The following is a 115,343-nucleotide window of genomic DNA, read 5'->3' on the forward strand; positions in this document are numbered from 1 at the left end:
CCCACTCCGGAGCCCGCCTCGAAGCCGTGGACACGCAGCCCCTGCTCGCGAAGTCGGTGCATGGCGTACATGCCGGCGACGCCGGCGCCGATGACTACGACGTCGAGTGGTGCGGTGGAGAAGTCAGGATCGGTCATGGTGGCCACGCTACGAGTGGGTTGAATGGTAGAGGAACAGGTTCTCCCGCTGGGTGGGCGGAGCCTCCACCCCATGACGCTGGGTGGGCGGAGCCTCCACCCCATAACACTGGGTGGGCGGAGAGCGCTGTGTCCACCGATCGGGGGACAGCGATGTCGTCCAGCACTCGGACCCGTAGGTGGACAGACCCGAAGGGATTTCGGGGCCATAGTTGTCTCATCACAGAAACACACGGTCACCGAGACCGACAAATCGAGGAGAACATGATGAGCACCAACACAATTCGACCCGAAGCACTTTCCTTCTCCGGCCTCAGCATGGCAGCTCTGGTTGCCCGCTCCGCCGGTGCGAACACGGTGAAGTCGATGACCGACACATCCGTCACGACGGCGATGATCAGCAATTCGGGTCGCGGGGCCCTGTATCTGGTCGACGCATCCAACCCGAACGGCGACTGGGTCGTCCCGCCGGCGGACTACATCCTCCCCAACATGAACGTGAACGTTGTGGCCACGAGCAAGAACCAGAACGACTTCCCCATCGTGCTCACGTACCGCTCCGACGACGGTGGAGTGTTTGTCTTCAGTGCCACCAACTCGAAGACCAGGGCGGATGCCGGAGGTACGTACGCCCCCGACAGCCACGACGTCACGGTGACGATGACCTCGGGTTACCCGGCCATGAACGTCACGTACGTGCTTCGGTGACGCTTGCTCACTCCAACAATCCCTGCCGCATTGCAGCGGCGACGGCGGCGCCTCGATCGTTGACTCCGAGTTTCTCGTAGAGGCGCTGCACGTGAGTTTTGACGGTGGAGGGCGCAAGAAAGAGTTGTGAGGCGATGACCGGGATGCTGGCGCCCTGCGCGATCAATCCGAGAACCTCACGTTCGCGGGCGCTGAGCGTCGGACCGGACGGTTCACTACGACGCCGAACCTCTCCTACCAATCCGGCGGCGATACTGGGCGGCAACACATCTCGTCCCGCAGCACAGTCGAGCACGGCACTCACGATCTCGGCGCGAGTGGATTCCTTCGGCAGGAATCCGGCAGCACCGGCTTGCAGGGCCTGGTACACGACAGACGATTCGTCGTGAGCGCTGAGCAGAAGCACACGCGTCGGAAGCTCGTCTCGAACGACTGCGGCGGCGACCTGAGTTCCATCCAGGTGCGGCATCCGGAAGTCGAGCAGCGCGACCTGCGGGCGTAGTTCGCGGATCATTGCGAGCGCTGCTGCGCCGTCGTCGGCCTCGCCCAGGACGTCGATGCCGTCACTGCCGGTCAGAGCCCGAACCACGCCCTCACGGAACAGTGGGTGATCGTCGCCGACCACCACGGAAACCTTGCCGGCCAGCGGCTTCGTGCCTTCGCGCATTGCTCACTTTCTCACGCCCGTACCAGCAATGCGAGCACTTACGCCTCCCCCGATCGGGGGACAAGAGATTCAACCCCGCCACGGCCCCGTCGGCGGACATACTGCAGCACTCATTCGCGACAAGATTGATTCATCGCCGAGAACGGCAACCACACACCATCCCAGGAGCAGACATCATGCGTACCAACACCACTCGCTTCGTAGCAGTCACCGCAATCGCCCTCGCTGTCGGCGGAACCGCACTGGGAACCGCAGCGATCGCCAACGCCGGCACCATGCCCACCGACGGCCCGACGGTTGCCATGACCATCACCAACAACACCGACAACCCGATGCTGCTGGACAGCGCGTCCAACCCCTACGGACAGTGGATCAACGGCCCCCGCTCCTACCTGGCCCCGCACACCACCGAGATCGTCACCGCCTACAGCAGCGATCCCCGCGGTATCGGTGTCGACGTCACCTACAACGTCGCCGACGGCGTCCAGACGGTCATGGCTGCCAACAACTACGTCGGCAACCCCACCCTCGACGGGACTCGCATCATCGGCGACCCGACGCACGTCATCCTCACCGACTACATGGCCACCGGCTACCCCACGATGAACGCCTCCTACGACGTCTTCACGCAGAACTGAACCAAGCGTTGATGCAACCACGAACTTGATCCGCTACGGCCCACGACCCGGTATCCGCATGGATGTCGGGACGTGGTGTGCGCTGACCAGCTCAGACGCGTTCGACCAACACGCAGCGGGCGCCACTGAAGATCGTGGGCATGCACTTGTTGCAGTGGATGCACAGTGATTGGGTATCGGATTCGGCCGCGATCCGATTGATCAGATCCGGTTCTCTGAGCAGCGCCCGTGCCATGGCGACGAACTCGAACCCTTCCGCCATTGCGGTATCCATGCCCGCTTTGTCCGTGACACCCCCGAGCAGCACGAGCGGCAACTTCACCGCAGCACGAATCTGCCGAGCCTCTTCCAGCATGAACAACGGCTTGTACGGATAGGTATGCAACATGCTCTTCCCCACCAACTGCACACCGAGTCGAACAGGTTGCGGCATCGCGGCGGCGAACTCGCGGATCGGCGCATCGCCCTTGAACAGGTACATCGGGTTGAGCAGTGAACTGCCCATCGTCAACTCGAGCGCGTCGACGCTTCCGGATGCTTCGAGCCACTGCGCCACCTGGATTGCTTCGTCCACCCAGAATCCGCCTGGCACACCGTCGTCCATGTTCAGCTTGGCCAAGATCGCGATCTTGTCACCGACGGCATCGCGCACACTGCGTGCAGTTTCGAGTACGACGCGAGCCCGGTTCTCCAGCGATCCGCCGTAGGAGTCCTTACGACGGTTGAGTTTCGGGCTCAGGAACGAGCTCGCGAAATAGTTGTGACCGAAGTGGATCTCGACGGCGTCGAATCCTGCCTCGACGGCAAGTCGCGCAGCGCTCCCGTGCGCCGCCGCAATTCTGGTGATGTCCGCTGTCGTGGCAGTGCGAATCATCCTCATGCTCAACGGATTGAACGAACTCGACGGTGCCAGCGCGGGCAGTCCGGTCGACTTCTGATTCGCCACGGGACCGGCATGGCCGAGCTGCGCCGACGCAGCAGCACCTTCGGCGTGAATGGCATCGGTGAGCCGCCGAAGCCCGGGGAGGGCATCGGGCCGCATCCAGAGCTGGCCGTATTCGGTGCGCCCTTCCGGTGCGACGGCGCAATACGCGACGGTGGACATCCCGACTCCGCCGGCGGCTGGGCGACGATGGAACTCGATCAGCTCGTCGGTGACCAGGGCGTCGGGAGTTTTGCCTTCGAATGTCGCGGACTTGATGATTCGATTTCGAAGGGTCACCGGGCCGAGCTTCGCCGGGGCGAGCACGTCGGGAGCAGTGGTCATCGAGTTTGCCTCTCGCGGGAGTTGTTTGCAGGACGGTAGATCGATGGCCCCGAGCCGGCTAGGGCCCGTGCCACGGAGCGGGAAACGGCTTCAGCCCGGCCGAGGAGGCCGGGCTGAAGTCGTCATTGCCGTTCAGACGCGTCCGAAGTACGCATCCTTGAGCACTGCCAGGTCGTCGATGTCCTTGGCATCGGCGTCGAGAACCACCTTGCCGATGTCGAGGACCGTGACATGATCGGCGACGCTCATCGCGGCCTCGACTGCCTGCTCGACCAGTAGAACAGCCAGGCCGGTTTCCTTGAGTTGTTGGACGCGGTCCATCACCTCACCGACGATCACGGGAGCGAGACCGCCCGAAGGTTCGTCGAGAAGGAGCAACCTAGGCTGCGCCATCAGCGCTGCGCCGATCGCGAGCATCTGCTGCTGACCGCCCGACATGGAACCGGCGGGAAGCGAACGCTTCTCCCCCAGGATCGGGAACATCTCGTACATCGATTCGACGGATTCCATAAGCTCGCCGCGCTTTGCCTTGCGGGTGTACCCGCCCAGCAGGAGGTTCTGCTCGACGGTCTGCTTGTGGAAGACCCGCTTGCCCTCCTGCACGTACGCCATCCCCTGTCGTACCCGTTTGTGCGCGGGGACTCCGGTGATGTCGGCGCCGTCCATCTCGACGGTTCCGGAGGCCACCTTGTTGAGGCCGGACAGGGCACGGAGCGTGCTCGTCTTGCCTGCGCCGTTGCGTCCGAGCAGGGCGGTCACCTGACCGGGATAGACGTCGAACGAGACATCCCAGACGACGCGCAGATCGCCGTACCCGGTCTGCAAGTTTCGGACCTTCAGAATCGGTTCCATCACTTCACCTCACTGGTCTGATGGTCTACCGCGCCGATTTCTTCGAGAAGTGCTTCTTCGTCACCGGACTTGACTCCGAGGTACTCGCTCAAGACGCGTGGGTGATGTTCGATGGTTGCCGCATCGCCGGTCGCGATCACCTGCCCTTGCGCCAGCACGACTATCTCGTCGGCCAGCGAGAGGACGAGGCGGAAGTTGTGCTCCACCAACACCACTGTCGCCCCGGCATCTCGCAGTACCCGGATCAGATCTGCCAGGCGTTCGAGTTCGTCCTCGTCGAGTCCGGATGCCACCTCGTCGAAGAGGACGACCCTCGGTTCGGCGATGACGGCGCGAGCAACCTCGAGCATGCGACGCATCCCCAGGGGCAGCGACGTCGCGATCTCGTTGCGCAAGTGCGACATCCCCACGAGTTCGAGGACACGCTCGGCCTCGACGATGTCGGCCTTCGCGATCCTGCGGAAGCTGGGCAGGCGAAGCACAGCCGACGCCATCGACGCTCGGTGCACCGAATAACGTCCGGATGCAACAGCTTCCAGAACCGTGATGTTTTCCGGAATCGTCGGAGTTTGGAACGTGCGCGCCACACCCACGCGCGCCACCTTGTGCGGCGACGACTGCGAGACCACCGTGTCACCGATCGTGATCACGCCCGCATCTGCGGTGTAGAAGCCGCAGATCATGTTGAGCATGGTCGTCTTACCCGAACCGTTGGGCCCGATCAACGCGGTGACCTTACCGGCCTCTGCGGTCAGGGTTGCCGCATTGAGCGCGTGGTTGCCACCGAACGCTTTGGACACTCCGTCGACCACCAACCGTGCTCCGTTGATCGGCGCCAGTTCCGTTGTCCCACCGCTGTTTTCCTTTGCGGTGACTACGCCCAGGCCGGCCTTGCGATCGAGTTTCGAGACGATCGCTCGCCCGACCTTGGTCAAACCCCCGGAGAGAAGCACACCGCCGATGATCAGGAAGCCGCCGTAGAAGATCAGCGAATACTCCTGGAACGCCGTCGACTGGTTGGGACCGAGCTGCATGATCGCGGCACCGACCACGGCGCCGTACACACTTGCCGCACCGCCGAGGATCGACGCCGCCAGAACTGCTGTGGCAAAGGTGAACCCGAAGGCTTCCGGCGAGATGAACAGGTCGGTGTTGGCGAACAGCGCACCCGCCAGACCGGCGGGGAACGCACCGATGGCATAACCGAGCAGCTTCATCCGGAACACCGATACACCCTGCGACGACGCCAGAACCGGCGACTGCTTGAGCGTGCGGAACGCGATGCCGTGCCGCGAGACCACCAGGTTACGCATCACCGCGAACCAGAGCACGGTCACGACGACGACCACCATGTAGTACTGCTGGGTGTCGAGTTCGGAACCGAAGAACGTCGGCGGCTCCATACCGGTGAGGCCGTTTCGGCCGCCGGTCTTGCCACCGAAGATCGCCAGTACGTCCGGTACCAGCAGAACCAGGAAGAACGACGTCATCGCCAGGGACCAGTTGCCCAGGCGCAGACCGGGAACACCGGTCAGGATTCCGACCGCCAGTGCCACTGCTCCGGAGGCAGCAAGCTGAAGCAGAATGTCGGTGTGACCTGCCTGGGACATCAGACCCGCGGTGTAGGCACCGGCCGCGTACATCGCTGCCTGGCCGAGTGCCAGTTCACCGGCAAAGCCGAGGCTCAAGTTCAGGCCACTGACCACAAGTGCCAGGATGCAGGCCAATTGAATCTGACGTGATGTCGACAGGTCGAGTCCCATCACGGGCAGCAGCAGGATCACCACGGCCAGGACGAGTGGGATGATCCAGCTCGGTAGGGAACGGAAAGTCCGCCACGCACTTACCATCTCACACCACCCGTTCTCGGACATTGCCGAACAGTCCAGCCGGTTTGACCATCAAGATGACGATCAGCACCGTGAAGACGGCGATATTGCTGTACTGACTTCCCGCCCACAGGGCGGTGAACGATTCCACCAGGCCGACGGTCAGACCGCCGATCAAAGCGCCAGGCAGAGAGCCGAACCCGCCGATCGCCAACGCCACGAATCCCTTGAGGGCCAACGCTGCACCCAACGTCGCAACTGCAAACGTCTTGGGGCCGACGAAGAGTCCGAGGACACCGGCCAAGGCACCCGAGAAGGCAAACGCTCCCAGTGCCAACCGTCGTACGTTGACTCCTCGCAGCATCGCCGCTTCACGATCCTCGGAGATGCCGATCAGAGCCAGACCCGTCATCGTTTTCTTCGAGACGTAACTCAACCCGACGACCAGTGCGATCGCCGCAACCAGCAGAGCGATCTCGACCGGGTAGGTACGGCCGCCGAGCAGGGTGATCGGTTCGTTCGATCCGAAGAACGGAACCGTGAGAGGTTCACTACCCCAGATCAATTGAGTGGCGCCGTTGAGCAGAGTTGCGACACCCAACGTCGTGACCAACTGGTTCTGGTGATCGGCCACCGGTCTGATCGCGACGATCTCCTCGACCGAGGCGAGGAGCATCACGGTCACGGTAGCCATGACGGCCACCACGAGAACGGGGAGTTTCAGGGTCACCAGACCCGTGTAGGCGACAAAGGTGCCCACCATCATCAGCTGAGCTTGAGCGAAGTTGAATGTGTTGGAGGAAACGAAAACGATGTTGTACCCGATGGCAACCAGCACGTAGACCGCGCCGAGCGCCAACCCGGACCACAGAATGGTCATGACGCAGCCGGGTTTCCGAACTGACCGTTGAGGATCTTCGTCGGACTGATGAACTTCAGCTCGCTGGTGTCCGGGTTCGGGCCGTGGTTGTCGGAGCTGAAGTTGTAGCGCGAGAGGAATGCGGTCTTGGCATTCTCCTGGACCTCAGTGGTTTCCAGTGCTTCGGCGAGCTTCTTCGGATCGGTCGAACTGCCGACCTTCTCCGCTGCCGCCGCGACGAGGGGGAAAGCGTCGTAGTTGTCCGCGAGGATCAGCGTCGACGGGATGGAGCCCAGCGAAGCCATCGTGTCCACCATCGTGTTGACGAGTGCGTTGTTCGGATCGAACACCGTGCTGCTGAACACCTGCGTCACCAGGTTCTTCACCTGCGGGGTGCCGAGCACACCGGCCGGCGGATCATTCGCGATCAGGTTGGTGGCAGACACCGAGGTGTTTCCGACCAGCGGCACGTCCCAGCCGAGTCGCTCGAGGCTTTGCAACACGTATCCGAGAGGAGCGCCGTACGCATCCAAGGCGATTGCCGCGGCACCCGAATTCTTGAGCGACTGCAACTGCGCCGTCATGTCCAAAGCGGCGGCGTCGTACTCCTCGTTACCGGCGGCCTTCAGACCTGCGGATTGCAAAGCACTGGTCATTTCTTCGCCGAACAGCTCACCGTAAGCGGTGCTGCCGTGCAAGACTCCGACGCTGCTGTAACCCTTGGACTTCGCGTACTCGGAAATTCCGCGAGCGGTATCGGTCGCACCCGGAGCCAGATCGAAGTTGAGCGGGAACTTCGAGGGGTCCGTCGAATCGGGCGAGGGAGCCATGCTCATCGAGAGAATGTTGTTCTGCTTGAGGATCGGCAGAACCGCAGCCGCGATCGACGACGGACCCGAGTTCAGGTAGAGGTCAGGCTTGTTCCCCGAATTGATGGCTTCGCGCAGCTTGGTGACGGCGATGGTTGCGTCACCCGCGTCGTCCACCGTAGTGAGCTCGATCTGACGGCCACCGATCCCCCCGGCTTCGTTCTGGACCTGAACGCCCGCCTTGGTGGCGAGCAGCGAGGTCTGCGAATTAGCCGCGAGGACTCCCTGTGCACTGATCCCGCCGGTCAGCAGCACACGGTAGGGCGAGTCCGCACCTCCGTCGGACTCCGAAGAACCACTGCACCCTGCAAGAGCCAGAGCCGTCACGGCAACTGCCGCAACAAGAATGGGCCGACGATTCATGTCTGCACTCCTAGAACACATGTATGCACCGAACGTCAGGCGAATACCTGACGAAAGAATGATCGGCCGGTGGACGTGCCTGATTTCGAGCACCAGCCAACCAAGCACCCGCTTGATGATCTAGCAAGCAGTTGCTTGGGATGGAGCATAGAATGTGATCTGGATAACGTCAAACGCTGAAAAGTGGAGTCATGGAAGCGGACGCTATGCACATTGAGGCGGCGTCGACAGATCTCTTCCCGCTGGGTGGAAACGCCGAAACGGCTCCACGCCCTGGCGGATTCGACGAAATGAATCCGACAGGGCGTGGAGCCGTTTGTGTAAAGGTCCGACTATCGCTGGTTGCGGGGCTTCCAGACCACCAACGCGTTGTTGCGCGGAATCGGCACGAGATCCCGGCGATAGCCCGCATGGACTTTCGCGATCTCCTCGGCCAATTCGCGGACGCGATGCTGCAGAGCCTCGACCTGGTTGGTCAGTTCGATGATTCGTTTGATTCCGGCAAGGTTGACTCCCTCGTCCTGCGAAAGCCGTTGTACTTCACGAAGAAGCGCAACATCGCGCGGGGAGTAGCGTCGTCCGCCACCGGTGGTTCGATGCGGGGTGACCAACCCGAGTCGGTCGTAGTTACGCAAAGTCTGCGCGTGCATTCCGGCCAACTCGGCTGCCACCGAGATCACGAAGATCTGAGCGTCAGGATCGACCGTCGCATCCCATTGATTCTGCGGTCGCTCTGTCATCATGCACCGGCCCACCCGGCCCGTGGATCGAACCCGCTCGCCTTCTCGGCTTCGAGATAGGTTTTCAGCGCTTCGATCGCCGGGTCGTCCAACTTCTGCGGAACGGATACCTTGACCGTGACCAGAAGGTCACCGGCACCGTCCGGCCGCTTGGGGATACCGCGTCCGCGAACTCGCAGAATGCGTCCGTCCACCGTTCCAGCCGGAACCTTCACTCCGACACGGCCTTCCAAAGTCGGCACGGACAGTGTCGTTCCCAGCACCAGCTCGCCGTAGCTCACCGGAACCGTCAGTGTCAGGTCGTCGCCGTTGCGTCCGAAGACACTGTCCGGCTTGACGCGGATGTTGACGAACAGGTCGCCGGCCGGAGCGCCGCGGAGTCCCGCTTCGCCCTTGCCCTTGAGTCTGATCTTCTGACCGTCGCTCACACCGGCAGGCACGCGAACCGTGATGGTCCGTGTGCGATTGGTGACTCCGCTACCGTGGCAGTCTTCACACGGCGAGTCGATGATCGAGCCGGTTCCCCGGCAATCGTCACACGGCTCACTGAATCCGAAGGCGCCCTGGTTCCGGCTGACCACGCCGGTTCCGTTGCAATGTGGGCACACTCGCGGGCTGGTGCCTGGCTTTGCGCCGCTGCCGTGACACGTGGTGCACGACGTAGGGCTGGTCAGACGAAGAGGGACGGTGACACCGAGCGCTGCTTCACGAAAGGCGAGCGTCGTCTCGGTCTCGAGATCCTTGCCTCGACGCGGGCGGTTGGGCGCAGCTGTTCGCTGGCCCGCTCCCCCGCGGTTGAACAATCCGCCGAAGATGTCTCCGAGACCCGAGTCCTGCCCACCGGCCCCGCCGCCGAACAGGTCGTTGATGTCGAAACCACCAGCGCCGGGGTTGAATCCGCCGCCGCCCTGCGCGCGGGGGCCGAAGCCGCCGCTGGCAAAGAGGCGCCGAGCCTCGTCGTACTCCTTGCGCTTGTCCGGATCAGACAGAACGGCATGAGCTTCACTGACGGACTTGAAACGCTCTTCGGCCTTCGCATCGTCAGGGTTGGCGTCGGGATGAAGATCCCGAGCCAGCTTGCGATACGCCTTCTTGATTTCGTCGGCCGTCGCGGTGGACGAGACGCCCAGCTCCTTGTAGAAGTCCTTCTCGATCCACTCCCGTTGACTCACTGGGCGTCTCCTCCTCTCACTCTTACTTCGCTTCTTGTTCTGAACCGTCTGCAGGCTTGTCGCCTACCCGGTCCGTCACGGCCACCATTGCGGTCCGAAGGACCCGGTCGCCGAGCTTGTATCCCTTGCGCATGACCGTCCCGAGTACGGGGTCGTGGCCTTCGCCTTCATGTTGCACCGCTTCGTGGAGTGCGGGATCGAAATCGTCACCCTCGCTGCCGAAGTCGGTCAAACCCAGACCCGTCAGGGTCGTGTTGAGTTTGTCTGCGAGTGCACGCAGTGGACCCGATTCGAGGTCACCGTGTGCCCGAGCGCGATCCAGGTCGTCGAGAATTCCGATGAGCTCGGTGATGACCGAAGCCCGCGCGGTTTCCTTGATGACCTGCTTGTCACGCTCGACGCGACGACGGTAGTTGGTGAACTCCGCCTGAAGTCGCTGCAGATCCGCAGTCCGTTCGGCGAGCTGATCGGTGGCGGATGCTTCCTCCACGATCGACTCTGCTTCCTGAACTACCCCTGTGTCTTCCGAGTCGAGCGGCGGCAGGGATTCCCCCGCCGCCTCTCCCTGTGCACCGGTCTCGGGGTCGACCGGGTTGTTCTCGGGGTTGTCCGAGGTCACTTCTTGTCCGAGTCGGTGGGCTCGTCGACAACCTCGGCGTCGACGACGTCGTCGTCATTGCCTGCGCCGTCGGTGTTTCCGGCCTCGTTTGCAGCGGAAGCCTCGTAGATGGCCTGGCCCAGAGCCTGCGACTCGGTGCCCAGCTTCTCCACTGCGGTCTTCACTGCAGCGATGTCGGTGCCTGCCAGGGCGTCGTTGACGTCCTTGACCGCTGCCTCGACCTTGGTCAGGATCTCCTCGGAGACCTTGCCCGCGTTCTCACCTTCACGCTGCTCCTTGACGAACTTCTCCGTCTGGTGGACCAGCGACTCGGCCTGGTTGCGAACCTCTGCCTCTTCGCGACGGGCCTTGTCTTCCTCGGCGTGAGCCTCGGCGTCCTTGACCATGCGCTCGATCTCTTCCTTGGACAGACCGGAGCCGTCCTGGATCTTGATCGTGTTTTCCTTGCCGGTGCCCTTGTCCTTCGCCGTCACGTGCACGATGCCGTTGGCGTCGATGTCGAAGGTGACCTCGATCTGCGGAACGCCACGCGGGGCGGGCGGCAGATCGGTGAGCTCGAAGGAGCCGAGCAGCTTGTTGTGCGAAGCGATTTCGCGCTCACCCTGGAAGACCTGGATCTGCACCGAAGGCTGGTTGTCGTCAGCGGTGGTGAAGGTCTCGGAACGCTTCGTGGGGATCGTGGTGTTGCGCTCGATGAGCTTGGTCATCACGCCACCCTTGGTTTCGATGCCGAGGGAAAGCGGCGTGACGTCGAGGAGCAGAACGTCCTTGACCTCACCCTTGAGCACACCGGCCTGGAGTGCGGCGCCGACGGCGACGACCTCGTCCGGGTTGACGCCCTTGTTGGGCTCACGGCCACCGGTCAGTTCACGAACCAGATCGGAGACGGCCGGCATACGGGTGGAGCCACCGACGAGCACGACATGGTCGATGTCCTTGACGGCGATTCCACTGTCCTTGATCACTGCCTGGAACGGCGCACGAGTGCGATCGAGCAGGTCCGAGGTGATCTTCTGGAACTCGCTGCGGGTGAGCTGCTCGTCCAGGAAGAGCGGGTTCTTGTCCGCGTCGACCGTGATGTACGGGAGGTTGATGGAGGTGCTCTGCGAGCTGGAGAGCTCGATCTTCGCCTTCTCCGCAGCCTCACGCAGACGCTGCAGGGCCATCTTGTCCTTGGTCAGATCGATGCCGTTCTGAGCCTTGAACTTGTCGACCAGCCAAGCGACGACGCGCTCGTCCCAGTCGTCGCCACCGAGGTGGTTGTCACCGGAGGTTGCGCGAACCTCGACGACACCGTCGCCGATTTCGAGCAGGGAGACGTCGAAGGTGCCGCCACCGAGGTCGAAGACCAGAATGGTCTGCTCGGTGTCACCCTTGTCGAGTCCGTATGCCAGTGCAGCCGCGGTGGGCTCGTTGACGATACGAAGGACGTTGAGGCCGGCGATTTGGCCGGCTTCCTTGGTTGCCTGACGCTGTGCGTCCTCGAAGTACGCGGGGACGGTGATGACGGCGTCGGTGATGTCTTCGCCGAGGTAAGCCTCCGCGTCACGCTTGAGCTTCATGAGCGTGCGGGCGCTGATTTCCTGCGGCGTGTACTTCTTGCCGTCGATTTCCACGTTCCAGTCAGTGCCGATGTGGCGCTTGACGGAGCGGAGGGTGCGGTCGACGTTCGTGACTGCCTGGTTCTTCGCGGGCTGACCGACGAGAACCTCGCCGTTCTTGGCAAATGCGACCACCGAGGGGGTGGTACGTGAGCCTTCGGCGTTGGCGACCACTACGGGCTCGCCGCCCTCCAGCACTGCAACTACCGAGTTGGTCGTACCGAGATCGATACCGACTGCACGAGCCATAGTGTTCCTACCTTTCGTTCTGCGGTTCTCTGCCCGAGTGGTTGATCTCGAACATGACCGCGAGTTTTTCGCTTGGTGAGCGTCCTCCGCTCAAGTTTGCCTCCGACCGTGGCCGGGAGTCAACTTGAAGTTGAGCCGAGGGCGCTCAAGCTTGTCGAAATGGTCAACTACAGCCCACGTAGATTTGTTCCCGCCTTCCCCGAAAAGCCGGAAAAGTGCGCCACATCACTTCCGTATCCCTCCGAATGGCTACGATCGGCCGGTGACCGATCCCGACAATTCTCCCGCGCGACCTCCTCGCCCGTCACCTCCACGCCCGGCACCCGAGCGACCCGACGTCTCGGTTCGGCCGCTCCGACCTGCAGCGAGCGACGAGACACCCAAAGCCGTGACATTGTCCACCTCTGCCTGGATCGGCTCGTTCGTCGTCCTGGCCGGAATCGCCGGAGTGGTAGTCACCAGCCTCGACGACGTCCGGTCGGCTCTCGAAGAATCGACTGCGCGCGACAATCCCGGATACTCGTCCACCGACATCTCCGATGCCGTGACCGTCGTACTCGCCGGCAGCGGCGGCGGCGCTCTCGTCCTGGTCCTGCTCGCACTTTTGAGCCTTCAACTCCTCCGCGCACGCAAGAACGCCGGGCGGGTGATGACGGCGATCGTGGGAGTCGTGAGCATCGCGGCCGGACTCGGCTTCATGTCTCTGGTCGACGGCGCAGCAGACATCGGCGCCGGAGTTCTGAGATGGGGTCCGATTCTCTACTGCGCCCTGGTCGCGGTGGCGGCGATCGCTCCGTTCGCTCCCGGTGTCAGCACCTGGCTGCGGGGACGCCGATGAAGGTTCACGTACAACTGGACTCCGCGCCGGGCGCGGGCGCTGCTCGTAGCCGTGAACTCGCGGAGACCGGCGCCGGTGGCCTGTTCACGTTCGAGGGACCACACGACGTGTTCTTCCCGCTCGTCGAAGCAGCATCGGCCGTCGACCTCGACCTGATGACCAACGTCGCCATCGCATTCCCCCGCAGTCCCATGCATCTGGCGCATTCGGCCAACGACCTGCAGTTGCTCAGTCGCGGCCACTTTCGACTGGGTCTCGGATCGCAGATCAAACCGCACATCGAAAAACGCTACAGCGCAACGTGGTCGCGTCCGGCGGCCCGCATGAAGGAGACGATCGCAGCGGTCAAGGCGATCTTCACTGCGTGGGAGAACACCTCGACGCTGAACTTCCGCGGCGAGTTCTTCACCCACACGTTGATGCCTCCGACGTTCGATCCAGGCCCCAACCCCTATGGGCCACCGCCCATCCTGATGGGTGCGCTCGGACCGGTGATGACCAGGACGGCTGCCGAGGTGGCCGACGGACTACTGGTCATGCCGTTCCACACGCAACGTCATTTCCTCGAACGAACACTTCCGGCCGTCGGTGCCGGTCTTCGCGAATCCGGCCGCACCCGAGACGAATTCACGATCATCCCGCAGGTCATCGTCGGCGTCGGCCGCGGCGACGATCAACTTGCCGCGGCCGCCAGAGGCGTCCGAGCCCTGCTCTCGTTCTACGGTTCGACGCCCGCATACCGTCCGGTGCTCGACGTCGAAGGGTGGGGCGAGGTCCAACCGGAACTCAATGCCCTGTCGAAGCGAGGTGGCTACACCGAGATGGCGTCGCTGATCACCGATCCGATGCTGACCACACTCGCCGTCGTCGGCACTCCCGAAGAGTGCGCCACCGAGATTCGGCGGCGGTTCGGCGAACATGCCGACGAAGTGTGCTGCTATTTCCCCGGTTACGACGTAGAACCGTCAGACGTGGCGTCGATGATCTCGTCTCTCACCTGAACCCGGTCGAACTTCTTGATCAGGCCCCCAAGATACGGGCCAGCTCGGTCAACGACTCCCGGGCAGCACGCAGGCTCGCGTCACCCTGCTCGATCAGAGGTGCCATCGCCGGAATACGTTGCGCCAAAGTCAGTTCCGCGGTGATGACGGAGACATCCATTCCCATCGACACCCCGAGCACCTGAACGAGTGGCGGGACGGTGTGATCGTTGGCCTCGTTTCCCGAGCCCGGCGCATAGGTGTTTCCGCGGCTGGAGACGATCACCACCGGCTTACCTGCCAGAGGCTGAGTACGCGTGTCGAAAGGCACCGTAGTCCCCAGGACGTGTACGTAGTCGATCCACGCCTTCAACGTGGACGGGATCGACCAGTTGTACATCGGCGCACCGATCACGACGACGTCTGCAGCGGTAAGTTGCTCGATGACCCGAGCCTGGAGTGCTTCCGCGGCGGGATCCGGAATCTCGCCCTCGACTCGCAAGCGTGGTGCATAGTGCAGGGCCGCGTCCGCGAGGTGCGGCAAGGGATCCCGGTGCAGGTCCAACGTCACCGTCGTGTGATCCGGACTGTTCTTCGACCACTGCTGAGCGAACAGTGCGGTCAGATCACGTGAGGTCGAGTGGTGGAGTTCGGCGGACGAATCGATGTGAAGTAGCTGTGGCATCCCTCATCACTACCAGAGCGCGCTCAACTCTTCTCCGCGGCTAGATCGGATTCCGCTGCGTACTGCGCCAGCAGGACTCGTTCGCGCTCGCGACGCGGATAGAAGAACGTCACCACCGCGGCACCGGCACACACGATGATGATCGCCGCGATGTAGGCGTTTGTATCCCCGTCCAGGAAGGCGTTTTTGGCGGCGGTCATGATTTGGTCCGCGTATTGCGGGTAGCGTTCCGCGAGAACTTCGGCGCTGGAGAAGGATTTGGTGAGCGCGGCCTGAGTTTCGGGAGTCACTTCGGATGCGTTCGGCGAGGACGAGATCGCATTTCCCAACGATTTTGCGTACCCGGCCGTGAGTATTCCGCCGAGAATCGACTGCATGATGGCGCCGCCCAGGTCGCGTTGCAGGTCCGAGGTTCCCGACGCCATACCAGCGCGGTGCACGGGAACGGATCCGGTCAGCGAACGCGATGCCGGTGTGCCGGCCAGACCGACGCCGATGCCGACAAGCGCATAGGCCAGCGCGACCTGCCAATACTGTGTGCTTTCGTTCCACAGGAACAGCGCGACGAACAAACCGAGAACCACGAACAGGTAGCCGGCGAGCAGCGTGACGCGGGCGCCGTACCTTTCGATCATGGTCGCCGAGCGCGGCGCGACGATCACCATCGCCAGCGCAGCCGGAATGATCGCCGCACCGGCTGCCAGCGTCGAGTACCCGAGGACGTTCTGCAGGAACTGCTGGCCGATGAACATCGCGCCCATGAGCGAACCGAACACGACCAACCCACCCACCGCCGCGACCCAGAAGGTCGGGCGCGCAGCTACGTGAAGATCGAACAGCGGATTGGCCGCGCGTCGCTGTTGCAGGAAGAACCCGATACCCGCGACAACTGCTATCGCCCCGAGCACCAGAGCCAACGTGCCCGAACCCTTCACCGGCGCAAAGTTGATGGACAACACCAGCGCCCCGATGAAGACGATCGACACTATGCCGCCGAGGTGATCGACTCGCTCGGTCGTCTCGTTGACGTGAGCGGGAACCAACACCAGGGAACAGATCAGTGCCACAAGGGCCAAGGGAAGGGTGACAAAGAAGACCGAACCCCAGTGAAACTGCTCGAGCAGCGCCCCCGAGACGATCGGACCGAGTGCTGAAATCGCGCCACCGATTGCCGACCACATGGCAATCGCCTTGGTTCGTGCCGGTCCGGCCCACAACGCCGTGATGATTGCCAGCGTGGTCGGGAACGCCAGACCTGCCGAGACGCCTCCGACTATCCGAGCGAGGAACAGCACTTCGAAGTTCCCGGCGAATCCCGCCACGATCGACGCCGGAATGGACAGCGCCATGCCGGTGACCAGCAACATCTTGCGGCCGTATCGGTCTCCCAAGGCCCCCAGGTAGAGCACCGTTCCGGCCAGGCCCAGCGAGTAGCCGACCGCGATCAGGTTCAGTTGCGTCTGACTGGCGTCGAAAGCCCGCCCGATATCGGGCAAAGCGACATTCGCGACCGAGAGATTGAGGTTCGCGACCGCAGCGACCAGGATGAGCGTCCCCAGGACGAGGGTGGCTCGATCCGGTGAAGCGGACTTGATGTCACTCGCCATGCGCGTGCTCCCATCGAGGTGGGACCCGAACCTGGGAGTTATGTCCGGATCATCCCGAACTCAAGATAGAACCCTCGTCCGGCGCTCGCATAGTGAACGGGTCCCTATTCGGGCACAATTTCAGCCAGGACGCCCTCGGCGCTGCGGGCGGCGACCAGGCAGGCGCGCGAGGTGAACCTGTCGAAGAGCGGATGTCTGGACAACTCGCGCCATCTGCGGACAGCCGCCGTGGCCCGCGCACGCTGCACCTCCGGCGATTCTTCCGGTTCGCAGCCCAACCGGTCACTTGCCCGGATTCCGTAGCCGCCGATCAGTCTTTGCAGTTGTGCCAGGTCGTCGGGTGGCAGATCCGTGTGTACCGAACGAAGACGCCCGAGCAGGCGAAGTTCGTGAAAGCCGTGAACATCGGCAAGCAACCGTTGCGCCTCCGCCGCGATCTGATCGCCTTCCTCGCTCGGATCGGCTTCGAGGATTCTTCCCAGCGTCACCAGCGCCGTGTGCGATTTGAGCTGATCTGCCCGCTGCCCGAATTGAACGTCGATCACCTGACGCAGTTCGTCCAGGCCGCTGCGCTCCAACAATTCGGCCGCCAGGGACGGTGAATCGGTCGCCCCCAACTTGATCGACGTCACGGCTAGGCGAATTCCGAAGAGCCCGAACCGATCGGCCAATTGCGCCCGCATCGCCGCATCGACCGGCAGCGGACTGTCCTGCCTGGCAAAGCGATCCGCGGAGAGCAGTGCAAGGCTCAGATCCTCGGCCGGAACCTGCGCGAGCGCCGAGAAGGCCGCGAACTCGCTCTGCCTCATCGTCCGAGCAGCGAGCGCGAGTAGACCTGCCACCGGAACCACCGACTGGCACAGGCCGGTTCGCTCCAACTCCTCGGCGAATCGCGCCGCGACGTCCTTCGCCGAAGACAACGCGTCGAGCCTGCCTGCGCCGACCTCATCGGCACGCGAGAGAACTCCGATCACTCCGAGTGGCCCGGATTCTCCGCCCACGTGATCCGCGATCTTCCCGAGGAACTGCATGTCACTGGCGTTGAGAGCCCGCAAGAGGTAGACCACTGCATCCGCGCCCGGTGCCTCACCGTCGGGAACGAGCATGTCCCAGGTGCGGGCCGAGACCTCGGTCGAGAGCGACGAGGTGCCCGGTGTGTCGATGATCGTCGTACGAGCCAATGCCGAAGACGGCCAGTCGACGTCGATGCGGTCCACCGAGTCTGCGGTGTACTCGCCCAGATCGAACGTGAGCCTGCCGTCGCGGCGCGTCACCGGCACGTTGAACTCGGCACCGTTCTCGGCCGTCGCGGTCACCTGCGGCGTCGTCCCGTTCCGATACCAGGTGACGACGCGTGTGCATTCCGTCGCGTCGGTAGGCGCTATATCCTGTCCGACAAGCGAATTGAGCAGCGTCGACTTACCCGCTTTGAGGGAGCCGGCGAGCGCCACCCGGAGTGGCTCGTCGAGCCTGGCCGCACATTCTTCCAACTGGGCGCGCGTCTGCGGCTGATCGGCGTAGGCACGTCTGGCGTGGTCGATCAGGGCGTGTGCCGACTCCACTGCGGTCACGGTGGTCGCGGCATTCATGCGTTGGTCACCTTTGCCGAGGCAGGAGCGGGAGTTTCGCCGATCAGCGTTCCGGCAACGGCGTCGAGCTCCGCGACGACGCGCATGTCGGTCTCCAGACGCTTGATCCGAGCGGCATGTTCACTCGATTCCAACTGCGCGGCTTCCTGAGTGGCGCGGAGGGATTCGTTGATCGAGCGCAACGCCTGCTCGGCGATGTCGGTGAAGTGATCACGCAACAGCCGCTGCACCAGGCGCAGGCGGTCCTTCGACTCCTTGCCCACCTGGAAGCTGACGTCGTCGGCAAACCGTCGGATGGCCGCTTTCGCCTCAGCGCGACGCTTGAGCACCTGAGCCTGCTTGTCTTCACGATAAGCCTTGGTGCCCAGCAGAACCCCGGCGCCGATGGAGATCGGATTGACCAGTGCCATGCCCATCATCGTGGTGATCAAGCCGAACATGAGCACGCCGCCGTACGAGCCGCGCATGCCGACCAGGACTTTCTGAGTGATGCCGATTCGGCCGGATTCGAGGTCCGCCAATGCACCGACCGGTTCCAGGAAACCGTCGGTGTCGGCGACGTCGAGATGCGGGAGCGCGACGTCACCGGTCTCCGCAAAGTGCTGCGCCACAACTTCTGCCAGCCACTGTGCGCGATCATGCGCCCACACGAAGTTGTCACCGATCGCGGTGGCGATCTCCTGTTCGAGCCACTCCCCCACGACGTCCCAGTCCTTACCGGGATCGCCTTCGTCGACCGTCTCCTCGGCCTGGCGGGTCACCCGGCGCAACCGGTCCCGGAGGTCGTGATCGATGTCGGCGGCGAGGTCTGCGATGCCGTCACCGAGGCTCTGCTGCCACAGTGAGGTCTTCTTGTGCAGTTCCTCGGCCGCTGCCCGGGCACGCTGCAGTCCCGCGACCGCTGCCTGAGCGGTCGACGGATCCTTCAGCGCCGCAAGCTCACTGCCCATCTCCAACGTCAGATGCGCTGCCGCAGAACGCACATCCATCGCAACTGCGCGTCGAGTATTCGATTCGGCACGCGCAACGACGTTGTCCCGCAAGAACTGATAGAGGTCCAAAAATCCGGATTCCGCTTCGAGTTCCTTGTCCCCCAGCCTCAGCGCGTGCGAGCGCAGTACCGAGGAGATCGGAATGAGCGGCAGATCCAACCCGGCACGCTGGAGATGTCCGCGATCGGCGTCGAGGATCTGCCGCCAGTGCGGGTACAGATCGGTCTTGCTGATCAGCCCGGCTACCGCAGGACACAGATTGACGACCTGGCGGATGAATCCCAGCTCCGGTTCGGTGAACTCCTGGCTGGAGTCCGACAGAACCAACACTGCATCGGCCGCAGTGATCAATCCCAATGTTCCTGCAGCATGAGGATTTCCATGACCGCCGACACCAGGGGTGTCGATCAGAACCAAACCGTCGGCCAACAGCGGACTGGGAACACCCACTTCCACACGCAGAACCTCACGCCCTTCGGCGCGAGGCGTGGCCGGGGTGATCCCCATCAGTTCCTCGAGCGGGAGGGGCACCCGAATGGGCGCCGCACCCGGATCGGCGAGAATCAGTTCGGCGACCGCGGTCTCCGCGTACTGAACTACCGTCGCCACGGCCGTGGTCTCGTCGTCACCGACCGAGCACACGTCGATGCCTAGCAGAGAATTGACGAACTGGCTCTTGCCCTGCTTGAGGGGTCCGACCACCACGATGCGAATACGCGGGTCGTTGACTCTCACCTGAGCGTTCTCGAGTCGGCGCACCAGATCCGTGCGCCCGAAATCCTTCGCCACGACGGCTGTTCGTTCGAGCAACGACGCCGTCGACGACGCGACGCGCGCCTTCCGGCTGCTTACCTGACTCGCTGAATCACTCATGAGCTACGTTGACCCGCAATTCTTCCCGACTCGAATATCCGGCCCTGCGAACGCATAGCGCACGCAGGGCCGGATTTGTTACATCAGGTCATTTTGACCGATTTCAGTTCCTGCGTCAGCAGATCAGGGATGCAGGTGATCGACAACCGCAACCGGGTCGATGTGATCGACCGGCGCTGCAACCGAATCCTCGGCGAAGAGCGAGTGTTCGGTATCGGCGCTCAGACCCGAAGTGGAACCCGAACCGAAAGCATCGGTCGCATCGATCGACGACCACGCGTTCAGCGCACCGGTCAACGAACTCGTCAGGTCGGACACTCCGCTCACTGCTCCACCGAGGGATCCGCCCAGGTCAGCGACTCCGCCGCCGCCAACGGTACCGCCGCCGTCGACTGTGCCACCGGCAGCTGCGGCTGCGTCGGCACCGATCGAACCCGTCACGTCGGTGACTGCTCCGACAGCCCCGCCGAGCGATCCACCGAGATCGGTGACGCCGTTCAGTGCGCCGCCGAGCGACCCACCCAAACCAGCCGCAGCGTTCGTGGCCGCGTCGAGACCTGCTGTTGCGTCGAGACCTGCGGTTGCGTCCAGCGCGCCGCCCACAGTTGCTCCGAGGTCGCCGGTCACACCGCCGAGGTTCAGGCCTTCTGCCGCGATGCTTCCGAGGTCGACGGAAGGCAGTTCAGCGGAGATCGGGCCGAGGTTCACAGCGCCGAGGTCGACGGAGGGCAAGTCGGCACCGATCGAACCGGTGTCGATTCCGCCGAGGTTCAGTGCCGTGTCCAGCGCTCCACCGAGTGCACCTTCGGCACCGAGAACGCTGTCGAGAGAGCCCCCCAGCCCGAGGCCCGCGCCCAGCGCACCGTCCAGCGCGCCGGTCAGGTCCGTGCCCACGGAACCGACAGCACCCAAGCCGCCTGCACCTGCGAGGGCGGTGTCGAGAGCCGCAGCGACACCGGCTGCCAAGCCTGCTTCACCGCCCAGACCGAGTGCACCACCGAGATCGATTCCGGTAAGTCCGCCTGCGCCCAGCGCTGCGTCGAGAGCGCCGCCGAGACCGCCCGCGAGCCCGGCATCGACGCCGAGTGCCGAACCGAGAACACCCTCGAGGGCCGTCGACAGATTCGCGCCTCCGCCCAGAGCTGCCGCGAGGTCTGCGCCGAGACCACCTTCGAGGTCGAGTGCTCCCCCGAGCAGTCCACCGAGTGCGCCACCCAGGTCGGCTCCGACCGTTCCGCCGGCACCGAGGGCGCCGGAGAGTGCCGCGCTGAGCTGCGCGCCGAGGTCTGCGCCGCCGCCGAGTACGGCGTCGAGGTCGAGTCCGCCGCCGAGACCCAGTGCTGCGTCGAGTGCGCCGCCCAATGCAGTTTCCAGACCGCCGCCGACGCCGAGTGCTCCGCCGAGGGCGCCACTCAGGGCAGCACCGAGATCGAGGCCGCCCGCGATATCGGTGAGAACGCTGACATCCGTGATCGCGCCGAGGACGCCGCCGAGCGATGCACCCAGATCGGCGCCGATCGTGCCGCCGGCTCCCAGGACGCCCGAGAGCGCGCCGGACAATGCCGTGCTGAGGTCGCCTGTCAGAGCGCCGGCAAGATCCAGGCCGCCGCCGAGTGCAAGAGCGGATTCCAGTGCGCCGGTCAGGCTCGCGCCCAGTTCGCCGCCGATGTCAAGGAGACCGCTGAGGTCTGCTGCGCCGCCGAGGAGTCCACCGAGAGCCAGGCCGAGATCGGCTCCGAGGTCACCACCGATGGCGAAGACGGGTGCGAGAGCTCCGCTGAGCCCTGCCGTCAGGTCGAGTCCGCCGACTGCGCCGATCGCGGCGTCGAGGGCTGCTCCCAGCTCCGCAGTCAGGCCGCCGGTCACACCGAGGGCGCCGCCCAGAGCCGCGCTGAGCTGTGCGCCCAGATCGAGAGCTCCTTCGAGATCGAGTGCGCCGCCCAAACCGAGACCGGCTTCGATCACAGCGCCGAAGGCTGCGCCGAGTTCGGCACTGATCTCGCCACCGATGGCAAGCGCAGCGCTGAGGGCTGCTGCGAAGTCGCCGACCAGGTCGAACTGGCCGCCGAGGGCGCCTCCGACTCCGATTCCTGCACCGGCGCCGAGACCCAGGCTGCCGCCGAGGCCACCACCGAGACCACCGGTGAGTCCACCACCGAGACCACCGCCGAGTCCGAGACCGCCGCCGATTGCACCGGCAGCGGACGCACCGGCGTTGACGATCGCGGACAGGTCGGCGCCACCACCGGCAAAGAGTCCGGACTCGGCGACCAGCGGAGCGACCGCGACGATGTCGGCGGGGCTGACGTCGCACAGACCGGCAGCATCGAGTGCCGCGGTCGGGTTGGCGCAGTAGTTGGCAGCTGCCTCGTCGTCACGAAGTAGCCCGAGGATGAATTCGAGTACGGCGTTCGTTGCCATGGCGGGTTCTCCTGAAGTTCGTTGACCGGGTTGTTGCCGGTGGGTAGTTGCCGGTGGTCCGGAAACTGGTGCGCTGCCAGAGGTAGCGAGTGGAATCAACGCTAAGAACTTTTGCGACTGGGGCCAATGGGGAGCACCCCCCTCTTCTGCAGGGACAGGTGGGGAAGCCCCCCATCGGGCTACGCCCGGTCGGAATAGGGGATTTGCCCCGATTAGGGGATCGGTCCCCTACTTCGTCGCGACGCCTCCGATCCGGTAACGATCTAGGTCCTGAAACCGACATCGCAGACAACCGCGACAGTCCTTCTGTCGCCCACGACCAGGGGAGTTCGTTCATGGCGGCAGGGCTCGGCATCAGCATCGGTTCGGCCACTCTCGTAGCTGTCACCGACGGCTCGACCGGTGAAACGCAACAGGTCCGCTTACCCAGTGCGCTGCAATTGGACGACGGATCCGTCATCACCGGATTTGTCGAGCGCGTCGGAGACCCGATTCCGATACTTGCCGCCGACGGTACCGAGTACCGCGGCGAGGCTCTCGCGGCGACAGCGGTCGGCGCACTGGTAGACCAGGCAGGCGGTAACGAAGGGCCAACTGTCGTCCTGGCTCACCCGGTGGGGTGGAACCGCCACACAGCACGCACCATGGAGTCCGCTCTGGACGACGCCGGAATTCACGGGGCGACTCTCGTCGCCGAACCCGCAGCCGTCATGGCGTGGCTCGCCGCTTCCGGAACTGTCGTCAGCGACGGTCTGACCGTCGTCTACGACCTCGGTGCTCGCTCGCTCGACGTCACGATGATGTCCACGACCGACGGACGAAGCGAGATATTCGGTAAGCCGCTGCGCAGCGAGGACATCGGCGGCGACGAATTCGATCACCTCGTCACCGTTCACCTGCTCGATGCGGTTTCCGACCAGTTCGCAACCCTTGATCCCTTTGCACCCGAGACGATTGCAGCGCTGGAAACTCTGCGCGAGCATGCCCGCGCAGCCAAGGAGGAACTTTCCACCGAGACGGAAACCGTTGCCCGCGTGGCGCTTCCCGGTGCCGTCAGCGACGTTCGACTCGTTCGTTCAGAACTCGAAGATCTGATCCGGCCCGCCCTCACCGAATCGGTGGCATTGGTTCGCGAAAGCCTGCGATCTGCCGGCGTCGAGTCCAGTGACGTCAATCAGGTTGTCCTGGCCGGCGGAAGCTCGTCCATTCCCCTTGTCGCCGAACTACTGTCGGCGGAGCTTCGTGTCCCGGTGATCGCCGACGCCGATCCAGCGTCGAGCGCGGCGTCCGGCGCCGCGGCCCTCGCACTCGACGCCAGAGACTCGCAAGTACCGGCCGCCGCCACTGCAGTGATTCCCGCCGAGCCGTCTCGCAAGCCCGCACCGGTTCCCGCCTTCTCCACTCCGTTGCTTGCCGAGCCGACCGAAGAAGAGAACACGGCGACTCGACGCTCGTCGAGGGTCGGCGTCGTTGCTGCAGTGGTGGGAGCATTCATCGTGCTCGCCTCAGGCGGGCTCGGAATCGGAACTGCCATGGACAAGATCAACGTTCCGTCCAGTTCGGCGAACACCACCAGCGAGTCCACCTCCTCGACCGCTTCGACCACCGCGGGCTCTACTCCCGGCAGCACCACGGCAGCGGAAGCGGCAGGCACCGGATCCACGACTGCGAACAACGGCACTCAAAGCAATCAGCCCGGTTCTCCTGCTGCCGCAGGCGGCTCGACGACGGCGCCGGGGGCAGTTCCGGTTGCCGGCGCACCGGCGGGATCCTCGCCCGCACCGGGCGAGACCGCTCCGTCGGCGCCTGCACCTGCCGCACCCGGCGCCCCGGCGCCCGCACCTGCTCCCGCCCCGGCACCAGCACCCGCACCCGCGCCTGGAGCCGGCGTCGGGACCGGTGTCGGTGACGCTGCGACCGGCATCGGAAACGGAGTCGGCGGTCTGGTCGACGGTGTCGGCAACGGAGTCGGCGGCGTGGTCGGAGGTCTCGGTAACGTCGTCGGTGGTGTCGGAAACGTGGTCGGTGGTGTCGTCGGCGGCGTCACCGCACCGATCCGCTGACCGGCGGTCTTTCGATGAACCGTGACAACGGCACCGAATCGTCGTTCATCGCAGGACTTTTGCGCGACGTCGACCTGACTGCATCGCCACTGCGCCTATTCGTCACCGGGACCGATGCCAGCGCTCGGCCCCAAGTGACGAGGGTTGTTCGGAAGCGAATCGAATCGGGTGACAAGCCCGTGGTCACCGCAGTCACGCATGACGTCCCCGCCGACGCGATTGTGGTGATCGCGGACGCGCAAGCTCTGACCTCCGATGAAATCCGTGCCCTGAAAGAGCTTGTCCAACGTGACGACCTCGGAGTTGTCGTAGCCTCCGATCGGATCGATCCACCACTCGCACCGATCTACTCGAACATCTCGAGTTTCGGCACCGTGTTGCATCTGAACCCGTTGAACCGAAACGATATTCGGAAGATCGCGGCCGAGCGAAGAGTCCCGCTCGACGACCGCGCCGTGGTGGCGCTCGAGCATCTGTCCGGTGGTTCCTTCGGGGCGATCGAAGCGTACTTCGCCGCCGCCTCGGCAGGCCGCCCGGAAATGCCGAACGCCATACGCACACACATCCTCCACCAGGTCACCGCTCTGCATCCGATCGAGCGCGAGATCCTCGAAGTTTCACTCGCCGTCCCGGACATCGACGCCTTCGAGCTCGATCTGGGACAGGAGAAGTTCAGCCTCACAGCTGCATTCGACCGGGCACTGGCGACCGGACTGTTCGGTTCGCGATCACCACTCATCGCGAGCGTGCTCGCCGAGTCGACGAGCACCGGGCGTATCCGCAGCGAGCTGATCAGAATCGTCGAATCACGCGCACACACGAGAACCCTCGATATCGACACAGCACGAAGACTTTTCGACTCCGGAATCCGCCACCGCGATCTCACGGGTGTACTACGAGACGCCGTCGAGGCGAGCACGCCGGCGGTCGCGGCAGATCTCTTTCGCCGCGTGAATTCGATCGAGCCTCTCGGGGTGGCCGACACGCTGCTGTACGCCCAGGTCTCGGCTCGCAGTGGTGACCTCGACACTGCCTGCCGTCTGGCCGATTCCGTCATCGCCGCACCCGATCTCGACGACGCGAGATTGGCTGCGGCGGTGCGAATCCGCGCAGCTTCGTCCGCAGCATGCGGCCAACTCGGCGCCGCTGCAGATCTCTACACCTGGCTGGGGCCAGGGCGCACCGGAAACGAATCCCCCTTCGCCGCAATCACTTTCCTCGGCATCGGCAAGGTCGATGACGCGAACGCCGCGCTCACCGGACACACAGGATCACCGTCGAGCTCGACGGTCGGCGCTACCACACTGGCCAACGGACTGATGCAATCGGTCACCGGGAGCGCGCCGAGTGCGCTCAACACGATGTCGCGCGCACTCTCGCTCCCCGGCGGAGCCGACACATCTGAATTCCAGCCTGATTCCGCCCCGGCGCTGGTAGCTCTCGCACTCCTGCACAACGGCGCCCATGAACGGGCCGCCGCTGTCGTCACGGCCGCGATCGCCGCCGACGACGCAAGCAGCCACACGTGGGCGCGACTTCACCTCCTCGGCGCCTGGATCGCGATGGTCCGCGGGCAGGACGCGATTCTCGAAGACCTACCGCAGGAGGTAGTCCGCGGCCCCCTCCGTGAGCGTGACGCACTGTTTCTGCATGCTCTGATCGTGGGTCTCGCTCGGCGTTCCGGCGATCTCGCCCAGCTGCGTCGAGCTTGGTCGGGCGCGGCAGGCACCCTCTCGTCCTGCAGCGTTGATCTGTTCAATCTGCTTCCTATCGGCGAACTGTGGCTCGCGGCAGTACGGCTCGAGGAGACCGAGCAGGTCGAGCATCTCGTCGACGACGCGCGCTCACTCCTCCGCGCGCTCGGCGAGCCGCCGCTGTGGTCGTCGCCGCTGCATTGGTACGGCGTCCAGGCGTCGATCCTCTCGCAGTCGCCGGCCGATCTCCTCCCACACGCCCATACACTCGCCGAATCAGCCAAAACTCACACTTACGCAGCCGGTTTGGCGATCGCCGGACGCCAGTGGCTCCTACTCATGCAAGGCAACGTCGACGCAGACGGTGTCGAAGCCGCCGCACGAACGCTCAGTCGGATCGGACTCCCGTGGGACGCCGCTCGCCTCGCCGGCGAAGCAGCGCTGCGCACCCCGGACACCAGATCGGCCACGGCACTGCTCCACGTTGCGCGCTCGCTACGCACAACGTCGACGGCCGAGACAAGTGCAACCGATACCGCCACAAGTGCGGCGCCACCGTCGGTGTTGACCGAGCGCGAACAAGAAGTTGCCGAACTCGTCGTCGTCGGACTGACGTATCGGGAAATCGGCGAACGCCTCTACATCTCCGCTAAAACCGTCGAGCACCATGTCGCACGCATCAAGCGGCGCGTCGGGGCGCAGTCTCGTTCGGAACTGCTCACCATCCTTCGCAGCATGACACCGTCGAACAAGTAGTTAGCTGCATGTTGTCCAGAGGGTTGCGTATATCCGTTTAAGTGATAGTTTTCACAGCAATCAGGACATGCCTGCCGAGCAAAGTTCGGTAACTGTGAAACGGGGATCGCTATGAAGTGGGGAGTCGGACTCGCCGTCGGCAACAAACGAAGCATTGCTGCGATCGCGAGACCTGACTCGGAGTTGGTGACCCTCGAACGCGAATCGGTTCTGCACCACGCCCCCGACGGCACCGTGCAGCTAGGCGGAACCGCGGCGGGGTCCACCGGGTTGCGCGGGTTCCTCGACAGGGTCGGCACCGACGATACCGACAACTTCTCCGAGCACATGACGCGAGGGGAGGAACTGGTAGCGACAGCAATGTATTGCCTGGTCAAGGAAGTCCGAACACTCACCGATCAGAACCTGAACATCTCTGCGGTGATCCCCGCGGGTTGGTCGAGCGATTCCGTCGACGTACTGCGCGGCGCACTCGACAGCATGAATCTCGACGGCGTCGAACTGATTTCAGAAGATGAAGCCTCTGCAGCTTGGCTCGCGGATCCGCACGCCGACGACCGTGCTGCTCGCGGAGCCGCAGCGTTGGCCTTCTCGATCACCTCTACCTGTCCCGAACCCCAGCCAACCGATTTTGCCGAGCCAGAGGACACCCCCGAAGAGTTTCCGCCGTTCGTTCTGATCGAACCGGAGCCGGAATCCGGCGTGGAGGCACCGGTCACGAAAGAACCGAGCATCGACGGTTGGCTGAATCGCCAGTGGCGGTCGGAGCGCCGACCGATCATCGCCGCAGCAGCCGCCGCAGTCTTTCTGACGGTGTCGGGTTGCGCGGCCGCGGTCATCATCGGACACACTCCGACCATTTCAGCACCCAGGATTCTCGACGCACAATCTTCCCTGTCCCCCGGGACGGACACAGCTGCCACCCCGACGAGTTCATCCGGGACAGGCACGCAATCAGCGACCTCACCTCCACCGGAAGTACCCGCTCTCGGCGCGCAGCCGACGGCGCAGTCGTGGGCATCCGAAGCGGAATCGACCTCATCCGAATCCCAGCCCATCCCGGTGAGTCCGGGCACCGGTACAGAGAAATCCACTACGGCGAACGTCCCCGCGCAACAGGGATCGCCGATCACCATCCAGATCGATCCCCTTCGGATCGAGAACCTGCCGCCGGTCGTCGGACCGCTGGATCCGGTCGATCCGGTCGATCCGGATACCCCGGACACTCCCGCCGTGACCGACCCCACTGATACACAGACAACGCCGACGCAGCCGTCCAACCCGACCGACACAACCGATCCGGTGGTTCCGAATCCCGACATGCCCGTCATGCCATTGGCCCCGAGACCCGGAATGCCAAGTTAGACAGAATAATTCGACTTGCCGACAACAGGCACATATTCCTCGTCGAAACTTTTCCCCTATGGTGGGTGCGGTACCTACCGGCTCGGTGCCGGGGACTTGAAGGGATTTCATGCGTAACTCGTTGGCGATCCGCACCGCTGTGGTCGGCGCCTCGGCACTACTGCTCGCAGCTCCATTCACCACGACGGCATCGGCAGAGCCCGCCTCCGACACGCATGTCGAACAGCTCGGGGCAGATCAGCTTCCGGCTGAGCTGGTCGAGGCGATCACACGCGATCTGAAGATCTCCCCACAGGAGTATCTGGACCGCGCTGCCAAAGCTCAGGAACTCGGTGCATACGCCCAGGAATTCAAGTCCGAGCGCCCTGGCGACTACGCCGGCTCGTGGATGGGACTCGACGGTCAACCCGTCGTAGCCGTCACCACCACCGAAGCTGCACGCATCGCGGCCGACGACGGTTACCGCACGCACGTCGCCCCCGTCTCCGCCGACACCCTCGAGAAGACGCTGGCCGACGTCAACGGATGGATTGCCGGGCTGCCCAAGGAAATCTCACGCGCAGTCAATTCGGCGACTATCGACGTCCTGAACAACCAGGTCGTCATCGACGTCGCGAACAGCCCCGTCGGGCAGGCGCTCAATCTTCCGACCCTGCTCGAGAACACCAAGATCGTTCTCAGCCCGGACGGTGGCGGATCGGTTGATCCCGGAGCACTCGGCGGCGACACCTACATCACGTCGACAGGCCCCATTCGCGAGACACCGACCGAGAACATCTCGGTCTGCTCGTTCGGGTTCAACGCCGTCGACGATCAGAACAATGCTCTCAATATCAGTGCCGGACACTGCAATCCGGCCGAGGGTTCGAAGTCGCCCGTCTACCTGCCGAATCACGCGAACGTCGACGACAGTCAGTTGATCGGAGCATTCTCACAGTCTTCCGTCGGCAACAACGCCGGCGATCTCGATTACTCGGTCATCAAGTTCGATCAGTCCGGCATCGACGCGGGCCTCGACCGTGCTGCCGTCCGCGGTGCCAACGGGACCACCCTCGCGATCACCGGAACAGCACGTCCCGTGATCGGCGCTCCCATCTGCAAGTCCGGCCAGACGTCGTCCTTCACCTGTGGTGTCGTGGCAGCCGATCGCGTCGAAACTCAACTGGTCATGGCGGACGGTGATTCACGAACCGTTCGCGGATTCGCCGGCACCGCGTGCACCCTCGCCGGGGACAGTGGCGGCGCCATCGTCTCCGGAACCTTGGCTCTGGGCATCACCAGCGGCTCCAACAGCAGCGGAGCACCCAGTTGCAACGAAGCGAACCTGGTACTGGCGACCTCCGGTGGAACCTCGAATCTGGGTATTCCGGTCGGAGACATCCTCGACGCGGCAGATCGCGCTTCCGGTGGCGGTGTCGGTGCCGGAATCCGCGTCCGCACTGCAGGTTGACCAACCACTGATTCACGCACTGTGCCCGCCGATCCGTTTCGCGATCGGCGGGCACAGTGCTGTTGTCGGTCGAGGTCAGCGCTGTCTGCTCATGTAACGGGTGGGAATAGCGCGTTCGAACCCATATAGTCATGGTCGACTGTGATCGGCTCACCACAAGTCCGTGAGCCGTATCCGTGTGCTCCCAGGGGGGTGGTACGCGGTCAACGAAGTGGAAAGGCCCACATGCGAAGCTCCATCGCACGTCGCGCCGCAGTGTTCGGTTCGGCCGCGCTGCTGCTCCTCGGACCGATTACCGCGGTCGCGAACGCAGAACCGAACGAATCCGGGGTATCCGATCAGGCAGCCCATCTGCCCGTCGAACTCGCCGAAGCCCTACAGCACGACTTGGCGCTGACGCCCGACCAGTTCGTCTCGCGTTCCGAACTCGCGCAGAAGCTCGCGGAGTTCGCCGCCATCGCGCGCGTCCAGTTTCCCGACTCTTTTGCCGGAGTGTGGCTCGACGACCTCGGTAAGGGCGTAGTCGCTCTCGCTGACGGTCGAGACAAGGATGCTGCCCGCGAGGCCGCCGAGAAGGCCGGTTTCGAGGTCAAGGACGTCGCGCAGAGCGAGCAGGCTCTGCAAAGTCAACTCTCGGCACTCAACACCTGGCTCGATTCGCAGCCTGCCGAGGTCGCAGACCTCGTGCGTGGCATTGCCGTCGACGTCGTCGGCAACGGAGTCGCCCTCACCGCCGATCCTGCCGCCGGCATCGAATTGCCTGAGTTCCTGAAGCGGACCGTCGTCCATACCGCTGCTCCGCTACTGGTTCCCCCGATCGTCGCGGACCTCATCCCCGCAACCGGATCCGCAACCGGCGACGCTGCACTGGGCGGAGACGCCTTCGGCGCAACCTCCGGTAACACTGGACTGCGTTGTTCATTCGGCTTCAACGGCACCGACGGTTCAGGACGCACAGTCAACATCAGCGCCGGTCACTGCGATCCCAACCGTGCCGCTGCCGGCACCTCGAACTCCAGCCAGGTCTTCCCGATGGTGAACAACCAGACCGGGCCCCGCGTCGGGTACTTCGCCAAGAGCAGCTTCGACGGGCGCGACTACTCGATCATCAACATCGACGACAACGCGAAGTACCGCTTCGAGAACAACAGCGTGCGGGTCCCGTTCAACCGCTCGGTCAACATCACCGGTACCGCCGATCCTGTCGTGGGCGCCCCGGTCTGCAAGGCAGGATCGACCACAGGCTTCAGCTGCGGCGTCGTCACCGGCGTCAACCGCGTCGCAAAGGTTTTGGATCACACCCTCGACAACGGCTTCACCACCAACATCTGCGTCCTGCAGGGTGACAGCGGTGGCCCGATCGTCTCCGGAACGTTGGCAGTGGGCATCACGAGTGCGTCCAACGTCGCCACCTCTCCCCTGTGCGAGATCGCTCAGGCAGAGACACTGTTCGGGCAAGAAGCCCCGACCCAGTACGCGACGCCGATCAACGACATCCTCGCCGCCAACCCAGGCCTGAAGGTTCGCGACTACTGATCACACGCATTCCTCGAGACAGCAAAACGGGCGCCACACCTTCTGAAGGTGTGGCGCCCGTTTCGGCGTTCGTGACGTTCTACTGGAAGAGAGTTGTTCCAGCCGGAGCGTTCAGAACCTTGATCAGGTCCAAGCCCGCGACGACGGCGGTTCCGCCGCCGGCGAGGATGGTACCGGCGACTCCACCGATACCGGCCCCTGTGACCATGCCGGGCAGGCAGCCGACGACCAGGCCGGGCAGACCCACGATGCAACCGATGACCGCCCCGACGATCGTGCCGGTGAGGCTACCGATCTGCGTGGCAAGCCCGAGCTGTGACTGGAACTTCTCGATTGCCTTCTGATCCTCGTCAGGCGAAGCAACCGGGGTGAACTCGGCAGCGACCGACTTCGGCTTGGAGCTGGCCGGGTCCAGGTTCGGCTTGAGGGTGAGGGTCTTGCCGTCCTCACTGACGGTCTCGTCGAACGGGAACTGAACGTCGCCGAGGTTGAACGCGAGCGGAAGGCTCACGAGAGTTGCGCCCTGGCTGTTCTGCAAGTCGACGTGAGTTCCGTCGCCCGAGACCCGGAATGCTCCGGCGTCGATGGTGGTGACAACGGCCTGGTCGACGACCTCGGCGGTGTACGAAACGTCGGGTGACGTCTCCGGAGCTGCGTAAGAAGTACCTGCAGCGATGCCCGTAGCGGCAATGGTCATCGCTGCGACGGCCGCAGCTTTTCGAATGAACATTTTTGATCCTCCCCGGGATCGGGCGGGCGTCAGTCGATGACTCACACCACCCGTTTCCCCTGTGCGTGACGGGCGTAACGATAACAGCCGGTCGGTTGTTCTCACCTGCTCGGAACCCGACTTAGGGCTGCCTGACAGATGGACACCTGACGGGCACCGCCTAACGTGACGACCAGACATGTCTGCGTCTGGCCCAGCCCGTCCGACGCAGAAGATCGATCTCTCCAGGCCACGAGCGGTTACCAGCCGGTACCTACAGGCTGGTAATGCTAGTTACTGGCGGGTAACATAACGCAGGTTAGTATCAGTGGGCTGTCCCGAGGTGGCCGACGCGTCGCCCTGAAACGAAAGGCCGCGACATGAATGCCCTGACGATTACGTTGGGCACGATTGGTGCTCTGCTGAGCTTGGTGTGTTGGTACATCTTCCTCTCAGGCGCGCTGAGGATGTTCAACACCGTGCGCATCGGCCAGTCGGCACCCGATCGATGGCGCCCGTTCTTCCCTCGCTTCAAGCAGATGATCATCGAGTTCATCGCGCACACGCGCATGAACAAGTTCCGCAGCGTCGGCTGGGCCCACTGGCTCGTCATGGTCGGCTTCCTCGGTGGGTTCCTGCTGTGGTTCGAGGCCTACGGCCAGACGTTCAACCCCGAATTCCACTGGCCCATCTTCGGTAACACGTGGGCGTGGCACCTGTGGGACGAGATCCTCGGCCTGGGCACCGTCATCGGTATCACCACGCTGATCGTGATCCGTCAGCTCAACCACCCGCGTCTGCCCGCGCGCCTGTCCCGTTTCGGCGGCTCCAACTTCAAGGCTGCCTACGTCATCGAAGGCATCGTCCTGCTCGAGGGCCTGGGCATGATCATGGTCAAGGCAGGCAAGATCGCGACCTACGGTCACGCCAACCCGTGGACCGACTTCTTCACCATGCAGGTCGCGAAACTGCTTCCCGCCAGCCCCGTCATGATCTCGGTGTTCGCATTCGTGAAGCTGATGACCGGCATGATCTGGCTCGCGATCGTGGGCCGCAACATCACCTGGGGCGTCGCGTGGCACCGCTTCTCGGCGTTCTTCAACATCTACTTCAAGCGTGAAGACGACGGCACCGTCGCCCTCGGCGCGGCAAAGCCCATGATGTCCAAGGGCAAAGTCCTGACGATGGAGAACGTCGACCCCGACACCGACACTCTCGGCGCCGGAAACATCGAAGACTTCTCCTGGAAGGGCTGGCTCGACTTCACCACCTGCACCGAGTGCGGTCGTTGCCAGTCCCAGTGCCCCGCGTGGAACACCGGAAAGCCGCTCTCGCCCAAGCTGCTCATCATGTCGCTGCGTGACCACGGCTACGCCAAGGCCCCGTACCTGCTCGCTGGTGGACGCAAGGACATGGGCGGCGACGAGATCGGTCTCGTCGACAGCGAAGGCAATGTCAAGGAAGGCGCCCTCGCAGCCATCCCCGAGGCGGCACGCCTCGAGGCCGACCGCAAGCTCGTCGGTGAAACCGTCGAAGGCGAGATGGCCCCGGTCATCGACGCCGAAACCTTGTGGAGCTGCACCAACTGCGGCGCCTGCGTCGAACAGTGCCCCGTCGACATCGAACACGTCGACCACATCATCGACATGCGTCGCTACCAGGTCCTGATCGAATCGGAGTTCCCCTCCGAGCTCGCCGGCCTGTTCAAGAACCTCGAGAACAAGGGCAATCCCTGGGGTCAGAACTCCAAGGATCGCCTCAACTGGATCAACGAGATGGACTTCGAGATCCCCGTCTTCGGCAAGGACGCCGACAGCTTCGAGGACTACGAGTACCTCTTCTGGGTCGGCTGCGCCGGCGCCTACGAAGACCGTGCCAAGAAGACCACCAAGGCCGTTGCCGAACTCCTCGCCACCGCGGGAGTGAAGTTCATGGTCCTCGGCGCCGACGAAACCTGCACCGGCGACTCCGCACGTCGTGCCGGCAACGAGTTCTTGTTCCAGCAGCTCGCGATGCAGAACATCGAGATGCTCAATTCGGTCTTCGACGGTATCGAGCAGAAGAAGCGCAAGATCGTCGTCACCTGTGCGCACTGCTTCAACGCCCTCGGCAACGAGTACCCGGAGGTGGGCGGCGACTACGAGGTCGTGCACCACACTCAGCTGCTCAACCGTCTGGTGCGCCAGAAGAAGCTGATCCCGGTTGCGTCCGTGAGCGAAGACGTCACCTACCACGACCCGTGCTTCCTCGGACGCCACAACAAGGTTTACGACGCTCCCCGTGAACTCATGGAAGCCTCAGGCTCCAAGCTCGTCGAAATGCCGCGTCACGGCGAACGTTCCATGTGCTGTGGTGCCGGTGGTGCTCGCATGTGGATGGAAGAGAACATCGGCAAGCGCATCAACGTCGACCGCGTCGACGAAGCGCTCTCCACCAACCCCAAGAAGATCGCCACGGGTTGCCCGTTCTGCCGCGTCATGCTCACCGACGGCGTCACTGCCCGCCAGGAGCAAGGCCAGGGCGAAGGCGTCGAGGTCGTCGACGTCGCGCAGCTGATGCTGAACTCCGTCACTCGTCTCGATCCCGCCCAGCTCGGCGAGAACATCAAGGTGATCCCACGCGAGAAGGCACCGGTCGCTGCTGAGGCAAAGGCCGAGACCGTCGAGCAGGATCGGGTCGCCGAAGTCGAGGAAGCTGCCGCGACTCCGGAAGCCAAGGCTGCACCGGCAGGCAAGGGTCTGGCCATGAAGGGCCTCGCCAAAGCACCAGGTGCAAAAGCTCCCGGTGCCAAGGCACCCGGCAAGGGGCTCGGAATGGCCGGCGGGGCAAAGGCTCCCGGCGCCAAGAAAGCGGCTCCCGCCGCAAGCGCGGAAGCTCCCGCTGACGAAGCTGCTGCACCGGCAGCACCTGTCGCAAAGCCCAAGGGTCTCGGCTTGGCAGGCGGGGCCAAGGCTCCCGGCGGCAAGGGACTGCAGATGAAGGGCGCCGCCAAGGCACCCGGAGCAAAGGCCGCTGCCGCGCCGGCAGCGGAAGCTCCGGCTGCTGAGGCCGCTGCACCCGAAGCTGCTGCACCCGTCGCCAAGCCGAAGGGTCTGGGCCTGGCGTCCGGCGCCAAGGCACCCGGCGGCAAGGGACTGCAGATGAAGGGCGGGGCCAAGGCTCCTGGAGCAAAGGCTGCTCCTGCTTCTGAAGCACCTGCTGCTGCTCCGGCAGAGGCTCTGGCAGAGGCTCCGGCTGCACCGGCAGAGGCTCCGGCCGCCGAGGCGGAAGCCCCGAAGGCTCCGCCTGCCGCCAAGGCCGGCGGACTCGGATTCAAATCGGGCGCAAAGGCTCCCGGTGCCCGGAAGGCAGCTCCCGCTGCGGCCCCGGCGCCGGCTGCTGAGGCCCCGGCTCCCGAGGCCGAACCTGTGAAGGCAGAACCCGCCGCCGAACCTGTGAAGGCAGAACCCGCCGCTGAAGCGCCTGCTGAGGCGTCCGCACCCGCGGAAGCTCCGGCGCCTGCTGCCGCGCCGCCCGCCCCCAAGGCAGGCGGACTCGGATTCAAGGCCGGCGCGAAGGCTCCTGGCCGCAAGAAGTAAGCGCACCACACGCGAATGCCCTCACCGTCTCGGTGAGGGCATTCGTGTTTGTGCGGGAGCCTTTGCCGACCGAGCACCCTTTCCCTCGACCCAACACACCGTCCAGCACACGGAAACCGGTGCTCGCCCTATGCAAGTGGTGCTCACTCCCCCGCCAACTCGAGGCCGGCGTGTCAATCGGCGACAAGCATCACCGCACCGCGCGCACGCCCGACGCCCCTTTCCTGCTGCCGGCCGATGACGTATCGCCCCGGAGCGATTCCGGTCGCGCCGTGCTCCGGATGGATCAGGTACGCGGTCACCCGGGTGTCGAGCATGCCGAGTGCAAGGCCCCGAGCATCTTTCACCGGCGTCGACCACGTGCACTCCCCTTCGTCTGCAACCAGACTGTGGGGGTTCCCTCCCGCCGCACTTCGCAGCAGTTCCACGCCGGAGAGCGGCACTCTCACAGAGCGTGTCCATGGCAGAGGCGCCACGATATTTGCGAGCAGCGAAAACGGGATCACGATGAGATCGCCTTGCGCCTGAAGTCCGTCGATCACAGGAATGGACACTTCCTGGTCCAGGTAGTCGAAGACATCGAGGCCGGTGAGGCTGGTGAGAGCGGACAAGGTCATGTTCGAGTTCATAAGTATCACCCAAGGTTTGAGGATTGAGGGTAGAGGGTTCGAGATTCAGGTTCGACGAACGAGACGGGAATAGTCGGTACCGGTGATGCCGTAAGTCCATCCGGCGGCATCCAACGCGGAGGTAAACCATCCGGGTACGTGAAGGCCGTATCGACGCCGATGCCCGTCGCGTTCGAGAGAACCGTTGACCGCGAGGAGAATCCGTCCACTTCGACCCCAGCCCTCCGGCGACGCGTAGAGCTGCAGCAGGCAACCGGCGTTACCGGGATCGTCGGTTTGGTCGACCAGTGTCAGGCCCGCCAGCTCGATGTAGGAATCCCACCCGATCCGCTCGATTGCACATCGACGGATCTCTACATTGCGCTCGTGTGCGATGCGTTCGGCGGTGGGGTCGAGCACCACCCAGTCTGGAACGATCGCTCCGTGTAGAACGAACGCCTTTGTACCGTCTACGAATTCGATTGCGGGGGAATCAGAATGATGCAAGCGCCGTGCCCCCTGCGCGCTGCCCGGAATCGGTTCGGCATGTAAGGCAGTGGGTCGTTCCGCCATGATGCACACGTCGTCGAACGCCCACCACCACCCGGTCGAGTCAGCCAGTGCGGTCTGCACGTCGAGGAGTTCACGGTCTTCCGAGCGGAAGGTCGCAAGACCGAATCGATGGCATGTGTCGTAGTACGCGATTCGATGTGCGTCCTGCTGCCCGTACCAGGTCACTTCCCCGGCCACCGGGGTCAACATCGTTCGTATCGCAGCTGCGACGCCGTCGAACAGCGTGGTGTGCAACGATTCCCAAATGGACGCCCTGATCAGGCGCTCCCCCTGCCGGCGTTCCATCTGCCAGCCAGTTCTCCGACATTCGATTCGCGCGTCCATGCGTCGGCGCGAAGCCGCAAACATGCTCGCGATATACCCGGAAGCGCAGTCGAGGCCGGTGCCGTCCAATGACATCTTGGTCGACAGTCCTTCGGTGACGATCAGGTCCGAACCAGCAGACGGCGACGGGACCCAGACGAACTCCGGTTTCGGGAGCCCGGAGCGTCGATACAGTTGCGCGACAGAGGCTTCTGCGGTGTTTCGATCAGCAGGACGAGTACACAATCCGCGTTTCAGCCACACGTCGCGGATCTTTTCCAGGGCCAGACTGTCTTCATCGAAGAGATTGAAGTTCTCGGGCAATGTCGCTCGATGTGATGCCGACGAGCGAATCGGTGCGGCGCTCACGAGACGGTGGCGGTGTCCGCCTTTCCTGTAGTCATAGTTGAACAGCCTGGCACGCGAACGCTCCGGACGCAAGGGTTTCCTAGAGCGCGACACCGGGAACCTGCCACCGTTTCCCCATACCGAACACCCTCTCCAGCGACGCGAAACCGGTTCGAACTGTGGACAAGTGGTGTTCACTCACGGCTATCCACACCCCCGGGGTCACGGCTTCCTTTCCATCGCCGGGCGCAGCAAGATCGATCGACATGGGGGAACAGACACATATCATCCGCAGGCCGGACCAACTGTCGATCGGTCGCACCGATGCCGAGATCCGACAGGCCTGCGCTAGTGGAACCTGGGCCAGAATCCATCGTGGTGCGTACGTGGACAGCGGCCACCTGTCCCGCCTCGACGCATACGGACGACATCGATTGCGGGCAGAGGCCGTGGCCTGCGCCGCTTCACCCGGTGCCACTGTCAGCCACGTCTCGGCTGCGGTTCTGCACGGTTTCGAACTCTGGAACACTCCGCTCGACGTCGTTCACCTGTCCCGGAACCGGCGAGGTGGTGGCCGAAAGTCCGCTCGACGTCATGTGCACTCGACATGGCTGGCGGACAACGAGATCACCGAAGTCGATGGGCTGCGCGTCACGACTCCGGCACGAACTGTTGCGGATCTCGCGAGGACACTCACTTTCGAACAGGCTCTCGTCGTGGGCAATTCAGCGTTGCACCGTTCAAGGTTGACCAAGGACGCGGTTGCAGCCTCGCTGGCACTCAGCCCGAACCATCCGCGCCATCGACATGCGCTCCACGCGCTCACCGCGATGGACTCCCGTATCGAAAGCGTCGGTGAATCACGGAGCCTCGCATTGTTCCTGCACGAACACCTGCCGCTCCCCGAACCCCAGGTCGACATCCACGACGCTCGAGGGTTCGCCGGCCGCGTCGACTTCCTGTGGCGTGAGCAGCGCACCATCGGAGAGTTCGACGGCCGCATCAAGTACGGCCGACTGGTGCCCGCCGGTCGCAGCCCCGAGGACGCGCTCTGGAACGAGAAGCTCCGCGAAGACCGACTCCGTGACGCAGGGTGGGAGGTCGCGAGGTGGACGTGGGCCGACCTGTCGACCCCGTCACTGGTGGCAAGTCGGATCCTGGCGGCCTTCGCGCGCAGCCACGGGGCCGTCAGCTACTGATCGCAGGCTTCCACAGCTCGAGCGTCGGAATGCCGGGTGGAGTGAATCCGAGCACCTGCCCGTAGAAGGACAGCTCGGCGTTGCGTGAGCTGATGATGGTCGACTGCTTGCGGAATCCGTGAGATTCACCCTCGTAGGCCAGGTACGCGTGCGGAATGCCCTTGGCCACCAGAGCATCCCGGAATCGCTCCGCCTGCGAGGGTGGCACGATCGGATCGTCGAGACCCTGGAGAAGCAACACCGGGCAGTTCAACCCGTCGACGTTGTTGAGTGGAGCACGTTCCGCGTACAGGTCGGCAGATTCCGGCAGCGGGCCGATCAAACCGTCGACGTAACGCGATTCGAAATCGTGAGTTTCCTGCACGAACAGGTCCAGTTCGGCCACGCCGAAATAGGAAGCACCACAAGCGAACACGTCGGACGTCGTCAGTGCGGCCAGAACGGTCCAACCACCGGCGGATCCGCCTTCGATGGCAAGGCGGGCCGGATCGGCAAGCCCCTGCTCGGCCAACCCGTTGACGGCGGTGACGACGTCCTGCACGTCGACGACACCCCACTGACCACGCAATCGATTACGGTACTCACGTCCGTAACCGGTCGACCCGCCGTAGTTCACGTCGACGACGCCGATTCCGCGGCTGGTGAAGAAGGCGTAGACGAGGTTGAGGGCCGGTGCGACGTGCGCCGTCGGCCCACCGTGAACAAACGCGACATACGGCGGTCGTTCATCGTCGAGCCCTTTGTATCGCGGACTGCGCGGCGGATACGCAACGGCGTGAACTTCTCGCCCGTGTCCGTGAGCCACGACGGCTCGCGCTTCCGGAAGGTAGGCAGACTCGGGCAATTCTTCGACCGACGAACGGATTTCGGTGAGTTCGCCGGTACCGAGGTCCAGTTCACGTAGCGCGCCCGCCAGTTTCGCGCCTCCCGAGATGAGCAGTAACCGATCGCCGCGAACTTGCATGAGGCCGATGCTGGTGACACCCGGGGTCGCGATGTCGCGCAGTTCCCCCGACGCCGGGTCGAGTACCGCCAGCGTGTCGGTTCCGACGGTGCGTGCGGTGAGAAGGTGCCCGTTGCCGAGTTCGACGAACCAGCGCCCACCGAAGCGCCACTGCGGGCCACCGAAATCCGCGTTCACCGGGCAAATCGGGCTGATCTTGCCGCCGACGCGATAGATGTTCCACCAGCCGCTGCGATCGCTGATTGCGTAGAGTTCGTCGTCGGTGATCCACTCCGGCTGCAGGACGGACTCTTCAAGTCCGCCGATCAGCACGGAATACGCCTGAGCGACGCCGTCGACGAGTGGAGCTACCCGCAGTTCGGTACCGTCCCAGGGCATTTGCGGATGGTTCCATGCGATCCAGGCGATCTTGGTTCCACTCGGCGAAAGCCTCGGTGACGAGAGGAAGTCCGAGCCGCCGACGATCGAGCGGATGTTGCCGGAACCGTCCAGCGGAATCGCGCAGATATCGCGAGTGATCGCCCCGTCCTCCGCGTGCGCTTCCCGAACCGCCCACACCTCGCCGTTCACGATCTGCAGGTCTGCGTATCGCCACGCGGCCGGCGACGCCGGTTCGGGCGTCAGAGCCCGTGGAGTGACTCCTTCGAGGATGTACACCCGTTGATCGGAGAATTCACTGAAGACCAGTTTTCCGGACTCGGTGACCGTCCAGGCGCCACCGCCGTACTCGTGAACCCTGGTACGCGCGTTCCACGGCGCGGGGAGGATGTCGACGGGTTGGTTGTCGAGACCGGATCGACGGATCGAGGTCCGACCACCCTCGGTCGGACGAAGTTCAGCCCACCAGATCTCGTCACCGACGTATCGTCCACCCTCGACAGGGTGCCCACCTGCAGCCAGATCAGCTGCTCCGATCGGAGAAGTCCACGATCCGTACGGGGCTGCAATCTGCTCGCTGGGGGTCATCGCTCGACAATAGCCAACGGGGCGTGCGACACGGTCCCCGACAATGCACTTGCACAGTGGTGGAATCATGTAACTCGTGAGCACACCAGAACCCGTCCGCCACCGTCAGCCGCAGCGCGAGCTGGAGCAGTCGTCGAAGCTCCAGAACGTCCTGTACGAAATCCGTGGACCGGTACACGCGCATGCCGCCCGGTTGGAGGCGGAAGGACACCGGATCCTCAAGCTCAACATCGGCAACCCGGCACCGTTCGGATTCGACGCCCCCGATGTGATCATGCGGGACATGATCGCCGCCCTGCCCTATGCACAGGGCTATTCGGAGTCGAAGGGCATTCTGTCGGCGCGGCGCGCAATCGTGACGCGTTACGAGCTGGTTCCCGGCTTCCCCGAGCTCGACGTCGACGACATCTACCTCGGCAACGGTGTTTCCGAGCTGATCACGATGACCATGCAGGCCCTCCTCAACAACGGCGACGAGGTTCTGATCCCAGCACCGGACTATCCCCTGTGGACTGCGATGACGAGCTTGTCCGGAGGCACGCCCGTCCACTATCTCTGCGACGAGGCCAACGACTGGAATCCCGATATCGCCGATATCGAATCCAAGATCACCGACAAGACCAAGGCTCTCCTCGTCATCAACCCGAACAACCCCACGGGTGCGGTGTACTCGATGGAGGTTCTGCAGCAGTTGGTCGATCTGGCACGCAAGCATCAGCTTCTGCTGCTCGCCGACGAGATCTACGACAAGATCCTCTACGACGACGCCAAGCACATCTCGCTGGCAACGCTTGCCCCTGATCTGCTGTGCCTGACGTTCAACGGCCTCTCGAAGGCCTACCGCGTCGCCGGCTACCGCTCCGGCTGGGTGGCGATCACGGGCCCGAAGGATCACGCGGCCGGCTTCCTCGAGGGACTCGATCTCTTGGCGTCGACCCGTCTGTGCCCCAACGTCCCCGGACAGCACGCCATTCAGGTCGCCCTCGGCGGTCACCAGAGCATCGAAGACCTGATCCTGCCCGGCGGCCGCCTGCTCGAGCAGCGCGACGTCGCTTGGGAGCGATTGAACATGATTCCGGGCGTTTCGTGTGTGAAGCCTCGCGGCGCGCTCTACGCGTTCCCTCGTCTGGATCCGAACGTCTACGAGATCCACGACGACGAGAAATTGGTTCAGGACCTGCTTCTCCAGGAGAAGATCCTGATGGTTCAAGGCACCGGGTTCAATTGGCCGAATCACGATCACCTTCGGATCGTCACCCTTCCGTGGGCCCGAGATCTCGCCGTGGCCATCGAGCGATTCGGCAACTTCCTCACCAGTTACAAACAGTAGATTCTCACGCTGAATCCGGCTGAAATCGAGTAAACAATTCGTTGTACAAATGCCCCGTAAACGTAAAACTGCGGGGCATTTGTGCGACCTTGGTCACATTTTTCGCAAACCATGCGGTTTGATTGACTCTTTAACTATTTAGTGACCTGCCCCGATGTGAAAACGGTCCAATCGGTACGTGATTCGTTGTGAAATTGGTAGTTGGACAACGCGCCAAATCGGTTTGAAATTGGGTACATTAGTTAGCAGCACTTCGGTGCCGCGAGCACCTGGTATCCCTCCCCCCCCTGTGGATACCAGGTTGGTGGCGGGGACAACCCCCCCTGTTCCCCGCCACCCAGCTCGACCAATCCCAGTTTCACAACCCCTCATCGGTAGCACCGGTTTTCGCCGACTCTGCCTTGCAGCGACACTGCCTTTCACCGACACTGCCGTCAGAAGCTGACCATTCGCTTCGGAGCCGATAACATTGCACCGGTGCAAATCCCCAGTCCGACACTCAGTTTCCGATGAGTCACGGCCACGGCCACGGTGGCCCCATTCAGATCGGCCCCACCGCATCACGCGTCGTCATCGGGTTGCTCGTCGTCATCGGCATGGTCGTCGTCGCGGCAGCTGTCGCACTGTGGCCGGACAAGAACACCATTCCCGTCCCACTCCCCTTCCAGAATGCCGACGGCAGCTCGGTGGAAACCGAGGCGGGCACCGTCACGATGCAGGATCTCGGTGACTGCGGAAGTTCCTCTGCCGGAAGGGTATTCGTCGGTGCCCCGCAACCGCCGCCTACCTCCGCCTACCAGTGCCAGCGAAGTATCGTCGATATCGAATCCGGGCCGAATGCCGGAACGAAGACATTGCTCGAGGTCATTCCGGGCGCCGGTCAGCCGGACCTTCGCGTGGGTGACCACATTCGCCTGGTGCGTCAGACCGACCCGAACGGAAACACGCAGTACTCCTTCGAAGACTATTCGCGTGGGCTCCCGCTGGCGTTGATCGTCATCGCGTTCGCCGTCGTCATCATCGCAGTCGCACGGTGGAGAGGGCTGCGCGCACTCGTCGGCCTGGTGATCGCCTTCGGCGTAGTCGTCGGGTTTCTCCTACCCGCTCTGCTCGACGGCAAGCCTGCGATACCGGTTGCGCTGGTCGCCGGGGCGGTGATCTTGTACGCGGTTCTCTATCTGGCGCACGGGGTCTCACTCAAGACCAGTTCTGCTTTGCTTGGCACCCTTGCCGCCATGGTGCTCGCCGCGGTTCTCTCCTACCTCTGCATTGAACTGACACACCTCACCGGTTTGTCTGAAGAGCAGAACACCAATGTTCAGACCTATATCGAGCACATAGACATCACCGGCCTGCTGCTGGCGGGCTTCATCATCGGCTCGCTCGGCGTTCTCAACGACGTCACCATCACCCAGGCATCCTCGGCATTCGAGTTGGCCGAACTCGACAAGCATGCGTCCCGTCGAAAAGTCTTCGGCGGTGCGATGCGGGTCGGACGTGATCACATCGCCAGCACGGTCTACACCTTGGTTCTCGCGTACGCGGGTGGGGCGCTGCCACTGCTACTGCTCTTCAGCGTCAGCGGGCGCCCTCTTCAGGACGTCCTGGTCGGTGACGCTGTAGCGATCGAAATCGTACGGTCCGCGGTCGGCGGAATAGCCCTGGCGCTTTCGGTTCCACTCACCACTGCCATCGCCGTGATTCTCGCCCGTCCGCCCGGTAGCGCGGTCAAGGCCGGCCCCACGTCAGGTGGCCGACACTCCAAACGCTGAAAGCGAGCCTCAGAGTCCGGGAATCGGTGGGAGAACCGGCAACAGAATCGGCGGAAGCCCCGGGATGTAGATCGCCGGCGGTGGCGGCGCGGGCGCGGGCGCGGGCGCGGGAGGCACGTAAGTGTCCTGCACGACTGGCGGAGCCTCGACGACCGGAGGGGCTTCCTCCGTCGTCGTCGGGGGCGCGGTCGTTGTGGTCGTCGGCGGCGGAGTAGTCGTGGTCGTCGGTGCCGTCGTGGTCACCTCGGTTGCCACGGGTCCGGCGTCCTCGGAATCGAAGACCTTTCCTCCGTAGCCCAATCCCAGCCCCACGATCACGATCGCCGCGATCACACCGGCGCCGAGGCCCGCGAACCGTAGCGGGTTTCTCGGCTCTTTGGATGTCGATTCAACGGGTTGTGTCCCGGCGAGCCAGGACGGGTGTGCGGTTCCTGCCCCGGGTCCCTCGCCTTCGTACATCGCCGAGTACGCCTGGGCGTCAACCATCACGGCCTCGGTGTCTGCGTCACGTTCTGTGCCGAATCCGTCCGTGGCCTGGTCGCTGTCGGCGACCACGAGATCTGCGGCCGGATCGAATCGTTGCTCGTGTCGGTTCGGTCGCGGCTGAGGCAGTTCCGCCGCGTAAGGGCTCGGCACCTGTTCTTGCGGAACGGACTTCGTGCCGGAAGTGACTTCGGACAAGGCATTTGGCCGCTCCGATTCCGCGAGCGTTGCGACCCCTCCGTGGCTGAACGCCTGAACCGGAACGGGTACCTCCGCCGGGGTGTGGATCGGATACGGCGCAAAGATCGGCGCTACAGCCGGAACTTGAACCGGGGCAGATACCGCGCGCGCCGATGGCGTCATCGACGACTCCGCGATCAGCGCAGCGCCTTGAGCAGTCACGAGTTCCGGCTGCTCGGGCGCGATGAGGGGGCACTCCAGCCACGCGGCGAGGGTCGCCCGCACGATCGGAATGCGTGCACCGCCACCGATCAGGAGAATCGCGTCGGGGTTACGGCCGGACGTTGCGATGACCTCTCGTATCTCGCGTGCGAAGGCCTCCACCGACGTGACGACCAACGAATCGAAAACTTCCCGCGACAGCAGGAGAAGCCCGCCGGGGCCGGGCAGGCACACCGCACTTCGTGAGGACAGCTGTTCCTTCGCGAGTCGGCATCGCGCCTGCAGTTCGGCATCGCCGCCCGGGTCGGCCGGCGTAGCTATACGGCGACGCACGGTCTGATCCGAGTAGACGAGCTCGTCGAAGTGATCTCCACTGACCCGCGTCGACCGGGCGGTGACGACGGTAGACCGTATCTGCCTGTCCACAATGCTGATCGTCGATCCAGAACTACCGATGTCGACGACGACGAGTGTGCTCTGGTCGGTCAACGCACCGGACTCCTCGAGCATTCGAAGCGTCGCGATTACTTCGGGAACCAGCTCGAAGTTGTGGATGCCTTTCTGTTCGAACGCTGTTTGGAGTGCTCCGGCCTGTGCTTGATCCCGGTAGGCGACGACCGTATTGCTGCCGAGGTCGGCATTCTCGGTCAAGGCCACGCCGGTTGCCTCTGCTGCGACTTCCTCCGGAATCTCGCGGCCTCGATCGACCGCTCTGGATCGGAACACCGGACCACTGTGGTCGGGCGTCCCCGGGCGCGCCAAACGCACAGCGCTGGCTCCCACCGTCACACCCAAAACCAAGTTCATGATCCACCTTCGTCGACCGTCGACGGGTTCCGTCACCAGACCCCGTCATTCCCCGGCCGGAAGTCTACCCACTGGGCATGGTCTGCGAGGTTCGCGCATCTCACCTAAGGCCTTCTCGCAGCTATTTTTTCGCTACCTGGACGTTCGACCTACCGCCCCAATCCGCGATAGTTCCAACCGGCGGAGCGCCACAGGTCCGGATCGAGGCAATTTCTGGCGTCAACGATCACCCGCCGCCGAACGAGTGGTTCCAAATCGGCGGGCACGAGTGAGGCGAACTCGTCCCATTCAGTGGCGATCAAGACCACATCAGCATTCCTGCAAGCTTCTGACGTGGAGGTTGCGTAGTGAAGGGTGGGAAACAGTCGGCGAGAATTATCCATTGCCTTCGGATCGAAAACGGTGACCGCCGCCCCGTGCAACTGCATCATTCCTGCAACGTTGAGCGCAGGCGAATCGCGCACATCGTCGGATTCGGGCTTGAACGCAGCTCCCAGCACCGACACGTTAGCTCCCAGCAAACTGCCATCGCAGGCTGCCGTCACCAGTTCCACAGCTTTTGTCCGTCGTCGCATGTTGATGCTGTCGACCTCGCGGAGGAAGTACAGCGCCTGGTCGACACCCAACTCCCCGGCGCGTGCCATGAACGCCCGAATGTCCTTCGGCAGGCAACCACCGCCGAACCCCAAGCCCGCATTGAGGAACCGTCTACCGATCCGAGCGTCGTACCCGAGAGCGTCGGCCAACATCGTGACGTCGGCCCCGGTCGCCTCGCACACCTCCGCAATCGCATTGATGAAGGACACCTTGGTCGCGAGAAACGCATTCGCAGATCCTTTGACCAACTCGGACGTCGCCAGATCGGTCACGAGGAAGGGCACCCCCGCGTCCAGTATCTCGGCATACACCTCGCGAAGAACGCCTTCGGCGTTTCCCGGCCGGTCACGATCGATCCCCAGAACCAACCGGTCAGGGCTCAAGGTGTCCGCGATCGCGTGTCCTTCACGCAGGAACTCCGGATTCCAGGCCACCTCTACCGAGCCACCCGCCGGCGCAGTCGCTCGGAGTCGCTCGCCGAGAGCCGCTGCCGTGCCTACCGGCACCGTCGACTTCCCGACTATCAGCGAAGGCTTTCGCAACAACGGCGCCAACATGTCGATCACCGAATGAACATGACTCAGATCTGCGGCGTACTCCCCCTTCTTCTGGGGCGTCCCCACACCGACGAAATGGATGTCCGCAAAATCCGCGGCATCGGAGTAGGAAGTCGTGAACTGCAGCCGACCCGACGCCAGATTCTTCTCCAGCATGTCGGTCAGACCCGGCTCGAAGAACGGGACCTCCCCACGAGACAACTTGTCGACCTTGGACTGGTCGATGTCGACTCCCAGCACGTCGTGGCCAAGTTCGGCCATACACACTGCGTGGGTCGCCCCCAGGTATCCCGTTCCGAACACGGTCATCTTCATGTGTTGTTGGTATGCGTCCGAACTTTCCGAAACGCGTACGCCAGGTGGGCGCGAAACCAACATCGGGCGTACAACGAGTGCGTCGCGTGTGCAACCTATGCTTCTGCCATGCACGTTCTCTTCGTTTGTACGGGAAACATCTGCCGATCACCCACGGGCGAACGCCTTGCACGTGCTTATGCCGCCGAAGCCGGAGTTTCCGGATTCACCGCGTCGAGTGCCGGAACCCGGGCGATGGTCGGACACCCGATCGAGCCAACTGCTGCGAGGGTTCTCGCGGGGCTCGGCGGCGACCCCACGAAGTTTCAAGCCCGACGCATGACAACAGCGCTGGCCTCGGACGCCGACCTCATTCTCACGATGACCGAAAGTCAGCGAGACAAAGTCCTGGCGATGGCTCCGGCGCGGCTCAAGCGCACGTTCACACTTCGAGAAGCCGCACGGTTGGGCTCGCTCGCAGATGCAGGAACTGTCGAGGACCTCGCCGCCGCCAGACCCCGATTTCGTGCCACCGAACCCGAGGACGTCATGGATCCGATGGGTAAGGAAGAGAACGTGTTTCACGAGATCGGACTCGAGATCGCCGATCTCCTCGGCCCGCTGCTCAGCCGACTTCGCTTCGGTGAGCGTTGAGCGCGGGCACCGCGGTCAACTGCGGTAGCGACTTGTCCGACTCGTAGTAGTAGCTGTACTCGTACGCATTGCGTCCGCGAGACGGCGTCATCGTGATGACAGTGCCCAGGACGTGCGCACCCACACTCTGTAGGTTTCCGACCGCGCGCGCCAGTTGATCGCACTTCGTGGAGCCGTGTCGGGCGATCACCAGTGCACCGTCCGACATCGCGGCCAGGACCGCGGCATCCGTGACGGGTAGCAACGGCGAGGCGTCGATGATGACGTAGTCGTATCGCGCCCGCAGTTCCTCGAGAACATGTTTGGCCGTGTCCGTGCCGAGTAGTTCGCTCGGGTTCGGCGGGATTGGTCCGGAGGCGAGCACTGTCAGCCCGTCGAACTCAGTCGGCTGAAGCACATCGTCCAGCGTCGCTTGACCGGAGAGCACCGAACTGACGCCGACACTTCCGAGCAATCCCAAATACTTCGATACTCGCGGCTTCCGGAGGTCGCCTTCCATCAGGCACACTGATTTGCCGGCCTCCGCCAAGACGAGAGCGATGTTCACGGCCGTGGTCGTCTTACCTTCGGAGGGAAGCGAACTCGTGACGACGATGACACGCGGTGGATGGTCCACCTCGAGGAACTGAAGGTTGGTGCGCAACTCACGGAAGGCTTCGGCACTCACGGAACTTCCGTCACTGAAAGCGATCGCGTGATTGACTTCGACGTCCTTGTCGAACGGGATCGTGCCCACCATCGCCGAACCCGCGATCTCTTCTACAGTTCGACGATCTTTCACCGTGTTGTCGAGTCGATCACGAATCAACGCAAGCGCGATCCCCACAACCAGTCCCGCCACTGCGCCGAGCGCGAGGTTGCGCGAAGTCTTGGGTGACACCGGAACAGTCGGCTGTTGAGCCTGCTGTTCGACGACCACACGTGCAGGCGGTGTTCCGCCGTTCTCGGGTGTCTCCAGTTCCTTTGCCAATGCCACGAATTCGGATGAGAGAGTGTTCGCGATCTCGCGTGCGAGTTCCGGTGACGCGTCCTTGACTGCGAGGTCGATCAACACAGTGTCGGGCGCCGACGTCGCAGTGACCTTGGAGGCCAACTCGTCAGCCGACATCCCGCCGACCACCCTCGGTCCCAGTTCGTCGATCGTCCGCTGTGCGAGTGTTCGGCCGGTCAGGAGTTTTGTATAGGACAGAACTCGCTGCTGTGAAAGTTGACTGCCCTGCAGTGCCTCGTTGACCGAGGTACCCGCCGACGTCGAAACGAACAGCCTCGTCGAGGCCTGGTAAACGGGCGTCGAAAGAAGAGAAGCGCCAAGGGCTCCGAGGATTCCGAGCAAGGTTACAGCAGCGACGATTCGCCATCTGGCTTGCAATATCTTCAGGTAGTCGACAATTTCCATCTTGATGTCTCCTTCGGCTCACGCATGTCCACTGCGGGTCTGAGCGGTCTTTGCCGGTCGCACCGCGAGGGCGAACCGGGCTTTATCAATTTCGATATAGATCAGCTGCGACGGACGAGACGTCCTGTGCTCACGGGCGTCCCAGTCCGCGGTAGTTCCAACCTGCGCCTCGCCAGTCGTCGGGGGAAAGGCAATTGCGCCCGTCGACGATCACTTTGTTGCGAACCACCGAATCGAGATCGGACGGCTGCAACTTCAAGAATTCGAGCCACTCGGTCAATACCAGGACGACGTCGGCACCTTCGCAGGCCTCCAATGCATTTGCCGAGTAGGTCAGCGTCGGGAACAGCGCGCGCGAATTGTCCATGGCCTTTGGGTCGTACACGTTCACTGCAGCACCTTGGAGCTGAATCTGACCCGCGACGTTGAGCGCCGGCGAATCACGAACGTCGTCCGAGTCCGGTTTGAACGCGGCACCCAGAACTGCGACTCTCGCACCGAGAAGCGATCCGCATGCCTCCCGCGCCAGTTCGACCATGCGTGTACGTCTGCGCATATTGATGTTGTCGACTTCGCGCAGGAACGTCAGTGCTTGGTCGGCACCGAGTTCACCGGCGCGAGCCATGAAGGCGCGGATGTCCTTCGGCAAACACCCTCCGCCGAAACCAATTCCCGCGTTGAGGAATCGACGTCCGATCCGAACGTCGTGCCCGATCGCGTCGGCGAGCACTGTGACGTCGGCGCCCGCGGCCTCGCACACTTCGGAGATGGCGTTGATGAACGAGATCTTGGTGGCCAGGAAAGCGTTCGCTGACGCTTTCACCAACTCCGCCGTCGCAAGGTCCGTGACGAGAAACGGAATCTCCTCATCGAGGAGCTCTGCATAAACTTCGCGCGCAACAGATTCCGCTCGACCGCGGACATTTCGATCGACTCCGAGCACAAGTCGGTCCGGGTGCAACGTGTCCTGGACGGCAAATCCTTCACGGAGAAACTCGGGATTCCACGCGACTTCGACGCCGTCACCGATCGGTGCCAATTCCCGCGCGCGTTTGCCGAGCCGTTCCGCGGTGCCCACCGGTACCGTGGACTTGCCGAAGATGACCGAGGGCTTGGTGAGCAGCGGCGCCAAAGTCTCGATCACGGCATCCACGTAGACCATGTCCGCGGCGAACTCACCCTTCTTCTGCGGCGTACCGACCCCGAGGAAGAACACGTCCGCAAATTCTGCGGCTTCCTCGTACGACGACGTGAACTTCAGTCGCCCTCGATCGATGTTGTTTCGTAGGACCTCGCCCAACCCTGGCTCGTAGAACGGAACTTCACCTGCTGCCAGTTTCTCCAGCTTTGCCGCATCGACATCCACTCCGAGGACCTCGTGACCGAGTTCGGCCATACAGGCCGCGTGTGTCGCGCCCAGGTATCCCGTGCCGAATACTGCTATGCGAGTGCTCATGTTGCTCGATCTGCTTTCTCGAGAGTGTGCGAAGTGTGTTGATGGGAAAAGTGATTCAGGTACGTACGGCACCGATGTTGTCGCGGTACCACGAGATCGTCGACGCGATTCCTTCGCGCAATCCGATTGTCGGCCGCCATCCGAGTTCCCGAATCATGCTCACGTCCAGCAGTTTCTGCATCGTTCCGTCAGGCTTCGAGGTGTCCCACTGCGTCTCGCCGGTGTATCCGACCTCCGTGGCGACCATCGAGGCGATCTCGCGAATTGTGTGGTCCTCGCCGGTTCCGACGTTGACATGCGATGCACCGTCGTAGTTGTCGAGCAGATGCAGACACGCCGACGCCAAGTCGTCGACATGCAGGAATTCACGTCGCGGATTGCCACTCCCCCAGTTGACAACCGACTGGACTGCCGACGACTGCGCCTCGTCGTAACGCCGAACGAGGGCGGGAAGTACGTGCGATCCGTGCGGCGAAAAATTGTCTCCCGGGCCGTACAGGTTGGTGGGCATAGCTGAGATCCAGGGGCGACCATGCTGCCGCCTGGCAGCTTGAACATGGAGTATTCCCGCGATCTTTGCTATTGCATAGGCGTCGTTGGTCGGCTCGAGATGCCCGGTGAGCAGGTATTCCTCCTTGATCGGTTGCGGTGCCAATTTCGGGTAGATGCAAGATGATCCGAGGAACAGGAGACGCTCGACGCCGTGTGCGAGGGCAGCGTCGAGCACGTTCACCTGGATGCGCAGATTCTCCGACAGGAAGTCGACGAGGAAAGTGCTGTTCGCCGCAATCCCCCCAACTTTTGCTGCTGCGAGGATCACGTTGGTCGGCTTTTCGCGGGCGAAGAAATCGAAAGCAGCTTCCCGGTCACGTAGATCGAGTTCGGCCGACGTCTTTCCGAGCAACCTGGTGAAGCCCGCAGATTCCAGGTGTCGCCACACCGAAGAGCCGACCAGACCTCGGTGGCCGGCCACGTAGAACGGTGCGCCTCGATCGAGTGGTCGCGCTGCGAATGAATCACTCATCGCGTCGCCGACCAGTCGGGAAGTGCCGGAGTGTCGATCCACGGTCGCCCTTCGTGTTCGAGCGCTTCGATGTCTGCCTCGACCATGATCCGGGCCAGTTCGGGTGTGTGCACGCCGGCCTTCCAACCGAGTTTGCGCTCGGCATGACTCGGATCCCCGATCAGTGCGTCCACCTCGGTCGGCCGAAGATACCGTTCGTCGAATCGAACGTGGTTTTCCCAGTTCAGACCTGCATGTTCGAACGCGACGGTCAGGAAGTCGCGCACCGAGTAGTTGCCACCGGTGGCGAGCACAAAATCCTCAGGCTCGTCGACCTGCAGCATGCGCCACATTCCCTCCACGTACTCCGGCGCATATCCCCAGTCGCGAATCGCATCGAGATTGCCCATGTACAGATGATCCTCGATACCTGCCTGGATGCGTGCGACCGCGCGCGTGATCTTCCGCGTCACGAATGTCTCACCACGCCTCGGGGATTCGTGATTGAACAGAATTCCGTTCACAGCGAAGATCCCGTATGCCTCACGATAGTTCTTGGTGATCCAGTACGAGTACACCTTCGCCGCACCGTAGGGCGAACGTGGGTAGAACGGTGTCTCCTCGTTCTGCGGTGGCGGTGTGGCACCGAACATCTCGGAACTCGACGCCTGGTAGAACCGGCAGTCGAGTCCGGCCATCCGAACCGCTTCGAGTAGTCGGATCGACCCGACGCCAGTGGTGTTCCCGGTGTGTTCGGGTTCGTCGAAGCTGACCCTGACGTGAGACTGCGCAGCGAGGTTGTACACCTCGTCCGGCTTGATCTGCGCGAGTAGTGTCACCAGGCGCGCTCCGTCACTGAGGTCACCGTAGTGAAGAAAAAGTCGAGCATCCGCATCGTGCGGGTCAACGTAGATGTGGTTGATCCTCGAAGTGTTGAACGTCGAGGATCGACGGATCAGTCCGTGAACCTCGTAGCCTTTGGAGAGCAGCAACTCGGCAAGGTAAGAGCCGTCCTGCCCCGTGATTCCGGTAATCAGTGCGCGTTTCATCCTGCGTTCCTTCCGTTGCGGGACAGCCCGCCTGATAGTTGCGAAACCACGGTTGTGGTCCGTAGTCCTCCGAATCGCTCGGCAGTCTTGATCTCGCTCATGCGCGTCCCCCCAAACGGCCGAAGACTTTTCGTATGTCACGTGATGCCAGCCGTATGAATGTCGAGTTACCGAACAGGTAGCGCCGCCACAGACGTTTGGGTTCGGATACAAGTCGATACAACCACTCGAAACCCGAGTTCTGGACGAAAGATGGTGCCTCCGAAACAGTTCCGGCCAAGAAGTCGAAGGCCGCGCCGACACCGACGGCCACGTAGTCGGTTCGATCCGCTATCGCCTTCGTGACAAAGTCCTGCTTCGGCGCACCCAGACCGACCCACACGATGTCCGGTGACGTCGGATCGACCTTCGTGATGATGTCGTCGACGAACTCCTTGCTGAACGCGGCAAACGGCGGGGCATATGTGCCGGCCACCTTGATTCCCGGGTATAACTCCTCGACTCGATCCGTCAAGAGACTCAACGTCTCTTCTGTCGTGCCGACAAAATGGTGACGAAGGCTGTAGCGGCGTCCCTTGTCCAGGGTGGCCTCGAAGAACGACGGACCCCGGACTGGTCGAACACCGACGTGATCGGCGGTGCCGCCGATCAGGCGCATCACCCAGCTGACCGGGGTTCCGTCTGCGAAGTTCACACCGGGACCCTTCAAAACCGCGGAGTAGTCGCGATCACTGTGCGCCGCCGACACGCAGTAGGAATTCGACAACCTCACGGAGACTCCGGTTCCGGCTCCCTCTCGTCTGTCGTTGACCACCCAATCGGTAGCTCTCTCGAGATTGGTCGCGGCAAACGGAATGCCACCCACCTCGATGACCTCGAACGGACTGCTCATCTGTCTCACCACTTTTCCGAGTTCGTTTGTCGACGTTCATTGCACTGGCCGTAGCTGCGCGACAAGACCGATGTCAACCGGGACCGAGTCCAATCACGTTGCGGTTCAAAGAGAGAAAGCTCGGTCTCGACAATCGAACGAGCGATACGAGAGGCGAGAGTCGACGCCGGAGCAACCGGGATCGTCACGGCGTTCCTACCTGCCAGTGTCGGCACACCGCCGAGATCCAAACAGACCACCGGCAGGCCCACCGCAGCCGCTTCGGCCGCCACCCAGCCGCCCGAATCGTGCATGCTCGGGAAGAGCAGAGCGGAGGAGGCCCCCATCTCGCCCACCACTTCCGATCTGTCGCGCCATCCGCGAAGCGTGATCTGACCGCGCCGATACGGAAGCGACTTCTCGATCCGCCCGCGGGCGGGTCCCTCCCCGACAAAGGTCATGGACCACTCGGTACCCAGCTGCTCGAGCGCATCCAGAATCAGGTCGATTCCTTTGTATTGCAACAGTCTTCCTACGAACAAGAGTCTTCGTTTCGGTCTGGGTACCGCTTGCTTCTCGATTCCGTCGTAGCCCAGAACACAATTGGGTTGGACGACGACGTTGCGTGCCCGCGGTGCGCCACGTCCGCTGTCGGAGTTCATCGCGATGAAAGTGTCAACTCGTCCGGACATGAAGATGTGTGTCAGTGACCGAACGGCTTTCGTCGAGCAGGTTCGAACTACCGTGGATGCCAGATACCGCATACCGATGCGCTTGGCGAGCCGCATCGGCGGGTAGGTGTTGCCCCCAGCAGGCCCCCATACCAGTCGTACTCCGCCGGCTCCACCGAACAGCACCGGTGGGGGCAGCCAGTCGGAGGCGAAAGTTGCATGGTGCAGGACGTCGAAGTTTGCCGCTTCACGCCGAACGAACAGTGAAGTGTGCCAGAGCCATCGGAGGTATCGACCGTACGATCCGGCTTCTTCCGCGGGCAAAGTCGCTATTCGCACGACACGAACTTCGCAACCGAGCTGTTCACACTCTGATTCCAATGCGGGAGCCTCACCGGAGCGAGTCACCACCGTGATCGACTCACACAGTTCGGAAGCTGCCGAGAGAAGCGCCCAACCCGCACCGGACTCACTCCCCTGATTCGGATCGCAGGCGTATGCCGTCATCAACAACCGTGTCATCGCGCTACCACCAGCCTCTGTGCGCGCGGCGTCCGAGAATCGCTGCGGCTGAATCGCTCTGAGAACCAACCGATGTTGCGTGCACCGTTGTCGAGAACCACGCGCTTGATCCGTGGACTGATCAAGGCAACGGGGATCAACGTCGCCGACGCGAGGACGAGCAGAGCGCGTTTGGCACTCTGAGCCGCCAACAGTGGCAGCTCGAGCTGTCCCTGACAGACCGCGAGGATTCGTCCGTTGTTGACATACCGGGCGAAGAGCCAGGAATCCCGACGCCGATCCTCGCCTACGGGTTCGTACGCAAGCGCCTCGTCGCACCACAACAACCGGACACCGCCGGCGCTCATCCTGAGCGTGAACTCGGTGTCCTCGCCGCCAGGTAGATCCCAGTCGTCACTGAAGTTCAAGCCGTTCAAAGCCTTCAGGTCCAACAACAGATTTCCAGCGCCTGCAGACGCAACCGGGGTGCCGGTCGAATGGCGAACGCGAGTGTGCAATGGAAGTTCCGAGGCAGGCAGACCCACCGGAATCACAGGACCGGCCACAGCACCTGCGTCGAAATCTGCTGCGCAGGTGAGGAGATTCGACAGCCAGTCGACATCGACGTACTCGTCGTCGTCGACGAAGACGATGTAACGACGATCTCGTGCACGGGCGAGATCGACGAACGCACGTCGCGCCGGAGATACCCCGCCGAATCCGAGATGCAGTCGTTCGATCCCGTCGGCAACATACGTCGGCGTGGTGGATTCCGGATCGTTGTCGCCTACTACGACCTGGGCGGAGGCACCGGAAGCCTGGATCGATGCCCGGACGCTGTCGATGCAGACAGCCAGTTCCGATTCACGACGGAAGGTCAGAATCGCCACTACGACGCCGCTGGGATTCTTCATGAGAGGTCAACTTTCGGTCGGGCGTCACGGTTCATCGAAACCAGAAGTGCGACGCTCGCGCTGACGCACGCCGACGCGGCCAATGCTCCTGCGACGGGTACGGCGCTGTCGGTCAGTCCCGCCCCGAGAACGATCAGAAACTGCAGAGGTAACAGCAAGGCGCGAAATCTGTTGAGGTTTCCCGTCTTGTCCACGACGCGGATCGACGTGCCGACTCCCAGCAGAATCCCGTTGAACGCCACCGCCAACCCGCACAGCAGAATGACCGGTATCAAGTTCGGAAAGTGCGACCCGACCAGATGATCCATCAATCGCACTCCCGAGAATCGAATCTCGAGCGTGAGACAGATCAGCGAAACGCAGATGATCGAAACCCAGAAGATCTGCAAGCCCACTCGGCGGCCGAGTGCCATGCACTCGCTCGGGCTCATCGCTTCGACACCACTGCCGAACTTACGCATCAGAATTGGCGAGATGCCCGCGAACATCAAGGACAGCGGACCGAGCAGTGTCTGGGCAGTTCTGATCTCACCGATCATCGAGATCGACGCCACCACAGTGAGTATCAAGAACATCGCCTGCTGCGCAGCTGATCCCATCAATATCTCGATCGCAAACGGCACGGATCTATATCGGTGAGTGCGCGAGTACCTGATCGACGGTACCGGCGGTACCAGACGCATGGATGCGTGACCGAGAGCGAGCGCGACGAAGACACCGACCGTATAGGTCACGAGTGCAAGTGTCAGATTCTCGACCAGGAAAGCTGCAATAAGGACGAACGAGAGTGTCACGATCTGTATCGACACAGAGATCCAACTCGCACCGTCGTGCATCAGCATCGTGCGTATCACGTCCAACACCACGAAACCAGCTGCAGCCAAGGCGTATACCGTGAGATTCATCGAGTCCGAGCCGGCGATCACGAACAGTGCCCACACCGATGTCACCGATACCGCCGCCAGCACGATCGTGGGTGCCAACGCCGGTCCACGCTCGTCGGACCCCGCCCCTCGCGACAGCCAGACGTCGACGCCGATCGCTCTCCCCAGTGCCAGTGCCAACAGACCCGCCGATTGAATCACGGCAACCTGGCCGACTTCGATCGGACCACCGAGTCGTGCCACCGAGGTGAGAACGACAAAAGTGAGGACGCTCGAAAGCCCTTGATCGGCCATGAATGTCACATGCCGAGTGCGATCTTTCACGATCTCACCTCGTCGATGAGCTCACGCATCGACGTCGCCGCTTTGCGCGATGTGAAGCGATTCGAGTAGTGACGATAAGCGGATCTGCGTATCGCCGATCGATCGTCCGCTCCGAAGATTCGATCGAGGGCCTCGCGTATCGACGACTCTTCCAAGGTATTGAGAGGCGTTCCGCCCGGTCCGACGATGTCCGCGAGTGCACCGTTGGTTGCGTAGATGACCGGGGTGCCAACCGACATCGATTCGATCGCAACGCGTCCGAACGGTTCTGCCCATTGAGACGGCACCACGGACGCCGCACTGTCGCGAAGTATCTCGATCACATCTTCGTGCGAAGTGAATCCGGCCAGCGTGACGTTGTCGAGAGCTGCGCTTATGCTGGAGATCTCGCCGTACTGCGGTCCGTCACCGAGAACTGTGAGCGAGGGACTTCCAGCGCCCTGCGGCCAGTTGCGCACCAAATCCAGGACGCCCTTCTCCGGTGTCAGTCGGCTGACGCACACAACCGAATCAGTGCTCCGAAACTCGGGTTCATTTTCTTCGAATCCGAAGTTCGGACGAACCACGACGCGGCCAGAACCGATCAGTCGTCCTTCGACCAGACGTGCTGTCATCGCGCTCGTTGCGACGAACCTGTGCTGCTTCCACCCCAAGACGCTCAGCTTGACCGCCGTAGCGCTCAGGTAGCAGACAAGGCTCTGCAGTCGGCTGTTTCCGTAGCATCCGTTGCGGACACAACTCGTGAAGTATTTGGTGGAACCGCATTCGGTGCACGTGCCATCTGCGCGCAACTTGGCTGACGGTGTGGCCAGGCGATAGTTCCGAACCGCCTGCAACGTAGGAATTGCGGCGGCTCTTGCGGCCACGAGCAACGAAGCCGAGAACGCCGGCCAGAGATTGTTCACGTAGATGACGTCGGGGCGCTCCGAACGGATGATGCGCAACGCATCGACGAGTACGCGAGGACTGAAAACAGCGGTGACTGCCGCCCACGGTCCCCGGGAGATCTTGGAATTCTCGGTGGTGCACTGAACCGTCTCGTATCCGATCGATTTCAGGAGCTTGGATTCGTTGGCGAAGCTCTGCTCCTCACCACCCGGATTCCGATAGATCGCATGGAACATCAAGGCTTTCGGCGGCGTGAATCCACCGGCGGACGTCGGGTTCACTTCAGGCTTCGAACGCGCTACATCGAACGACTTGTACATCTCAGTGACCTCCTCTTCGCTCCGGAGCGAACCTGTACGCGTCGTTCTTGTCGGCACGAACCCCACGGATCGACAACTCGGCGTTGCCCGCATTGTGGGAGCGGTGGGTCGAGGGTCCGTACGGCGCCAGGAAGACCCATGCGATCAGCCACATGGCGCCGAAGAAGAGCGTCGACTCCGTCAAGTCCATCGAGAAGACGAGAACCATGATCGCGACGACGGCGATGTACTCCGTTCTGCTGCGGGCTCGCCCGAGCGCCGTGCTCAGAAGCAGGTAATAGCCGGCCAACAGCAGCAGGAATCCGATCCAACCGATCTGCAGCCGAATGTCGAGCATTCCGTTGTGTGCGCTGGTCGCCGGAAAGGACAGCTTTGACCGAATCATCTGCCCCACTGCACTGTCCGGCGCCCACACCGAGCCGAAGCCCCATCCGAGCAGAGGCCGCTGTTCGGCGTAGTAGTCGGATACCGTCCAGAGATGTAACCGGCCGGTCAGCGTGACATCTCGCGAGAGTAGCGCCGCGACATCGGGTCCGAGCACCTTCATCGCGCCGGACACCCCGAGGTACAGGCCGATGATCACAGTCGAGGCGAGGTGAGCGTTCGGTGTCCGTCGAAAGCACCTCAGAGCAAGCATTGTCGCCAGCGCAATCCCCGCAGCGACGAGACCGGTCTGGCTCCGGGCCTCGAACAACACGATGCCGGCGACAGCCAGCGCCGCCACCCACGGAATACGCTTGCCGTCGGGAAGCATGAGCATGACACCGACAAGTACAACTTCGATGGCAGCCATTCGTCCCAAAGTGTTCTTGTGCGTGAAGATTCCGCGATAAGCAACGGCGCGGGTGTCCACGTCGATGCCAGTCGAAGGATCGAGGAACACGACCATCAGCGACAGCACGAGAAGTACCAGCAAGGTGAGGGCAACAGTCCGCACTCGCACCGCGAAGGTCAACTCACGGGCGACGATGATTCCCGTGATCGCCAGGCACACGACGACGATGCCGGCGACGGCGGAGTTCCGGGGCAGTGTCGACCAGTACCAGCTGGTTGCCGGGACGCCGGCCGAGATCATAAGCGTGAAGACAGGCCACGTCGTATTGCGTGAGTATCGCCGGTCGAGGAAGTAGACCAACGCAAGTGTCGCCGAAAGAACGGCCGAACCGTGTACGAGCAACGATCCGAGCGCTGTCCTCTGCGTGTACGCCTGAAAGGCTCCGCTCGCGCCGATGACCGCGATCACCAATGCCGTTCGCAAGATCAGCGGATTGTTCGGTGCCTCATTTTCGCAAGGCGCCGGTACCGCCTTCTTGTCAGTAGGCGCCATCACTTCCCACCACCGCCTTGAGCGTCTTCGCGACGATCATGACGTCACCCATCATCGACCAGTTGTCGACGTAGGAAAGATCCAGGCGGACAGTGTCTTCCCACGAAAGATCAGAACGTCCGCTGACCTGCCACAGGCCGGTGACACCGGGCTTGACCAGTAGCCGACGACTGACCGCACCGTCGTACATCTCGACCTCGCGCCGAAGCGGTGGCCGCGGGCCTACAACACTCATCTCTCGCCGGAGGACATTGACGAACTGGGGCAACTCGTCGATCGAGTATCGGCGCATGAATCGACCGACCGTCGTCACACGCGGATCGTCTCGCATCTTGAAAAGCACTCCGGCGCCTTCGTTCTCCTTCATCAGCGCCGTGACCTGTGAATCCGCATTCTGGACCATCGAGCGGAACTTGAGCATGGGGAACGGCTGACCGTCCAACCCCATCCGCTCGGACTTGTACAGAACCGGCCCCTTGCTCGTGAGCTTGACGGCGATCGCAGCCGCCAGTAGCACCGGACTGATCACGGCGAGTACCACGGTTGAGAAGACGATGTCGAAGGTCGTCTTCGTGAACTTCTGCGCGCCGTGATAGCGCGGACGCTCGACATGGATCAGCGGAAATCCAGCGACCGGGCGCATCGAGAGCCTCGGCCCGGACACATCCAGAATCCCTGGTGCAACAACAAGATCCACATGATCGCGCTCGAGATCCCAGGCCAACGTGCGCAGCCTTTCCGGTCCGAACCGCTCCGACGCCGTCACTGCCACCGTGTCGGCACCGACCTGTTCGATCGCGTCGGTGACACTGTGCTCGTCTCCGAGCACCGGAATGTCCCGACCGTTCACTGTGACAACTTCGCCCACGTCTCCTCCGTAGCCGGGTACGCAGACTCCGACAACTCGGTATCCATGGGCATCGTCGCGCTCGAGGTTGCGTGCAAGATCGACAACCGCCCCTCGCACACCGACCACAAGTACGGCAGTTCGAAATTCACCTCGGGCTCGCTCACGAGCAATCACCCGTCGCCAGATCCAACGACTCGCGATCAAGGCGGTCAATCCCATCGGAAACGCCACGGCAAGGTACAGGCGCGCGATCTCCAGGTGAAGGAGAAGGCTGGCGATCGCAATCAGTCCGAACAGGCGGAGCGTTCCGACAGCGATCAATCGGTACTCTTCAGGGCCGCTTCCGATCACGCGAGGAGATCTGGTCCGAAATACCCTCAGTACGGCAAACCAGCCGATAATCAGGGCGAAAGACAGTGCGGTGTAGCTGAAATGGCCGAATGCTTCACCGTCGACGACATCCGCGTCGCTACCGAATCGCCACCATTGAGCCAGAAACACAACTCCCGCAACGATGACCGTGTCGGTGATCGCCAGACGACGAAGATACGCAGATTGCCATTTCCTACGTGCGGAAACTCCACCGGCCCTCTCCGGCGCTACTCGTCGGTGTTGTTGTGGCCGCTCTTTCGTGGGCGCGGCCATCTCGAGAACCGTCATGTGTTCAGAAACCTTTCCCCATGCACAGAATTCGGCCTGAAGATGTTCACCGGCCGAGGTCCATCGGACCGCCTTGCCGAATCCCGAAACTTCGACAGCGAAGCAACTGCTCCGCATTGCTGCGTTCAGTGCGAATGGTCGCATTACGTGCGCCTTGCAGTTAACCCGGCGACTATTGTCAGGCCTCAGCCCAACTGTCGATTATTGCGGCATTGCCGCAGCTCACACCCCATGATTGAAGCAGAGTCCACTAACGACCCAAACACAGGACGATCGGCGATTTCTCCTCGCCCGCTGACGTCGCCGGCCTCGATATTGCCAGGACTCACATCTTGGCAACTATTCGGCTAGCTGGTCAGTACCAGTGAGGAGTTTGCCACATTCCGGACAGCGTGGCAATAGCGCTTTCCGAAGTTCTTCCCGATGCCAGCATTGACGTCAGTTATTCACCCTCCGACAAGACGGAGCGAACATTGCTCACCATTACCATTGCGTACCTATAGTTTTCATCGCCTAGCCGATTTGGGCTCCGCGTTTGGACGGAAACCAGCACACAGTTGGTGAACACTCTGCAATCCATACTTTGATGCGCTCAGCATCCACTCAGCCCTGGACGATTGTTCGGCGCTTCGCCTCTGGGCGTCTTACCTACTCCTGGCCGGCAATGCGCGAACCTACGATCGGGCGACACCGAGAATTCAGACATACAAAAGGAGGAGTGTAGACCGCCAGCGATCGCCGGTGATGTCCTGAAATAGTTGCAGCACAGCCCAATTAGGGACATGCGAGTTGCGCAGCCGCTCGGCTGCAAAGCGAGGCGACCGCTACCGATGTCTATGTCTATGTCTATGTCTATGGCCATGGCCATGGCAAGCGTGTGTGGCCGTGTAGGGTCAACGGACACTCGACACGCTCGTTCGCACCCAGTAGCGGAGCGTGTCTCTCGAACAACCGACATTGCGGGACAACTGATCAGCTGGGCGCACGCTATCGAGTAAACCCCCCTCACACTTCGATTGTCTTACGCGAAACCGGGTTCCTTTCGTCGCAGGTAACCAGGACGCGACTGAGCCCCACCGGGTCGCCGACATACGCGAGCACCTCACCCAGAGCAGTCGACGCTATCCCTTTCCGGCCCTCAGACCGACGGACCCCGTGGCCGATATGACCACCGACATCGGCCAAGAACGCGTTCATGCTGTGTCGCAGCTGGCCGACAACCCCCGCACCCGCTGTCCAAATCCATCGCGGGATGCCAGATCGACATCTAGGCGTTGCGAAACTCTCGAGGCCGAATCGGGCTGGTCCTCCTGCGGTCCGCCACACTCGCCACTCGATTCCAACCGAGACGCCCACAAGGCCTCGTCGGGCGCAACCAGATCGACAGTCATAGAGGCACCGGTCAAGCAGGGACAGCTCAGACCGCAGCGTCACATCCCGCATGCCCGTGCCTACCCGATTACTGCGACGGCCGATGAACCTGCATTCCGGCAGTGCGCGTCGCAGACTCAGAGGACCCGACTGGAGATCGCGTCCGATTCACCACACAGAGAAGGGCCCCCGAGCATTGCTCGAGGGCCCTATGAGGCGTCGGGATTTTAAAGTACGACCAGGTCAGATGACTGTCGACGTGACCTTTCGTTCGCCGACCGGATTGCTGTCGACGGACCCTTCCACGGCCACGTCAGCGACAACCGGATCGGAATCGTAGTAGTACTTGTACTCGTAGACCCCACGACCGTTCAGCGGGGTCATCGTGATGACAGTGCCGAGAATCGTCGCGCCCACACTGTGGAGATTGCCGACCGCCCTGCTCAACTGTTCCCTCTTCGTCGTGCCGTGACGAGCAATCACTAGCGCACCGTCCGCCAGCGCTGAAAGAACTGCAGCATCCGTAACCGGAAGCAACGGCGAGGCGTCGATGATGACGTAGTCGAACCTTCTGCGGAGATCGGTAAAGACCGCATGGGCAGTGTCAGTGCCCAGAAGTTCGCTCGGGTTCGGGGGAATCGGACCTGAGGCAAGGACCGTCAGGTCAGCATTGCTCGTGACTTGAAGTACGTCGTCGAGATCTGCTTGCCCGGCCAGGACCGAGCTCAGACCAACGCTTCCGATAAGTCCCAGATACTTCGAAACGCGAGGCTTACGGAGGTCACCTTCGACGAGACACACCTTCTTGCCTGCCTCGGCCAACACGAGTGCGATGTTCACCGCAGTCGTGGTCTTTCCCTCGGAGGGAAGAGAACTCGTAACGACGATGACACTCGGTGGGCGATCCACGGCCAGGAACTGCAGATTGGTTCGCAGCTCGCGGTACGCCTCGGCACTTGCGGAGTTGCCCTCGTGGAAGTTGATCGCTTGATGAACTTCGCGTTCCTTGTCGAACGGAATTGTTCCCACCATCGCCGCGCCGGCGATGTCTTCGACCACCTTGCGCTCTTTGACCGTGTTGTCCAGGCGATCACGCACCACAGCCAACCCGATCCCCAGCAGAAGCCCGATCGCGGCACCGAGCGCCACGTTCCGCGAAGTCTTCGGCGACACCGGTTCCGCGGGAGTTTGTGCTCGCTGTTCGACAACGACGCGCGCAGGTGCTGTGCCACCATTTGCGGGCGTACCCAGATCTTTGACCATCACGACAAACTCGTCCGAGAGCGCATTTGCGATTTCACGTGCCAGTTCAGGCGACGCATCTTGCACGCTCAAATCGAGCAGTACTGTATCCGGCGCCGATGTGGCGGTCACCTTGGACGAAATCTCCACAGCGGAAAGCCCGCCGAGTCGATCGGGCCCGACTGAATCGATCGTTCTCTGTGCCAGTGTCTCGCCGGTAAGGAGCTTGGCGTAGGAAGTGACCAACTGCTGTGAGAGCTGGTTACCTTGGTAAGCCTCGTTCACGGTTGTTCCGGTAGAAGTCGACACGAACAGGCGCGTGGAAGCCTGGTAGATCGGCGTGGCAATCAACGAGGCGCCCAATGCGCCCAAGATCACGACCACAGTGACGACAGCGACTATCTTCCACCGTGCCTGCAAAATCTTCAGGTAGTCCCGTACATCCATCGTCGAATCTCCTTCGGCTCGAACACGTATCACGTCTTCGAGTAGTAATCGACAGCCGCTGTCGAGCCGCTGCACTCAATGCAGGCTGAACGAGGCAGCCAATCTTCTATCGCGTGTCCCTGCGTCACAGCGCGAGGTATTTGCCGAAACAGCCAAGGGGGAGAGGCCTTCACGGCATCTCACACATCTCACTTCCTGGCCGATGCATGATCGGGAAGTGGCGCACACGCGACACTGACAAACCCGCGACACTGACATCGGGCCCACTCACACATCGCGCAGAGCAGACACAACGTGCAGCCAGGCTGAACTCTACTGCGTCATTGGTCTTTTCACCACCGCAACGGAGCCTCGAAACTTCCTAGACATCGTCAGTCGACCGTGCCGACCATGAAAGGGTCACATACCACAGCGGGCCGTAGGACCAACGTCCGTCGACGACCAACTACGCAACTTGGCGCCGGAAGTTGATGCATACCAACCGAACAAGGCAACATGCCCCTCACCCTGTGATGCACGAGCGGCTATCCCAGCATCTCCCCCGGCCACAGCTCGCTCGCTGACGGACTTTGGTCCCAGGCACACGGCCACTTCCCCTCGATGCCTACAACACCCACCCTCCGTGAAGGTTTCACCGGTTTACGGCCTTCCGAGACCTCGGTAGGTCCACCCTGCGTCGCGCCAGGTGGTCGGTTCCAGACAGTTACGTCCGTCGATGATGACCTTCTTGCGGACGACAGGTTCGAGGTCCGACGGCAACAACTTTCGAAACTCGGCCCACTCGGTCAGAACCAAGACGACATCAGCGCCTGCACACGCTTCAAGTGCGCTCGAAGTGTAAGTGAGGGTGGGGAACAACGCCTTCGAGTTTCCCATCGCCTTCGGGTCATAGACATTGACGGCAGCGCCTTGCAGCTGAATCTGCCCGGCAACGTTCAGCGCAGGTGAGTCGCGCACGTCGTCGGAGTCAGGCTTGAAGGCTGCACCGAGAACCGCCACATTGGCTCCGAGTAGAGAACCACACGCTTCTCGAGCCAGTTCGACCATCCGAGTACGACGACGCATGTTGATATTGTCGACTTCGCGTAGGAATGTGAGTGCTTGATCTGCTCCCAGCTCACCAGCACGTGCCATGAAAGCACGGATGTCCTTCGGTAAGCAGCCCCCACCGAAACCGATTCCGGCGTTGAGGAATCGCCTACCAATTCTCTCGTCGTGGCCGATGGCATCGGCAAGAACGGTCACATCCGCACCTGAAGCCTCGCACACCTCCGAGATCGCATTGATGAACGAGATCTTCGTTGCCAGAAATGCATTGGCTGATGCTTTGACCAACTCCGAAGTCGCAAGGTCGGTCACAACAAAGGGAATACCTTCGTTCAAGAGTTGCTCGTACACTTCACGCGCAATCGATTCCGCACGTCCGGGTCGATTGCGGTCGACCCCGAGCACAAGCCGGTCCGGGTGAAGCGTGTCTTTCACCGCGTAGCCTTCCCGGAGAAATTCCGGGTTCCACGCCACCTCCACGTCTTGTCCGGCAGGCGCCAGTTCCCGTGCCCGCGCACCCAATCGCTCTGCTGTACCGACTGGCACAGTTGATTTCCCGAAGATTACGGTCGGCCTGGTCAAGAGGGGTGCGAGTGTCTCGATCACCGAATCGACAAAACGCATGTCGGCCGCGAACTCCCCCTTCTTCTGCGGCGTACCGACGCCGAGGAAGTGGATGTCGGCGAACTCTGCGGCCTCCTCGTAGGAAGCCGTGAATCGAAGACGTCCCGCGGCTATGTTGCGGCGCAGTACTTCCTCGAGTCCCGGTTCGTAGAAAGGAACCTCCCCAGCTTCGAGCATAGCGAGCTTGTTCGGATCAACATCCACCCCGAGAACCTCGTGACCCAACTCGGCCATGCAAGCTGCGTGTGTCGCCCCGAGGTAGCCTGTGCCGAATACCGCAATACGAGAAGTCATAACGATGTCTGCCTGTCGAAGTCGAGTTTACGTCGAATAATGCTGTAGTACTTCATGTCCTGATCGAATCGACGTTCTGTCGATACCACTCCACGGTCGATGCGATCCCCGCACGAAGATCAATCTTGGGCTGCCACCCCAAATCTCGAAGCTTCCCGATGTCAAGCAACTTCCGCGGCGTCCCGTCAGGTTTCGAATGATCCCATTCGATCTCGCCGTCGAACCCGATCTCGTCCGCCACGATCGCAGAGATCTCCGCGATGCTCTGGTCCTCGCCTGTACCAACATTGACGTGTTCTGCTCCGTCATAGTGGTCGAGCAAATGAAGGCAGGCATCCGCCATGTCGTCGACGTGGAGAAACTCGCGCCTCGGCGTCCCGCTGCCCCAGTTCACGACTGAAGCAGCTCCATCACGGCGCGCGTCGTCGAAGCGTCTGATGAGGGCTGGCAGCACATGAGAGCCCTTGGCAGAGAAGTTGTCACCCGGGCCGTAGAGATTGGTCGGCATCGCGGAGATCCACGGACGCCCGAACTGCTTTCGAACAGCCTGTACCTGCAGGATTCCCGCGATCTTGGCGATGGCATATGCATCGTTCGTCGGTTCCAAATGACCGGTCAGCAAATATTCTTCGCGAATCGGTTGAGGAGCGAATTTCGGGTAGATGCAGGATGATCCGAGGAACAGCAGGCGATCTACGTCGAACTCGGCCGCCGCGTCCATCACGTTCACCTGGATGCGAAGGTTGTCGGAGATGAAGTCCACCGGCAGTGTGCTGTTCGCCAGTATCCCGCCCACCTTGGCTGCCGCGAGGACCACGTTCTTCGGCCTCTCGGCGGCGAAGAACTCGAACACGGCACCGCGGTCGCGAAGATCAAGTTCGGCGGACGTGCGACCGACAAGGCGATTGAAACCGTCGGCCTCCAAACGACGCCAGATCGCTGAACCCACGAGTCCACGATGGCCCGCGACGTACACCGCATCGTTCCGATCGAGGGACTTCTGCGCGTACTCCCCCGTCATCGGGCATGCTCCCAATCCACCAGGTTCGGGCGGTCGATCCAGGGCTTGCCCTCACACTTCAGAGCCTCTATGTCCGCATCGACCATGATTCGAGCCAGCTCGGGGGTATGTACAGTCGCCTTCCAGCCGAGCTTCTGCTCCGCCTTACCTGCATCTCCGATCAACGCGTCTACTTCCGTCGGCCGCAGATAGCGCTCGTCGAAGCGCACATGATCTTCCCAGTTCAGACCCGCGTGCTCGAAGGCCACCGTCAGGAAATCCTTGACCGAGTAGTTACCGCCTGTCGCGAGCACGTAATCGTCCGGCTCGTCGGCCTGAAGCATCCTCCACATTCCCTCCACGTACTCCGGCGCGTAGCCCCAGTCGCGGATTGCATCGAGATTACCCATGTACAAATCGTTTTCCAGGCCGGCCTTGATCCGCGCCACCGCTCGCGTGATCTTGCGAGTTACGAATGTTTCGCCTCGCCGCGGAGATTCGTGGTTGAACAGAATTCCGTTCACGGCAAAGATCCCGTACGCCTCGCGGTAGTTCTTGGTGATCCAGTACGAGTACACCTTCGCCGCACCGTACGGCGATCGCGGATAGAAGGGAGTCTGCTCGTCCTGCGGAGGCGGTGTCGCACCGAACATCTCGGAGCTGGACGCCTGGTAGAACCTGCATTCGAGACCAGCCATCCGGACTGCTTCGAGCAGCCTGATCGACCCGATTCCCGTCGTGTCACCGGTATGTTCGGGCTCGTCGAAACTTACCCGTACATGGGACTGCGCTGCGAGGTTGTAGACCTCGTCCGGGCGTATCTGTGCGAGAAGAGTGACCAAACGCGCCCCGTCGCTGAGATCTCCGTAATGAAGGAACAGTTTTGCATCCGGCGTGTGGGGATCCACATACATGTGATCGATTCGAGCTGTATTGAACGTGGACGATCTACGAATAAGTCCGTGGACCTCGTATCCCTTGCCCAGCAACAACTCCGCGAGATAGGAGCCGTCTTGACCGGTGATGCCTGTGATCAGTGCCTTCTTCATTTCTCTCCTTCATGTATGTGCGACTTCACGATTTTCGGGCAGCTATTCACACGGTCACGCCTGCCTCCACCGCCTTCTCCATGCTTGAAATTCGCCGAACCGAAATATAGATACACGGAATAACCTGGAGTACAACCATTCCTGCGGATAGTCCCAAGTAGAGTGCGGCGGCTCCGAGTTCAGGAATCAGGGATATTGCCAATACCATTCCGACGAGGCCGCTCAGCCAGACACAGAGGACTTGCAACCATAGTCCTCGCGGGTCCATGAGGAACATCGCCGCCGGCTGATGCACCGAAACAACAAGGATGTAAACACTTCCGGCCAAAACGGTTGCCAGCGGGACGACAAGACTTCCACCCGAGACAAACCGAATTCCCGGATAGCTGATGACGACCAGAGCAAGCGCAAATACGGCGCCCACAGTGCCGAGAAGTACTATATGCTGGGCGAATTCACGCACCCGAAGTGTCCCGATTCGGTATCGCTCGCGATATCTTGACCACAAGTTCTGGCCCATCACTCCCAAGATAGCCAGCAGGGGTCCAGCGAATTGCGCCACCACCGAATATTGTGCGACGTCTTCGACCGTTCCAAAAGTGGAGATCAGCAACCTATGGCTCTGGAACCCGACAACCATGCCGATCGATATGAGAAAAAACGGAACCGCCGTTTCAGCTATGCGAACTCGCACCGGGCTTGTAAGACGCCAGCCGATCAACGAACCCTCATCGCCGGAAATCGATCGAAGCGCGAGAGCAAGGGTAAGAAATCCGACGGCGAGGTAGCCTGTGCACGGTGCCAGAACAAACAGGTAGGCCGGCGCCTGAGTAGTCCAACAAACCCCTATCACGATCAGTTGAATGATCGGACCGATCAACGCTGCGGTAACGACAACGCGCATCTTTCCGCAACCCTGCAGGATGCGTGACCCCAAACCCAATGGAATACCAACTGCCGCAGATACAATCACTACTGTGGCCAGCGCCGACGCATGATCCATCTCACCGACTGCGCCTAGAACTGGCACCCACAGCCCCATCTGATAGAACAGGAACGCGAGGCTTGCGACAGCGAGGGATACCAGAACGGTGACCAGACTCGCCCGCCGAAAATGGGATTGGAACGACATCCGATCGAGTGCACCACTTCGGTAATCTGCTGTCGCGTTCACCATGGTCGCGCCGATACCGAAGTCCGCGAAGGGAAGTAGATTCAACATGGACGCCATCAGCGCATAGAAGGCGTAGTACTCGACGCCGTAGTCCCGAGACAGAATTGCTATTACGGCGAAGTTCGCGCAAGCGCCGGCCAGCAGACCTACCAGTCGAAAGAACCCGGTCCCGCCCAGGTCGATCGACTTCGCCGACCTCACGTATGAGCTGACCACTGTGTTCACCCTCGTGTCTCCGAGGTTCCAGCGCCAGACACGATTGTGGACTGCTTCAGACCGCTGTCGCCGATCCGAGCGAGTACCTTGTAGCACGCGGCAACTGCTACCTTCACGCAACCCCGCCAGTACAAACCTTGCGCGAACGACGCTCGTCCCATGCGTGCGTTCGCAGCTGCGGCAACCGCCGATGCGCTCATCAGCCGAACTGGGATCCCCAGATGTCGCGCGTAGTGCCCCCTGATCGATTCCTTGCACAACAGCGATTTCTCAGGAGAACCAATGGATTTGCCTGCGTACATCGAATACACGAGGGAAACGGTGTTGTGTTGAACGACTCGGCCGACGACGGATAGACGAATGAACATTTCGTAGTCGTCGGCGTAACGCTCGACGATCTCCGGTACGTCCAGCGCAATCGCTGCTTCGTAATCGGCACGCCGAACCAGCGCCGCTCCCGGTGGAAACGGACCATACCCTTGTGTCAACAGGGTTCGAGTATTGATCTCGGAGTACGACTGATTGTTCAACCGACTACGCCCACGTGGGAGACTCGCCATCACACGTCCAGCGACGACTGCGCAGTCCGCCTGTGCAGAGAGAATACGCAAGGACTCGTGAATGCCGGGTGCGACCAGAAGATCATCCGCGTCCAGGAACACGATGTACGGTGCCGTGACGAGCGTGGCCCCCCGTCGTCTCGCGAGGTATGCACCCGCATTTGGCTGCGTCAGGACACGTATATCGTGGGCGCGACATAACGCGGCGGTACTGTCTGTGGATCCGTCGTCCACCACGATGACTTCCGAAGCGCCCGCATTGTGCGCGCTCTCGATTGACGCCAAAAGTGTGGCTTCCGCGTTGAAAGCTGGTATGACAACTGCGAATTCCGCACTTGATTGCGTTGTGGGTTCCAAATAGTCATCGGACACGAGGAGTCACCCCTGCTAGAACTCGTCTTTGAACACGGTCGGTTTTTGCGAGAAGCGCAACCCCCAAGGACACCGCATAATCGAGCCACTGCGCCCTGAAGACTGTAATTCCGGTCAGGGCGCGTGATCGCCGCATGTCCCGGTAATGATCCATCATGCCCCGCACCGAACCAGCGCCGGCCGAATCAAAGTCACAGAAGAACTCGGTCCACACGCGCGGTTGCGATCGGACCGCCATCTTCAACAGATACAGTTGGTCGGCACTGAGTCCGAATTCGGTATCGTAACCGCCGATCTCAACATGCAGCGACTTCTCGATCACACATGCTTGATGGGGAATGATGTTTCCACCTAGCGCGAATCGGGACAGACTGAACGGGATACGGCCACCGATTCCGATGGAACTTCCGGAGTCGTGGATGTTGCTCAGCCCGTAACCCCACCGCCAAGAGACGCCCCCTCCTTGATGATCTCGAGAGACTCTCTCCAGAACGTCACATGAATGGAACACGTCGGACGAGTGCATGAACCACAGCAACTCGCCACTCGCCAGTTCCGCACCGATGTTCATTGCGTCATAGCGACCGCTGTCGAGGCCTGTGTTCCACACTAACGAATCACCCAACGAATCAAGGTATTCGACAGTTCCATCCGTCGAACCACCATCGATCACGATGTGTTCGACTCCCTGTGCACTCTGAGCCCGGACGCTCTCGATCGTGCGGACCAGCCCCGAAAGATCATTCCTGGTGATGGTAATGACGGTGACCGATGAAGTCATCGAGAAGCCCCTATCGCGAATGCATAGGCGTCGATGAGTGCTGTACGCGAACTCATGACGTCCACTGTTCGGTTGAAATATTGTGTCTTGGCTTGAACAGTCGTTCGGTAGTCCAGGCAGTCGAAGTAATGTGTGACGGCCATTGACAGAGACTCCGCAGTATTGCCAGCGACTGGATAGCCAAGCGAGACCATACTTTTGATGTCACGACTGATCACCGAGACACCGACCGCGGCGGCTTCCGCAGCGGAAATCGGAGCGCCCTCCCAGGCCGCGGTATGGAGATACAGCGAACTGGCGCGCACTTCATCCAGCACCTGTTCAGCTGGAATCCAGCCCGTCACCCGAACCCCGGATTCCACGAGACTTTCTTTCAACCCGGCTTCGCCGTCTCCTACCCACACGAACTCGAACCTGCTCGACAACCTTGCTGCAATATCGGCGAACAGTTGGGGATCCTTTTGGGGAAATATCCTTCCCACCATCACTACTCGGCTTCTTTCAGCCGATGCTTCCGCTGTCCGAGGGCTGCTTGCGCGCAAATATGCGCCGTGATCGGTCGGGGATACATTGCCGACCACGATGGAGGTGGAGGAGTTCGACAACTCCGTAGTCAACTCGGCTTCTCGTCCACTCACGGCAACAACGCACTGACGCCGAATCGAGAGTAGCCCACGCTCAACGGACTTGTAGAGTACCCGCGCCAGGGGACTGACGTCGGTGCGCTCGAATGCGTAACAGTGTGGGGTGTATACGATTCCAGCTCGGTGCCCCGGGATGATCCGGGCGAGACCGGCAAGACTGGAATGCAGGTGGAGAACATCGAAATCTCCCCGGCGCACCATACGAATCGCGGACAGCAAAAGTGCGGCCAAACTTCCAGGTACCAATGTCACGCTGAGTTCGGAGGGGAAATTGTATGTGCTCTGCCCGGCCCGTTCGCGAGCAATCACGCAGTGATGCATTTCTGGCGTCAACGCCTGATAGTTCAAGATCGCGGTGCTTACACCTCCTCCGAGCGCTTCCGTGACATGCAGAACTTTCATCGCGCACCATCCCTCGTCAGGCCGGCATCAACATGTGAGCTTCGAATATCTTCCATCGCAAGGTCTTCCGTCTCCGAAGTATCAACTGATCTTTTCCGCATACCCGAGGAGCACAAGAGAAGAATGAGAGGGCACAGGAAGGGAAGCAGACCGGTTCGATACGGTTGGATGGGCGCCTCCAGAAATCCCACAGCGACCGTAGTTACGATCAGCGCCCATGCCAAGTATCGATTTTCCACGTCAGTGGTCAGCAACGCCCAGGCCGCAGCGACGACAAGCACGGCAATTCCGAGAAACCCGACGGCAACGCCGAGTTCTAACCAAATGTTGTGCGCGGCATAGTTGGAGGAGAAGCGATACGCGTTATGCTCCGTCCAATAGTTCGCGCCGTGACCAACATTCGGACTCTCCGAAATCAGCTCCTTCGCCCTCATCCACAAAGCACCGCGATAGGTGTAATCGCGGAGCCCGTAAACTCGGAACACTGGCACAAAAGAAATCACCAACGCAACCATCGCAGCTGCCAGAGCCACAACCCGCGACATGCGGTTTCCGATACCGAGGACTACGAGGTAGCCGAGAACCAGACCGATCATCGCTGTTCGACTGCCAGAAATTTCGATCACGATGAGGCTCGCCAGTCCAACCGCCGCAACTGTGATCCAGTGTTGCCGATACACGGCAACGACGCTCAGCAGTGCGACACACAGCCCCAGGAAGTTGCCATTGCCTGTGATCGATGACGTGAGCACTTGGCCCGCCACAGTGCACTTGTCCAACCGACAGGTCTCGACCACAGCCTCAGGCCAGACGACGAAAACCACAGCCATGCTCAGACAAAGCGCAAGCAGACCCTGGTAACAAAGACGGGGCCAGTTCAGTACGTCAACCGAGAGCGCGCGGCACCACAGGAGCGTAGGCACAATCATGAATATCGCTCCGACGACACCGATGTCCACGACCCCGAAGATGAGGATCGGCATGATCGCCACCGCCATGACCAGTATCGCGGGGATATAGGGGAATGAATCTCGGGACCCGAGAGAGGCGATGAAAATCGCGATTCCGATGACAATCGAAGGCACGTAGGAGATCACGAAGACCGCGGAGCCAGAAACTGGAAGGTATAGGGCAAGGACGCTACCTAACACCGCCTTGAAAAGGACCGGCCATATCACCGATACCCAAAACCAGATCCCGATCAGCCCGCTTCTGGTACCTGTTGAGGTTTGACGGCGGGTTGGCAACACCGTCACCCCACGTACACGTGCGATCAGCAAGAGAAAAACACTGGCAAACAACAGGAACGAGAGGTTCATGTCATTGGCCAGCCGTCGGCAGGTGGCATGGCACAGCCAGGGAGCCGAGTAGGCGTTCCCTCTGGGACGCGACGGCCTCGATGCGTGAATCGATCAGGCGCCAGTAAGTGGCTGGATCGTCTCGTATCGATTCCACCGCGTCGAGAACGCGAGTTGCCGAAGTCCGTCGGGCATCGAGAACGTACTGTTCCAACCCCAGATCATGAAATGCTCCCCATGATTTTCGTTCGTAGCCCAGGTGCACACTCGGCTTTCCGGCGAGCAATGCAGACAACGATCCATGCAGGCGTGTACTGACAACGACGCGATTCTCCGCGCTCTCCAGATAGTGCTGCAATGGCTTTGGGGTTCCCGAGGAGTATTTGACGGTGAGTGGAGTGTCATTGTTTCCGCCACCGGTGGACTGAATCGCCCATACAACATGATCTGACCGAGCCAAGTCGGACAGAGTGTTCTCGTAGGATCCAGGGCGGGACAGCTCACGTGCCACGACTACCGGGCCATGCGTGATCTCGATAGTACGAGGTGTACGGACCTCCGCCATCTTGAGAACCGCCAGATCCGAGATTCGTTCGACATTGGTCAGGTCGGCGAACAATTCCCGTGATCGATCGTCACGAACGAGCACCTGATCCATCGCCTTCAGTGAACTCGCGATACGCCGACGGAGAATGTTCGGGAACGGACCGATACTCTGCGGCAGATAGATCTTGCGCGCACGACTTCGTGCGGCAAGATCGAGTTGACCGAAATGCGCCCCCGCAGTTTTCAGGGCCTCGGAAACGGACGAACCCCGAAGGTATCCGCCCCCGACAGCGACTATCAAATCCGCTTGCTCGAACAGTATCCTGACAGGTGCCGGCCCGCCGGTGACGGTACTGGCCAGCATGGAAACACGTACGGATGCCTTCTTTTTCGGGTTCGGAATCCATGCCGACGTCCACTGATGAAACTTGACATGATCCGCCATCGGATGGTGACGGAACGATTCGGCATCAGTGGCAATCACGTCGACGACAGAATCCGGCCACACCGATCTCAGCAATTCGAGTGTTTCCTCCACCAGCAACCGGTCGCCGGAGTTTTGAGCACTGTATGCGTGAATGACCAGGATGCGCGGGTGGTCACGACTGTATTCGGGCAACGATCTCACTCCTGGTCGTCATGGTTCGGGACGCCTGCAAACCCATTGAATAGGCGAAATCTCGGTACTCGTCACTCGATACGACGCCGAGGGCGGACCGAAGGCTGGCCGCGCCGGTAAATGTGAGCACCGGCCCGGAGGTTCGCAGATCCTCGAATGCAGGTAGATCGGCAGCAACAACCGGCCGGCCGCGCGCCCACGCCTCCCATACGAACACAGGGTTGAGTTCGTTTCGGCTGGGCATAAATGCCGCGTCTGACCAATCCAGATAGGGCACAACGTCATCGACGCGTCCTACTAGTTCCACCGTATGCGAAGAAGACTTCGTACTGCCGAACCGCCGTTTCAGGTCTTCTTCTTCCGGTCCTGATCCCAAGATCTTTATTTCACACGGAATCTCGATATCTGACAGCAGTTCGGGAATACGATCGAAGCCCTTCTGCTTGGATAGACGGCCACAGGCCAGGAGCCGTAGCGGTGCCCCCGAAGATTCACGACGAATGGTTTCTCTCGAGTCAACTCGGATCAAGTTCGGCTCGTAAACAAGCCGAGCGTGCGGTCCGTAGCGTCGCTGACGAATCTGACTCACGGCTGATTCCGAAGGCGCGGTGATCAGCTTTGCGTGCCGAAGTGCTTTGCGAACGAGCATGTTCTCGACCAGGGAGAAAACGCCAGTTTCATCCGCACTCGGCAACTGATGGAAGGTCGCAATCAGCTCACCCGGAAGACGTTTGAGCAAACTCGAAACGCCGAGTGCGACATGGCTACCCCTCATCAGTGAATAGACCACATCCGAATGCTGTAGATGTGTTGCTATGGCTCGACTGGCTCCGACCAGTCCGCCAGGACTCCTTGGATAGTCGAGCATGACGAACTCGTCTGCGAGGTCCGCAACCTCGTTGAAGTCTCGGCATCCTGCAAACAAAGTGACCACGGTCGTATGTGTGTCGGTAAGCCCGCGCAATAACCCGCACAATGACTTCTGTGCACCCCCACCTTCCAACCAGGGCGCCACAACAAGCAACGACTTCAACTTTGGCGGTTCCGACACAAACTTCTCCTGGTCAATTTGCTCCATCACTTCCCAACATCGCCTTGAGCACCTTCGCGACGATCGTGTTCTCGCTCGTCATCGACCAGTTGTCGACGTACGAAAGATCAAGGGGAGCTATGCCTTTCCACCGAGAACATCACGAACTGAAGTCGGTCCCGAATCCGCATTCACGTCTCAGTACGCACCGTCGCTGGCCAACACCGCTTTCAACGTTTTGCCGACGATCAATACATCACCCATCAGCGACCAGTTGTCGACGTACGAAAGGTCCAGTCGTACAGTCTCTTCCCAAGAAAGGTCCGATCGTCCACTGACCTGCCACAATCCTGTAATCCCCGGCTTGACAAGAAGTCGGCGACTGACAGTTCCGTCGTAGGCCTCGACCTCGCGGCGAAGCGGAGGCCTGGGGCCGACCACGCTCATCTCGCGCCGAAGAACATTGACGAACTGTGGCAGCTCGTCAATCGAGTAACGGCGCAAGAAGCGCCCGACCGGTGTAACGCGCGGGTCGTCGCGCATCTTGAAGAGCACACCGGCGCCGTCGTTCTGGGCCATCAACGACTCCACCTGTGAGTCTGCGTTCTGGACCATCGAACGGAACTTCAGCATCGGGAATGGTTTGCCGTCCAGTCCCATTCGCTCCGCTCGATACAACACCGGGCCCGGGCTCGAGAGCTTGACCGCCAGAGCCGCGGCCAGGAGAACAGGTGCAATTGCTGCCAGTAACAATGACGCGAAAATTACGTCGAACGACGATTTCGCAAAGCGTTGCGCACCATGATATTTCGGTCGCTCGACGCGTATCAAAGGCTGACCGGCCACCGGCCGCATCGACAGGCGCGGCCCCGACACGTCGACGATACTTGGCGCAACGACCAGATCTACGTCCCGCGATTCCAGATCCCAGGCAAGTGCACGGATGCCATCCGAGCCGAGATGTTCGGTTGCCGTCACGGCAACGGTGTCTGCGCCGACAAGTTCCAGCGCTTCGACTACCGATGTCTCACCACCGAGGAGCGGTATGTCACGCCCGTCGACTGCGATGGACTCGTCCGCGCGCCGAAGGAACCCCGGCACACACACTCCCACCACGCGGAAACCGTCTGCGCTACCCCGCTCGAAGTTTCGTGCAAGTTCAGCGCCGGCATCCTTGCTGCCCACCACCAGTACCGATGTGAGGCACTCACCGCGAGTACGCCTTCGCACGATCACCCCACGCCAGAGCCAACGGCTCACCAGTAGCGCGAGAAGGCCGACAGGGAACGCGAATGCGAGGTAGAGCCGGGCGATATCGAGACGAAGCAGAAGGCTTACTATCGCAATGACGCCGAACAATCTCATCGCGGACACCAGGATTCGCCGATACTCCTCAGGACCGCTTCCGATCACACTCGCAGATCTGGTCCTGAATATCTGCAACGTCGCCAGCCACGCGATCACCACGCCGATCGACAAACCGGTGTAGCTGAACTGCCCGAGCTCCCGAGCGTCGACGGCGGTCGGCGCGGCGCCGAATCGAAGCCACTGCGCAGCCGAAACCGCCGCTACGACAATCAGCGAATCCGTCACTGCCAGAGCACGTATGTATCGATGCTGCCACGCAGCACGCGAGGAAAACTCCGCACGGGAGTCCGGCACGATGCGCGGACGCCGATACCCGAGCGACGGCGCCATGGACATGTCCAATGCCGACATCTGACCAACCTTCCCGTTTGCGAGCCGCCAGGCCCCGACCGTTCTTCGGAATTTCCCGTTTGCACCCGAATGCTTCAGGCACAGCTAAAGATGGAGAAGAGCAAATGTTCCGCTTAGGTATCGGCAACATTGCAACTCGATAATCCGGAGGCATTGCACGTGCCGCGTGAGTACTATGAGAACATCTCCAAGGCCGGAGTTCAATTCGAATAATGTTGCAGGTCAAGACTCTAAGCGGCAATTTTTCTTCCCAGCACACACCCAAAGAATGTTGGACGATCGTTCACGTTCAATCGTCGCAATGTCACGGTGCCATTTACGCTGTAGTTACCCTTTAGTAGCTATAGTTCAGCTATTGAGTGAATCCGCGGAATCGTCGAGGGCTTAGGTCCCGACGACTGCAATAGCTCACAAAGCGGACATTGCCTCTCACTGCTGACCACAGTTCTTTCGCATGGGTAACTGGACCCGAATCCACGCAACCGAGAACCGTCCCTGCACGCCGGGGACCTATGTCCCCGTAGGTCGAATCCGCCGGACCTGATTGAACTTTCTGCAATCCGCAAGTGAATTGCCCTTCGATATGGAGTAATTCGGCAGACCCGAAATCTCGTCATGCCATCCGGCCAACCCAGACCCGCACTGGGTACCGAAAAAAAGATTTCAAACTTCCCACTATGTGAGATGTGAGCATGTGGGACGTTCCGGCCGGCCTGCTCGGAGACTGGCGCTTCGACGTGGCGAGGGCGATATGTCTCGATCAAGTAATGTCTGCATATGGCGCCGGACCGATGGCGATGGTCGGCAGTCCCCAGCGGTGCGCAGCCTCGAATCGCACGCAGATGTCGGGTAGCAAGCGAATGGAACTGGAAATGTTGAAGATTCGTGAGATCCGCTCCGAGTCCGGGATCATTCCTCGACTCGCAGTGCGGTGGTTGATGATCGCGCTCGCCACGATCTTTGCATTTTGGCCCACCTGGACCAAGCTTTGGCAGAGCACGGCCAGCGGAACTGCCATCGGCTACGTCTTCGCTCTACCGCTCTTGTGCCTGGTTGCAGCCGTCGGAACAGACTTGAGGCGCGGCCCGGAGCTTCCGATTCACGATCGTGAGACCGACAAGATAGTCGGCTGCATCGGTCTCTTCGTCGCGTTGGGACTTCAAGCGCTCCTGCTACCGCGTTTCGCCGAGACCTACGAACTGATGCATATCGACGTCATCGCAGCCTGGGTATTCGTCTGGAGCGCAGCGGTTCTGATGTTCGGCCTCCGTCCGGTCAATCGGTACTGGGCAATCTGGGTGGTCCCGATCATCTTGGCGCCGCTGCATTACCGCGCCATCGCGACCGAAATGGGCGGAACTCGTTTCGACTACAGCGTCCTCATGGTGCTTGTCGCGTCTGCCGCGACCACGATCGCCGTCAGTAGAACGTGGAGGCGAGGGGCGATCGCCTTCGTCGCCGCGACGGTGCTCGGTGTGGTGATTCTCTACTTCACGATTCAGACGTATCCCGCTGCTCCGCTTTTCGCCGTGCAGTTGTTTCCGGCACTCGGAACCGCAATCGTCGTCGGCGGTGCCTTCTATCTGTACGAACGCCGGGGTAAGTCGCTCAAACCGTTCGACCGACCACTCCGAAAGCCTTCGACAGCCACAAGCAACTGGACCATCCTCGCGGTGTTTGCCGCCGCAGTGCTGATGTTCTTCACGCCGCTGCCATCGACAAGTTTGACCGTCAACGTCGGTCCGCCCCCGGCTACTGCGGATCCTCGACTTGTCGTTCCGCTGGGCTGGCATCAGATTGGAGCATCCGAATACGACTGGCCCCGTCGCTACTTCGGCAGCACCGCCGAACTGAGTCGTCAGACCATTCGGGCCGACACTCCGAATCCCGCTTGGGACTCACAGATGCGGCCTCGCACGGTACAGATTGACGTCGTCCAGGTCCGTCGACCCTCCACGCTCGCCGTGTATCCCAGCAAGACCACCTACGACCTGGAGAACGCGAGAGTCAGCCCGACGGTCACGCTGGAGCTGCCGCACGGGATCGTCGCCGAGATGTACACGATCGTCGACGACGCTCTCCTTCTCACATGGAGCAATCTCAATTTCGTCTGGACGCGGGGCGACGGAGCAGCGCAACGAGTCAGCCTGATCAGCGTCGACAATCACGAACCCGACGCCTACTTCCCCGAACCGAAGCCGTCGATGGCGTCCAACGGTAGCAATACCCTCGCCGTTCTACTGCGTGGTGAAACCTCGACCGAAGACACCGAATCCGAGTACAAGGACCTGGACATGCTCGAAGCACTCGCTCGACTACTCGTGGAGGCTCAGACGTGGTGAACGCAAACCGAAGCCAGTCCAACAGTGTCGTGGTCAGCGGTGACCCGGATACAGCGGAGTACCGCGAGGCCGCCCTGCACGATGCAGTGAACGGTCTACGCGAGCGCCATCCGATCTCATCCGCCTCCGTGGCCTTCTATCCGTGGCAGCGAAATACGTTGTTGGCAGGCTTTGCGCTGGTCGTCGTCAGCCTCGTGTTCTTCCTCGTCCCGACTCTCATCGCGCTGACATTGATCTGCACCATTGGATACATCTGGGCGATGGTCGACCGTCTGATCTTGTTCACGAGGGGTCTCGATGCGTCCTCGATCATGACGATCAGTGACGAAGAGGCACTTGCTCTTTCATACGACGACCTTCCCACCTATACCATTCTGGTCCCCGCATACAACGAGCCTGAAGTCGTCGGCGACCTCATCGCAGCCATGCGAGCGATCGAGTATCCGGCAGACAAGATGCAAGTCCTTCTCCTACTGGAGGAAGACGACGCCGTCACTATCGAAGCTGCACTTGCCGCCGGTGTGGACGAGGTCGTCAGCATTCTGAAGGTGCCCGCGGCCGATCCACGAACCAAACCGAAAGCATGCAACTACGGTCTGCATTTCTCGACGGGCGAGATCGTCACGATCTACGACGCCGAGGATTCCCCCGACCCACTCCAATTACGTCGAGTAGTCGCAACTTTCGCGAAACTTCCCGAGAACACTGCTTGTGTTCAGGCCAAACTTGCATTCCACAACGGAACTCAGAACCTGTTGACCGCGTGGTTCACCGCCGATTACGCGCTGTGGTTCAGCTTCATCCTTCCTGGATTGATGCGGAGCAATTCACCGATTCCTCTCGGCGGCACCTCGAATCACCTACGCCGTAGCGTCCTCGACGAGATCGGGGCGTGGGATCCTTTCAATGTCACGGAGGATGCGGACCTCGGCGTGCGGATTGCAGAGAGCGGATATCGCACCGCGGTCTTGAATTCCACCACGCTCGAAGAAGCCAACAGTGACACGATCAACTGGATCAGACAGCGCTCGCGTTGGTACAAGGGCTATTTGCAGACGTGGCTCGTCCACATGCGCCAACCCGTCAAATTATGGCGAGGATTGGGTCCGATCGGCTTTCTCCGATTCACGATTCTCATGGCCGGCACACCTTTGGTCGCCACTTTGAACATGGTGTTCTGGCTCATCAGTCTGGACTGGATTCTCGGACAACCTGAAGTGATCCACCAGGTCTTCCCCAACTATGTCTATTTCCCCGCGTTGATCTCTCTGGCATTCGGTAATGCCGCTGTTCTCTACATGAACCTCGTGGCGTGCCGAGAAACGCGAAACGCGATGCTCCTCCTCGCCTGTCTGACTGCTCCGTTGTATTGGGTGCTGATGAGCATCGCGGCGATCAAGGGGACCTACCAATTGATTCGCAACCCGTCCTACTGGGAAAAAACCTTCCACGGTCTGAACACGTGACAACGCAACCCTCACGTTCTACACAGGTGTGAGTTATGTCTACTGATCCGCCTCACCCACAATTTCACCCGATTTCGGGTTTCACCGGAAAACGCACAGCTAGATGGTTGCGGTAAACACACAATCCAGTCACAAAACTTAACTACCGGTACGCGAGAACTGCGGTGATTGGTTGCCGAATGATCACAGATCAGCCGTCGAGCGCCTTACGTGTCGAGACGGCGCTGGCTTACCGCGCAGCACTCAGGCACTATGACCGGTATGAGCGGTTTTTCGGAATGGGTGAAGCATCAACTGGAACTTCGCCAAGAAACTGACGTAGCCGATGCTGCGCGTGCGCTGGGAATACGCCCCTCCGAACTCGGTCGGTGGCTGTCCGCGAAACGCCCCCCCACGCAGGACACGATCAGAACTGCTTGCCGCGTCTTCGACGTCCACGTCCAGGAAATTCTTGTCGCGGCGGGCTACATGACACCTGACGAGTCGGGTCTGGACGACAAGCCGATTTCGCTGTCGTCGCTCAGCACGCAAGATCTCCTCGATGAGCTGGCGAGACGCTCCGCGTCGCATAGCCTTGCAAGTCAGTAGGTCAGCTGCGGATCCGGCTGATCCAATCGTTCCTTGAGCCAGACTCGCAACTCCGGTCCGTACTCGGTGCGACTGAGCGCATGGTCGAGAGATGCTCGCAGAAAGCCTCCCGGGTTACCAAGATCGTGGCGGGTTCCGTGATGGACGACGACGTGAACCGGATGCCCCTCCGCGATCAACAGCGCTATCGCATCCGTCAGTTGTAGTTCGCCACCCTGCCCGGGTGAGATTCGTCTGAGCGCGTCGAACACGGCGCGATCGAGAAGGTATCGTCCGGCCGCGGCGAGAGTGGACGGAGCATCCTCAGGAGCCGGCTTCTCAACCATGCCGATGACGGCAAGCACATCGGGATCGCTGCCCTCCACAGGTGTTTGGACGTCGAATACTCCGTAGGCCCCAACACGATCGGGCGCGACGTCGAACGCGCACAGCACAGAACCACCACGCTCGGCACGTACCTTCGCCATCGCGTCGAGAATGCCGCAGGGGTGGACCAGATCGTCGGGAAGCAGCACCGCGAACGAGTCCTCGTCCGCGTCCAGCACCGATTCGACCAGACCGACAGCGTGTCCCAATCCCAGCGGAGACTCTTGCACAACCGGCTCCACCGAGATCAGGCCCGGAGCCCGACGCACACGTTCGAGTAGATGGTGCTTCCCGCTGGCGGCGAGCTTGCCCTCGAGCACCAGGTCCTCGACGAAATGCCCGACGACCGATGCCTTGCCCGGCGCAGTGACGATCACCAGACGTTCCGCGCCTGCTTGCGCCGCTTCGCTGGCGACCAGCTCGATCCCGGGTGTATCGACCACGGGGAGCAACTCTTTCGGAACCGTCTTGGTGGCCGGGAGGAAACGAGTCCCCATTCCGGCAGCCGGAACCACAGCAGTCTTGAAAGGCCGTTCAGCGCACCCAGTCATCGTTCACCTCTCCGCTCACGCGATGTTTCACACACTTACCGTTACGCGCATGCAGCGGTCGTCCCCTCATTTCGACGACCGAAGCTCACACCGCATGTACAGCCTGCGCACAAGGTCTACCGGGCGGCCGATGCCGCCGCAAGTTGACTCGAACTCGGAATTCGTTGCGCGCGAGAGCTACACACCACCCCTCGATGTCACTTCCACGAGGGGCGCGCCGCACTCCGCGCACTACCCGTTACCGCGGCGAACGGTTGTGATCGTATTTCGACGTTGACCACGGCGGGACGTAGCAACTGACCAAAGAGACAGGTACGACACAACTTCCGAACTCAGCGCCTCAACCGGACCGTCCCCAGCCGACCCGGACGTAGGTCCTGGAGGCGTCGCATCGATGGTCCCGTGCGACTTCACCAGCCTTCAAGTTCGGTTATCCACAGGTGAATGCCACTGAATACCATTGAATACGAACGAAATACGATCATCACGCCGCAACACCAGGTTCAGGTTGTTATCAAATCGTGACCATACTCCCACTGGGCGGAACTCCCAGTGGACTACTCGCAGTGTCCTAACTTGCCAGTGAAGCAATTACGTCGAAGAGTGGATCGTCAGGCCCGATATCCATCGTGCATTCGTTCGGCCGTGGATCCGGCACGAATGCCCACAGGAGAGCTCCGGCCGTACCGGCCACCTTCTGCCCCGTCAGCTTCGTCTCGATATTCGTGGCTCTGGTCGCCAGTGATTCACAACTGCCTGCCAATTCGCCTGTCTCGGCGACCAACAACGGCTTCCCGACGTTCGCGGCCTGTTCGATGCGACGCGCCAGTCCGTTCCACTGGTCGCCCGGAAGCGGAACCCCGTCTGCTCCGTAGTCGTGATACTGCAGAACGTCGACGAAGTCGGACTCGCTCACGTACTGGTAGTCGTCACCCGCAGTGCCGCACTGACCGCCCCCGACGTATCCGGCCGTGATCAGGGTGTTCGGATCGATCGCCCGAAGTTCGGCGCCTGCCGTGTCGAAGAACTCCCGCAACACCTGCGCGGAATCAGACGGGCACGTTCTTGTCCACCAATTGCAGGCGGCATCGGTACACAGGCTCGGTTCCGGCTCCCCCACCAATTCCCACGCCGCGACGGAAGGCTCGTTCTTCCAACGGTCGACGGCGGTGTGCATCCAGTCCTGGAAGCTCATGGTGGCTCGACCTGGGATCAGGTTCGCGACCTTCCACTCGTCGGTGTACCAGTCCCTGGATTTGAACAGCCCGTCATCACACCCGCTGTCCTGGGGTGAGAGCACCGGAATCGTGAACTGATTGTGTCGCGCCGCAGCGTCGAACACCGCGTCCATCGGGCCGAAATCCATCTCCCCGGACACCTTGTTCACCGCGAGCGCCTGGAACGCGTTGAAACGCGTGACGGAGTTCGGTGGCAGAGAACCGAAGTAGGCATCGAGATCGACCATGGCGCCACAGCCGAAGTTCACCGACCAATCAGTGGCCAGTTGATAAGCATTCAGCCCGGTAGGCCACCATGGCTGTCCGTCGAGCGTCAGTCCGCTCGACGACGCTCCCACCCGAACCGTCTTGGGCGAATCGGCAACCACCGGCGTCGTGAACATTCCTGTCACCACCGCGACGGTTGCAAAGCTGACTACAGCGGCAGCGATACGGCGACGCACTGTGCCAGGCACACGCGGACGCACTTCTTCAGAAGACATCTACAACCATCCACGTCATACGGACAATCCTCCCACACGAATTGCCTCATCGACCCGTTTGCCGTTCACCGGTGACGCGATACAAACGCCAGGCCGAAGGGTCCATGCCGCCGTCGTTGGGAACCTCGAGTACCAGCGCTCCCACACCGCCGGCCCCGGTGTCGTACATCGTCGGATAGCGCCGATTGACCGCGTCCGACACACCGCGACCGGTGTTCGGCACCGACAGGATGTATTCGACGTGATGTTCGGCGGGGTTGTTCAGTACGCGCACGAAGTCCGCATCGGAAGGCACGACGAATTGCCGAGGATTGTTCGACGACGCCACGACGGCATAGCTCTGCACGGTGTCGAGCAGAACCGACCCCTCCGGCAGAGCCAAGTCGTCCAGGTATCTGGCGATGCGACGCTCGGCCGCAAACGTGCGCAGATTCGTCTGCTCCTCCAGGTTCTGCCGGCCCGGAATGATCGCACTGGCAATGGAATGCTCGAGCACTGCGATCCGCGCATTACCCATCGCGACAAACGTGACCAGCGTCGACCCGACCAGCAAGCACAGAGAGATCACAAGGGGCAGAGAGGGCCCCGACTGCTCGGGGTACGTCGATACCGAGCGTGACGCAGCAGCCCCCGGTCGACGCGTGACGACCGGCGCACCGCGAGGTGCGATCAGGACGACCAACACGAAACACAGCGGAATGATCGAAATGTAGAAGCGCAGAAGGGGAAACGTCGATCCCATCACGTAGAGCAAGGTTTGGGCACCGAGGATGGCGCCGAACAACACAAGAGGCACGACCACTTCGGTGTCGCGCCGCCGAAGTGCGTAGATGATTGCAAGGACCGCGAGCACCGGGAGCGCCGGGCCGAGTACGGCCATTTCGGTAATCGAGAACGCAAGACGGGCGATCGGTGAGTCGGTTCCGGCACCAGCCTGCTCCAGGATGGAACTGTTCCCGTAGACCGACGAGAACTGTTGGAACGCTTGACCTGTGATGAGCCAACTGGCAAACGACCACAAGGCTAGGGCAAGGAATCCCGGCATCAGCACTACGGCACCGTCGAGGGCTGCTGCCCAGAGCCGCAAGCCAGGCCCCGCGCCCTCGCCGCGCTCCTCAGCAGTCGGACGGAAACGAAGCCAACTCACCACGGTCACCAGCACCACCGCGACGAACAGCGGGGCCAATGCGTCGTATCTGGTGAGGTACGCCAGAGCGAAAGCGAGGCCGGCACCGATGAGGTCGTGTACGTCGTCGCTTCGCATCCACCGAATCAATCGACGTGTCGCCCACAGAACGAAGAAGAGGAACGGAGCTTCGCTCATTCCGCTCGCCGCGTACATGACGATCATCGGGTTGACAGCGAACAGCACGGTCAGGACGACGGTGACCCATCGCGCACACCCACGGTCGCGGCTGATCCCACGTACCTGAATCACAGCACCAGCCATGAAGGCCGCGGACATCACGACCGCAGTGATGTTCCACCGCAGCAGATCCGGCCACCAATGACCCATCAGGCCCATCGGAATCTGGACTGCCGCCGTCAACGGGGTGAACACGAACCCGATCGCCGCGAAGTGCGGATCACGGCTGAGCAACATCGCCGACACCGCGGCGACGCGGCTGAGCGAATCGGTGAAGATGAACCCGATACCCGCGTTCATCCACACGCCCAACGCGGTGTAGATCGCGAAGAGCGCGACGAACATCCGCCATGGCTTGCGGCCCGGTAGATCGTGGACCGCGACGGACAGGGCCGGGCGATCGGTGACGGTCACTGTCCGCGACGCCGAGCCACGAGCACACCACCGACGGCAACAGCGATCAGAACCACGGTCCCGAATCCGATCCAGCCGATCGTGACCGCGCTCAGTCCGGTCTCCTCTTCGGCCGAGGTCGCGGTGCCCAACGGGGCGACGTTGACTCCGACATCGAAGGGCTCACTTCCCCGAGGCGCGACCAGGAGATCGCCGGTCAGTTCTGCGAACCGGTCCTTCCCACCTTCCAACCAGTTGAGCAGACCGTCGGCATCGGCCGCATCACCCTCAGAGGTCAGCGCCACCACTTCGTTGTGCGAACCCGAAACCACCTGCAAGGCACCGTATTGTCCACCGAATTCCAGACCCTGCAAGCGCAGGAGCCCTTGATCTGCTGTGTCCATGGGTAGAGCCACCGGAGTGGGAAGCTTCCCGTCCGCCGCGATCAACAACGCCGGCAGCGAACTGGTCGCCGCGTCGCCGAACGGGAGCACACGCGGTTGCAGCGGCAGATAGCTCAACCGCTGCATCGCGACAACGAGGCGCTGCGCGCGAACGAGATCTGCGAAATCACCGTGACTCAAACCGACATCGAGTGTGGGCAGCATCGACTGCGGTAATGCCTGGAATCCTCCAGGCGTCGGCGGGAATCCGGTAGTGGACGTGATGGTGCTTGCCGGATCGACAGTGAGCGAAGACGGGCTACTGGTGCCGCATTGGAAGTCGCCGGTCACATCCATCGAGACTTCGAAGGTCAGGTCGCGACGCAGGAGTTCGTTCGGAACATCGACGCCGATGTCGAAGCGCCCTGTCTCGTTCACCGTCTGCGAAGCAAGCCGTGAGTCCCCCAGCGAAATCGACAGTTCTCCGTTGCGTGAATTCGGCAGCGGTACATAGGAACCGATCATTCGGATCGACACGTCCTTCATCGGACGCCCCAGTTGCGACTGGCTGAACGGGACGTCGACCTCGATGTGATTGAGACCGGAAGCCGTCAACGTTCCGAGCTTCAGCTCACCGACGGTGATGGCGTCCTGGGAAATCTGGGCAACTGTGTTGTCCGGTGACGCGAGCGCCCTGCTCGCCGCCCAGTAGCCGTCGAAGTTCGCCGCCAACAGACTGACCTGAGGAACGAGGGTCTTGTCGTCCCCTGAAATTCGCAGCACTGGTGCACCATTCGGAGCAGCCGCGAGATCAATGCCGGCGTCCCCACTGTTGCCGAGTACTACAGCTCTCTCGAACAGTCCCGGCTCAGCGGACGGCAGACTCTGGCCGTTCGGCAGTTGTTCCACCACCACGGCGTCAGGCTGACTTCCGTACTTGTTGACAATCGCTGCACTCAGCTGCAGAGCCGCACTCTGCTGTGACCGTGACGAACCATCCGTGACGTAGATGGTTGCCTTCCTCAAAATCGGCGGAAAGAAGGTTGCAACAGTCGTGGGCTGCTGCTCGGCACCGTCGTAGGCGACAAAGGCATCCCGGAGCGCAAGGGGCTGGTATCTCGTTCGGTCGTAGCAGCGGTCGTCGACGGGAACGAGGTGAGCGATCATCGACACGGTCACGCTCCGGTCGACCACTTCGAGACCTTGCAACGGAACCGAAATCGGTAGGCCGGTTCCGGCCTGCCCGGCGTCGAAGTCGACGCGGCTCACCAATCTGCCGTCCGCAGTCACTTCGAGCCAACCCCTACTGAAGTCGGTCGGGGCAGTCAGGATTCCGGTCACGGCTGTTGCGGTGAGTCCGTCCGGCACCGGCACGGTCACCAAGACGGGTGCGTCATCGGAGGAGAACACGATGTCTGTTCCTCGTCCGAGTTCGGTGAAGGAGATCGGAGTTGTGGCTGCGGCGGCCACCGAAGTATCTGCGTCGTCCTCGAAATCCTGGGCGGAGGCGACACTGCCGAGCGGAAGCAACAAAGTGACCGCGACAGCCACCGGCATTGCCAGCGCGCGCGTCAGCCAGGTTCGAGAGTGGCCCATCAGCGTGTCTCCTCGACATTTCTTGTTTCCGCGCAATCACCAAACACAAATCACGAGTAGCAATCTCGCCAGTTCGCGACGGTCGCAGGTCCGATCGCACCGTTACGGACAAACAAACCATAACGACCAATTTATGCGTTTGGCTAATTATCCCGGCGGGCGAGACTTTTGTTACGGCATGTCACATGATTAGCAATCACCACCACTGGGAAGTCGAAAGACGCCACTGAAAAGCCCGTCAATACGCCTGAACGTCCGTCCAGTCCGGGCGCTTCACGGGCGGAGAATTCTCAGATAAAGGAAGCTGTGACGATCAATTCGATCATCCCCGCCGGCAAGAGTGCGATCGGGAAGCTGGTCGGTGCGCCGTTCCACTTCGCATCATCGCTGCGCATGGCCAGGGTTTTTCACCCTCACGGGATCGAGCTGAAGGGAACATTGAAGCCGGCCACCCCATGGTGGCCGGTATCGGAGTCGTCGACGATTACCGTCACCGCTCGAATGTCGAAAGCCCTCGGAACACCCGGAGACCTACCCGACGTACTCGGCCTGGCGCTTCGGTTGCACGATGTCGGCGCAGATGAAAACCCGTGGGACATTCTTCTCGCAACATCAGGACTTTCTACCTTCTCGAAAATGTTTCCAGCTCCGGCTTTCTCGTGGAACGGCGCGAGATACAGCACACTGGTTCCTTACTCACGCGCGGGCGGTGCCGCGGCGTGGCTGATCGTGACACCGCGCGGTGTCCATCCGGCCGGCACTTCTTTGTCTGCATTGAAAGCTGCGGTCGATCATTCCCCGCTGCACTTCTCCGTGTACCTCGCGAGAATTCAACTTCAGTTGATACCGATCGGGCATCTCTGTCTCGACGAAGTCGAGGACCACCCGGATTGCCTCCAGCCGTCCTTCGATCCGATTCTGAACACACCGGCCCACATGCGCATGCTTCCGGAGTGGCTCGCAGAAACGCGCAAGTTCGCGTATCGCGGTAGCCGCAACGGCCGGGGAGGCACACAAAAGCGCGGTTGACCGGACGTGCCGATCAACCGCGCTGAAGCTCACTCAGCTTGTGAACTTGTCCTTGATATCCGAGACCTTGTCACTGACAGTGTCTCCGGCCTTCTTGACCTTCGCCTCGCCCTGATCGGCAACACCCTCGGCAGCCAGATCATCGTTGCCCGTGGCGTTTCCGAACTTTTCCTTCGCCTCGCCGATGAGATCCTCAGCGCGGTGCTTTGCCTTGTCGATGAAGTCAGACATGTATTTCTCCTTCTTGGGTTCGGTCGTGCGTTCGGCCGTGGAATTCGGTCGTGGATTCAGTCGAACTCGAACTGCGTGGACAAATGTGTCAGCGTTTTCCGGTGACTGCCTTGACCAGGAACAGCAAGATGACAGCGCCGAGGAGGCAAGTGAGGAAGCTGAAGATCCAGCCCGCGCCCTCGACATCGACGCCGAAGACTCGAAGCAGGAAACCACCGATCAGGCCGCCGATCACACCGACAACGATGTTGAGGAAGATCCCCTGCTGCGCATCGGTTTTCATGATCTTGCTGCCGATCCAACCCGCTAGTCCACCGATGATGATCCAGGCGATGATTCCGAGTGAGAGCATTGTGACTCCTTGAGGTAAGGGACGGCGCAATGAGAGACTGCCGGTGAAGGGAGAGTTCCGAGCGATCGGCCCGCGCAACTAGACCGTGATCGCGGGTTGTGTTTGCACACAACCGGACTCTCCGCCGCACGACGCGGGGGATCGTGCACTCAGTAGCAGCCACATTGTCTGCTTACCTTTCTATCAGGTGTTCACGACAGAACCAAAATGACTGGCGATTCACCACATACGAGAAACGACACTCACCGACGCGCACATGATCAGCGTCACTACGATCGCGATCGCCATCGAAGTGACGGTCGCAAGGAGCACCGTGACGCACAGTGCCACAGCAACATCCATGACTCTGTGCACGATCGGGAGGTCTACCAATACCCGGCCGTCGGGAGGCTCAAACCTCGATTGATCAGAGAGTTCTCGGCTCATCGCGTTTCGCGCTTTCCACGGCGATGTGAGTTCTGGTCGCGACGGATGGATCACCGACCACCGCAGCGACTTGATCCCCCGTGTCAGTGACGCGAGAAATCAACTCGGACAACGTTTCCGATCCGGATACGACGCTACGTCTCAATGTCACTCGCAAATCGATCGTGCGAACTCCACGATCGAGCAACGCTTTTCCTCGGACACGCGACACTTCGTCGAAGTCCTCCAGTGATGCGCTCGCCCCTTCCGCCACCGCACCCAGATCCGCGGTGATGGAATTGTGCGAGTTCGACCCAGGGACCGTGATCTCCTTCACCCGACGCAGCGGCACATGCGCGATCAACCACCGCAACGCGAGGAGGACTAGCAATACTCCCCCAGCTCCGACAGCCCATGGCCACCACGAGTGATCGACAAGATCTTCAGCCCACGGGATCTCGATACGCGCCGGGAAATCCTTGATCACGTCGCGATTCCACAGGATCGCTGCAACTCCCACCGCTATCGCGAGCATCCCCACGACGCATGTCGCCACGCGATCCATCGCCGTCGCCGTCCGAGTCATGACAGCGATCCCGTCTGGATACGAACCTTGATTCGCGGCGATGGTGACAGCGACCCGGCCAAGTCCCCCAGCACCGCACGGATTTCCGATTCAGCGGTGGCGGCTCCATCGGGCGTGACCGAGGCCTTCACTTCCAGCTTGCGCCGGGTCGCGTGTGACGAAGCGGATCGAACCTGGGCCAGTGACTCGACGCGAACAGACGCTATCGCCGCTACATCGGCGGGATCGATCCACGTATTCGCGACTCCGACCAAGGCATTGGCAGTCTTTCGTCGCGGTTTGAGTCCGAGGATGACGAACCACAGGCCGAGAACGACGGCTGCGATCCCCGCCGGGAACATCCAACCCTGGTACGCGAGCCCGTCCACATATGCGGCAGCACTTGGTATCCACTGCGACCCGGTGATCACGCCGGTATCCACCAGCGCGTCGCGGACGCCGACCACGCCGAGCGCAAGTAGCGCCGCGGCGATGAGGAATCCCGTGACGGCCGATCCGGGCGCCGCAAGGGGAACAGGAGCAGCAGCCCTCGAGGCAGTGGGTGGTGCGACCTTGTCGGCGGTCATCGCACTTTCCTTCCCGCGTCACGCGTGGTCGATGCCAAGAGAACGCTCACGATCGCCACGTCCACGCCGTCTACGTCCAGGCCCGATACAGACTGCAACTGGGTTGTCACGTTCTCTCGCACCGCGGTACCGATGACCGACAAGGATCCGGGCCACTCGATCGCGATGTCCACCTTGGCCCGTACCCGCTTGCCGGATACCAGCACTCGCGCCCTCGGCAGTTCACGCCCGGTCAGTTTGTCCATGCCGCCGGCGTGATGACGCACCCCCGGGGTCCCGCGCGTCGCCTCGAGAACCAACTTCTGCGCGACTCTGTCTCGAATCGTCAGCGTTCCGCGATCGCCCGGCTCGGCAAGCACAGACGACTCCGGTCGAGCTGTCTCAGCCACGTCCGCGACCCTTCAGCATCACACCGAGATCGAACTCGCCGTCACGCTGACCACCGACGAGGTATCCGATCACACCGAGAACCAGAGCGATGAGGAATCCGGTGAAACCGCCTGCAGCAGCTGCGACTCCGAGAAGTAGTCCTGCCAGTAGGCCGACAGTCGAGGTGGTCATGTGAATCCTCCGTTGTGGATGATGTTCGTTGGTGCCTGTCAGATCTCGGTGTAGGTCTTTGCACCCGGAAACCGAGCGCGCAAACGCGTGTACTGGGTCCGAGCGGGTTTCGCTATCTGCCGCATCGTGCCGCGCAGTGTCCTGCGCACACCCACACCGATCGGGGACGCGAAGTCCCGGTCGACGCGTTCGAGCGCTCGATTGAGCGCGTCGGCAGATCCGCCCACGTCGGGGTGGTAGCTCCTGATCGCCTCTCGGCGTGCGGATCGGCGATCAGGAACTGGACCACGAGAGTGCTCAGGCATCGTGCGCACGACCGACTACGTCTTCCACTGTCACGTTCACGGGGCCTGTAACGATTCCTGAAACCGCTTGGCGGATACGTAAAGCCGTATCTCGAACGGCGGCGTCGGCGAAGATGCACACATGGATGTCTGTCGACGACTCCGTCACCCGCACGCCGACGACGCGGCGGCCGGGGAGGTACGTGCCAACCTCGCCGAACATTCCGGCATGAAGCGAGGCGACCCCAGGTATCCCCGTCACAGCCGCCGCGATGGTGTCGGCGATTTCGGAACTCACTGCACCCGTGCAGTCTTGGGCTCGCCGGTTTCGTCGTCACTGCCCTCGTCGAGGTGAACGTCGTGAACCGTGATGTTCACCTCGGTCACTTCGAGACCCGTCATCCGTTCGAGCGCCGCAATGACGTTGCGGCGAATGCCGGTGGCCAGATCGGCGAGCGATACGCCGTACTCGGCCACGATGTCGATGTCGACCGCTGCCTGCTTTTCGCCGACCTCGACCGATACTCCCTGGGAGTGGTTGACACTCGCGCCGGGGATCCGCTCGCGCAGTGCCCCGACAACCCGCGACGCTCCGCCGCCGACGTCGTACACGCCGCTCACCTCTCGCGTGGCGATGCCGGCAATCTTCGAGACAACGGTGTCGGCGATCGACGTCTTTCCTTGCGAACTCACGAGAGCCGAGTCGTTCGATGATGCAACATCCTTCGTAGATGCTGTCGCAACCTGCGTGCTGACCATTGTCATCTCCTCCTGTTGATCGATCTACCTGTGTAGTCGTCACTCGAAGGCAAAACCGAATGCCCCAGTCAGGTGACGTGCATCACTGACACTTGTTAGTTACTGTCCGTAACATTCAACGCCCCGGCCGGGCGAACAATCTTCGAACGCAGCCGAGTTTTCCGCATTTCCGCGAGAGGAGCGACTGTGGCGTTACCGCATACACAGGGGCTCACCGAAGCACCTGACGGTTTGGACACCGCGACAGTGAACGCTGCGATACTCGGCGACCGAGAAGCATTCGAGTCACTGGTGCACTACTACGGACCTGCACTTCACCGCTATGCGCGTCGCATGCTCGCAGACGAAGGTGACATTCTCGAGGTAGTCCAGGACACCTTCGTGGCCGCCTGGCGTCGACTCGATTCGTTTCGTGGCGAATCGTCGATGCGAACATGGCTTTTCGCGATCTGTTCCCGAAAGATCGTGGACAGCTATCGAATCAAGAGAGCTCAACCGATCGACGACAGATTGCTCGATCCTCTCGTGCCGTCTCCCGAGGCCGGCCCGTTCGACACGACCTCGAACTCCGCGTTCCTCGAGGCACTGGAAGAAGCGTTGGGTGAACTGCCTTATCGCCAGCGTGCGGCATGGACGCTGCGAGAGGTGGAGATGCTCACGTTCGTTCAAATCGGCAAGATTCTAAGACTCACCCCGGATGCGGTGCGCGGGCATCACCATCGTGCACGGGCTAACCTGAGTGAACGAATGACGAGGTGGCGATGACTGAATCACGAACCGACGCATTGATGGCGCACGCATCCGACGTCCTGCGGAACGCTCCCGAGCCGGGCTGGGATCGAATCAGCGACAAGGTGATCCGGGCGCTACGGTCGACCTCGGCGTCCGGTTGGCCGCTCGACGCACACGCGTCGGAAGGTCCACGTCTAGGCACTGTGTCGGTGAGCGATCACGTACTCCGCACCCACTTGGCCGCCGAGATACGTTCTCGGCACCACTGCTCGCCGAGCAGCATCGAGTTCTTCGTCGACGGCCACGAAATACGTTCACTACGTATCGAACTGGCAGCGCCATACGGAGTGGATCTGGCCGAACTGTCGGACCGGGTTCGGTTCACCGTCGTGGACGTCGTTCACCTGATCCTCGGCGACACGGACCCACCGGTCTCTGCAGAGAGCATCCACGTCGCCGTAGTCGACATCGTCGATGATCTACCTGCCGAAGGGAACACCAAAAGCCACTCCGAACACTAGGTGTTTGTTCGGCAAGTGTTTGGGAACCCGGCACTCATGACCACTCCCCCACCACCGGATCCGGGCCCCGCCCCCGACCCGGGGCCGCCGACACCACCGGCGCCGACACCACCCGATCCGATGAATCCGCCGCCCGTGCCACCGACTCCGACGCCACCGAACCCGTACCCTCCGGATCCGATCCCGCAGATCTGACGTCGGCTGCCCCGAACTTCGGAGTTCAACCGCCGAGTTCGGCGATCATCTCGCTCAACGATTCTGCGGCGATACGTAGTTCACCTTCGTCGGGATTGTCGGGTGAGGACGGTAGACGTTCGGCCAACTGCTCGCGAGTGACAAGCGAGATACCCTCGAGACCGAACCCTTCTTCATCGGGGACGTAGATCTCGATCTCGCCCCCGACCGCTACCAGTTCCGAATGGGGGCCACTGCCCAGCAGTGCACGCAGGTGTTCGGTCGTCACGGTCATATGGTTCACGTGAAATCTCCTGCTTCGGTGACAGCTGACTTTGCCGGTATGGACTCGACGTGACGTACTGGCTCGACGTGACGCACTACCCCCTACTGAGTACCCCTCGCGGGTGAGCAGGAAACGACAAGTACATGAACAACGACTTCCCGAAGGAAACGCGCACCATGAGTGAACAGAATTCCACCGACCGCACGGATCAGACGGACGAGCCGCAGACCACCGGCACCGACCACGGTCCGGGAACCGGCTCCGACACCGCACCCAAGGACGTTCAGACCGATCCGTCGGGCGAACGTACGTGGGCCGACGAGGGCGGAGCCTCGAGCACCGGCCCGGCGACTGACACCGACTGATCCCGGAAGGTCTGAACCATCGGGACCAAGGTCCCGTGGGCCGACGCTCACGGGACCTTGAAATCCGTACGGATCTAACGCTTTTCACCTGGGTTTTCGCGATGCGGTAAGGTAGGCACTCAGCACGGTTGAGTACCCAGCCGTTGAAGACGAGCACGGTTCGTGCGTTGCTTCCCGTGCCGTTTCCCGGTTTCGAACGAAACCGTTTCGAACCAGACCGTTCGAACGAACCGTTTCGAGCAATCCGTCAGGAGTTTCGATGAACGAGTTTTCGAGAACTACAGATGAGCGTACGGACAGTCCCCCCACCTTCACGACGACCTGTGCCGAAAACATTCAGTCGCTCGTGGTCAGCGGCGAGATCGACGTCCGGTCCCGAGCTGATTTCGCTGCCTGCGTCGACGACCTGATCGGTGAGCGACACCCGTTCGTACTCGACTGCTCGGACGTCCAGTTCATCTCCGTCGGAGGTCTTTCCATCATCGAGACTCTGTCGGCCAAGGCACGGAGGCTCGGCGTGCCGTGGACGCTCGTCGCAGCGCACCCTGTCAGGCGTCCGCTGTCTCTTCTGAAGATGGACACCGACATCGTGTACACCGACTCGACAGCCGATGCAGTCGCGTACCTGTCCTCGACCTCCGTCCTGGACGAGACCCTGGCGGAGCCGATGTCGGCGTGAGTACCGATCTCGAAAAGCTCTCCGAATTCGTCGTCGTCGCAAACCGACTGCCGGTCGATCTCGAAACCGACGAAGACGGAAGCAAGAACTGGAAGCGAAGTCCGGGTGGGCTCGTCACTGCGCTCGAACCCATCCTCCGACAGCGGGATGGCGCCTGGGTCGGCTGGCCGGGGGTCGCGGACGAGAAGGTCGATCCGATAGTGGTTGACGGCCTTCGTCTGTTTCCCGTCGAGCTGACCTCTCAGGACCTCGCCGAGTACTACGAGGGGTTCTCCAACGACACGTTGTGGCCGCTCTACCACGACGTTCTGGTGGCTCCGACGTTCGAGCGGTCGTGGTGGCACACCTACGTCGCAGTCAACCAGCGGTTCGCCGAGGAAACCGCGCGTTGCGCCGCGGACGGAGCGACTGTCTGGGTGCAGGACTATCAGTTGCAACTTGTGCCGGCGATGCTGCGCGAGCTGCGCCCAGATCTGACGATCGGGTTCTTTCTTCACATCCCGTTCCCTCCGGTCGAGCTCTTCATGCAGCTTCCGTGGCGCAAGGAAATCGTCAGGGGAATGCTGGGCGCCGATCTGATCGGCTTCCACTTACCTGGTGGCGCAAACAATTTCCTGTTCTTGGCCCGCAAACTTCTCGGCCTCAAGACGACGACCGCGGGCGTCGGTGTTCGAAGTGCGCTCGGGCATGTGGATTTCGATTCTCGCGTCGTCAAGGTGGGCGCCTTTCCCATCTCCGTCGATTCTGCCGAACTCGAGCGCCAGTCGAAAAGCGATTCGGTCCTGCGTCGCGCGCGCGAATTGAAGGAAGAGCTGGGAAATCCCGAGAAAATCTTGCTGGGAGTCGACCGGCTGGACTACACCAAGGGTATCGACCTGCGGCTTCAAGCCTTGAAGGAACTCCTCGACGAGGATCGTCTGGATCCGGAGAAGTACACGATGGTGCAGCTCGCGACGCCCAGTCGTGAACGCGTGCAGCACTATATCGACCTGCGTAGCGTCATCGAAGAGCAGGTGGGCCGCATCAACGGTGACCACAGTCAGATCGGCCGCCCCGTCGTTCACTACCTGTATCAGCCGGTCGACCGTGAAGAACTGATCGCACTGTTCGTCGCTGCCGACGTCATGCTCGTGACGCCGATGCGCGACGGGATGAATCTGGTGGCCAAGGAGTACGTGGCCTGTCGTGGCGACCTCGGAGGTGCTCTCGTTCTCAGCGAGTTCACCGGTGCCGCAATGGAATTACGACAGTCATACCTGGTCAACCCGCACGATTTGGACGGCGTGAAGAATACGATCCTGACCGCGGTTCATCAGGATCCGAAGGAAGGCCGTCGACGTATGGCTGCGCTGCATCGACAGGTCATGACACACGATGTGCATCAGTGGGCCGAGTCGTTCCTGACTGCGCTTGCCCCAGCTGGACCGCTTCCGGACGATCAGTTCCTCACGGAGCGTGAGTCGAACTTTGCGCGCAACAACTGACCCTCACGGGCTTGCGTCAGTGCGCTCGGAGACTCGAGCTAGGATTGGTTTCAGTTCATCGTCAAGCAGCGGCTGCGAACTGATCTCCTCGACATAGCCGTGCAATGCTGCATCGGCCCAGAAAGACAGGCCGACCATGCCCCTCACGATGAAGTACTCCGAAACCTACAACGACGCTCTCATTGCGCTCGCTGCCGCTACTCATCGGCCGGCCAACGTGGTGAACCTGTTCGGCGAGTACGCCATTCGTGTTGACCTCGAATACAACCGGTTCCTTCTGGCGACCAATACCGCGGCTGGACTCTCCGATCGACCCGACAACGGAGAATCATGGCTGGTGCGGTTCTTCCAATCCGAGAACACCGACACTCCGGATCGCCTCCTCGCGGAGGCGTCGCATCAATGGTTGGTCGATGCTTTGGACGCCGCGCTCGAACAGATCGCAGCGGCAGGGAACAAAATCTCCGCCGACGCGGACTTCGGCGACCCTACCCGCACCGAAACTCCATCCTGAACGGCATCGTCTCGAGCAGCACCACTAGTCCCCCTCGGCGGTCAACTGGCTGATTCGAGCCGCTAAGACCGCATTCTCGGCCTCGAGGGACAGAATCAGACGAATACCGACGAGATTGACTCCGTCGTCGATCAGCGCGGTGATTCGTCCGAGCGTATCCAGGTCGGCCTCGCTGTACCGGCGCGTACCGCCATCGGTGCGGGTTGGTGTGAGCAAGCCCCTTCGCTCGTAAAGGCGCAGCGTCTGAGGTCCTACCCCGGACAGTTCAGACATCACTGAGATCCCGTACACGCCGCGCAGCGCCCGGGTCTGGGATTCCGACGTCACTGGAACCTCCTAGTTCGGTGTGGGCTGTCTCAATCGGCGTCACCCGACCTTAGCACCATCACGCAGTGAATCTGACGCCCAGGACATAGATTCAAGCGTGTCCAGGACCACTGACAACAAGAATCATCGAGCAGAAAAGGCGTGAAATGGCAGATCAAAGCCGATTTCGACAAGATTGCACAATGCGCTTTCCTTCGCCCGCGAATCGAAGTAGCCTTGCCAATTATCTACATCGGCTGATATAGATTTTGTAGCACCTGAAAGCGCCATAACTGGAGCTCGAAGGCGCAGAACACCCAGACGTCGGAGTCGGTGGTTCAGCCGACTCCCTCACGGCACACTCTTCACCGGGAGCAAGATGACGACGATCGACATCCCGCCCACACAGGGCGAGAGCACCACCGGCATCGGAATCACTGTCGCAAGTGCGACTTTGACAACCGAAGAGGTCAAGCGCCGAATCGCGATGATGTACGGCGACCCGGTGACAGAGGAGCCAGTAGCACTCGCGCACTGAACCTGACCGACACGCGATCCGATTGACGATGGCGCGAGACCGCCCCACTGGAGGGCGATCCCCATCAAGACGAGAGGAAAACATATGTCCGAGTTCACCGTACCGGGACTGAGCAGCGCAGACGGTTCGTCCGTCGCCGATATTCTGCAGGAACGCCTCAGCGCCTACAACGATCTTCACCTCACGCTCAAGCACGTTCACTGGAACGTCGTGGGCCCCAACTTCATCGGCGTGCACGAGATGATCGACCCCCAGGTGGAGTTGGTTCGCGGCTACGCCGACGATGTGGCCGAACGTATCGCGGCACTGGGTAACTCACCCAAGGGCACCGCGGGAGCAATCGAGCGCGATCGAACGTGGGACGACTACTCCGTCGGCCGCGACGACGCTCGTGCGCACCTCGCTGCGCTCGACCTCGTCTACACCGGGATCATCACCGACAGTCGCACCGCAATCGACAGTGTCGGCAAGATCGATCCGATCACCGAGGACATGTTGATCGGCCAGACGGCGCAGTTGGAAAAGTTCCAGTGGTTCGTTCGTGCTCACCTCGAGAACTCGGGTGGCAGCCTCGTACACGAAGGCGCGTCCACCGAGCAGGATGCCGCAAATGAGGCGCGTCAGAACTGATTCACCGTCCGCGGTTTCGGCCGATCGGGGGTCGGCCGAAACCGCACTCCCCACAACAGGAAAGGGCAAGAGCATGTCTGCGGACTCGCGCGGCACCTCGACACAAACACGTCGCGAGTATCAGATGTTCGTGTTGCAGCAGCGTTTGTTGTTCGGATCGATCCTGGCAGGCACCGCCCTTGGAGTTCTCGCGATCAACTACTTCTGAAATATCAGGGGCCGCAACCGTCGAAGACAGGACAGAAACGACACAATCATGAGTTCGAGCACTCTCCGCTCGATCGTTCGTAGCGATCGATTTGCGGCAAGCAGTTCTTCTCTTCTGCTCGTGGACAGCGATTTTCGTATCCAGGGCGCAAACGACGAATACCTTGCCGTATCCGGTCGCAGCCTCGATCAATTGCACCGAGTGGAAGTGTTCGAAGCCTTCCCCGACAATCCCGACGACTCGTTTGCCGATGGAATCTTCTCGTTGACAGCGTCATTCGAGCGCACGATGCGGTCCCGAACTCGGGACACACTGCCGACTCAGCGTTACGACGTGCGCGACGAGCGCGGGAGCGGGATGTTTGTCACCCGATATTGGAATACGGTGAATTCCGCCGTCACCGATGATGACGGCAGAGTCATCGGTGTGCTTCATCGTGTATACGAGGTTCAACGACCGCTGGCTCAGCAGTCCAGTTCGGCGTCAGACGTCCTCACCCGCCTTCGCGCGGAAAATGACGAACTGAGAAGAGCTTTGGATTCTCGGCCCTTGATCGAGCAGGCCAAGGGATTACTGATGGCCGAGCGTGAGTGCTCGGCCGACCAAGCCTTCGACTTTCTGGTCCAGATGTCGCAGGAATGGAACGTCAAGGTGCGCGACATCGCCGGTGGTCTTGTCGCCGCAGCAGAACGACGTGCCGTGGATCAAAAGAATTCCTGACGACCGGGATTCAAAAGTTGTACGGCTGGGTAATGACCGACCAGAGGTACCCCCGAAATCTTCCCCCTCGAGGGAGGAGCCTCGAAGGTCCCGCCGGTTCAGGCCGGCGGGACCGAGCTTTGCCTTAACACCCGACCTGGATCCGCGATCCGAGTCGAGTTCGTCACGCAGCGAAGGGAACGTCCATGTTCATGCGCTCCTACACATCTCCCAGGCCCCTTGCCGACGAGTGGGATTGGCAACTGTCCGGCACCTGCCGCGACACCGACCCCGCTCTGTTCTACGACGACACGAACGAGCGCGGCTCCAGGCGAGCGAAGCGCGAGAGTTCGGCGAAGCTGGTGTGCGCCAGATGCCCTGTCGTGCAGAGATGCCTGGTGCACGCCATCCAGACCGGGGAACCCCACGGTATCTGGGGCGGCATGACGGCGACCGAGCGAGAATCGTTGCGCAAAGCTCGAACTGAACCACTGATCAGTGCCGCGACGAGCTCACGAGAGTAGACAGGAACCTCAGGGCCTGGCCTCGTGGTGCCGCAAACCGTGCGTGCGGCGTCGCTCCTTCATCTCGGCTTCGAAGAGGTGCGGCACTCCGCCTGCCAGCTTGTCGCGCACCACTTTCTCGCATTCACGAAAAAACGACCAGTAGTTCTCGTCGAACTCTTCGACCAACTGGAAAGTCCAGCGCCCCTCGACCACGTTCCGGCCCATCAACTCGCCCTCGACCTGATCGGCCAGGTCGTCGTTGCCGCTGGATCGCAGTAGCTCGACGACCTCGTCGAGCATCAGATCGGCATGCCCTATCAGCTGATGGAAGTCGTACAGAGCACCGCGTGCCCGTTCCACCGTTTCAAGGGCGTTCGACAGCACTCCTGCCGCCTTCACCTCGTCATCAGTGACACCTTCCGGTCGTATGTGTACGGGGATCTGTCTGTCCGAATGGGTGTCCATGAAGCGGCTGTACCCGAACGACGCGAAAATGAAAGATGAGGATTCGGTACGTCCGCACCACAGGTGATGTGTCTCACAATTCATCCTCTAGTTCGGGTAAAGAGGGTTAGTTCGCCGGGCGAAGGGTAATCCAAGGCCATGAATACTTCCGGGGTAGAGATGGCTGGCACGCACGGCCGGTACCGGTCCTTGCCTCGGTCCGCCGGAATTACGCCACATCTACCTACAGGAAGCCCCTTGATCCCTCTGTCGAGTCCGACCGAAACCGAACTAACTCACGACTCCATCGCCTCGCTCCGCGTCCGCGCGTCGTACTCTCAACTTCCCACTCTGCGCGGAATCACCCGAACGGTTGCCAACAACACCGGACTCGATGTCGACGGAACAGCCGACCTTGCTCTGGCGATGGACGAAGTCGCGAGCATCCTCATCGGCCACGCGATACCGTCCAGCGACTTGACCTGCCGATTCGACACCGTCGGCCGCACACTTCGGACTGTCGTGTCCGTGATCGCGCACTCCGAGATACCCGACAAGTCGCACAGCTTCGGATGGTTCGTTCTCGAAGCGCTGGTCGATTCCGTCCGCCTGGAACAGTCGGAAATCGACGCGGACGGTCACATCACCCTGACGATGACGCTTGAAAAGGGCTTGCCCCAGGAGCGTGCGTGACCGCTGTCCCACCGGACAAGAAGGACCAGTACGAAACAGCTGTCGAACTGTTCGTCTCGATGGCCTCGCTTCCGCCGAATGATCCCAGCCGAGAAAAAATAACCACCTCGATCATCGAACTGTGCCTACCCCTGGCCACACACGTCGCTCGCCGATACCAGGGGCGTGGCCAGCCTTTCGAGGACTTGGAGCAAGTTGCTCGCGTCGGGCTCATACAGGCCGTGCAGCGATTCGACGTCGACAAAGGATCGGATTTCCTCTCGTTCGCGGTCCCGACCGTCATGGGTGAGGTTCGCAAGCATTTTCGCGATCACGGCTGGTCCGTGCGAGTGCCTCGTAGCCTTCAGGAACGGCACCTTGCCCTCAACCGGGCGCTCACGACTTTGTCCCAGACGCTCGGCCGTGCACCGACAGTCGCGGAACTCGCCAAGGAACTCGACATCGAACCGGACGAGGTCGAACAAGGTTTGACCGCCGGTAATTCGTACCGAACCACACCGCTCGACACCGCGTCCGCCGGCGACGGGAGTGGTCTGACTCTGATAGACACTTTGGGACAGTACGACGAAGCGATCAGTCGGATCGACAATCACGAAACCCTGCGGCCCGCGCTCCTGGCACTACCGGAGCGCGAGCGCACGATCGTCGTTCTCAGATTCTTCGGCCATCTCACCCAATCCCAGATTGCCGAAAAGGTCGGCATCTCTCAGATGCATGTATCCAGAATCCTCACTCAGTCACTGAAGCAGCTACGCACCGAGATGGGTGAAATCTTCTGAAGGTACGTCTCGAGGATCAGATGTATTCCTGTGCAAGACGTTCCAGCTCGTCTCGATCGATGAGACCGGGCTGGCCGATGTCGAGGGCCTCGAGATACTTGTTGGCGAGGCGGTAATCGTGCCCCCACCGGCCGTGCTCGCCGTCCTGCTCGGTGCGCTGCACACTGGAACCGGGCGGAACCTCGTCCCGCAAACCGTTGGTCTCCGCGCCGATCAGTGTGTCGAGCTTGGTCGAGATGGCCGTGAGTGCATCGCGGTCGTTCATCTGATTCCCTTCGTCCGGTGACGCTGATCTTCCACCATACCGAAGCGTCGAGCCAAAAACATTGCACCGCTTAATATTCGACCTCTCACCTGGACCGATTCACGCCCTCGAGCTACACTGAACGGTACCGAGGTTGAGAATACAGCCGGGGTTGAAGCCACTGGCGCTCGGTTCGCATCAAGGCTCTGGATCAGGTGAGCATTTCCTGCGCACATCTGTACTGTTCATTTCCATTGAGCTCTAAAGCTTTCCACGCCTGGACGCATTAACTTTCCGCGCCGCCAGATCGGTCGTCAGCCTTTCGATGAAAGCACACAGACCGGATCTGCCATGAATCTGAATGAACTCGACCACACACCGATCGATTCCATCGATCCCTCAACACAATTGGGGCCGATCGTGGAAACGCATGGTTTCGCGGCCTGGCGGATAGCGCCCTCGACAGTCCTGATCCAGGTCGAGGTCGACCTCGACAAACTCTCCGCCCCAGCACTACGAGAACTTCTCAACTCGTACGCTGCGGAGTGGTCTCGCGTCATTCTGGACTTGTCCAACTCACTGTTCGTCGGTGCGGTCTGCCTCGAACTGTTCGCCGAGCTGAACTCCCGTTCGCGAGCCAACGACTTCCAGTGGGCCGCGATCGGGTCACACCCGCTTCGACGCTTGCTTCGCGCGGCGCGGGCGGAAGAGGAATTCCCGGTCACCAACTCTGTCGAGGGAGCAATGCGCGCGCTCGACGAAGCAGAGAAGTCACTCGAAGCCTCCTGACGCGACGGCTGCACCGGCGTCGAGCGCCGGGCGCTCGCAGCGACTAAGGTTCGTCGGGCTGTCCGACGAGCTGAGAGAGACCGAGAATGACAATCGCCAAGCGCCTCGATGCCTTGCAACAGAAGCATCCGGCCCTGGGGTTCCCGATAGCGGTCCTCTACAAGTTCCTCGACGATCAAGGTGTTTATCTAGCCGCGCTGATCGCTTACTACGGCTTCGTCTCGCTCTTTCCTCTTCTTCTGTTGCTCTCGACCATTCTCGGCTTCGTGCTGTCGGGCAACCCTGAGCTTCAGCAACAGATCTTGGACTCCGCGCTGCATCAGTTTCCGGTGATCGGTGACGACCTGGGCAATGCGCAACAGATCGGCGGCGGTGTCACGGGTCTGGTGATCGGAATCGTCGGTGGTCTCTACGGTGGCCTCGGTGTCGCTCTGGCTTGCCAGAACGCGATGAACACGGTGTGGTCGGTGCCCCGAAACATGCGACCGGATCCCATCCGCGGGCGTCTCCAAGGGCTACTACTCCTCGGCACGATCGGTCTCGCGATCTTGGGGACCACCGCTGTCTCCAACATCGGCGGTGCGCTTCATCTGGGCGGTTCGTTCAGCTTCCTACTGACCCTTGCGGTAGTCGTCTTGAATGCGGGCATCTTCATCGTCGCTTTCCGGCTCACCTGCGCCCGCCCGCTCTCGGTAGCCGATGTGGCACCTGGAGCGATCGCCGCTGCTGTTCTCTGGCAAGCACTTCAGTCCTTCGGTGCCCTCTATGTGACCTCTGTGGTGCGGGGTGCCTCCACCACCAATGGCGTCTTTGCCATCGTTCTGGGTTTGTTGGCCTTCTTGTTCCTCGCTGCAGCCTCGATCGTCATGTGTGCGGAAATCAACGTCGTGCGAGTCGACAAACTCCATCCGCGGGCGTTGTTGGCTCCGTTCACCGACAACACCGAACTCATCGAAGGCGATCGGCGCACCTTCGCCGATCAAGCAAAAGCACAACGCGCGGTTCCCCACGAGAACATCCATGTGACGTTCGACGGGCACACCAAACCCGACGATTCGGACTGATCTCGACCCCGATCGAGTTGGGTATTTGGTCCCCTCCTCGGTATCGGGGTGGCATTCTGCGCCGCGAATCCAGATTTAACACAGGTGTTGTCATTTCGCGCTGCATCGAAGGGACGAATACATCACAGCAGGTAAACGCGCATAGTTGAACAATCACCTGCTTCCGACGTGGTCCCGGAACGGGACAAAGCCGTCAAATACTGCAACTCGCCATGCATGTAATTGGAGACAGAAAAAGAAGAGCATGGCAGGATCAGGTGTGAGACCGGACTCTCGATGGGAGGGCTCGGCTCGATGGATCCAGGAGAATTTGGTTATGGCTCAGGGCAGTGTCAAGTGGTTCAACGGTGAAAAGGGCTTCGGATTCATCGAGCAGGAAGGTGGCGGACCGGATGTGTTCGTTCACTACTCGGAGATCCAGGGCAGCGGCTACAAGTCCCTCGACGAGGGCCAGAAGGTCGAGTTCGAGATCGGACAGGGCCAGAAGGGCCCCCAGGCTCAGAACGTTCGCGCCATCTGAGTTCGATCCCAGTCTGACTTCAGACTGAAAAGGCTGGACGCTGCACCGCATGGTGCCGGCATCCAGCCTTTTCTTGGTTTCCGGGTCGTCTTGGTTCACGGGTCGGGCTTGTTCCCAATTGGCACCGGTTACGTCGCTCGCGCCCGCTTCTTCTTGTGGGAGCTGTCGCAGAACGGCGCGATGCCGGTCCGCCCACATCGACACAATGCAACCGTAGAGCGCTTGTTCTCTATCGGGGTTCCGTCGTCACGGAGCAACTCGAAGTCACCACGCACCAGCAGCGGGCCGTCCGTGCAGGCGGTTATGGTGGTGTTGTTACCGGGAACACTCGGTGTTTCGGCAGATGACGATTCGGGAAACGCGGTCATATGTCCTCTTCAGTTCTCGATTCGGCCACTGGCGTGCCCACTTCCATGCCTGTTCCACAGGCCCGCGGCCCACTGAGCGCCACTCTCGTTTCCATTCTGCGCTCCTCGGCCGATCCGAGGGAGATTACGGCTGCCGCTGACGCGTACGAGGATGCACAGTCCACCGACCTCACCTACGACATTCTTCGTGACGACGACGCTCAGCTGACCCTGACGCTCCTCTACGAGCTTCATTTGCAGGGAATCGAGAACGTCTCGGACAAATGGGAGTGGAATCCGGACCTGCTCGCGGTGCGGTCTCGGCTCGAAGAGCGTTTCGAGTCCGCCATCGCGCAACTCGTGGGGACAGTGGAGTCGTCTGGCGACGTCGTGGCCGACCTCTGGTCGATGACCGCCCCCAGTGCAGGCCCAGGTCTTGCGTCCTTCATGGCGAAAGATGCAACGATCGATCAGTTCTCGGAGGTGCTGATTCACCGTTCGCTCAATCAGCTCCGCGAGGCGGATGTGCACACCCTCGGAATTTCGCGTCTCTCCGGTGCCGTCAAGGCCGCCCTCGTCGAAGTGCAGAGCGACGAGTACGGAGGCGGTCGCGCAGAGCGAATGCATTCGCGTCTTTTTGCCGACACCATGCGGGCTGTAGGTCTTTCGGACCGCTACGGCCACTACATCGATTCTGTTCCCGCGGTAATGTTGGCGTCGTTGAATGCTCTCTCGCTCTTCGGTTTTCATCGCCGCCATCTCGGAACGCTGGTCGGGCACCTGTGCGCTGTCGAGACCACGTCTGCGCTGCCGAGCAAACGATACAGCGCAGGACTGCGCCGACTCGGATTCGGTTCGGGCGCGACACTGTTCTACGACGAGCACGTGGAAGCGGATTCCGTTCACGAACAGATCGCCGTTCGGGATCTTGCCGGCGGTCTCGCTTCTTCGCAGCCGCACCGCACTGATGACATCTTGTTCGGCGCCGCAGCGTGCCTGGCGTTCGACGATCTTCTCGGCGATCACCTCACATCGAGTTGGGAGAAGGGCAAGACTTCGTTGCGCGAATGATCACGAGTTGTTCGATTTCCTGACCGGTGGTGATCAACCCTCGTGCCTCGAGCATGGTGCGCCTCTCGCGCATCACGGGCCCGAAGGGAACGTACTTCCGGGCTGAAATCTCTACGGCCATACCGTGTTCTTCGAGTATCGCCTCGGTCTTGTCGACCCCACACAGCACCGATTGCAGGAGAAGCAGTGTGCCGCCCGGGACGAGCACCTCGTGAACGGTGGCTGCGATCCTGTCGATGAGGGCGCGTCCGTCCTTTCCTGCGTCCCAAGCACGTTCGATTCCAGCGGTAGGGAGATCATCTGCAAGAGCAGGGACGTACGGCGGGTTGGAGATCACCAGATCGAAGAGTTCGCCGTGCACCGCCTCGGTGAGGTCGCCACGACGGGAGTCGATCGAGGTTCCGTTGAGGATCCCGTTGAGACGAGCATTGGCACACGCGCGGCGAGATATGTCGACCGCGACGACGTGGCCTGCGCCTGCCGCGGATGCCGCGACAGCGAGGGCGCCGGTCCCCGTGCACAGATCCAGCACCCGACTGCGAGCGGTGAGGCGCTCGAACAGCAGCGCATCCGCCAGTAACGACGTGTCGTGTTGCGGTGGATACACACCAGGTAAACGCAGGATCATCATCGGCTCCTCTTTTTCAGGCGACATCGCACATCGCTGCGTGCGGCTACCCAGGAACCTCGGATTTCATGCAACATCGAAGCAAAGACCGCCTGGAACGGTTACATCGCCGCAATTTGCGGAGTAGACCTGAATCATGACAGGCAATGCGGACACCCCACAGGGAGCCGCGGCGTTTGCTTCCGCAGCAGATTCGCTCGACACCCTCGCCGAAGCGATTGCCGGACTCCGGTCCACTCTGAACACGGACGCGCATCTCGACTCCATGCTCCAACGTCTGGCCGAGACGGCGGTCAAAGCGCTGCCGGATGCCGATGCTGTCAGCGTGACGGTGCTGTCCGCCGATGGCCCACGAACTGCTGCATCTACCGCGGACTACCTTTCCGCGATAGACGATGCCCAGCATTCCGCCGATCGTGGTCCGTGCGTTGACGCCGCGCGCACCATGTCGTCGGTTCGGTCGAAGGTGGGTGATCACGACGACAAATGGCCGGAATTCACCGCCGAGGCCCGGAAACAGGGTGTCCGGTCCTACTTGTCCGTGCCGCTCACCATGGGCGAAGGAAGCACCGAACTTCTCGGCGCGTTCAACGTCTACGGATTCGCCTCGACAGAGTTCAAGCCCTTCGACGAAGAGTTGATGAAATTGTTCACCGCCGGTGCGGGCGCGGCGATCGCAGATTCACGACGCTGGCGTCAGGCACACGAGCACATCGAACAGTTGCACTGCGCCATGGAATCTCGTGCCGAGATCGAACAAGCCAAGGGCGTGCTGATCGCCATCCACGGCATCGACGCCGACGAAGCATTCAGCCGGCTCGTTCAGCAATCGCAGCACACCAACGTGAAACTGCACGAGGTGGCCCGGATGCTCGTCGATTCGGTGCGCCACCGCCGGTTCTGAAGATTCTTCGGTGCAAAACCCCGTTTTGCACCCGAAAGCACAGTCGCAAAACCCCGTCTTGTACCCCGCCGGCACATCTCTCAAACGTATCCAGAGATGTTTCACCGAAACAGTTTTCGACCTGCACGGCTGCTGGCGGTCGCGCGGCGGCCCCCGTCCGAAATGTGGTTATCTGTTGAGAACCGGGACGAAAGAAGACCCGACCGTACCAGGGTGAGGAAAGGATCGTCACTGTGCCAATCGACCAGGTTCTTGTCGTAGTTCCCGCCCACAACGAAGCCGAAGACCTCCCCAATTGCCTTCGTGCACTCGCAACAGCGGCGTCTGCTTGCGTTGTCCCCGTCCGAGTGGTTGCCGTCCTCGACAACTGTTCGGACGGAACCGCGGGGGTCATCCCCGACGGGGTGGAAGTACTCCGCGTCGAGCATCAGAACGTCGGCCGTTCGCGAGCGACGGGTTTCTCTGCGTTCGGCGCAGATTTGGGGGCCTCAGCGTGGTTCGCCACGACCGATGCCGATTCGGTGGTCGGCCCCACCTGGATTGCGCGCCAATTGGAGTATGCGCGTACTGCGGACGTCGTCGCGGGCACCGTTCGCATCGCGGACTGGGAAGGCCATCCGCACTCCGTTCGCGAACGGTACGAACGTATGTACCACGCACATCCCTATGGTCGACACGGTCACGTCCACGGTGCCAACCTCGGTGTCCGCGCCGATATGTACTGGGACGTCGGAGGATTCTGCGATCTCGAAGAAGACGAGGATGTCGATCTCGTCCGGCGGTTGAGCGAGGCCGGTGCCTGTATCGCGTGGGCAGAGGACATTGCGGTCACCACGTCTGCGCGTCTCGACGGCCGAACTCCGGGCGGCTTTGCCGGACATATCCGTAACCTGGGTGGTACGACCGCCGATAACGAAGAAGCGGAGCTGGCACGATGAAACGACTACACACACTCCTGGACGCAGGTGGACTGTACTTGCCGCTGCCCGGCGGCGGCGCGACGGCCGCACGGTGGACCTCCCTGGCAGAGCTCACACGGGAGAATGTGGTTCTCGGCCGGATGGCTGAGGCTCACACCGATGCCGTCGCGATACTCACCGAACTCGACGGACCGGATCCCGAACCCGGGCAGCTGTGGGGAGTGTGGGCGGCCGAGCCACCCCAACCTGTGGTGAATGCGTCTGAGCACGTGGGGATCTGGACGCTCACCGGTCGCAAGTTGTGGTGTTCCGGCGCCAACACCTGCACGCATGCACTGATCACCGCCTTGGTCGACGGTGTCCCCTCCCTCTTCGCGGTCGAGCTCGGACTACCTGGGGTGCATCCCGTTCCCGATTCGTGGAAGGCCGTCGGTATGGCCGAAAGCGACTCCAGCGCGGTCGACTTCGACATGGTTCCGGCCATACCGGTCGGGACGGCAGGCGACTATCTGAGCCGCCCGGGGTTCTGGCACGGCGCGATCGGCGTGGCTGCATGCTGGTACGGCGGCGCCTGCGGCGTCGCTGATCCGTTGTACGACAAGGCTGCAAGCAGCGAAGACCCCTACGTACTCGCACACCTCGGTGCGGTCGATGCAGCGCTCGCCGCAGCGCGCAACGCGCTCGCAGTCGCGGCGGCCGAGATCGATGCGGATCCCTTCGACGAAAATGCCGAGGCCATGCAGCGGGCACTCCGTGTGCGCGCAATTGTCGAGCGCGCCGCTACCGAGACCCTGGATCGGGTGGGACGCGCTCTCGGCGCCGCACCGCTCTGCATGGACGCCGCGCACGCCGCACGGGTAGCCGATCTCACCGTCTACTTGCGGCAGAGTCACGCCGAGAAGGATCTCGCCGAGCTGGGCCGGATTGCAGCCAAGGGGAAACGGCCGTGGTGAACTCGAAACTGTTCGCGCAGAAGCCTGTCGACGACGGCGGTACTCCCGAATCGACATGGCGGGAGTGGGGAAGAAGTTTTCCGGAACTGGATCTCACCGGATGCTCACGATTGATCATCGTCGCTCCCCATCCCGACGACGAAATACTCGGTCTGGGCGGAACCGCTCTTCTGGCAATACTTTCCGGCATCAGTGTTCAGGTCGTATCTGTCACCGACGGCGGAGCTTCGCATCCCGATTCACCGACCGTGACTCAGCCCGAGATGGAACGCCGTCGACGGTCCGAGTCGGATCGGGCAGCGCGTGTCCTCGGAATTCCCACACCGGTTCGATTGAGCATCCCGGACGGAAAGATCGGCGAGAACCGACAGGAGTTGACCGACCGCCTCAGCTCGATTCTCGGTGATTCCTCGGCGGATACCTGGTGCGCCTCCACGTGGCGCGGGGACGGCCACCCGGACCACGAAGCCACCGGAGACGCGGCGGCGAGGGCGTGCGCGGACACTGGATCGCGCTTGATCGAGTATCCCATCTGGGCGTGGCATTGGGCCGCGCCGGATCATGCGGCAGTCCCATGGGAAAGAGCACGAAAGGTGACCTTGCCCTCCGACGTTCAGGCTGCGAAATCTGCTGCCACCAATGAGTTCACTTCACAGATCGCTCCGCTTTCCGATCATCCCGCGGATGCACCCATCCTCCCCCGCCACGCGATGGAACGACTACTGAGGCCGTACGAGACGGTGTTCGTATGAGCGATCGTGAACTCCCCGCGGATTACTTCGCCAAGATGTATGCCGCACAGTCCGACCCATGGGATTTCGAATCCCGCTGGTACGAGCAGCGGAAGTACGCACTCAGTGTCGCTATGCTCCCGAAACCTCGATACCGTCGCGCATTCGAACCGGGGTGCTCGATCGGGGTTCTCACCGAGAAGTTGTCCGAGCGCTGCGACAGCGTTCTCGCCACCGACATCGTCCCGACCGCACTCGAGAGCGCTCGAGCGAGGCTTACCGGACATGACTCCGAATTTCGGCTCTGGGCGTTGGGTGACGACTGGTCCGACGAAACCTTCGACCTCGTCGTCATCAGCGAAGTCGGCTACTACCTGACCTTCGAAAAGCTCATCGAGGCAATGCTGCAGGTCGTCGAGCATCTCGAGCCTGGCGGAACGCTGCTGTGCGCCCATTGGCGTCACGTCGTACCGGAGTATCCGCAAAACGGTGACGCTGTTCATTCGGCTGTGCGCCAGACCCCGGGGTTGGCGCAGTTCGCGTCGTACCAGGACGAGGACGTGCTGATCGATGTCTTCGTGAAGGGTCCGCCGTCACCACCGTCGGTAGCTCGTTCCGAAGGTCTGATCTAGTAGACCTGTGCGCGGTTGAGGAGTGTGGGGACTCCTCGACCGCGCACGGGGGTCAGTCTCGCGGCTCCAACGCGAGGTCCGTATCCGACTGCAGTTCACCGACTTCGGACTTCAGGATCCGCATCGACCTGCCGAGGCCCCGGGCCGCGTCGGGCAGCTTCTTCGAACCGAACAGCACCACGAGCACTACTGCGACGATCGCCCAGTGAGTCGGGCTGAGCGCGCCCATCAGGCGGGTTCCTTGCCGTCGGGGTACACCGCATCGACCTCTACCTCGACGAGCCAACCGGCAACGGGCAGTCCGGCAACCTCGAGGGCGAAGCGGGTGGGCCGGGCGCTGTTTCGCTCGATCGGAGCGATCGGCTCGGCCGTGCCCATCGGCACCAACTCGGTGTCACCCGTGTCGAGATTGGTGTTGGCGAAGAACTGCCGGTACGCGCGATTCCATCCTGTGTAGTCGGCCTTGTCCGATCCCGGCGCGTTGTCGAGGAAGACGCGCATCGTCACGACGTCTTCGAGACTCAATCCCTGTGCTTCGAGGTTGTCGCGGATCTTCTTGAGTACGTTGATGCCCTGCGCCTCGGTGACGGTGACACCGGCCGGCAGAACACCGCCGGAAAACTGACCGTCGATGTACGACTCCGGCGAACCTTCCGGCGCCGCCTTGTTTCCTGCCGACGGGCCGATGCCGCTGGTCTTGTAGATTGCGGTGTCGCCGCCGATCGCGACGCCCTGAGCGATCATCGGGTTTGCCTGCCCCGCTTCGAGAATCGATTTCGAGACGAACGAACTCGATGCGGTCTCGGCGTCCGCCTCGTCAGACGAGCAGGCAGTGGCGAAGCCCAGTAGCGTAGTGGCGGCGAATGCCGCTGCAAGGACCTTGGTTCTGCGAGATTTCATGATGTGACCTCCAGAGAAAGTGATGGAAAACGAAGCACGTCAGGCAGTTTGCGCAACACGCTGATGCAGGTGGGTCACGACGTCCTGCGCGGACGTGAAGGCCCCGTGCTGCCAGGCGATGGCATTGGAGAGGTGATCGCCGGCGAAGTAGATCCGGTCGACGGGTTCGAGCAGCTTGGTGTACTCGGGAGTTGCCATGCCGCCGTGGGAATCTCCCGCGCCGGCCCATGATGCCCAGGCGGATTCCGAATACTTGGTGCGACGCCAGCTTCCGGAGAAGGACGACGAGATGTCGCGAGTGTATTTGTCGCCGTGGATTTCTGCGCCTTCGGCGATGGCCTTTGCCAGCCGCTGACGGTGGGTGAGCGATTCGAAAGCCTGTTGACGCTTACCCGAGCTGTAGTACGCGACGACGACGCCGCGGTCGGAGTTGTAGTGATCGTAGGGGAACATGATCTGGGAGATGTCGCGGTCGGTGTTGGACGCGCCACCGTAGATGCGGTCCTCGGTCTCCCACCACCGACGCGAGTATTCGATACCGAGCTTGCCCGACGACGACGGCTTGGCTGCATCCAACGCGAGCAGGATGTCGGAGGGCAGGTTGTTGTTCAGCCGCTTGATCAGGTGCGGTGGGATCGTGCAGATTGCGTAGTCGGCGGTGATCGACTTGGATTTGCCGTCGACGACGTAGTCGACGGTGACGCCTTCCGGCACGTTCTTCATGCCGCTGACCTCGGCGCCGAACTCGATGTTGTCCATCCCGATCGCGTCCTGGAACTTGTAGTAGATCCGGTCCATGCCACCGACGGGGGTCATCATCGTCATGGCCTGGTCGTAACCGAACTCGAAGGAGAATGCACGCCCGATGCCGCCCTGGATGACATCGCTCATCCCGAATGGTTCGATCTCGGTTCCGAAGTTGAGGCCGGCGCCCGGCTCCGCGGAGTGCCCTCGACGCGAGGATCCGACGTAGCGGCCGTCGCTGGAGAGATCACCGAAGTCGGTGAGGAAGGACGAGAGTGCTTCTTTGTCTTCCTTGCTCAAGACCTGGTCGAGAGCGCCCTGATTGGTGGCCTTCTGCAGCAGCTCGGACATGTATCCGTAGGTGTCGGCTTTGGCTGCTCGGTAGGTGATCGACTGATTCGCCAGCGGCTTGTTGCCGGTGTAGTTGACGAAGGTGTTCGCGTTCTGGTTTCCGAACATCTGCAGTTCGACGCCCAGTTCGCGGCAGTAGTCGATGGTGTTGTGATTTTGCGGAATACGCGTCGCACCGAGGTTGTAGAAGTGCCCTTCCGAGAACGTACAGGTCTGTGTCTCACCGTTCAGGTCGGTTTCTTCGGTGCCGTTGCGGATCGACCACACCCGACCACCCGGGCGGTTGCGTGCTTCGAGGACGGTGACCTTGTATCCGGCCTTCTGCAGTTCGTAGGCAGAGCACAGCCCGGACGGTCCGCCGCCGAGGATCACGACGGAGTGATTTCCCTTGACCTTTCCGATCAGGTCACCCGCAGCAGGTGCCTGAAATCGCCTCGGCGTCGACGCCACTGCCGGCGCCAGGCCGATGGACGACATAGCACCGAGTGCCAGGCCGGCGCCGCCGGTGATTCCCAGGCTGCGCATGAAAGATCTACGTGTGTATGGCATTCGAGCTCCCCAGTGTGCTCCCGGTGACCCGGGTGGTTGGTGTTGAACACAGACTTCAGGAGCGTTGGGTCCGGAACTTGACGCACAGGAAACAGTCAGTGGGGACCGAGTGAGAAACCTGCGAGCATCAGCATCGGGCTCTCTCACCCGAGTGCGATCAGCGGAAGCATGCCCGCAATATCGGCGTTACAGAACCGGACTAGCGTGACGCGACATGTCCGCTCTCACCGAAGCCATCGCGCGGTCCTTCACCACGCGCGAGAAGCAGCCCCCGGCGCGATCACCGCTGCGGGCGTTGGGCCGTCGGCAACTCTCGGGCGCCGAAGTGCTGGCCCAGTCGGTGGCAACCACTGCCCCTGCTGTGTCGATGGTCGTTCTGCCCGTCACCATGCTGACACACGGCCGATTGTTGAGCGGGATGATCACCATCATCGCGGCCACCGTGCTGGTGACGCTCATAGCCTTCTGCGTTTCGCAGTTCACTCGCCGAATGGCTGCGTCGGGCGGATTGCACAGCTTCGTCTTTCGTGGCCTGGGCACCCGGGCAGCATTGACCACCGGCATCGCCATGCTGGTCAAGTACGTCGGCAGCGCGGTGATGACGCTCTATCACGGCGGACAGGCCGCAATCGCATTGCTCGGCTTCGCGGGTGTGCACGTGGACAAGACTTTTCACGTCATCGCGCTCTATCTGGGGATAGCCTTGCTGATTCTCGGCGCTCTCGTGCGAAGTGTCAGATTTGCCGCGCTCGCGATCCTCGTCGTCGAAAGCTGTTCACTTCTGTTCATCGTCGGGCTCATGATCCTGGGCGGTTCCGGAAGTCAACAAGCACAGATCGTTCCACCCACCTCCGGCCACGGGTTGTTACTCACCGCCCTGGCTGCCGTGTTCGCTCTCGCCGGATTCGAGAGCGCGGCCTTCTTCGGCCCCGAGGCCCGTCGCCCGCTGGTAACCGTCACCCGCACAGTCCTTCTCACTCCGATCATCTGTGGATCGCTCTTCATCTTCGCGGGCTGGGCCGCTTGGTCCGGGCGCAGTGACACCCTCGTCAACGCCTATCTCCACGGAACGGCGACGGGCGTGAGCCCCGGTGTCGTGATCGCGCTCAACGTCGGTCTGGGGTGCTCGTGGCTGGCGTCCTCGATGGCGTCGTCCAATGCTGCGTCACGCCTGGTCTATTCGTTCGGTGTCGAGCGCCTACTCCCCCGCCGGTTCGCCTCGGTTCACAGTGCCTTCCGTACGCCCTACTTCGCATTGACTACCGTGGTCTGCACCGTCCTGCTGGGCGGCGGAACCTTTGCCGTTCTCGGGCGCGGAGAAATCTTCGACGACGTTCGGCTGACTGTTCGCGGCGCCGTCATCGTGGCCTATGCACTGACGGCTATCGCATCCGTTGTCTTCCTGACACGGATCGGCGAGCACACTCCCGGCGTTCTCGCGGCCGCGTCGTGTGGCAGTGGTGCCGGCGCGATAGTCCTCGGTTACCTGGTTTATGCCAACACGATCGACCACGCGTACGTTGCACCGATCGCCGTACTCGTGATCCTGACCTCGGGCACACTCTGGCAGTTCTACCTGCGACGCCGAAGCCCCAAAAGTCTGCTGCACGTCGGCGCTTTCGACAGTCCCGAAACCGAGGACGTACTACCAGGAGCTGGGGTGTTCGCCACCGACGCAGCCGGAAACATCGTGCTGGTGGGCGAGCCGACTGCCGGCGCCCGCTGATGGTGGGCCGACCACGCGACCTCGGTGGGCACGAACCCCGAGCGGTTCAGCGCGCC

111 protein-coding genes and 1 pseudogene (2 of these 112 cut by a window edge) are annotated in these 115,343 nt (G+C 61.6%); 43 read left to right on the forward strand and 69 right to left on the reverse strand.

Annotated features, from left to right (window positions below; genetic code table 11):
- Window positions 1-137 carry the 5' portion of a flavin-containing monooxygenase gene (locus QM609_RS12745; protein WP_076948817.1) on the reverse strand. 1,489 nt of this gene lie to the left of the window's left edge, so only the first 137 of its 1,626 coding nucleotides appear in the window; its start codon is at window positions 135-137; its stop codon lies off the left edge, out of view.
- Window positions 138-404: 267 nt separating this feature from the next.
- On the opposite strand from QM609_RS12745, the gene QM609_RS12750 reads away from it, so the two are divergent.
- Window positions 405-845, forward strand: coding sequence for a hypothetical protein (locus QM609_RS12750; protein ID WP_047269511.1), 441 nt, complete (start codon window positions 405-407; stop codon window positions 843-845).
- A 7-nt stretch (window positions 846-852) separates the two neighbouring features.
- On the opposite strand, the gene QM609_RS12755 is transcribed toward QM609_RS12750, so the two are convergent.
- On the reverse strand, window positions 853-1,512 hold the full coding sequence (locus QM609_RS12755) for a response regulator (protein ID WP_063314849.1): 660 nt from the start codon (window positions 1,510-1,512) through the stop codon (window positions 853-855).
- Window positions 1,513-1,688: 176 nt separating this feature from the next.
- On the opposite strand from QM609_RS12755, the gene QM609_RS12760 reads away from it, so the two are divergent.
- Window positions 1,689-2,150 (forward strand): hypothetical protein, encoded by a 462-nt coding sequence (locus QM609_RS12760; RefSeq protein WP_007726708.1) that lies wholly within the window; start codon window positions 1,689-1,691, stop codon window positions 2,148-2,150.
- Between the two features lie 91 nt (window positions 2,151-2,241).
- Here the strand turns inward: QM609_RS12760 and QM609_RS12765 are convergent, their stop codons facing one another.
- From QM609_RS12765 to dnaK, 9 genes are all read right to left on the reverse strand, one after another.
- Entirely contained in the window at window positions 2,242-3,417 is a 1,176-nt protein-coding gene (locus tag QM609_RS12765) for an NADH:flavin oxidoreductase (protein ID WP_042452220.1), read from the reverse strand.
- A gap of 132 nt (window positions 3,418-3,549) precedes the next feature.
- The gene (locus QM609_RS12770; RefSeq protein WP_003944438.1) at window positions 3,550-4,269 is read right to left on the reverse strand and encodes an ABC transporter ATP-binding protein; all 720 of its coding nucleotides are present in this window, start codon (window positions 4,267-4,269) and stop codon (window positions 3,550-3,552) included.
- A complete protein-coding gene (locus tag QM609_RS12775) occupies window positions 4,269-6,119 on the reverse strand; it encodes a branched-chain amino acid ABC transporter ATP-binding protein/permease (RefSeq protein ID WP_039972692.1) in 1,851 nt (616 codons plus the stop codon). Before QM609_RS12775 ends, QM609_RS12770 begins: the two co-directional genes overlap by 1 nt.
- 1 nt (window position 6,120) lies before the next feature.
- Window positions 6,121-6,978: a branched-chain amino acid ABC transporter permease gene (locus tag QM609_RS12780; RefSeq protein WP_007726703.1), complete on the reverse strand. Its 858-nt coding sequence runs from the start codon at window positions 6,976-6,978 to the stop codon at window positions 6,121-6,123.
- A complete protein-coding gene (locus QM609_RS12785) occupies window positions 6,975-8,189 on the reverse strand; it encodes an ABC transporter substrate-binding protein (protein ID WP_007726702.1) in 1,215 nt (404 codons plus the stop codon). Before QM609_RS12785 ends, QM609_RS12780 begins: the two co-directional genes overlap by 4 nt.
- A gap of 332 nt (window positions 8,190-8,521) precedes the next feature.
- The gene (locus QM609_RS12790; RefSeq protein WP_003944355.1) at window positions 8,522-8,932 is read right to left on the reverse strand and encodes a heat shock protein transcriptional repressor HspR; all 411 of its coding nucleotides are present in this window, start codon (window positions 8,930-8,932) and stop codon (window positions 8,522-8,524) included.
- Entirely contained in the window at window positions 8,929-10,101 is a 1,173-nt protein-coding gene (dnaJ, locus tag QM609_RS12795; protein ID WP_003944329.1) for a molecular chaperone DnaJ, read from the reverse strand. The genes QM609_RS12790 and dnaJ overlap by 4 nt, the downstream gene beginning before the upstream one ends.
- A 22-nt stretch (window positions 10,102-10,123) precedes the next feature.
- Entirely contained in the window at window positions 10,124-10,720 is a 597-nt protein-coding gene (gene grpE / locus QM609_RS12800) for a nucleotide exchange factor GrpE (protein ID WP_003944430.1), read from the reverse strand.
- Window positions 10,717-12,570, reverse strand: coding sequence for a molecular chaperone DnaK (dnaK, locus tag QM609_RS12805; protein ID WP_003944365.1), 1,854 nt, complete (start codon window positions 12,568-12,570; stop codon window positions 10,717-10,719). The genes grpE and dnaK overlap by 4 nt, the downstream gene beginning before the upstream one ends.
- A gap of 262 nt (window positions 12,571-12,832) precedes the next feature.
- Between dnaK and QM609_RS12810 the strand changes: the two genes are divergently transcribed.
- Window positions 12,833-13,408 (forward strand): hypothetical protein, encoded by a 576-nt coding sequence (locus tag QM609_RS12810; protein ID WP_042926296.1) that lies wholly within the window; start codon window positions 12,833-12,835, stop codon window positions 13,406-13,408.
- Window positions 13,405-14,409, forward strand: a complete 1,005-nt coding sequence (locus tag QM609_RS12815) for a TIGR03617 family F420-dependent LLM class oxidoreductase (protein ID WP_076948794.1) — start codon at window positions 13,405-13,407, stop codon at window positions 14,407-14,409. The genes QM609_RS12810 and QM609_RS12815 overlap by 4 nt, the downstream gene beginning before the upstream one ends.
- Window positions 14,410-14,428: 19 nt before the next feature.
- Here QM609_RS12815 and QM609_RS12820 read toward each other — a convergent pair whose 3' ends face one another.
- The 5 genes from QM609_RS12820 to QM609_RS12840 all read right to left on the reverse strand — a co-directional run bounded on the left by QM609_RS12820 (window position 14,429) and on the right by QM609_RS12840 (window position 22,555).
- Window positions 14,429-15,073, reverse strand: a complete 645-nt coding sequence (locus QM609_RS12820; RefSeq protein WP_076948793.1) for an FMN-dependent NADH-azoreductase — start codon at window positions 15,071-15,073, stop codon at window positions 14,429-14,431.
- Between the two features lie 23 nt (window positions 15,074-15,096).
- Window positions 15,097-16,680: an MFS transporter gene (locus tag QM609_RS12825; protein ID WP_007726692.1), complete on the reverse strand. Its 1,584-nt coding sequence runs from the start codon at window positions 16,678-16,680 to the stop codon at window positions 15,097-15,099.
- A gap of 104 nt (window positions 16,681-16,784) precedes the next feature.
- On the reverse strand, window positions 16,785-18,269 hold the full coding sequence (locus QM609_RS12830; protein ID WP_054827512.1) for a dynamin family protein: 1,485 nt from the start codon (window positions 18,267-18,269) through the stop codon (window positions 16,785-16,787).
- On the reverse strand, window positions 18,266-20,134 hold the full coding sequence (locus QM609_RS12835) for a dynamin family protein (protein ID WP_007726689.1): 1,869 nt from the start codon (window positions 20,132-20,134) through the stop codon (window positions 18,266-18,268). The genes QM609_RS12830 and QM609_RS12835 overlap by 4 nt, the downstream gene beginning before the upstream one ends.
- A 123-nt stretch (window positions 20,135-20,257) precedes the next feature.
- A complete protein-coding gene (locus QM609_RS12840; protein WP_076948792.1) occupies window positions 20,258-22,555 on the reverse strand; it encodes an IniB N-terminal domain-containing protein in 2,298 nt (765 codons plus the stop codon).
- Between the two features lie 335 nt (window positions 22,556-22,890).
- Between QM609_RS12840 and QM609_RS12845 the strand changes: the two genes are divergently transcribed.
- The 5 genes from QM609_RS12845 to QM609_RS12865 all read left to right on the forward strand — a co-directional run bounded on the left by QM609_RS12845 (window position 22,891) and on the right by QM609_RS12865 (window position 31,419).
- Entirely contained in the window at window positions 22,891-24,618 is a 1,728-nt protein-coding gene (locus QM609_RS12845; RefSeq protein ID WP_283337290.1) for an Hsp70 family protein, read from the forward strand.
- 14 nt (window positions 24,619-24,632) lie between these two features.
- On the forward strand, window positions 24,633-27,068 hold the full coding sequence (locus QM609_RS12850; RefSeq protein ID WP_283337291.1) for a LuxR C-terminal-related transcriptional regulator: 2,436 nt from the start codon (window positions 24,633-24,635) through the stop codon (window positions 27,066-27,068).
- A gap of 111 nt (window positions 27,069-27,179) precedes the next feature.
- Window positions 27,180-28,433, forward strand: coding sequence for a hypothetical protein (locus QM609_RS12855; RefSeq protein WP_076948791.1), 1,254 nt, complete (start codon window positions 27,180-27,182; stop codon window positions 28,431-28,433).
- A 109-nt stretch (window positions 28,434-28,542) separates the two neighbouring features.
- Complete coding sequence (locus tag QM609_RS12860; protein ID WP_042452237.1) at window positions 28,543-29,883, forward strand: S1 family peptidase; 1,341 nt, start codon at window positions 28,543-28,545, stop codon at window positions 29,881-29,883.
- 225 nt (window positions 29,884-30,108) lie between these two features.
- Window positions 30,109-31,419 (forward strand): S1 family peptidase, encoded by a 1,311-nt coding sequence (locus tag QM609_RS12865; protein WP_007726683.1) that lies wholly within the window; start codon window positions 30,109-30,111, stop codon window positions 31,417-31,419.
- A 79-nt stretch (window positions 31,420-31,498) separates the two neighbouring features.
- On the opposite strand, the gene QM609_RS12870 is transcribed toward QM609_RS12865, so the two are convergent.
- A complete protein-coding gene (locus QM609_RS12870; RefSeq protein WP_076948790.1) occupies window positions 31,499-32,149 on the reverse strand; it encodes a DUF8020 domain-containing protein in 651 nt (216 codons plus the stop codon).
- A gap of 359 nt (window positions 32,150-32,508) precedes the next feature.
- On the opposite strand from QM609_RS12870, the gene QM609_RS12875 reads away from it, so the two are divergent.
- Window positions 32,509-35,706, forward strand: coding sequence for a (Fe-S)-binding protein (locus QM609_RS12875; RefSeq protein ID WP_058038563.1), 3,198 nt, complete (start codon window positions 32,509-32,511; stop codon window positions 35,704-35,706).
- 173 nt (window positions 35,707-35,879) lie between these two features.
- Here QM609_RS12875 and QM609_RS12880 read toward each other — a convergent pair whose 3' ends face one another.
- The gene (locus tag QM609_RS12880; protein WP_003943690.1) at window positions 35,880-36,335 is read right to left on the reverse strand and encodes a DUF8820 family protein; all 456 of its coding nucleotides are present in this window, start codon (window positions 36,333-36,335) and stop codon (window positions 35,880-35,882) included.
- Between the two features lie 45 nt (window positions 36,336-36,380).
- Entirely contained in the window at window positions 36,381-37,559 is a 1,179-nt protein-coding gene (locus QM609_RS12885) for a DUF6745 domain-containing protein (protein ID WP_076948789.1), read from the reverse strand.
- A gap of 245 nt (window positions 37,560-37,804) precedes the next feature.
- Between QM609_RS12885 and QM609_RS12890 the strand changes: the two genes are divergently transcribed.
- Window positions 37,805-38,737 (forward strand): hypothetical protein, encoded by a 933-nt coding sequence (locus QM609_RS12890; RefSeq protein ID WP_042452245.1) that lies wholly within the window; start codon window positions 37,805-37,807, stop codon window positions 38,735-38,737.
- Here the strand turns inward: QM609_RS12890 and QM609_RS12895 are convergent.
- A complete protein-coding gene (locus QM609_RS12895) occupies window positions 38,727-40,667 on the reverse strand; it encodes a S9 family peptidase (protein WP_042452248.1) in 1,941 nt (646 codons plus the stop codon). The two genes, QM609_RS12890 and QM609_RS12895, sit on opposite strands and share 11 nt — an antisense overlap.
- Before the next feature lie 76 nt (window positions 40,668-40,743).
- Between QM609_RS12895 and QM609_RS12900 the strand changes: the two genes are divergently transcribed.
- Complete coding sequence (locus QM609_RS12900; protein ID WP_003943683.1) at window positions 40,744-41,997, forward strand: pyridoxal phosphate-dependent aminotransferase; 1,254 nt, start codon at window positions 40,744-40,746, stop codon at window positions 41,995-41,997.
- A 509-nt stretch (window positions 41,998-42,506) separates the two neighbouring features.
- Window positions 42,507-43,769: a YibE/F family protein gene (locus QM609_RS12905; protein WP_003943628.1), complete on the forward strand. Its 1,263-nt coding sequence runs from the start codon at window positions 42,507-42,509 to the stop codon at window positions 43,767-43,769.
- Between the two features lie 9 nt (window positions 43,770-43,778).
- Here QM609_RS12905 and QM609_RS12910 read toward each other — a convergent pair whose 3' ends face one another.
- Together QM609_RS12910 and QM609_RS12915 are read right to left on the reverse strand one after the other, a co-directional pair.
- Window positions 43,779-45,461: a DUF7159 family protein gene (locus tag QM609_RS12910; protein ID WP_228232502.1), complete on the reverse strand. Its 1,683-nt coding sequence runs from the start codon at window positions 45,459-45,461 to the stop codon at window positions 43,779-43,781.
- A 149-nt stretch (window positions 45,462-45,610) separates the two neighbouring features.
- On the reverse strand, window positions 45,611-46,930 hold the full coding sequence (locus QM609_RS12915) for a UDP-glucose dehydrogenase family protein (RefSeq protein WP_007726649.1): 1,320 nt from the start codon (window positions 46,928-46,930) through the stop codon (window positions 45,611-45,613).
- Between the two features lie 108 nt (window positions 46,931-47,038).
- On the opposite strand from QM609_RS12915, the gene QM609_RS12920 reads away from it, so the two are divergent.
- Window positions 47,039-47,563, forward strand: a complete 525-nt coding sequence (locus QM609_RS12920; protein ID WP_076948815.1) for an arsenate reductase/protein-tyrosine-phosphatase family protein — start codon at window positions 47,039-47,041, stop codon at window positions 47,561-47,563.
- Here the strand turns inward: QM609_RS12920 and QM609_RS12925 are convergent.
- The 24 genes and pseudogenes from QM609_RS12925 to QM609_RS13040 form a co-directional block, all read right to left on the reverse strand.
- Complete coding sequence (locus tag QM609_RS12925) at window positions 47,535-48,959, reverse strand: tyrosine-protein kinase domain-containing protein (RefSeq protein WP_054826883.1); 1,425 nt, start codon at window positions 48,957-48,959, stop codon at window positions 47,535-47,537. The genes QM609_RS12920 and QM609_RS12925 overlap by 29 nt on opposite strands.
- A gap of 130 nt (window positions 48,960-49,089) precedes the next feature.
- Window positions 49,090-50,415 (reverse strand): UDP-glucose dehydrogenase family protein, encoded by a 1,326-nt coding sequence (locus QM609_RS12930; RefSeq protein WP_076948786.1) that lies wholly within the window; start codon window positions 50,413-50,415, stop codon window positions 49,090-49,092.
- A 55-nt stretch (window positions 50,416-50,470) separates the two neighbouring features.
- Window positions 50,471-51,439 (reverse strand): GDP-L-fucose synthase family protein, encoded by a 969-nt coding sequence (locus tag QM609_RS12935; RefSeq protein ID WP_076948814.1) that lies wholly within the window; start codon window positions 51,437-51,439, stop codon window positions 50,471-50,473.
- Window positions 51,436-52,467 (reverse strand): GDP-mannose 4,6-dehydratase, encoded by a 1,032-nt coding sequence (gene gmd / locus QM609_RS12940; protein WP_007726640.1) that lies wholly within the window; start codon window positions 52,465-52,467, stop codon window positions 51,436-51,438. The genes QM609_RS12935 and gmd (QM609_RS12940) overlap by 4 nt, the downstream gene beginning before the upstream one ends.
- 97 nt (window positions 52,468-52,564) lie before the next feature.
- Window positions 52,565-53,359, reverse strand: a complete 795-nt coding sequence (locus QM609_RS12945; RefSeq protein ID WP_076948785.1) for a WecB/TagA/CpsF family glycosyltransferase — start codon at window positions 53,357-53,359, stop codon at window positions 52,565-52,567.
- Between the two features lie 5 nt (window positions 53,360-53,364).
- Window positions 53,365-54,531, reverse strand: a complete 1,167-nt coding sequence (locus tag QM609_RS12950; protein ID WP_054187550.1) for a glycosyltransferase family 4 protein — start codon at window positions 54,529-54,531, stop codon at window positions 53,365-53,367.
- Complete coding sequence (locus tag QM609_RS12955; RefSeq protein ID WP_064074619.1) at window positions 54,528-55,424, reverse strand: glycosyltransferase family 2 protein; 897 nt, start codon at window positions 55,422-55,424, stop codon at window positions 54,528-54,530. Before QM609_RS12955 ends, QM609_RS12950 begins: the two co-directional genes overlap by 4 nt.
- Window positions 55,421-56,632, reverse strand: coding sequence for an MATE family efflux transporter (locus QM609_RS12960; RefSeq protein WP_058038963.1), 1,212 nt, complete (start codon window positions 56,630-56,632; stop codon window positions 55,421-55,423). Before QM609_RS12960 ends, QM609_RS12955 begins: the two co-directional genes overlap by 4 nt.
- Window positions 56,629-57,840 (reverse strand): glycosyltransferase family 4 protein, encoded by a 1,212-nt coding sequence (locus QM609_RS12965; RefSeq protein ID WP_058038962.1) that lies wholly within the window; start codon window positions 57,838-57,840, stop codon window positions 56,629-56,631. The genes QM609_RS12960 and QM609_RS12965 overlap by 4 nt, the downstream gene beginning before the upstream one ends.
- A gap of 1 nt (window position 57,841) precedes the next feature.
- On the reverse strand, window positions 57,842-59,167 hold the full coding sequence (locus tag QM609_RS12970) for an O-antigen ligase family protein (protein WP_076948784.1): 1,326 nt from the start codon (window positions 59,165-59,167) through the stop codon (window positions 57,842-57,844).
- Complete coding sequence (locus QM609_RS12975; protein ID WP_076948813.1) at window positions 59,154-60,677, reverse strand: sugar transferase; 1,524 nt, start codon at window positions 60,675-60,677, stop codon at window positions 59,154-59,156. The genes QM609_RS12970 and QM609_RS12975 overlap by 14 nt, the downstream gene beginning before the upstream one ends.
- A 1,614-nt stretch (window positions 60,678-62,291) precedes the next feature.
- Window positions 62,292-63,737, reverse strand: coding sequence for a tyrosine-protein kinase domain-containing protein (locus tag QM609_RS12980; RefSeq protein ID WP_283337292.1), 1,446 nt, complete (start codon window positions 63,735-63,737; stop codon window positions 62,292-62,294).
- A 639-nt stretch (window positions 63,738-64,376) separates the two neighbouring features.
- Window positions 64,377-65,702 (reverse strand): UDP-glucose dehydrogenase family protein, encoded by a 1,326-nt coding sequence (locus tag QM609_RS12985; protein ID WP_007726621.1) that lies wholly within the window; start codon window positions 65,700-65,702, stop codon window positions 64,377-64,379.
- A 52-nt stretch (window positions 65,703-65,754) separates the two neighbouring features.
- Window positions 65,755-66,723 carry a GDP-L-fucose synthase family protein gene (locus tag QM609_RS12990; RefSeq protein ID WP_054187555.1) on the reverse strand — a complete coding sequence of 323 codons (969 nt, stop codon included), beginning with the start codon at window positions 66,721-66,723 and terminating at the stop codon, window positions 65,755-65,757.
- Window positions 66,720-67,751, reverse strand: coding sequence for a GDP-mannose 4,6-dehydratase (gmd, locus tag QM609_RS12995; RefSeq protein ID WP_003943737.1), 1,032 nt, complete (start codon window positions 67,749-67,751; stop codon window positions 66,720-66,722). Before gmd (QM609_RS12995) ends, QM609_RS12990 begins: the two co-directional genes overlap by 4 nt.
- 46 nt (window positions 67,752-67,797) lie before the next feature.
- Window positions 67,798-68,982 carry a polysaccharide biosynthesis protein gene (locus QM609_RS13000; RefSeq protein ID WP_228232495.1) on the reverse strand — a complete coding sequence of 395 codons (1,185 nt, stop codon included), beginning with the start codon at window positions 68,980-68,982 and terminating at the stop codon, window positions 67,798-67,800.
- 164 nt (window positions 68,983-69,146) lie between these two features.
- Entirely contained in the window at window positions 69,147-70,073 is a 927-nt protein-coding gene (locus QM609_RS13005; RefSeq protein WP_007726615.1) for a glycosyltransferase family 2 protein, read from the reverse strand.
- Window positions 70,063-70,395: a glycosyltransferase family protein gene (locus tag QM609_RS13010; RefSeq protein ID WP_228232624.1), complete on the reverse strand. Its 333-nt coding sequence runs from the start codon at window positions 70,393-70,395 to the stop codon at window positions 70,063-70,065. Before QM609_RS13010 ends, QM609_RS13005 begins: the two co-directional genes overlap by 11 nt.
- A 168-nt stretch (window positions 70,396-70,563) precedes the next feature.
- A pseudogene (locus QM609_RS13015) lies at window positions 70,564-70,854 on the reverse strand (glycosyltransferase); the annotation flags it as partial.
- A complete protein-coding gene (locus QM609_RS13020) occupies window positions 70,851-71,900 on the reverse strand; it encodes a glycosyltransferase (protein ID WP_007726612.1) in 1,050 nt (349 codons plus the stop codon). The pseudogene QM609_RS13015 and the gene QM609_RS13020, both read right to left, overlap by 4 nt.
- Window positions 71,897-73,219: an O-antigen ligase family protein gene (locus QM609_RS13025; RefSeq protein WP_054187556.1), complete on the reverse strand. Its 1,323-nt coding sequence runs from the start codon at window positions 73,217-73,219 to the stop codon at window positions 71,897-71,899. Before QM609_RS13025 ends, QM609_RS13020 begins: the two co-directional genes overlap by 4 nt.
- Before the next feature lies 1 nt (window position 73,220).
- Window positions 73,221-74,363, reverse strand: a complete 1,143-nt coding sequence (locus QM609_RS13030) for a polysaccharide pyruvyl transferase family protein (protein ID WP_007726608.1) — start codon at window positions 74,361-74,363, stop codon at window positions 73,221-73,223.
- Entirely contained in the window at window positions 74,344-75,441 is a 1,098-nt protein-coding gene (locus tag QM609_RS13035; RefSeq protein ID WP_007726604.1) for a glycosyltransferase, read from the reverse strand. Before QM609_RS13035 ends, QM609_RS13030 begins: the two co-directional genes overlap by 20 nt.
- Before the next feature lie 150 nt (window positions 75,442-75,591).
- The gene (locus QM609_RS13040; RefSeq protein ID WP_007726602.1) at window positions 75,592-77,112 is read right to left on the reverse strand and encodes a sugar transferase; all 1,521 of its coding nucleotides are present in this window, start codon (window positions 77,110-77,112) and stop codon (window positions 75,592-75,594) included.
- Window positions 77,113-77,804: 692 nt separating this feature from the next.
- Between QM609_RS13040 and QM609_RS13045 the strand changes: the two genes are divergently transcribed.
- The 3 genes from QM609_RS13045 to QM609_RS13055 all read left to right on the forward strand — a co-directional run bounded on the left by QM609_RS13045 (window position 77,805) and on the right by QM609_RS13055 (window position 81,508).
- Window positions 77,805-79,454, forward strand: coding sequence for a hypothetical protein (locus QM609_RS13045; RefSeq protein ID WP_228232621.1), 1,650 nt, complete (start codon window positions 77,805-77,807; stop codon window positions 79,452-79,454).
- Window positions 79,448-80,920, forward strand: coding sequence for a glycosyltransferase (locus QM609_RS13050; protein ID WP_081305432.1), 1,473 nt, complete (start codon window positions 79,448-79,450; stop codon window positions 80,918-80,920). Before QM609_RS13045 ends, QM609_RS13050 begins: the two co-directional genes overlap by 7 nt.
- A gap of 261 nt (window positions 80,921-81,181) precedes the next feature.
- Window positions 81,182-81,508, forward strand: a complete 327-nt coding sequence (locus tag QM609_RS13055; RefSeq protein WP_228232489.1) for a helix-turn-helix domain-containing protein — start codon at window positions 81,182-81,184, stop codon at window positions 81,506-81,508.
- On the opposite strand, the gene QM609_RS13060 is transcribed toward QM609_RS13055, so the two are convergent.
- The 4 genes from QM609_RS13060 to QM609_RS13075 all read right to left on the reverse strand — a co-directional run bounded on the left by QM609_RS13060 (window position 81,502) and on the right by QM609_RS13075 (window position 87,883).
- On the reverse strand, window positions 81,502-82,425 hold the full coding sequence (locus QM609_RS13060) for a UTP--glucose-1-phosphate uridylyltransferase (RefSeq protein ID WP_007726597.1): 924 nt from the start codon (window positions 82,423-82,425) through the stop codon (window positions 81,502-81,504). The two genes, QM609_RS13055 and QM609_RS13060, sit on opposite strands and share 7 nt — an antisense overlap.
- Window positions 82,426-82,996: 571 nt before the next feature.
- Complete coding sequence (locus tag QM609_RS13065; RefSeq protein ID WP_054187559.1) at window positions 82,997-84,145, reverse strand: cellulase family glycosylhydrolase; 1,149 nt, start codon at window positions 84,143-84,145, stop codon at window positions 82,997-82,999.
- 46 nt (window positions 84,146-84,191) lie between these two features.
- Window positions 84,192-85,925 carry a glycosyltransferase family 39 protein gene (locus QM609_RS13070; protein ID WP_054187560.1) on the reverse strand — a complete coding sequence of 578 codons (1,734 nt, stop codon included), beginning with the start codon at window positions 85,923-85,925 and terminating at the stop codon, window positions 84,192-84,194.
- Window positions 85,922-87,883, reverse strand: coding sequence for a hypothetical protein (locus QM609_RS13075; protein WP_054187561.1), 1,962 nt, complete (start codon window positions 87,881-87,883; stop codon window positions 85,922-85,924). The genes QM609_RS13070 and QM609_RS13075 overlap by 4 nt, the downstream gene beginning before the upstream one ends.
- 306 nt (window positions 87,884-88,189) lie before the next feature.
- Between QM609_RS13075 and QM609_RS13080 the strand changes: the two genes are divergently transcribed.
- The gene (locus QM609_RS13080) at window positions 88,190-88,912 is read left to right on the forward strand and encodes a hypothetical protein (protein ID WP_003943634.1); all 723 of its coding nucleotides are present in this window, start codon (window positions 88,190-88,192) and stop codon (window positions 88,910-88,912) included.
- A gap of 33 nt (window positions 88,913-88,945) precedes the next feature.
- Here the strand turns inward: QM609_RS13080 and QM609_RS13085 are convergent, their stop codons facing one another.
- From QM609_RS13085 to QM609_RS13130, 10 genes are all read right to left on the reverse strand, one after another.
- Window positions 88,946-89,143, reverse strand: a complete 198-nt coding sequence (locus QM609_RS13085) for a CsbD family protein (protein ID WP_007726588.1) — start codon at window positions 89,141-89,143, stop codon at window positions 88,946-88,948.
- Between the two features lie 88 nt (window positions 89,144-89,231).
- The gene (locus QM609_RS13090) at window positions 89,232-89,495 is read right to left on the reverse strand and encodes a GlsB/YeaQ/YmgE family stress response membrane protein (RefSeq protein ID WP_047890188.1); all 264 of its coding nucleotides are present in this window, start codon (window positions 89,493-89,495) and stop codon (window positions 89,232-89,234) included.
- A 219-nt stretch (window positions 89,496-89,714) separates the two neighbouring features.
- Window positions 89,715-89,837 (reverse strand): hypothetical protein, encoded by a 123-nt coding sequence (locus QM609_RS13095; protein WP_003943707.1) that lies wholly within the window; start codon window positions 89,835-89,837, stop codon window positions 89,715-89,717.
- 64 nt (window positions 89,838-89,901) lie between these two features.
- Window positions 89,902-90,486: a hypothetical protein gene (locus QM609_RS13100; protein WP_054187562.1), complete on the reverse strand. Its 585-nt coding sequence runs from the start codon at window positions 90,484-90,486 to the stop codon at window positions 89,902-89,904.
- On the reverse strand, window positions 90,483-91,052 hold the full coding sequence (locus QM609_RS13105) for a DUF6286 domain-containing protein (RefSeq protein WP_054187563.1): 570 nt from the start codon (window positions 91,050-91,052) through the stop codon (window positions 90,483-90,485). Before QM609_RS13105 ends, QM609_RS13100 begins: the two co-directional genes overlap by 4 nt.
- Window positions 91,049-91,441 (reverse strand): Asp23/Gls24 family envelope stress response protein, encoded by a 393-nt coding sequence (locus QM609_RS13110; RefSeq protein ID WP_054187564.1) that lies wholly within the window; start codon window positions 91,439-91,441, stop codon window positions 91,049-91,051. The genes QM609_RS13105 and QM609_RS13110 overlap by 4 nt, the downstream gene beginning before the upstream one ends.
- On the reverse strand, window positions 91,434-91,613 hold the full coding sequence (locus QM609_RS13115; RefSeq protein ID WP_003943629.1) for a hypothetical protein: 180 nt from the start codon (window positions 91,611-91,613) through the stop codon (window positions 91,434-91,436). Before QM609_RS13115 ends, QM609_RS13110 begins: the two co-directional genes overlap by 8 nt.
- A 38-nt stretch (window positions 91,614-91,651) precedes the next feature.
- Window positions 91,652-91,840 (reverse strand): hypothetical protein, encoded by a 189-nt coding sequence (locus QM609_RS13120; protein ID WP_007726577.1) that lies wholly within the window; start codon window positions 91,838-91,840, stop codon window positions 91,652-91,654.
- Window positions 91,841-91,910: 70 nt separating this feature from the next.
- Window positions 91,911-92,195, reverse strand: coding sequence for an Asp23/Gls24 family envelope stress response protein (locus QM609_RS13125; RefSeq protein WP_007726575.1), 285 nt, complete (start codon window positions 92,193-92,195; stop codon window positions 91,911-91,913).
- Entirely contained in the window at window positions 92,192-92,656 is a 465-nt protein-coding gene (locus QM609_RS13130) for an Asp23/Gls24 family envelope stress response protein (protein ID WP_003943699.1), read from the reverse strand. Before QM609_RS13130 ends, QM609_RS13125 begins: the two co-directional genes overlap by 4 nt.
- A gap of 186 nt (window positions 92,657-92,842) precedes the next feature.
- Between QM609_RS13130 and QM609_RS13135 the strand changes: the two genes are divergently transcribed.
- The 3 genes from QM609_RS13135 to QM609_RS13145 are packed head-to-tail and all read left to right on the forward strand — an operon-like array spanning window position 92,843 to window position 94,104.
- The gene (locus QM609_RS13135) at window positions 92,843-93,421 is read left to right on the forward strand and encodes an RNA polymerase sigma factor (RefSeq protein WP_007726571.1); all 579 of its coding nucleotides are present in this window, start codon (window positions 92,843-92,845) and stop codon (window positions 93,419-93,421) included.
- Complete coding sequence (locus QM609_RS13140; RefSeq protein WP_218960345.1) at window positions 93,418-93,909, forward strand: hypothetical protein; 492 nt, start codon at window positions 93,418-93,420, stop codon at window positions 93,907-93,909. The genes QM609_RS13135 and QM609_RS13140 overlap by 4 nt, the downstream gene beginning before the upstream one ends.
- A 36-nt stretch (window positions 93,910-93,945) precedes the next feature.
- Entirely contained in the window at window positions 93,946-94,104 is a 159-nt protein-coding gene (locus QM609_RS13145; RefSeq protein WP_178377335.1) for a hypothetical protein, read from the forward strand.
- Window positions 94,105-94,129: 25 nt separating this feature from the next.
- On the opposite strand, the gene QM609_RS13150 is transcribed toward QM609_RS13145, so the two are convergent.
- On the reverse strand, window positions 94,130-94,378 hold the full coding sequence (locus QM609_RS13150) for a hypothetical protein (protein WP_007726566.1): 249 nt from the start codon (window positions 94,376-94,378) through the stop codon (window positions 94,130-94,132).
- A 167-nt stretch (window positions 94,379-94,545) separates the two neighbouring features.
- Between QM609_RS13150 and QM609_RS13155 the strand changes: the two genes are divergently transcribed.
- The 4 genes from QM609_RS13155 (at window position 94,546) to QM609_RS13170 (ending at window position 97,411) form a co-directional block, all read left to right on the forward strand.
- On the forward strand, window positions 94,546-94,734 hold the full coding sequence (locus tag QM609_RS13155; RefSeq protein ID WP_136472457.1) for a PI-type proteinase: 189 nt from the start codon (window positions 94,546-94,548) through the stop codon (window positions 94,732-94,734).
- A gap of 259 nt (window positions 94,735-94,993) precedes the next feature.
- Complete coding sequence (locus QM609_RS13160; protein WP_007726563.1) at window positions 94,994-95,413, forward strand: STAS domain-containing protein; 420 nt, start codon at window positions 94,994-94,996, stop codon at window positions 95,411-95,413.
- Complete coding sequence (locus tag QM609_RS13165; RefSeq protein WP_054187565.1) at window positions 95,410-96,897, forward strand: alpha,alpha-trehalose-phosphate synthase (UDP-forming); 1,488 nt, start codon at window positions 95,410-95,412, stop codon at window positions 96,895-96,897. Before QM609_RS13160 ends, QM609_RS13165 begins: the two co-directional genes overlap by 4 nt.
- 136 nt (window positions 96,898-97,033) lie before the next feature.
- Entirely contained in the window at window positions 97,034-97,411 is a 378-nt protein-coding gene (locus QM609_RS13170) for a hypothetical protein (protein ID WP_007726560.1), read from the forward strand.
- 24 nt (window positions 97,412-97,435) lie between these two features.
- On the opposite strand, the gene QM609_RS13175 is transcribed toward QM609_RS13170, so the two are convergent.
- The gene (locus QM609_RS13175; RefSeq protein ID WP_003943719.1) at window positions 97,436-97,738 is read right to left on the reverse strand and encodes a MerR family transcriptional regulator; all 303 of its coding nucleotides are present in this window, start codon (window positions 97,736-97,738) and stop codon (window positions 97,436-97,438) included.
- A 358-nt stretch (window positions 97,739-98,096) separates the two neighbouring features.
- Between QM609_RS13175 and QM609_RS13180 the strand changes: the two genes are divergently transcribed.
- From QM609_RS13180 to QM609_RS13200, 5 genes are all read left to right on the forward strand, one after another.
- Entirely contained in the window at window positions 98,097-98,255 is a 159-nt protein-coding gene (locus QM609_RS13180) for a hypothetical protein (RefSeq protein ID WP_003943664.1), read from the forward strand.
- 84 nt (window positions 98,256-98,339) lie between these two features.
- The gene (locus QM609_RS13185) at window positions 98,340-98,885 is read left to right on the forward strand and encodes a Dps family protein (RefSeq protein WP_003943731.1); all 546 of its coding nucleotides are present in this window, start codon (window positions 98,340-98,342) and stop codon (window positions 98,883-98,885) included.
- Between the two features lie 73 nt (window positions 98,886-98,958).
- Window positions 98,959-99,093, forward strand: a complete 135-nt coding sequence (locus QM609_RS13190) for a hypothetical protein (RefSeq protein ID WP_256718224.1) — start codon at window positions 98,959-98,961, stop codon at window positions 99,091-99,093.
- 48 nt (window positions 99,094-99,141) lie between these two features.
- On the forward strand, window positions 99,142-99,813 hold the full coding sequence (locus QM609_RS13195; RefSeq protein WP_007726556.1) for an ANTAR domain-containing protein: 672 nt from the start codon (window positions 99,142-99,144) through the stop codon (window positions 99,811-99,813).
- A gap of 185 nt (window positions 99,814-99,998) precedes the next feature.
- Window positions 99,999-100,316: a WhiB family transcriptional regulator gene (locus QM609_RS13200; protein ID WP_003943622.1), complete on the forward strand. Its 318-nt coding sequence runs from the start codon at window positions 99,999-100,001 to the stop codon at window positions 100,314-100,316.
- 9 nt (window positions 100,317-100,325) lie between these two features.
- Here QM609_RS13200 and QM609_RS13205 read toward each other — a convergent pair whose 3' ends face one another.
- Window positions 100,326-100,763, reverse strand: coding sequence for a hypothetical protein (locus QM609_RS13205; protein WP_039972685.1), 438 nt, complete (start codon window positions 100,761-100,763; stop codon window positions 100,326-100,328).
- A gap of 237 nt (window positions 100,764-101,000) precedes the next feature.
- Here QM609_RS13205 and QM609_RS13210 point away from each other — a divergent pair, with 237 nt between their 5' ends.
- Both QM609_RS13210 and QM609_RS13215 read left to right on the forward strand, forming a co-directional pair.
- Entirely contained in the window at window positions 101,001-101,435 is a 435-nt protein-coding gene (locus tag QM609_RS13210; RefSeq protein WP_003943620.1) for an ATP-binding protein, read from the forward strand.
- Window positions 101,432-102,214 carry a SigB/SigF/SigG family RNA polymerase sigma factor gene (locus tag QM609_RS13215; RefSeq protein ID WP_003943639.1) on the forward strand — a complete coding sequence of 261 codons (783 nt, stop codon included), beginning with the start codon at window positions 101,432-101,434 and terminating at the stop codon, window positions 102,212-102,214. The genes QM609_RS13210 and QM609_RS13215 overlap by 4 nt, the downstream gene beginning before the upstream one ends.
- A gap of 16 nt (window positions 102,215-102,230) precedes the next feature.
- Here the strand turns inward: QM609_RS13215 and QM609_RS13220 are convergent, their stop codons facing one another.
- On the reverse strand, window positions 102,231-102,479 hold the full coding sequence (locus QM609_RS13220) for a hypothetical protein (protein ID WP_003943680.1): 249 nt from the start codon (window positions 102,477-102,479) through the stop codon (window positions 102,231-102,233).
- Between the two features lie 330 nt (window positions 102,480-102,809).
- Between QM609_RS13220 and QM609_RS13225 the strand changes: the two genes are divergently transcribed.
- The 3 genes from QM609_RS13225 (at window position 102,810) to QM609_RS13235 (ending at window position 104,831) form a co-directional block, all read left to right on the forward strand.
- A complete protein-coding gene (locus QM609_RS13225) occupies window positions 102,810-103,247 on the forward strand; it encodes an STAS domain-containing protein (protein ID WP_054187566.1) in 438 nt (145 codons plus the stop codon).
- 86 nt (window positions 103,248-103,333) lie between these two features.
- Window positions 103,334-104,311: a YihY/virulence factor BrkB family protein gene (locus QM609_RS13230; RefSeq protein WP_003943713.1), complete on the forward strand. Its 978-nt coding sequence runs from the start codon at window positions 103,334-103,336 to the stop codon at window positions 104,309-104,311.
- Between the two features lie 316 nt (window positions 104,312-104,627).
- Complete coding sequence (locus QM609_RS13235; protein ID WP_003943666.1) at window positions 104,628-104,831, forward strand: cold-shock protein; 204 nt, start codon at window positions 104,628-104,630, stop codon at window positions 104,829-104,831.
- Window positions 104,832-104,959: 128 nt separating this feature from the next.
- Here QM609_RS13235 and QM609_RS13240 read toward each other — a convergent pair whose 3' ends face one another.
- Entirely contained in the window at window positions 104,960-105,199 is a 240-nt protein-coding gene (locus QM609_RS13240) for a CDGSH iron-sulfur domain-containing protein (RefSeq protein ID WP_003943717.1), read from the reverse strand.
- Between QM609_RS13240 and QM609_RS13245 the strand changes: the two genes are divergently transcribed.
- Entirely contained in the window at window positions 105,200-106,249 is a 1,050-nt protein-coding gene (locus QM609_RS13245) for an iron-containing redox enzyme family protein (RefSeq protein ID WP_054187567.1), read from the forward strand.
- Here QM609_RS13245 and QM609_RS13250 read toward each other — a convergent pair.
- On the reverse strand, window positions 106,206-106,904 hold the full coding sequence (locus QM609_RS13250; protein WP_037131016.1) for a HemK2/MTQ2 family protein methyltransferase: 699 nt from the start codon (window positions 106,902-106,904) through the stop codon (window positions 106,206-106,208). The genes QM609_RS13245 and QM609_RS13250 overlap by 44 nt on opposite strands.
- Before the next feature lie 109 nt (window positions 106,905-107,013).
- Here QM609_RS13250 and QM609_RS13255 point away from each other — a divergent pair, with 109 nt between their 5' ends.
- From QM609_RS13255 to QM609_RS13275, 5 genes are all read left to right on the forward strand, one after another.
- Entirely contained in the window at window positions 107,014-107,781 is a 768-nt protein-coding gene (locus QM609_RS13255) for a GAF and ANTAR domain-containing protein (protein WP_003943624.1), read from the forward strand.
- Between the two features lie 233 nt (window positions 107,782-108,014).
- Entirely contained in the window at window positions 108,015-108,719 is a 705-nt protein-coding gene (locus QM609_RS13260; RefSeq protein ID WP_076948781.1) for a glycosyltransferase family 2 protein, read from the forward strand.
- Window positions 108,716-109,654, forward strand: a complete 939-nt coding sequence (locus QM609_RS13265; RefSeq protein ID WP_007726542.1) for an acyl-CoA dehydrogenase family protein — start codon at window positions 108,716-108,718, stop codon at window positions 109,652-109,654. Before QM609_RS13260 ends, QM609_RS13265 begins: the two co-directional genes overlap by 4 nt.
- Entirely contained in the window at window positions 109,648-110,406 is a 759-nt protein-coding gene (locus QM609_RS13270) for a PIG-L deacetylase family protein (RefSeq protein ID WP_003943643.1), read from the forward strand. The genes QM609_RS13265 and QM609_RS13270 overlap by 7 nt, the downstream gene beginning before the upstream one ends.
- Entirely contained in the window at window positions 110,403-111,017 is a 615-nt protein-coding gene (locus QM609_RS13275; RefSeq protein WP_042926398.1) for a class I SAM-dependent DNA methyltransferase, read from the forward strand. The genes QM609_RS13270 and QM609_RS13275 overlap by 4 nt, the downstream gene beginning before the upstream one ends.
- A gap of 52 nt (window positions 111,018-111,069) precedes the next feature.
- On the opposite strand, the gene tatA is transcribed toward QM609_RS13275, so the two are convergent.
- From tatA to QM609_RS13290, 3 genes are read right to left on the reverse strand one after another with little or no spacing between them, the layout of a single operon-like run.
- Window positions 111,070-111,246 carry a Sec-independent protein translocase subunit TatA gene (gene tatA, locus QM609_RS13280; RefSeq protein ID WP_073512928.1) on the reverse strand — a complete coding sequence of 59 codons (177 nt, stop codon included), beginning with the start codon at window positions 111,244-111,246 and terminating at the stop codon, window positions 111,070-111,072.
- Window positions 111,246-111,917 (reverse strand): Rid family hydrolase, encoded by a 672-nt coding sequence (locus tag QM609_RS13285; protein WP_076948780.1) that lies wholly within the window; start codon window positions 111,915-111,917, stop codon window positions 111,246-111,248. Before QM609_RS13285 ends, tatA begins: the two co-directional genes overlap by 1 nt.
- Before the next feature lie 39 nt (window positions 111,918-111,956).
- Window positions 111,957-113,537: a flavin monoamine oxidase family protein gene (locus QM609_RS13290; protein WP_003943721.1), complete on the reverse strand. Its 1,581-nt coding sequence runs from the start codon at window positions 113,535-113,537 to the stop codon at window positions 111,957-111,959.
- A gap of 238 nt (window positions 113,538-113,775) precedes the next feature.
- On the opposite strand from QM609_RS13290, the gene QM609_RS13295 reads away from it, so the two are divergent.
- Window positions 113,776-115,287, forward strand: coding sequence for an APC family permease (locus QM609_RS13295; RefSeq protein ID WP_042452324.1), 1,512 nt, complete (start codon window positions 113,776-113,778; stop codon window positions 115,285-115,287).
- Window positions 115,287-115,343, forward strand: the start of a protein-coding gene (locus tag QM609_RS13300; protein WP_076948779.1) for an IclR family transcriptional regulator. It continues 696 nt past the right edge of the window; 57 of the gene's 753 nt are visible here — the first part of the coding sequence; the start codon lies at window positions 115,287-115,289; the stop codon falls past the right edge of the window. Before QM609_RS13295 ends, QM609_RS13300 begins: the two co-directional genes overlap by 1 nt.

It is taken from the genome of Rhodococcus sp. IEGM 1302 (genome assembly GCF_030056935.1).
Taxonomy (GTDB): Bacteria; Actinomycetota; Actinomycetes; order Mycobacteriales; family Mycobacteriaceae; genus Rhodococcus_F; species Rhodococcus_F qingshengii.

Excerpts from the sequence above, each read along its gene's own strand:
- QM609_RS12875 (WP_058038563.1), top strand. The coding sequence starts at position 32,509 with ATGAATGCCCTGACGATTACGTTGGGCACGATTGGTGCTCTGCTGAGC.
- QM609_RS13190 (WP_256718224.1), top strand. The coding sequence starts at position 98,959 with ATGTCTGCGGACTCGCGCGGCACCTCGACACAAACACGTCGCGAGTAT.
- QM609_RS13090 (WP_047890188.1), bottom strand. The coding sequence starts at position 89,495 with ATGCTCTCACTCGGAATCATCGCCTGGATCATCATCGGTGGACTAGCG.
- QM609_RS12830 (WP_054827512.1), bottom strand. The coding sequence starts at position 18,269 with ATGAATGCCGCGACCACCGTGACCGCAGTGGAGTCGGCACACGCCCTG.
- QM609_RS12850 (WP_283337291.1), top strand. The coding sequence starts at position 24,633 with ATGAACCGTGACAACGGCACCGAATCGTCGTTCATCGCAGGACTTTTG.
- QM609_RS12870 (WP_076948790.1), bottom strand. The coding sequence starts at position 32,149 with ATGTTCATTCGAAAAGCTGCGGCCGTCGCAGCGATGACCATTGCCGCT.
- QM609_RS12835 (WP_007726689.1), bottom strand. The coding sequence starts at position 20,134 with ATGAGTGATTCAGCGAGTCAGGTAAGCAGCCGGAAGGCGCGCGTCGCG.
- QM609_RS13255 (WP_003943624.1), top strand. The coding sequence starts at position 107,014 with ATGACAGGCAATGCGGACACCCCACAGGGAGCCGCGGCGTTTGCTTCC.
- QM609_RS13240 (WP_003943717.1), bottom strand. The coding sequence starts at position 105,199 with ATGACCGCGTTTCCCGAATCGTCATCTGCCGAAACACCGAGTGTTCCC.
- QM609_RS12865 (WP_007726683.1), top strand. The coding sequence starts at position 30,109 with ATGCGAAGCTCCATCGCACGTCGCGCCGCAGTGTTCGGTTCGGCCGCG.
- QM609_RS12945 (WP_076948785.1), bottom strand. The coding sequence starts at position 53,359 with ATGAGCAGTCCGTTCGAGGTCATCGAGGTGGGTGGCATTCCGTTTGCC.
- QM609_RS12910 (WP_228232502.1), bottom strand. The coding sequence starts at position 45,461 with ATGAACTTGGTTTTGGGTGTGACGGTGGGAGCCAGCGCTGTGCGTTTG.
- QM609_RS13150 (WP_007726566.1), bottom strand. The coding sequence starts at position 94,378 with ATGACCGTGACGACCGAACACCTGCGTGCACTGCTGGGCAGTGGCCCC.
- QM609_RS13205 (WP_039972685.1), bottom strand. The coding sequence starts at position 100,763 with ATGGACACCCATTCGGACAGACAGATCCCCGTACACATACGACCGGAA.
- QM609_RS12860 (WP_042452237.1), top strand. The coding sequence starts at position 28,543 with ATGCGTAACTCGTTGGCGATCCGCACCGCTGTGGTCGGCGCCTCGGCA.
- QM609_RS13140 (WP_218960345.1), top strand. The coding sequence starts at position 93,418 with ATGACTGAATCACGAACCGACGCATTGATGGCGCACGCATCCGACGTC.
- QM609_RS13245 (WP_054187567.1), top strand. The coding sequence starts at position 105,200 with ATGTCCTCTTCAGTTCTCGATTCGGCCACTGGCGTGCCCACTTCCATG.
- tatA (WP_073512928.1), bottom strand. The coding sequence starts at position 111,246 with ATGGGCGCGCTCAGCCCGACTCACTGGGCGATCGTCGCAGTAGTGCTC.
- QM609_RS13235 (WP_003943666.1), top strand. The coding sequence starts at position 104,628 with ATGGCTCAGGGCAGTGTCAAGTGGTTCAACGGTGAAAAGGGCTTCGGA.
- dnaK (WP_003944365.1), bottom strand. The coding sequence starts at position 12,570 with ATGGCTCGTGCAGTCGGTATCGATCTCGGTACGACCAACTCGGTAGTT.
- QM609_RS12920 (WP_076948815.1), top strand. The coding sequence starts at position 47,039 with ATGCACGTTCTCTTCGTTTGTACGGGAAACATCTGCCGATCACCCACG.
- QM609_RS12780 (WP_007726703.1), bottom strand. The coding sequence starts at position 6,978 with ATGACCATTCTGTGGTCCGGGTTGGCGCTCGGCGCGGTCTACGTGCTG.
- QM609_RS13075 (WP_054187561.1), bottom strand. The coding sequence starts at position 87,883 with ATGGGCCACTCTCGAACCTGGCTGACGCGCGCGCTGGCAATGCCGGTG.
- QM609_RS12905 (WP_003943628.1), top strand. The coding sequence starts at position 42,507 with ATGAGTCACGGCCACGGCCACGGTGGCCCCATTCAGATCGGCCCCACC.
- QM609_RS12990 (WP_054187555.1), bottom strand. The coding sequence starts at position 66,723 with ATGACGGGGGAGTACGCGCAGAAGTCCCTCGATCGGAACGATGCGGTG.
- QM609_RS12770 (WP_003944438.1), bottom strand. The coding sequence starts at position 4,269 with ATGGAACCGATTCTGAAGGTCCGAAACTTGCAGACCGGGTACGGCGAT.
- QM609_RS13200 (WP_003943622.1), top strand. The coding sequence starts at position 99,999 with ATGTTCATGCGCTCCTACACATCTCCCAGGCCCCTTGCCGACGAGTGG.
- QM609_RS13275 (WP_042926398.1), top strand. The coding sequence starts at position 110,403 with ATGAGCGATCGTGAACTCCCCGCGGATTACTTCGCCAAGATGTATGCC.
- QM609_RS13170 (WP_007726560.1), top strand. The coding sequence starts at position 97,034 with ATGCCCCTCACGATGAAGTACTCCGAAACCTACAACGACGCTCTCATT.
- QM609_RS12975 (WP_076948813.1), bottom strand. The coding sequence starts at position 60,677 with ATGACGGTTCTCGAGATGGCCGCGCCCACGAAAGAGCGGCCACAACAA.
- QM609_RS12845 (WP_283337290.1), top strand. The coding sequence starts at position 22,891 with ATGGCGGCAGGGCTCGGCATCAGCATCGGTTCGGCCACTCTCGTAGCT.
- QM609_RS12895 (WP_042452248.1), bottom strand. The coding sequence starts at position 40,667 with ATGACCCCCAGCGAGCAGATTGCAGCCCCGTACGGATCGTGGACTTCT.
- QM609_RS13095 (WP_003943707.1), bottom strand. The coding sequence starts at position 89,837 with ATGGATGTTGCTGTGGCACTGTGCGTCACGGTGCTCCTTGCGACCGTC.
- QM609_RS12915 (WP_007726649.1), bottom strand. The coding sequence starts at position 46,930 with ATGAAGATGACCGTGTTCGGAACGGGATACCTGGGGGCGACCCACGCA.
- QM609_RS13085 (WP_007726588.1), bottom strand. The coding sequence starts at position 89,143 with ATGTCTGACTTCATCGACAAGGCAAAGCACCGCGCTGAGGATCTCATC.
- QM609_RS13225 (WP_054187566.1), top strand. The coding sequence starts at position 102,810 with ATGAATCTGAATGAACTCGACCACACACCGATCGATTCCATCGATCCC.
- QM609_RS12890 (WP_042452245.1), top strand. The coding sequence starts at position 37,805 with ATGGGGGAACAGACACATATCATCCGCAGGCCGGACCAACTGTCGATC.
- QM609_RS13265 (WP_007726542.1), top strand. The coding sequence starts at position 108,716 with ATGAAACGACTACACACACTCCTGGACGCAGGTGGACTGTACTTGCCG.
- QM609_RS12825 (WP_007726692.1), bottom strand. The coding sequence starts at position 16,680 with ATGGCGAGTGACATCAAGTCCGCTTCACCGGATCGAGCCACCCTCGTC.
- QM609_RS13160 (WP_007726563.1), top strand. The coding sequence starts at position 94,994 with ATGAACGAGTTTTCGAGAACTACAGATGAGCGTACGGACAGTCCCCCC.
- QM609_RS13020 (WP_007726612.1), bottom strand. The coding sequence starts at position 71,900 with ATGAAAGTTCTGCATGTCACGGAAGCGCTCGGAGGAGGTGTAAGCACC.
- QM609_RS12815 (WP_076948794.1), top strand. The coding sequence starts at position 13,405 with ATGAAGGTTCACGTACAACTGGACTCCGCGCCGGGCGCGGGCGCTGCT.
- QM609_RS12760 (WP_007726708.1), top strand. The coding sequence starts at position 1,689 with ATGCGTACCAACACCACTCGCTTCGTAGCAGTCACCGCAATCGCCCTC.
- QM609_RS12820 (WP_076948793.1), bottom strand. The coding sequence starts at position 15,073 with ATGCCACAGCTACTTCACATCGATTCGTCCGCCGAACTCCACCACTCG.
- QM609_RS12930 (WP_076948786.1), bottom strand. The coding sequence starts at position 50,415 with ATGAGCACTCGCATAGCAGTATTCGGCACGGGATACCTGGGCGCGACA.
- QM609_RS12855 (WP_076948791.1), top strand. The coding sequence starts at position 27,180 with ATGAAGTGGGGAGTCGGACTCGCCGTCGGCAACAAACGAAGCATTGCT.
- QM609_RS13060 (WP_007726597.1), bottom strand. The coding sequence starts at position 82,425 with ATGACTGGGTGCGCTGAACGGCCTTTCAAGACTGCTGTGGTTCCGGCT.
- QM609_RS12840 (WP_076948792.1), bottom strand. The coding sequence starts at position 22,555 with ATGGCAACGAACGCCGTACTCGAATTCATCCTCGGGCTACTTCGTGAC.
- QM609_RS13285 (WP_076948780.1), bottom strand. The coding sequence starts at position 111,917 with ATGAAATCTCGCAGAACCAAGGTCCTTGCAGCGGCATTCGCCGCCACT.
- QM609_RS12980 (WP_283337292.1), bottom strand. The coding sequence starts at position 63,737 with ATGGATGTACGGGACTACCTGAAGATTTTGCAGGCACGGTGGAAGATA.
- QM609_RS12965 (WP_058038962.1), bottom strand. The coding sequence starts at position 57,840 with ATGTACAAGTCGTTCGATGTAGCGCGTTCGAAGCCTGAAGTGAACCCG.
- QM609_RS13130 (WP_003943699.1), bottom strand. The coding sequence starts at position 92,656 with ATGGTCAGCACGCAGGTTGCGACAGCATCTACGAAGGATGTTGCATCA.
- QM609_RS12955 (WP_064074619.1), bottom strand. The coding sequence starts at position 55,424 with ATGAAGAATCCCAGCGGCGTCGTAGTGGCGATTCTGACCTTCCGTCGT.
- QM609_RS12750 (WP_047269511.1), top strand. The coding sequence starts at position 405 with ATGAGCACCAACACAATTCGACCCGAAGCACTTTCCTTCTCCGGCCTC.
- QM609_RS12775 (WP_039972692.1), bottom strand. The coding sequence starts at position 6,119 with ATGGTAAGTGCGTGGCGGACTTTCCGTTCCCTACCGAGCTGGATCATC.
- QM609_RS13045 (WP_228232621.1), top strand. The coding sequence starts at position 77,805 with ATGTGGGACGTTCCGGCCGGCCTGCTCGGAGACTGGCGCTTCGACGTG.
- QM609_RS13055 (WP_228232489.1), top strand. The coding sequence starts at position 81,182 with ATGAGCGGTTTTTCGGAATGGGTGAAGCATCAACTGGAACTTCGCCAA.
- QM609_RS12755 (WP_063314849.1), bottom strand. The coding sequence starts at position 1,512 with ATGCGCGAAGGCACGAAGCCGCTGGCCGGCAAGGTTTCCGTGGTGGTC.
- QM609_RS13180 (WP_003943664.1), top strand. The coding sequence starts at position 98,097 with ATGACGACGATCGACATCCCGCCCACACAGGGCGAGAGCACCACCGGC.
- QM609_RS13115 (WP_003943629.1), bottom strand. The coding sequence starts at position 91,613 with ATGACCACCTCGACTGTCGGCCTACTGGCAGGACTACTTCTCGGAGTC.
- QM609_RS13145 (WP_178377335.1), top strand. The coding sequence starts at position 93,946 with ATGACCACTCCCCCACCACCGGATCCGGGCCCCGCCCCCGACCCGGGG.
- QM609_RS13295 (WP_042452324.1), top strand. The coding sequence starts at position 113,776 with ATGTCCGCTCTCACCGAAGCCATCGCGCGGTCCTTCACCACGCGCGAG.
- QM609_RS13065 (WP_054187559.1), bottom strand. The coding sequence starts at position 84,145 with ATGTCTTCTGAAGAAGTGCGTCCGCGTGTGCCTGGCACAGTGCGTCGC.
- QM609_RS13035 (WP_007726604.1), bottom strand. The coding sequence starts at position 75,441 with ATGGAGCAAATTGACCAGGAGAAGTTTGTGTCGGAACCGCCAAAGTTG.
- QM609_RS12950 (WP_054187550.1), bottom strand. The coding sequence starts at position 54,531 with ATGACACGGTTGTTGATGACGGCATACGCCTGCGATCCGAATCAGGGG.
- QM609_RS12985 (WP_007726621.1), bottom strand. The coding sequence starts at position 65,702 with ATGACTTCTCGTATTGCGGTATTCGGCACAGGCTACCTCGGGGCGACA.
- gmd (WP_007726640.1), bottom strand. The coding sequence starts at position 52,467 with ATGAAACGCGCACTGATTACCGGAATCACGGGGCAGGACGGCTCTTAC.
- QM609_RS13105 (WP_054187563.1), bottom strand. The coding sequence starts at position 91,052 with ATGACCGCCGACAAGGTCGCACCACCCACTGCCTCGAGGGCTGCTGCT.
- QM609_RS12785 (WP_007726702.1), bottom strand. The coding sequence starts at position 8,189 with ATGAATCGTCGGCCCATTCTTGTTGCGGCAGTTGCCGTGACGGCTCTG.
- QM609_RS13185 (WP_003943731.1), top strand. The coding sequence starts at position 98,340 with ATGTCCGAGTTCACCGTACCGGGACTGAGCAGCGCAGACGGTTCGTCC.
- QM609_RS13195 (WP_007726556.1), top strand. The coding sequence starts at position 99,142 with ATGAGTTCGAGCACTCTCCGCTCGATCGTTCGTAGCGATCGATTTGCG.
- gmd (WP_003943737.1), bottom strand. The coding sequence starts at position 67,751 with ATGAAGAAGGCACTGATCACAGGCATCACCGGTCAAGACGGCTCCTAT.
- QM609_RS12970 (WP_076948784.1), bottom strand. The coding sequence starts at position 59,167 with ATGGCGCCTACTGACAAGAAGGCGGTACCGGCGCCTTGCGAAAATGAG.
- QM609_RS13290 (WP_003943721.1), bottom strand. The coding sequence starts at position 113,537 with ATGCGCAGCCTGGGAATCACCGGCGGCGCCGGCCTGGCACTCGGTGCT.
- QM609_RS13025 (WP_054187556.1), bottom strand. The coding sequence starts at position 73,219 with ATGAACCTCTCGTTCCTGTTGTTTGCCAGTGTTTTTCTCTTGCTGATC.
- QM609_RS13100 (WP_054187562.1), bottom strand. The coding sequence starts at position 90,486 with ATGACTCGGACGGCGACGGCGATGGATCGCGTGGCGACATGCGTCGTG.
- QM609_RS12880 (WP_003943690.1), bottom strand. The coding sequence starts at position 36,335 with ATGAACTCGAACATGACCTTGTCCGCTCTCACCAGCCTCACCGGCCTC.
- QM609_RS13000 (WP_228232495.1), bottom strand. The coding sequence starts at position 68,982 with ATGGCGTCCATGTTGAATCTACTTCCCTTCGCGGACTTCGGTATCGGC.
- QM609_RS13220 (WP_003943680.1), bottom strand. The coding sequence starts at position 102,479 with ATGAACGACCGCGATGCACTCACGGCCATCTCGACCAAGCTCGACACA.
- QM609_RS13230 (WP_003943713.1), top strand. The coding sequence starts at position 103,334 with ATGACAATCGCCAAGCGCCTCGATGCCTTGCAACAGAAGCATCCGGCC.
- QM609_RS13040 (WP_007726602.1), bottom strand. The coding sequence starts at position 77,112 with ATGTCGGCATTGGACATGTCCATGGCGCCGTCGCTCGGGTATCGGCGT.
- QM609_RS13250 (WP_037131016.1), bottom strand. The coding sequence starts at position 106,904 with ATGTCGCCTGAAAAAGAGGAGCCGATGATGATCCTGCGTTTACCTGGT.
- QM609_RS12935 (WP_076948814.1), bottom strand. The coding sequence starts at position 51,439 with ATGAGTGATTCATTCGCAGCGCGACCACTCGATCGAGGCGCACCGTTC.
- QM609_RS13155 (WP_136472457.1), top strand. The coding sequence starts at position 94,546 with ATGAGTGAACAGAATTCCACCGACCGCACGGATCAGACGGACGAGCCG.
- QM609_RS12925 (WP_054826883.1), bottom strand. The coding sequence starts at position 48,959 with ATGGAAATTGTCGACTACCTGAAGATATTGCAAGCCAGATGGCGAATC.
- QM609_RS12790 (WP_003944355.1), bottom strand. The coding sequence starts at position 8,932 with ATGATGACAGAGCGACCGCAGAATCAATGGGATGCGACGGTCGATCCT.
- QM609_RS12765 (WP_042452220.1), bottom strand. The coding sequence starts at position 3,417 with ATGACCACTGCTCCCGACGTGCTCGCCCCGGCGAAGCTCGGCCCGGTG.